Source organism: Pseudomonas sp. FSL W7-0098 (genome assembly GCF_005930585.1).
Classification (GTDB): domain Bacteria; phylum Pseudomonadota; class Gammaproteobacteria; order Pseudomonadales; family Pseudomonadaceae; genus Aquipseudomonas; species Aquipseudomonas bubulae.
In genome coordinates this window covers 402,310-515,964 of sequence record NZ_RXHW01000002.1, presented here as the reverse complement: position 1 = coordinate 515,964, position 113,655 = coordinate 402,310, and the positions used below count along the sequence as shown (strand labels likewise).

Annotated in this window: 106 protein-coding genes, 3 tRNA genes and 1 riboswitch (2 of these 110 cut by a window edge); of the genes, 54 read left to right on the top strand and 55 right to left on the bottom strand. The window is 58.5% G+C overall.

Annotation, left to right across the window (positions count from 1 at the left end; translation table 11 throughout):
• The 4 genes in view from cbiB to cobO are tightly spaced (at most 10 nt apart) and all read right to left on the bottom strand, a layout consistent with a single transcriptional unit that may run on beyond the window.
• Positions 1–673, bottom strand: partial view of an adenosylcobinamide-phosphate synthase CbiB gene (gene cbiB / locus FHL07_RS05415; protein WP_138738180.1) — the 5' portion only. Its footprint begins 236 nt before the window's first position; the window shows 673 of its 909 coding nt (coding positions 1–673); it begins with the start codon at positions 671–673; the stop codon falls past the left edge of the window.
• Positions 670–1,320: a 5,6-dimethylbenzimidazole synthase gene (gene bluB, locus FHL07_RS05410; protein ID WP_095003085.1), complete on the bottom strand. Its 651-nt coding sequence runs from the start codon at positions 1,318–1,320 to the stop codon at positions 670–672. The genes cbiB and bluB overlap by 4 nt, the downstream gene beginning before the upstream one ends.
• Entirely contained in the window at positions 1,317–2,630 is a 1,314-nt protein-coding gene (locus FHL07_RS05405) for a cobyrinate a,c-diamide synthase (protein ID WP_095024308.1), read from the bottom strand. Before FHL07_RS05405 ends, bluB begins: the two co-directional genes overlap by 4 nt.
• Positions 2,631–2,640: 10 nt before the next feature.
• A complete protein-coding gene (gene cobO / locus FHL07_RS05400; RefSeq protein WP_095003083.1) occupies positions 2,641–3,252 on the bottom strand; it encodes a cob(I)yrinic acid a,c-diamide adenosyltransferase in 612 nt (203 codons plus the stop codon).
• A gap of 78 nt (positions 3,253–3,330) precedes the next feature.
• Positions 3,331–3,574, bottom strand: a riboswitch (cobalamin riboswitch).
• Between the two features lie 122 nt (positions 3,575–3,696).
• On the opposite strand from cobO, the gene FHL07_RS05395 reads away from it, so the two are divergent.
• Positions 3,697–5,004 (top strand): PQQ-dependent sugar dehydrogenase, encoded by a 1,308-nt coding sequence (locus FHL07_RS05395; protein WP_138738179.1) that lies wholly within the window; start codon positions 3,697–3,699, stop codon positions 5,002–5,004.
• 66 nt (positions 5,005–5,070) lie between these two features.
• On the opposite strand, the gene FHL07_RS05390 is transcribed toward FHL07_RS05395, so the two are convergent.
• The 5 genes from FHL07_RS05390 to FHL07_RS05370 all read right to left on the bottom strand — a co-directional run bounded on the left by FHL07_RS05390 (position 5,071) and on the right by FHL07_RS05370 (position 9,680).
• On the bottom strand, positions 5,071–5,610 hold the full coding sequence (locus FHL07_RS05390) for a C40 family peptidase (protein ID WP_095019425.1): 540 nt from the start codon (positions 5,608–5,610) through the stop codon (positions 5,071–5,073).
• A gap of 145 nt (positions 5,611–5,755) precedes the next feature.
• On the bottom strand, positions 5,756–6,382 hold the full coding sequence (locus tag FHL07_RS05385; RefSeq protein WP_095003080.1) for a C40 family peptidase: 627 nt from the start codon (positions 6,380–6,382) through the stop codon (positions 5,756–5,758).
• Between the two features lie 225 nt (positions 6,383–6,607).
• The gene (gene hda, locus FHL07_RS05380; RefSeq protein ID WP_016779862.1) at positions 6,608–7,312 is read right to left on the bottom strand and encodes a DnaA regulatory inactivator Hda; all 705 of its coding nucleotides are present in this window, start codon (positions 7,310–7,312) and stop codon (positions 6,608–6,610) included.
• A gap of 224 nt (positions 7,313–7,536) precedes the next feature.
• The gene (locus FHL07_RS05375) at positions 7,537–8,610 is read right to left on the bottom strand and encodes an AI-2E family transporter (protein WP_095003079.1); all 1,074 of its coding nucleotides are present in this window, start codon (positions 8,608–8,610) and stop codon (positions 7,537–7,539) included.
• 35 nt (positions 8,611–8,645) lie between these two features.
• Positions 8,646–9,680, bottom strand: coding sequence for a DUF2066 domain-containing protein (locus FHL07_RS05370; protein ID WP_138738178.1), 1,035 nt, complete (start codon positions 9,678–9,680; stop codon positions 8,646–8,648).
• Positions 9,681–10,051: 371 nt separating this feature from the next.
• On the opposite strand from FHL07_RS05370, the gene purM reads away from it, so the two are divergent.
• The 4 genes from purM (at position 10,052) to FHL07_RS05350 (ending at position 12,931) form a co-directional block, all read left to right on the top strand.
• The gene (purM, locus tag FHL07_RS05365) at positions 10,052–11,110 is read left to right on the top strand and encodes a phosphoribosylformylglycinamidine cyclo-ligase (RefSeq protein WP_016779859.1); all 1,059 of its coding nucleotides are present in this window, start codon (positions 10,052–10,054) and stop codon (positions 11,108–11,110) included.
• Positions 11,110–11,760 carry a phosphoribosylglycinamide formyltransferase gene (purN, locus tag FHL07_RS05360; protein WP_095019424.1) on the top strand — a complete coding sequence of 217 codons (651 nt, stop codon included), beginning with the start codon at positions 11,110–11,112 and terminating at the stop codon, positions 11,758–11,760. Before purM ends, purN begins: the two co-directional genes overlap by 1 nt.
• An 8-nt stretch (positions 11,761–11,768) precedes the next feature.
• The gene (locus tag FHL07_RS05355) at positions 11,769–12,482 is read left to right on the top strand and encodes a DUF3108 domain-containing protein (RefSeq protein ID WP_095019423.1); all 714 of its coding nucleotides are present in this window, start codon (positions 11,769–11,771) and stop codon (positions 12,480–12,482) included.
• Positions 12,483–12,748: 266 nt separating this feature from the next.
• Positions 12,749–12,931, top strand: a complete 183-nt coding sequence (locus FHL07_RS05350; RefSeq protein ID WP_016779856.1) for a hypothetical protein — start codon at positions 12,749–12,751, stop codon at positions 12,929–12,931.
• A 153-nt stretch (positions 12,932–13,084) separates the two neighbouring features.
• Here FHL07_RS05350 and FHL07_RS05345 read toward each other — a convergent pair whose 3' ends face one another.
• The 7 genes from FHL07_RS05345 to FHL07_RS05315 all read right to left on the bottom strand — a co-directional run bounded on the left by FHL07_RS05345 (position 13,085) and on the right by FHL07_RS05315 (position 21,563).
• Positions 13,085–13,630, bottom strand: a complete 546-nt coding sequence (locus FHL07_RS05345) for a DUF2058 domain-containing protein (protein ID WP_019827734.1) — start codon at positions 13,628–13,630, stop codon at positions 13,085–13,087.
• 22 nt (positions 13,631–13,652) lie between these two features.
• A complete protein-coding gene (gene mazG / locus FHL07_RS05340) occupies positions 13,653–14,486 on the bottom strand; it encodes a nucleoside triphosphate pyrophosphohydrolase (RefSeq protein ID WP_138738177.1) in 834 nt (277 codons plus the stop codon).
• 124 nt (positions 14,487–14,610) lie between these two features.
• A complete protein-coding gene (relA, locus tag FHL07_RS05335) occupies positions 14,611–16,866 on the bottom strand; it encodes a GTP diphosphokinase (protein WP_095003074.1) in 2,256 nt (751 codons plus the stop codon).
• A 118-nt stretch (positions 16,867–16,984) separates the two neighbouring features.
• Entirely contained in the window at positions 16,985–18,337 is a 1,353-nt protein-coding gene (gene rlmD, locus FHL07_RS05330; protein WP_138738176.1) for a 23S rRNA (uracil(1939)-C(5))-methyltransferase RlmD, read from the bottom strand.
• Positions 18,337–19,239, bottom strand: a complete 903-nt coding sequence (cysM, locus tag FHL07_RS05325) for a cysteine synthase CysM (protein WP_095003072.1) — start codon at positions 19,237–19,239, stop codon at positions 18,337–18,339. The genes rlmD and cysM overlap by 1 nt, the downstream gene beginning before the upstream one ends.
• Before the next feature lie 244 nt (positions 19,240–19,483).
• Entirely contained in the window at positions 19,484–20,845 is a 1,362-nt protein-coding gene (locus tag FHL07_RS05320) for a sensor histidine kinase (protein ID WP_095003071.1), read from the bottom strand.
• Positions 20,835–21,563 (bottom strand): response regulator transcription factor, encoded by a 729-nt coding sequence (locus FHL07_RS05315; RefSeq protein ID WP_095003070.1) that lies wholly within the window; start codon positions 21,561–21,563, stop codon positions 20,835–20,837. Before FHL07_RS05315 ends, FHL07_RS05320 begins: the two co-directional genes overlap by 11 nt.
• 202 nt (positions 21,564–21,765) lie before the next feature.
• Here FHL07_RS05315 and FHL07_RS05310 point away from each other — a divergent pair, with 202 nt between their 5' ends.
• From FHL07_RS05310 to FHL07_RS05295, 4 genes are all read left to right on the top strand, one after another.
• Positions 21,766–24,531 carry a response regulator gene (locus FHL07_RS05310; RefSeq protein WP_138738175.1) on the top strand — a complete coding sequence of 922 codons (2,766 nt, stop codon included), beginning with the start codon at positions 21,766–21,768 and terminating at the stop codon, positions 24,529–24,531.
• A 134-nt stretch (positions 24,532–24,665) separates the two neighbouring features.
• Positions 24,666–25,655 (top strand): 2-hydroxyacid dehydrogenase, encoded by a 990-nt coding sequence (locus FHL07_RS05305; RefSeq protein WP_095003068.1) that lies wholly within the window; start codon positions 24,666–24,668, stop codon positions 25,653–25,655.
• Between the two features lie 51 nt (positions 25,656–25,706).
• On the top strand, positions 25,707–26,144 hold the full coding sequence (locus FHL07_RS05300) for a hypothetical protein (RefSeq protein WP_095003067.1): 438 nt from the start codon (positions 25,707–25,709) through the stop codon (positions 26,142–26,144).
• Positions 26,141–26,545 (top strand): META domain-containing protein, encoded by a 405-nt coding sequence (locus FHL07_RS05295; RefSeq protein ID WP_095003066.1) that lies wholly within the window; start codon positions 26,141–26,143, stop codon positions 26,543–26,545. Before FHL07_RS05300 ends, FHL07_RS05295 begins: the two co-directional genes overlap by 4 nt.
• Positions 26,546–26,631: 86 nt before the next feature.
• On the opposite strand, the gene FHL07_RS05290 is transcribed toward FHL07_RS05295, so the two are convergent.
• A complete protein-coding gene (locus tag FHL07_RS05290) occupies positions 26,632–27,096 on the bottom strand; it encodes a TlpA family protein disulfide reductase (protein ID WP_095003065.1) in 465 nt (154 codons plus the stop codon).
• A gap of 126 nt (positions 27,097–27,222) precedes the next feature.
• Here FHL07_RS05290 and arsC point away from each other — a divergent pair, with 126 nt between their 5' ends.
• The 3 genes from arsC to FHL07_RS05275 are packed head-to-tail and all read left to right on the top strand — an operon-like array spanning position 27,223 to position 28,578.
• Complete coding sequence (gene arsC / locus FHL07_RS05285) at positions 27,223–27,576, top strand: arsenate reductase (glutaredoxin) (protein ID WP_095019417.1); 354 nt, start codon at positions 27,223–27,225, stop codon at positions 27,574–27,576.
• Entirely contained in the window at positions 27,573–28,178 is a 606-nt protein-coding gene (wrbA, locus tag FHL07_RS05280) for an NAD(P)H:quinone oxidoreductase (protein ID WP_095003063.1), read from the top strand. Before arsC ends, wrbA begins: the two co-directional genes overlap by 4 nt.
• Positions 28,171–28,578, top strand: a complete 408-nt coding sequence (locus FHL07_RS05275; protein ID WP_095003062.1) for a DUF2069 domain-containing protein — start codon at positions 28,171–28,173, stop codon at positions 28,576–28,578. Before wrbA ends, FHL07_RS05275 begins: the two co-directional genes overlap by 8 nt.
• Before the next feature lie 81 nt (positions 28,579–28,659).
• Here FHL07_RS05275 and FHL07_RS05270 read toward each other — a convergent pair whose 3' ends face one another.
• On the bottom strand, positions 28,660–29,331 hold the full coding sequence (locus FHL07_RS05270) for a DNA-3-methyladenine glycosylase I (protein WP_095020929.1): 672 nt from the start codon (positions 29,329–29,331) through the stop codon (positions 28,660–28,662).
• A gap of 19 nt (positions 29,332–29,350) precedes the next feature.
• The gene (gene ttcA / locus FHL07_RS05265) at positions 29,351–30,175 is read right to left on the bottom strand and encodes a tRNA 2-thiocytidine(32) synthetase TtcA (RefSeq protein ID WP_095003060.1); all 825 of its coding nucleotides are present in this window, start codon (positions 30,173–30,175) and stop codon (positions 29,351–29,353) included.
• Between the two features lie 268 nt (positions 30,176–30,443).
• Between ttcA and FHL07_RS05260 the strand changes: the two genes are divergently transcribed.
• Positions 30,444–31,046, top strand: coding sequence for a Yip1 family protein (locus FHL07_RS05260; RefSeq protein ID WP_095003059.1), 603 nt, complete (start codon positions 30,444–30,446; stop codon positions 31,044–31,046).
• A 145-nt stretch (positions 31,047–31,191) separates the two neighbouring features.
• Positions 31,192–31,686 carry a SprT family zinc-dependent metalloprotease gene (locus tag FHL07_RS05255; RefSeq protein WP_095019416.1) on the top strand — a complete coding sequence of 165 codons (495 nt, stop codon included), beginning with the start codon at positions 31,192–31,194 and terminating at the stop codon, positions 31,684–31,686.
• A 50-nt stretch (positions 31,687–31,736) separates the two neighbouring features.
• Here the strand turns inward: FHL07_RS05255 and FHL07_RS05250 are convergent, their stop codons facing one another.
• The 3 genes from FHL07_RS05250 to FHL07_RS05240 all read right to left on the bottom strand — a co-directional run bounded on the left by FHL07_RS05250 (position 31,737) and on the right by FHL07_RS05240 (position 35,415).
• A complete protein-coding gene (locus FHL07_RS05250) occupies positions 31,737–33,071 on the bottom strand; it encodes a dicarboxylate/amino acid:cation symporter (RefSeq protein WP_095003057.1) in 1,335 nt (444 codons plus the stop codon).
• Positions 33,072–33,394: 323 nt separating this feature from the next.
• On the bottom strand, positions 33,395–34,741 hold the full coding sequence (locus FHL07_RS05245; protein WP_095019415.1) for an ATP-binding protein: 1,347 nt from the start codon (positions 34,739–34,741) through the stop codon (positions 33,395–33,397).
• Positions 34,738–35,415, bottom strand: coding sequence for a response regulator (locus FHL07_RS05240; protein ID WP_016779832.1), 678 nt, complete (start codon positions 35,413–35,415; stop codon positions 34,738–34,740). The genes FHL07_RS05245 and FHL07_RS05240 overlap by 4 nt, the downstream gene beginning before the upstream one ends.
• Positions 35,416–35,547: 132 nt before the next feature.
• Here FHL07_RS05240 and FHL07_RS05235 point away from each other — a divergent pair, with 132 nt between their 5' ends.
• The 3 genes from FHL07_RS05235 to FHL07_RS05225 all read left to right on the top strand — a co-directional run bounded on the left by FHL07_RS05235 (position 35,548) and on the right by FHL07_RS05225 (position 39,439).
• On the top strand, positions 35,548–36,273 hold the full coding sequence (locus tag FHL07_RS05235) for a 4'-phosphopantetheinyl transferase family protein (RefSeq protein ID WP_095003055.1): 726 nt from the start codon (positions 35,548–35,550) through the stop codon (positions 36,271–36,273).
• Positions 36,274–36,346: 73 nt separating this feature from the next.
• The gene (locus FHL07_RS05230; protein ID WP_095025580.1) at positions 36,347–38,101 is read left to right on the top strand and encodes an ATP-binding protein; all 1,755 of its coding nucleotides are present in this window, start codon (positions 36,347–36,349) and stop codon (positions 38,099–38,101) included.
• Positions 38,102–38,104: 3 nt separating this feature from the next.
• Complete coding sequence (locus tag FHL07_RS05225) at positions 38,105–39,439, top strand: sigma-54-dependent transcriptional regulator (protein ID WP_095024302.1); 1,335 nt, start codon at positions 38,105–38,107, stop codon at positions 39,437–39,439.
• Between the two features lie 49 nt (positions 39,440–39,488).
• Here FHL07_RS05225 and FHL07_RS05220 read toward each other — a convergent pair whose 3' ends face one another.
• Together FHL07_RS05220 and pobA are read right to left on the bottom strand one after the other, a co-directional pair.
• Positions 39,489–41,006: an MDR family MFS transporter gene (locus FHL07_RS05220; protein ID WP_095019413.1), complete on the bottom strand. Its 1,518-nt coding sequence runs from the start codon at positions 41,004–41,006 to the stop codon at positions 39,489–39,491.
• A gap of 57 nt (positions 41,007–41,063) precedes the next feature.
• Positions 41,064–42,248, bottom strand: coding sequence for a 4-hydroxybenzoate 3-monooxygenase (pobA, locus tag FHL07_RS05215; protein ID WP_095019412.1), 1,185 nt, complete (start codon positions 42,246–42,248; stop codon positions 41,064–41,066).
• Between the two features lie 173 nt (positions 42,249–42,421).
• Here pobA and FHL07_RS05210 point away from each other — a divergent pair, with 173 nt between their 5' ends.
• The gene (locus FHL07_RS05210; protein WP_138738174.1) at positions 42,422–43,303 is read left to right on the top strand and encodes a helix-turn-helix domain-containing protein; all 882 of its coding nucleotides are present in this window, start codon (positions 42,422–42,424) and stop codon (positions 43,301–43,303) included.
• Between the two features lie 387 nt (positions 43,304–43,690).
• Here the strand turns inward: FHL07_RS05210 and FHL07_RS05205 are convergent, their stop codons facing one another.
• Positions 43,691–44,596: a LysR family transcriptional regulator gene (locus FHL07_RS05205; RefSeq protein ID WP_095024300.1), complete on the bottom strand. Its 906-nt coding sequence runs from the start codon at positions 44,594–44,596 to the stop codon at positions 43,691–43,693.
• A gap of 112 nt (positions 44,597–44,708) precedes the next feature.
• Here FHL07_RS05205 and FHL07_RS05200 point away from each other — a divergent pair, with 112 nt between their 5' ends.
• The gene (locus FHL07_RS05200; RefSeq protein WP_138738173.1) at positions 44,709–45,593 is read left to right on the top strand and encodes an MBL fold metallo-hydrolase; all 885 of its coding nucleotides are present in this window, start codon (positions 44,709–44,711) and stop codon (positions 45,591–45,593) included.
• A 29-nt stretch (positions 45,594–45,622) separates the two neighbouring features.
• A complete protein-coding gene (locus FHL07_RS05195) occupies positions 45,623–46,240 on the top strand; it encodes an NAD(P)-dependent oxidoreductase (protein ID WP_138738172.1) in 618 nt (205 codons plus the stop codon).
• Positions 46,241–46,243: 3 nt separating this feature from the next.
• Here FHL07_RS05195 and FHL07_RS05190 read toward each other — a convergent pair whose 3' ends face one another.
• Both FHL07_RS05190 and FHL07_RS05185 read right to left on the bottom strand, forming a co-directional pair.
• The gene (locus FHL07_RS05190) at positions 46,244–47,296 is read right to left on the bottom strand and encodes a Fic family protein (protein WP_095003047.1); all 1,053 of its coding nucleotides are present in this window, start codon (positions 47,294–47,296) and stop codon (positions 46,244–46,246) included.
• Between the two features lie 141 nt (positions 47,297–47,437).
• Entirely contained in the window at positions 47,438–48,322 is an 885-nt protein-coding gene (locus FHL07_RS05185) for a LysR substrate-binding domain-containing protein (RefSeq protein ID WP_095032147.1), read from the bottom strand.
• Between the two features lie 111 nt (positions 48,323–48,433).
• Here FHL07_RS05185 and FHL07_RS05180 point away from each other — a divergent pair, with 111 nt between their 5' ends.
• Positions 48,434–50,065 (top strand): 5-guanidino-2-oxopentanoate decarboxylase, encoded by a 1,632-nt coding sequence (locus FHL07_RS05180; protein WP_138738171.1) that lies wholly within the window; start codon positions 48,434–48,436, stop codon positions 50,063–50,065.
• Here the strand turns inward: FHL07_RS05180 and FHL07_RS05175 are convergent.
• Positions 50,060–50,989: an AraC family transcriptional regulator gene (locus FHL07_RS05175; protein ID WP_095003044.1), complete on the bottom strand. Its 930-nt coding sequence runs from the start codon at positions 50,987–50,989 to the stop codon at positions 50,060–50,062. The two genes, FHL07_RS05180 and FHL07_RS05175, sit on opposite strands and share 6 nt — an antisense overlap.
• A 319-nt stretch (positions 50,990–51,308) precedes the next feature.
• On the opposite strand from FHL07_RS05175, the gene FHL07_RS05170 reads away from it, so the two are divergent.
• Positions 51,309–51,623: a putative quinol monooxygenase gene (locus tag FHL07_RS05170; protein WP_095003043.1), complete on the top strand. Its 315-nt coding sequence runs from the start codon at positions 51,309–51,311 to the stop codon at positions 51,621–51,623.
• Positions 51,624–51,657: 34 nt separating this feature from the next.
• Positions 51,658–51,891, top strand: a complete 234-nt coding sequence (locus FHL07_RS05165; protein WP_095003042.1) for a hypothetical protein — start codon at positions 51,658–51,660, stop codon at positions 51,889–51,891.
• Here FHL07_RS05165 and FHL07_RS05160 read toward each other — a convergent pair whose 3' ends face one another.
• The 6 genes from FHL07_RS05160 to FHL07_RS05135 form a co-directional block, all read right to left on the bottom strand.
• Positions 51,892–52,512, bottom strand: coding sequence for a flavin reductase family protein (locus FHL07_RS05160; RefSeq protein WP_095003041.1), 621 nt, complete (start codon positions 52,510–52,512; stop codon positions 51,892–51,894).
• Positions 52,513–52,700: 188 nt separating this feature from the next.
• Positions 52,701–52,997, bottom strand: a complete 297-nt coding sequence (locus FHL07_RS05155) for a hypothetical protein (RefSeq protein ID WP_095003040.1) — start codon at positions 52,995–52,997, stop codon at positions 52,701–52,703.
• Between the two features lie 629 nt (positions 52,998–53,626).
• A complete protein-coding gene (locus FHL07_RS05150) occupies positions 53,627–54,949 on the bottom strand; it encodes an MFS transporter (protein ID WP_095003039.1) in 1,323 nt (440 codons plus the stop codon).
• Between the two features lie 259 nt (positions 54,950–55,208).
• A complete protein-coding gene (locus tag FHL07_RS05145) occupies positions 55,209–56,030 on the bottom strand; it encodes an ATPase (RefSeq protein WP_095019405.1) in 822 nt (273 codons plus the stop codon).
• Between the two features lie 29 nt (positions 56,031–56,059).
• The gene (locus FHL07_RS05140; protein ID WP_095003037.1) at positions 56,060–57,058 is read right to left on the bottom strand and encodes an NAD-dependent epimerase/dehydratase family protein; all 999 of its coding nucleotides are present in this window, start codon (positions 57,056–57,058) and stop codon (positions 56,060–56,062) included.
• Positions 57,059–57,355: 297 nt separating this feature from the next.
• Positions 57,356–58,270: a LysR family transcriptional regulator ArgP gene (locus FHL07_RS05135; RefSeq protein WP_095025566.1), complete on the bottom strand. Its 915-nt coding sequence runs from the start codon at positions 58,268–58,270 to the stop codon at positions 57,356–57,358.
• 103 nt (positions 58,271–58,373) lie between these two features.
• Between FHL07_RS05135 and FHL07_RS05130 the strand changes: the two genes are divergently transcribed.
• From FHL07_RS05130 to FHL07_RS05095, 7 genes are all read left to right on the top strand, one after another.
• The gene (locus FHL07_RS05130) at positions 58,374–58,976 is read left to right on the top strand and encodes a LysE/ArgO family amino acid transporter (protein WP_095003035.1); all 603 of its coding nucleotides are present in this window, start codon (positions 58,374–58,376) and stop codon (positions 58,974–58,976) included.
• A gap of 205 nt (positions 58,977–59,181) precedes the next feature.
• Positions 59,182–59,778, top strand: coding sequence for a superoxide dismutase (locus tag FHL07_RS05125; protein ID WP_095003034.1), 597 nt, complete (start codon positions 59,182–59,184; stop codon positions 59,776–59,778).
• A 219-nt stretch (positions 59,779–59,997) separates the two neighbouring features.
• Entirely contained in the window at positions 59,998–62,073 is a 2,076-nt protein-coding gene (locus tag FHL07_RS05120) for a putative bifunctional diguanylate cyclase/phosphodiesterase (protein ID WP_370688618.1), read from the top strand.
• A 161-nt stretch (positions 62,074–62,234) separates the two neighbouring features.
• Positions 62,235–63,581: an imelysin family protein gene (locus tag FHL07_RS05115; RefSeq protein WP_138738170.1), complete on the top strand. Its 1,347-nt coding sequence runs from the start codon at positions 62,235–62,237 to the stop codon at positions 63,579–63,581.
• A gap of 999 nt (positions 63,582–64,580) precedes the next feature.
• On the top strand, positions 64,581–65,996 hold the full coding sequence (locus tag FHL07_RS05105; RefSeq protein ID WP_095019401.1) for a di-heme oxidoreductase family protein: 1,416 nt from the start codon (positions 64,581–64,583) through the stop codon (positions 65,994–65,996).
• Between the two features lie 26 nt (positions 65,997–66,022).
• Positions 66,023–67,087, top strand: a complete 1,065-nt coding sequence (locus tag FHL07_RS05100; RefSeq protein ID WP_095003363.1) for an imelysin family protein — start codon at positions 66,023–66,025, stop codon at positions 67,085–67,087.
• 14 nt (positions 67,088–67,101) lie between these two features.
• Entirely contained in the window at positions 67,102–68,199 is a 1,098-nt protein-coding gene (locus FHL07_RS05095; RefSeq protein WP_138738168.1) for a DUF1513 domain-containing protein, read from the top strand.
• Between the two features lie 176 nt (positions 68,200–68,375).
• Here FHL07_RS05095 and FHL07_RS23780 read toward each other — a convergent pair whose 3' ends face one another.
• The 5 genes from FHL07_RS23780 to colR all read right to left on the bottom strand — a co-directional run bounded on the left by FHL07_RS23780 (position 68,376) and on the right by colR (position 72,147).
• Positions 68,376–68,597, bottom strand: coding sequence for a hypothetical protein (locus tag FHL07_RS23780; RefSeq protein WP_095003361.1), 222 nt, complete (start codon positions 68,595–68,597; stop codon positions 68,376–68,378).
• On the bottom strand, positions 68,597–69,313 hold the full coding sequence (locus FHL07_RS05085; RefSeq protein ID WP_138738167.1) for a lipopolysaccharide kinase InaA family protein: 717 nt from the start codon (positions 69,311–69,313) through the stop codon (positions 68,597–68,599). The genes FHL07_RS23780 and FHL07_RS05085 overlap by 1 nt, the downstream gene beginning before the upstream one ends.
• Before the next feature lie 3 nt (positions 69,314–69,316).
• A complete protein-coding gene (locus tag FHL07_RS05080) occupies positions 69,317–69,997 on the bottom strand; it encodes a class I SAM-dependent methyltransferase (RefSeq protein WP_138738166.1) in 681 nt (226 codons plus the stop codon).
• Between the two features lie 196 nt (positions 69,998–70,193).
• The gene (locus FHL07_RS05075) at positions 70,194–71,474 is read right to left on the bottom strand and encodes a sensor histidine kinase (protein WP_095003358.1); all 1,281 of its coding nucleotides are present in this window, start codon (positions 71,472–71,474) and stop codon (positions 70,194–70,196) included.
• Positions 71,464–72,147, bottom strand: coding sequence for a two-component system response regulator ColR (gene colR / locus FHL07_RS05070; protein WP_016779797.1), 684 nt, complete (start codon positions 72,145–72,147; stop codon positions 71,464–71,466). Before colR ends, FHL07_RS05075 begins: the two co-directional genes overlap by 11 nt.
• 203 nt (positions 72,148–72,350) lie before the next feature.
• Between colR and FHL07_RS05065 the strand changes: the two genes are divergently transcribed.
• Positions 72,351–74,300 (top strand): LTA synthase family protein, encoded by a 1,950-nt coding sequence (locus FHL07_RS05065; RefSeq protein WP_095020922.1) that lies wholly within the window; start codon positions 72,351–72,353, stop codon positions 74,298–74,300.
• A gap of 214 nt (positions 74,301–74,514) precedes the next feature.
• Here the strand turns inward: FHL07_RS05065 and groL are convergent, their stop codons facing one another.
• From groL to FHL07_RS05040, 4 genes are all read right to left on the bottom strand, one after another.
• A complete protein-coding gene (gene groL, locus FHL07_RS05060; RefSeq protein ID WP_016779795.1) occupies positions 74,515–76,155 on the bottom strand; it encodes a chaperonin GroEL in 1,641 nt (546 codons plus the stop codon).
• Positions 76,156–76,204: 49 nt separating this feature from the next.
• Positions 76,205–76,498 carry a co-chaperone GroES gene (locus FHL07_RS05055; RefSeq protein WP_016779794.1) on the bottom strand — a complete coding sequence of 98 codons (294 nt, stop codon included), beginning with the start codon at positions 76,496–76,498 and terminating at the stop codon, positions 76,205–76,207.
• Between the two features lie 241 nt (positions 76,499–76,739).
• Complete coding sequence (locus FHL07_RS05045) at positions 76,740–77,210, bottom strand: FxsA family protein (protein WP_095003356.1); 471 nt, start codon at positions 77,208–77,210, stop codon at positions 76,740–76,742.
• Between the two features lie 71 nt (positions 77,211–77,281).
• Complete coding sequence (locus FHL07_RS05040; RefSeq protein ID WP_095020921.1) at positions 77,282–78,007, bottom strand: HugZ family pyridoxamine 5'-phosphate oxidase; 726 nt, start codon at positions 78,005–78,007, stop codon at positions 77,282–77,284.
• A 52-nt stretch (positions 78,008–78,059) separates the two neighbouring features.
• Here FHL07_RS05040 and FHL07_RS05035 point away from each other — a divergent pair, with 52 nt between their 5' ends.
• The 5 genes from FHL07_RS05035 (at position 78,060) to FHL07_RS05015 (ending at position 84,585) form a co-directional block, all read left to right on the top strand.
• Entirely contained in the window at positions 78,060–78,818 is a 759-nt protein-coding gene (locus FHL07_RS05035) for an SDR family oxidoreductase (protein WP_095019396.1), read from the top strand.
• Positions 78,819–79,601: 783 nt separating this feature from the next.
• Positions 79,602–80,123 carry a fimbrial protein gene (locus tag FHL07_RS05030; protein WP_095019395.1) on the top strand — a complete coding sequence of 174 codons (522 nt, stop codon included), beginning with the start codon at positions 79,602–79,604 and terminating at the stop codon, positions 80,121–80,123.
• 93 nt (positions 80,124–80,216) lie between these two features.
• Positions 80,217–80,894 (top strand): fimbrial biogenesis chaperone, encoded by a 678-nt coding sequence (locus FHL07_RS05025; RefSeq protein ID WP_138738165.1) that lies wholly within the window; start codon positions 80,217–80,219, stop codon positions 80,892–80,894.
• A gap of 99 nt (positions 80,895–80,993) precedes the next feature.
• Positions 80,994–83,585: a fimbria/pilus outer membrane usher protein gene (locus FHL07_RS05020; RefSeq protein ID WP_095025561.1), complete on the top strand. Its 2,592-nt coding sequence runs from the start codon at positions 80,994–80,996 to the stop codon at positions 83,583–83,585.
• Between the two features lie 10 nt (positions 83,586–83,595).
• Positions 83,596–84,585 carry a fimbrial protein gene (locus FHL07_RS05015; RefSeq protein ID WP_095019393.1) on the top strand — a complete coding sequence of 330 codons (990 nt, stop codon included), beginning with the start codon at positions 83,596–83,598 and terminating at the stop codon, positions 84,583–84,585.
• Positions 84,586–84,763: 178 nt separating this feature from the next.
• Here the strand turns inward: FHL07_RS05015 and FHL07_RS05010 are convergent, their stop codons facing one another.
• Positions 84,764–85,777 carry a DUF481 domain-containing protein gene (locus FHL07_RS05010; protein WP_095003350.1) on the bottom strand — a complete coding sequence of 338 codons (1,014 nt, stop codon included), beginning with the start codon at positions 85,775–85,777 and terminating at the stop codon, positions 84,764–84,766.
• 141 nt (positions 85,778–85,918) lie between these two features.
• On the opposite strand from FHL07_RS05010, the gene FHL07_RS05005 reads away from it, so the two are divergent.
• The 4 genes from FHL07_RS05005 to FHL07_RS04990 all read left to right on the top strand — a co-directional run bounded on the left by FHL07_RS05005 (position 85,919) and on the right by FHL07_RS04990 (position 90,649).
• Entirely contained in the window at positions 85,919–86,272 is a 354-nt protein-coding gene (locus tag FHL07_RS05005; protein WP_095003349.1) for an MGMT family protein, read from the top strand.
• Positions 86,273–86,314: 42 nt separating this feature from the next.
• On the top strand, positions 86,315–87,859 hold the full coding sequence (locus FHL07_RS05000) for an AmpG family muropeptide MFS transporter (protein WP_095003348.1): 1,545 nt from the start codon (positions 86,315–86,317) through the stop codon (positions 87,857–87,859).
• Positions 87,860–87,962: 103 nt separating this feature from the next.
• Positions 87,963–89,678, top strand: a complete 1,716-nt coding sequence (locus FHL07_RS04995; RefSeq protein WP_095003347.1) for a proline--tRNA ligase — start codon at positions 87,963–87,965, stop codon at positions 89,676–89,678.
• Between the two features lie 17 nt (positions 89,679–89,695).
• Positions 89,696–90,649: a hypothetical protein gene (locus FHL07_RS04990; protein WP_095003346.1), complete on the top strand. Its 954-nt coding sequence runs from the start codon at positions 89,696–89,698 to the stop codon at positions 90,647–90,649.
• Between the two features lie 113 nt (positions 90,650–90,762).
• Here the strand turns inward: FHL07_RS04990 and dinB are convergent, their stop codons facing one another.
• Positions 90,763–91,824, bottom strand: a complete 1,062-nt coding sequence (gene dinB, locus FHL07_RS04985; RefSeq protein WP_095003345.1) for a DNA polymerase IV — start codon at positions 91,822–91,824, stop codon at positions 90,763–90,765.
• A 289-nt stretch (positions 91,825–92,113) separates the two neighbouring features.
• Between dinB and FHL07_RS04980 the strand changes: the two genes are divergently transcribed.
• From FHL07_RS04980 to FHL07_RS04960, 5 genes are all read left to right on the top strand, one after another.
• A tRNA-Met gene (locus FHL07_RS04980) sits at positions 92,114–92,190 on the top strand.
• Positions 92,191–92,383: 193 nt separating this feature from the next.
• Positions 92,384–92,460: transfer RNA gene (locus tag FHL07_RS04975), tRNA-Met, on the top strand.
• A 161-nt stretch (positions 92,461–92,621) separates the two neighbouring features.
• A tRNA-Met gene (locus FHL07_RS04970) sits at positions 92,622–92,698 on the top strand.
• Positions 92,699–92,957: 259 nt separating this feature from the next.
• Positions 92,958–95,600, top strand: a complete 2,643-nt coding sequence (mprF, locus tag FHL07_RS04965; RefSeq protein WP_095019818.1) for a bifunctional lysylphosphatidylglycerol flippase/synthetase MprF — start codon at positions 92,958–92,960, stop codon at positions 95,598–95,600.
• Positions 95,600–96,880, top strand: a complete 1,281-nt coding sequence (locus tag FHL07_RS04960; RefSeq protein ID WP_095019817.1) for a virulence factor family protein — start codon at positions 95,600–95,602, stop codon at positions 96,878–96,880. The genes mprF and FHL07_RS04960 overlap by 1 nt, the downstream gene beginning before the upstream one ends.
• A gap of 170 nt (positions 96,881–97,050) precedes the next feature.
• Here FHL07_RS04960 and FHL07_RS04955 read toward each other — a convergent pair whose 3' ends face one another.
• Positions 97,051–98,952 carry a potassium transporter Kup gene (locus tag FHL07_RS04955; protein ID WP_095003028.1) on the bottom strand — a complete coding sequence of 634 codons (1,902 nt, stop codon included), beginning with the start codon at positions 98,950–98,952 and terminating at the stop codon, positions 97,051–97,053.
• A 304-nt stretch (positions 98,953–99,256) separates the two neighbouring features.
• On the opposite strand from FHL07_RS04955, the gene rimO reads away from it, so the two are divergent.
• The 5 genes from rimO to tsaA all read left to right on the top strand — a co-directional run bounded on the left by rimO (position 99,257) and on the right by tsaA (position 103,320).
• Positions 99,257–100,597 (top strand): 30S ribosomal protein S12 methylthiotransferase RimO, encoded by a 1,341-nt coding sequence (gene rimO, locus FHL07_RS04950; RefSeq protein WP_086795996.1) that lies wholly within the window; start codon positions 99,257–99,259, stop codon positions 100,595–100,597.
• Positions 100,598–100,701: 104 nt separating this feature from the next.
• The gene (locus FHL07_RS04945) at positions 100,702–101,166 is read left to right on the top strand and encodes a GNAT family N-acetyltransferase (RefSeq protein WP_138738164.1); all 465 of its coding nucleotides are present in this window, start codon (positions 100,702–100,704) and stop codon (positions 101,164–101,166) included.
• Between the two features lie 71 nt (positions 101,167–101,237).
• Positions 101,238–101,948 (top strand): rRNA pseudouridine synthase, encoded by a 711-nt coding sequence (locus FHL07_RS04940; RefSeq protein WP_095003026.1) that lies wholly within the window; start codon positions 101,238–101,240, stop codon positions 101,946–101,948.
• Between the two features lie 80 nt (positions 101,949–102,028).
• Entirely contained in the window at positions 102,029–102,490 is a 462-nt protein-coding gene (locus tag FHL07_RS04935; protein WP_095003025.1) for a DUF1456 family protein, read from the top strand.
• Positions 102,491–102,624: 134 nt separating this feature from the next.
• Positions 102,625–103,320: a tRNA (N6-threonylcarbamoyladenosine(37)-N6)-methyltransferase TrmO gene (gene tsaA, locus FHL07_RS04930; RefSeq protein ID WP_095019814.1), complete on the top strand. Its 696-nt coding sequence runs from the start codon at positions 102,625–102,627 to the stop codon at positions 103,318–103,320.
• A gap of 121 nt (positions 103,321–103,441) precedes the next feature.
• Here tsaA and fpr read toward each other — a convergent pair whose 3' ends face one another.
• Positions 103,442–104,221 (bottom strand): ferredoxin-NADP reductase, encoded by a 780-nt coding sequence (fpr, locus tag FHL07_RS04925; protein ID WP_019827846.1) that lies wholly within the window; start codon positions 104,219–104,221, stop codon positions 103,442–103,444.
• Positions 104,222–104,338: 117 nt separating this feature from the next.
• Between fpr and FHL07_RS04920 the strand changes: the two genes are divergently transcribed.
• Positions 104,339–105,265: a LysR family transcriptional regulator gene (locus tag FHL07_RS04920; RefSeq protein ID WP_095003023.1), complete on the top strand. Its 927-nt coding sequence runs from the start codon at positions 104,339–104,341 to the stop codon at positions 105,263–105,265.
• Here FHL07_RS04920 and FHL07_RS04915 read toward each other — a convergent pair.
• The 3 genes from FHL07_RS04915 to FHL07_RS04905 all read right to left on the bottom strand — a co-directional run bounded on the left by FHL07_RS04915 (position 105,262) and on the right by FHL07_RS04905 (position 107,409).
• The gene (locus FHL07_RS04915) at positions 105,262–105,624 is read right to left on the bottom strand and encodes a diacylglycerol kinase (protein ID WP_016779774.1); all 363 of its coding nucleotides are present in this window, start codon (positions 105,622–105,624) and stop codon (positions 105,262–105,264) included. The two genes, FHL07_RS04920 and FHL07_RS04915, sit on opposite strands and share 4 nt — an antisense overlap.
• A gap of 75 nt (positions 105,625–105,699) precedes the next feature.
• On the bottom strand, positions 105,700–106,350 hold the full coding sequence (gene erdR, locus FHL07_RS04910) for a response regulator transcription factor ErdR (RefSeq protein ID WP_095003022.1): 651 nt from the start codon (positions 106,348–106,350) through the stop codon (positions 105,700–105,702).
• Positions 106,351–106,653: 303 nt separating this feature from the next.
• Positions 106,654–107,409: a tRNA-uridine aminocarboxypropyltransferase gene (locus FHL07_RS04905; RefSeq protein WP_095003021.1), complete on the bottom strand. Its 756-nt coding sequence runs from the start codon at positions 107,407–107,409 to the stop codon at positions 106,654–106,656.
• A 207-nt stretch (positions 107,410–107,616) separates the two neighbouring features.
• On the opposite strand from FHL07_RS04905, the gene FHL07_RS04900 reads away from it, so the two are divergent.
• On the top strand, positions 107,617–108,027 hold the full coding sequence (locus FHL07_RS04900) for a PA3611 family quorum-sensing-regulated virulence factor (RefSeq protein ID WP_095003020.1): 411 nt from the start codon (positions 107,617–107,619) through the stop codon (positions 108,025–108,027).
• A 207-nt stretch (positions 108,028–108,234) separates the two neighbouring features.
• Positions 108,235–109,350 (top strand): LOG family protein, encoded by a 1,116-nt coding sequence (locus tag FHL07_RS04895; RefSeq protein ID WP_138738163.1) that lies wholly within the window; start codon positions 108,235–108,237, stop codon positions 109,348–109,350.
• A gap of 167 nt (positions 109,351–109,517) precedes the next feature.
• Here the strand turns inward: FHL07_RS04895 and recX are convergent, their stop codons facing one another.
• The 5 genes from recX to FHL07_RS04870 all read right to left on the bottom strand — a co-directional run bounded on the left by recX (position 109,518) and on the right by FHL07_RS04870 (position 113,087).
• Positions 109,518–109,985 carry a recombination regulator RecX gene (recX, locus tag FHL07_RS04890; protein WP_095003018.1) on the bottom strand — a complete coding sequence of 156 codons (468 nt, stop codon included), beginning with the start codon at positions 109,983–109,985 and terminating at the stop codon, positions 109,518–109,520.
• Between the two features lie 8 nt (positions 109,986–109,993).
• Positions 109,994–111,100 (bottom strand): recombinase RecA, encoded by a 1,107-nt coding sequence (gene recA / locus FHL07_RS04885; RefSeq protein WP_016779767.1) that lies wholly within the window; start codon positions 111,098–111,100, stop codon positions 109,994–109,996.
• 83 nt (positions 111,101–111,183) lie between these two features.
• Positions 111,184–111,714, bottom strand: a complete 531-nt coding sequence (locus tag FHL07_RS04880; protein ID WP_153380587.1) for a CinA family protein — start codon at positions 111,712–111,714, stop codon at positions 111,184–111,186.
• A 22-nt stretch (positions 111,715–111,736) separates the two neighbouring features.
• Positions 111,737–112,081, bottom strand: coding sequence for a phage holin family protein (locus FHL07_RS04875; RefSeq protein ID WP_095003016.1), 345 nt, complete (start codon positions 112,079–112,081; stop codon positions 111,737–111,739).
• Positions 112,082–112,361: 280 nt separating this feature from the next.
• A complete protein-coding gene (locus tag FHL07_RS04870; RefSeq protein WP_095019810.1) occupies positions 112,362–113,087 on the bottom strand; it encodes an XRE family transcriptional regulator in 726 nt (241 codons plus the stop codon).
• Positions 113,088–113,275: 188 nt separating this feature from the next.
• Here FHL07_RS04870 and mutS point away from each other — a divergent pair, with 188 nt between their 5' ends.
• Positions 113,276–113,655, top strand: the 5' portion of a protein-coding gene (gene mutS, locus FHL07_RS04865; protein ID WP_095003014.1) for a DNA mismatch repair protein MutS. 2,200 nt of this gene lie beyond the right edge of the window; only the first 380 of its 2,580 coding nucleotides appear in the window; it begins with the start codon at positions 113,276–113,278; its stop codon lies off the right edge, out of view.

Sequence of the window (113,655 nt, the reverse complement as noted above, 5' to 3'; positions counted from 1 at the left end):
GCTTGCGCCAGCTCTTCAGGCCCAGTCGGGTTTTACCCAAAGCGGCATAGGTCAACGCAACCAACCTTGCAGGAATATAGTTAAGAACATCGTCGATCCGCGCCGCAGCCCAGCCAAAACGCTCAAAGCGTTCGTTGCGATAGCCCCACATGGCATCCAGGGTATTACTCAAACGATAGAGCACCACCCCTGGCGCACCCGCGACCACAAACCAGAAAATCGCGGCAAATACCGCATCGCTGCCGTTTTCCAGCACCGACTCGGTGGCGGCGCGGGCCACTTCGGTAGAATCCAGCTCACTGGTCTGACGGCTGACCAGATAACCCACCCGCGTCCGCGCCTCATCCAGGTTATTGGCGCGCAATGCCTCGGCTACTGGTTGTACGTGCTCACCGAGGCTGCGCATGCCCAGTGCGCAATACAGCGCCACAATGTCCACCAGCCAGCCAATATAAGGCAGCCAGGACAGGGCCGTGGCCAGGATCGTCAGCGGCAGCACTGCCAGTACCCAGGCCGTAACACCATGACTGCGCCAGCCACGGCCGCCGGAATTGAAACGCTGCTCAATACGCTCGGCCATACGGCCAAAGGCAACCAGCGGATGCCAGCGTTTGGGCTCGCCGAGCAACGCATCCAGCGCCACCCCGGCAACGCACAGCAACGCCACACTCATGGACTCACTCCCCAATAATTCTCGTACACCAGTTCACTGAGCGGACGCGCTTGCGCCCACCCTTCCAGGACCAGCATCGGCGCCGGATAAAACGCCTCGACCGGGCCCAGGCACAGTACAGCGAGCGGCTTGGCCCCGGCAGGCAACCCCAGCAGATCAGCCAGTGCCTGCGGTTCGAACAATGACACCCAGCCCATCCCCAGCCCTTCGACCCGGGCCGCCAGCCACAGGTTTTGAATGGCACAGGACAAGGACGCCATGTCCATTTCCGGCAGCGTACGGCGACCAAAAATGTGCTTTTCGCGGTCATCCATCAACGCAGCCACCAGCACCTCGGCGCAATCGTTGATACCTTCGACCTTGAGCGTCATGAATTCATCGGAGCGCTGGCCCAGGGCATCCGCGGTGCGTACCCGCTCTTCTTCCACCAGACCCTGGATCTTGCCGCGCAGCTCGCGGTCAGTGATGCGGATAAACCGCCACGGCTGCATCAAGCCCACGCTCGGGGCTTGATGCGCCGCTTCCAGCAAACGCGACAACAACTCGGGTGCCACAGTGCCACCACTGAAGTGGCGCATATCACGACGCTCGGCGATGGCGCGGTACACGGCGGCGCGTTCTTGCGGGCTGAATGCGTTATCGCTCATGGCACCTTCACGGCACATGGCGCAAACAACGCGGCAATGGCCTGAGGATTGGACGGGAAGTAAAAGTGTACATAAGAAGCGGTCATTCGCCCTTCGCGATACACCGCTTCGGCGCCGCGCCCGCCATTGGGGCTCAGGCCGCGAGCAACAGGCTCAAGTTCGGTACTGGTCAGCGAGTGGTGGTAGGTGTGGCCGCGCAACAGCCCTTCAGGCATGTCCACAGCTTGCAGCGCCAGGGCAGCCAGGCGCTTTTGCATCGTCGCCTCCCCTGCCAGCAAGCCAACCAGTTCGGCGCGCTGGCCCTCGACATCGGTCAGGGCATCGAGCAGGTAAAGCATGCCACCGCACTCGGCCAGCAGCGGTTTACCGGCCCTGTGGTGTGCGCGAATCGCCGTGAGCATCGGCACGTTGCGCGACAGCTCAAGGTGATGCAGTTCAGGGTAACCACCGGGCAAATACAGGCTGTCTGCTTCAGGCAGCTGACTGTCACGGATCGGTGAGAAAAACACCAGCTCGGCGCCCATATCACGTAATAACGCGAGGCTGGCGCCATAAGTGAAGGCAAAAGCTTCGTCGCGAGCCACGGCAATTCGCACACCTGCCAGCAGCGGCTCGACGGCCACCGGCTCAGGCGCAGCGAATTCAACCGGCGGTGGCAGCGCTACCTCACAGGTGCTGGCCAGGGCATTGGCCGCCGCATCCAGGCGCGCATCCAGATCATTCAGCTCGCTGGCCTGCACCAGTCCCAGATGACGGCTTGGCAGTTCGATGCCGGTTTCGCGGGACAGCGCGCCGTACCAGCGCAAGCCTTCGGTCAGGCTGCCTTCGAGCAACTGTGCATGGCGTACGGTGCCAACTCGATTGGCCAGCACCCCGGCAAACGGCAGATCCGGCTGATAGCGCGCCAAACCAAGGGCCAGCGCACCAAAGGTTTGGGCCATGGCAGTGCCATCAATCACCCCCAACACCGGCACGCCAAAATGCCGTGCCAGATCGGCGCTGGAAGGCGTGCCGTCAAACAGCCCCATCACACCTTCAATCAAAATCAGGTCCGCCTCACCGGCGGCTTCCCACAGCAGGCGACGGCTTTCCTCGGCGCCCACCATCCACAAATCCACCTGATACACCGGCGCACCGCTGGCGCGCTCCAGGATCATGGGGTCGAGAAAATCCGGGCCGCACTTGAATACCCGCACCTTGCGCCCCTGATTGCGATGCAACCGGGCCAAAGCCGCTGTAACCGTGGTCTTGCCCTGACCGGAAGCCGGCGCGGCGATCAGCACCGCCGGGCAATGACGTGACGCTCTCATACTTCAACACTCACAATTCGATGCCTTTCTGGGCTTTGATCCCGGCCTGGAAAGCGTGTTTGACCACCGCCATCTCAGTCACGGTATCAGCCAGATCAATCAATTCAGGTTTGGCGCCACGGCCGGTGACCAGCACATGCTGCATGGGCGGACGGGCTTGCAGGTCGGCGAGCACCTGTTCCAGATCGAGGTAGCCGTGCTTGAGCGCGATATTCAGCTCATCGAGCACCACCAACCCAATGGACGGATCGCGCAGCATCTCGCGGGACACTTCCCACGCGGCTTCGGCGGCGGCGATATCGCGCTGGCGGTCCTGGGTTTCCCAGGTAAAGCCTTCACCCATCACGTGGTAGCGCACCTGCTCGGGAAAACGGCGGAAGAAAATCTCCTCACCGGTGCTGTTGCGCCCCTTGATGAACTGCACCACGCCGCACTGCATGCCGTGGCCCATGGCGCGGGCCAGCATGCCAAACGCAGAACTGCTCTTGCCTTTGCCATTGCCGGTCAATACCAGCAGCAGTCCGCATTCATTGGGCGAGCTGGCAATGCGCTCGTCCATAACCGCTTTTTTGCGCAGCATGCGCGCCTGATGGCGTTCGTCGCGTTCGGGGGATTCATTCATGGCAACTCTCCGTTGGGTTCGATGATGCAAACGGGAGGCGGGGGAAATTAAAAAAACACACTGCATCGCCCGCCGCGAGAGTGGTGGATGGATCAGGCCGGTCTCCGGGCTCACAAGCGGGCGGCCCTGTAGGGTGCACCCTTGTCCACGCGCCTTCCCGTGCAAAAAACACAGTGGCACTGAGCGTGGCTTTGACTCGTTTACCGTTGCGGGGGCAGCGCCGGGATCGTGGCGGTTGTGTAGGTCCAACACGCCCTCACCGGCTTCCCTGTTTCACTCTGTCGACCCATGGCCACAGAGCACCTGAAACAAGCCGCGAAGGTTAGAGGGTTGGGGGTGGAGCGTCAATTAAAGCCGGCGCCTAAAGGCTTTATCCGGCGCCCGGGCTGAACCTTTAAACAGCTACGCTTCTCTACTACCAGACAAGATCTTATGGAGAACCACATGCTCAAGCGCCAGCACGCCGTTGTTATTGTTCTTGCCGCAGGATTGGTCGCTTGCGGCGAAAGCTCGACCCTGCAAGTCAGTGAGGGAACCGGCCCATCACCCAAGCTTCCCGAACCCAATAAAACCCTGATTCCGACGGTCAATATCGCCCCCGCCATCGGCTGGCCCGATAATGCCACTCCAGTGGCTGCCCACGGCTTGCACGTCGCCGCTTTCGCCCAGAACCTCGACCACCCGCGCTGGCTCTATGTACTGCCCAACGGCGACGTGCTGGTGGCCGAATCCAATTCGCCGCCCAAGCCGGATGACAGCAAGGGCATCAAGGGCTGGATCGCAGACAAGGTCATGTCCCGCGCCGGGGCCGGAGTGCCAAGTGCAAACCGGATTACCCTGTTGCGCGACGCGGACCACGATGGCGTCGCCGAAACCAGCACCGTGTTTATCGAGAACCTGAACTCTCCCTTTGGCATGACGCTGGTGGGTAACGATCTGTATGTGGCAGATGCCGACAAGCTGTTGCGCTTCCCCTATCAAGCCGGTGAAAACAGCATCAGCGCCAAACCGGTCAAGGTGGTGGACTTACCCGGCGGGCCTCTGAACCACCATTGGACCAAAAACGTGATCGCCAGCAAGGACGGCACCAAGTTATATGTGACCGTCGGATCCAACAGCAATGTGGGCGAAAATGGCATGGACAAGGAGCAAGGTCGCGCCGCGATCTGGGAAGTCGACCGGGCCACCGGCAGCCACCGCATTTTTGCGTCGGGCCTGCGCAACCCTAATGGCATGGACTGGGAGCCCACCTCCGGCAAGCTCTGGACAGCAGTTAATGAGCGTGACGAAATCGGCAGTGACCTGGTGCCCGACTACATCACATCAGTCCAGGATGGCGGCTTCTATGGCTGGCCCTACAGCTACTACGGCCAGCATGTGGATGTGCGGGTCAACCCGCAAAACCCTGAACTGGTGGCCAAGGCCATTGCCCCGGATTACGCCGTTGGGCCACACACGGCGTCTTTGGGGCTGACGTTTGCCGAAGGCAGCCATTTACCCGGCTTTACCCAGGGTGCCTTTATCGGCCAGCACGGCTCCTGGAACCGCAAACCCCACAGTGGTTACAAAGTGATTTTCGTGCCTTTTGCCGGCGGCAAACCGGAGGGCATGCCGATCGATGTGCTGACCGGCTTTCTTAACGCCGACGAAAAAGCCATGGGCCGGCCAGTGGGCGTGGTGATCGACAAGCAAGGTGACTTGTTGGTGGCCGATGATGTAGGCAACAAGGTTTGGCGGGTGTCGGGAAAATAGGCTTTCTAATCAAGAGCCGCCCTCACCCTAGCCCTCCCCGGAGGGAGAGGGCTGGGCTGAGGGGCTTTAGGGCAAACGTGCCAAATGCTGCTCGGTCGGCAACACGCGCTTGGCATTCAGATAAGCCCTCTGCCAGTAGGCCTTGTTCAGGCTGTCCAGCTTGACCGTACCGCCCGTGGCCGGCGCATGGACAAAGCGCCCTTCGCCTACGTAGATCCCGGCGTGACTGACCTGGGAGCCACCATTGGTTGCAAAGAACAGCAGGTCACCGGTTTGCAGCTTGTCCTGGCCGATGCTCTGCGCACGCATCACGATCATCTCGCGCGTAGTGCGCGGCAACGAAATACCCGCGGCGTCGTTGTACACGTACTTGATCAGGCCACTGCAATCAAACCCCGAATCCGGGGTATTGCCGCCCCAGCGATAAGGCGTACCTACCAGACCAAGGGCGCGAAAAAGCACATCTGCGGCAACCGGCGAGGTTTCTTCGGGATGAGTGATAAACACAACCGGCTTTTGTGCCACGGGGGCTGGCGGGGTGCGGCTGGCGCAGGCACTGAGCAGTGCTGCTAAAGTGAGGAGAGCAACGCGGGCCATGATCGACATAAACAGAATGTTCCTGATTCTGGATACGGCAACTCAGGCCGCGAACCCCAAAGCCGCGAGAGGGGGCACCTTCGCGGCTTCAGAAATTTAACATTGCGACTTAATTCTAGCTCTTAGCTGCAGAACTTCAAGTAACACATTAACTTTACTTGCGGGCTACGACGCTCGCAGGGGCCATCGCCAGGGCGCGCTTGGCCTCAATAAAGGTCTTGCTCCAGTAGCTGTCACCCAGGTTATCAATCCGCACACCACCGCTGCGGCGGCTGCTGGAGTGAATAAACTGGTCATCACCCAGGTAAATCCCGGCATGGCTCACACGGCCACGACCATTGGTGCTGAAGAACAGCAAATCACCCGGTTTCAAATTATTCCGTGCGACCAGCGGTGCTTTTACGTTGATCATTTCGCGGGTTGAGCGCGGCAATTGCATGCCCGCCTCTTCCTTGAACAGATAACCGATAAAGCCGCTGCAATCGAAGCCTGCCTCGGAGGTGCCACCAAAACGGTAACGGGTACCGATCAAGGACATACCGCGCTCTAGAATGCTGTCAGCCAGAGCTGGCAATTCATAAGGCTTGCTGTTGGCAGAAAACTCAGCCAGTTCTTTTTCGGTTGCCAGTTCTTCCTGATAAAGAGCGGAAGTTTGCGAGACCGAAGATGACTTTTGAACCTGAGCCTGGACGACTTGCTGCGACACTGGCGTGTGAGCAGCACAACCAAACAACAGGGTAACGAGTGCGAGGGGCACGAGGGGTGCGAAGCGCTTTAGCATGGGCACGACCGTGGCTTATTAGAAAAAGTAGCCGCGACTATGCCTTCTATGATCCTCATTTGCAAATTCAATCGATCTAAATGTGACTTGATGGTTTCGTCGTGACATCTAAGGCTTTACACCCCTGACGACAGATTTTGCGCCCACAGCCCTTTGGCCGCGCAGGATTTTTGGCGCCTGGAAACTGTCAAAACCGGCTACAACCCTTATGTTTGAAGGGCTGAGCTACCAGCCAAGGGTTTCTTTCAGGAAGGGAATGGTCAGCTTGCGCTGCGCCTGCAAGGACGCTTGATCGAGCCGCTCGAGCAAATCAAACAAGGCACTCATGCTGCGGGTACCGCGCGTGAGAATGAAATGCCCGACTTCGTCAGTCAGGTGCAGGCCACGGCGTGAAGCACGCAACTGCAAAGCCCGCAGCTTGTCCTCATCGGACAGGGGGCGCATCTGGAAAACCAGCGCCATGGTCAGGCGGGACTTGAGGTCTGCCAGTTTGATCGGCAATTCTCGAGGCGAGGTGGAGGCTGCAATCAACAGGCGCCGGCCGCTGTCACGCAGCCGGTTGAACAGATGGAACAGCGCCTCTTCCCAATCAGCACGCCCGGCCACCGCCTGCAGGTCATCCAGGCAAACCAGCTCGTACTGCTCAAGGTTATCGAGGATTTCTATGCCGCGATCCAGCAACTCGGCCAGCGGCAGGTAAACCGCCGGTTCGCCCATCTGCTCAAAGCGCAGGCAAGCGGCCTGCAGCAGGTGCGTACGCCCTACGCCATGTTTGCCCCACAGGTAAATCAGGCTTTCTGTCCAGCCGGCGTCGGCTTCGCACAGACGTTCGACATAGCCGAGTGCAGCGGCATTGGCGCCTGGATAGTAGTTTATGAAGGTAGCGTCATCACGCAGACGCACACCTAGGGGCAGCTGAATCGGTTTCATGCTGACTGAACAGTTCAAGCGAACCGTTAGTGGCCTCTGTGTAAGGTTTGAAAAGTTTATACCCGTGTCGCCGGGCACACAATGTAACAGACCACGAGCAAAATCAAAGGTTTGCGTTAAGGTCTTGGATTGATTGGGCTTTTTCTGGCGCCTGCGAGCCGCCTCGAACGCACAAAGAAGGCCGGGCCGCCTCGCGACAACCCCGCCGCTTCACAACCCACCCTCTACAACTGCGGATCCTCACTGCCTTTATAGACCTGGGAATCCTTATACAAATCCTGCACATGGCGCACCAGCACCATGATCACGGCCGCTACCGGCAAGGCCAGCAATACACCGGTAAAACCGAACAGCTCACCGCCAGCCAGAATCGCAAAGATCACCGCCACCGGGTGCATACCGATTTTGTCACCCACCAGCAGCGGGGTAAGCACGGTGCCCTCCAGGGCTTGGCCGATCATAAACACCGCCACGATGCCGAGCATCGGGTACAGATCCCCGCCAAACTGGAATAACCCGGCAACCAACGCCGCACCGATGCCGACAATAAAGCCCATATACGGCACGATGGCCGCTATACCCGCCATCAAGCCGATCAACAACCCCAGCTCGAGGCCGACCAGCATCAGGCCCGCCGAGTAGATCACCCCCAGCGCCAGCATCACCAGCAACTGACCGCGCACAAACGCGCCGAGCACGTCGTGGCACTCTTTGGCCAGTGATACGATCTGATCTGCCCGAGCCCGCGGCAACAGACCGCGAATCTTGGCCATCATGATGTTCCAATCACGCAACAGGTAGAACGCCACCACCGGAATCAACACCAGATTGGCCAAAAAGCCGATCAGCGCCAGACTGGAAGCCGTGGCCTTGGACAGGACGATTCCGACAATGTCAGTGGCCTGCCCCATATGCTCGGTGATCGCCGCCTTGATCTTGTCGAACTTCCAGAAACTATCACTCAAGCCGAACTTGGCTTGCACCCACGGCATAGCCGTGTGCTGCAGCCAGTCGAGGATCTGCGGTGCCAACTGATAGAGCTTCAACAGTTGCTTGGCCAGCAGCGGCACCAGTACCAGCAGCAATGTCATCAAAATGACAGTGAACACGGTAAAGACCGCAACCACACCCCAGGTTCTTGAAAGTCCGAACCTTTCCAGTCGATCGACCACAGGGTCGAACATATAGGCCAGGACGATGGCGACCAGAAAAGGCGTGAGTATCGGATGCAGGAAATACACGAACAGGGCGAATCCCAACGCCACGCCCCACCACACCCACCGTCGCGAATCAGCCATGAGCCACCCCATCCTTATATAAAGAAGACATCAACCTACCAGCGAAACCGCAACTGCGCCGCAGGGCCTGAGGCAACACTTGACGCCTGCCCCCCATCAGCCGCAACAGGCACTTGCCCCGCCGGTACTTCCTGCAACTGCGCCAGCCCCAATTGCGAACGCAACTGCTCGGCGCTGCCGTTTACCAGGTACACAACACGATCACCGTCAACGCTCTTGAGTTGCGCACCAAAAGGCTCAAGCAAATGCCCCAGCTGCGCATAACGCTGCAACGTCATGCCTTGCACTTCGAGCAACTGCTCGGAAGAAACCCCGGGCTTGACCGCATAGCGCGGCGCCAGACGCTGGCTGACCGCAAGCATCACGGCATCGGCCAGCGCTGCCTGATCAGGAACCTGAGCGCTGCCCTGCTCCTGCTGATCACCTACCCACAAACGCCATTTGGCGCTCCACTGCCCGTCATCTTCACGAGCATGCACCGCCAGCAATGCGTCCGCACCATAACGCTCGGAAGCGTCTTTTAAAGGCGCAGGATTGCTGCCCTCAAGATTTTCAGCCGTACCCACAAGCTGTTCACTCAAATCCGCCAACGGCAAGCGCAATGGCAAACCCCGATGCTGCGCGGCACGACGCAACGGCTCGGCCACTGACTGACCGTCCCCCACCAGGCTCGAACCTTCGACCGAGTCGTTCAGCCACCAGCCCAGCAGCGCAGGGCGATTACTGCCCCACAGCGACAGCCCGGCCTGATGCAACGCACGATCGGTACTCACCGGATCGAAGTCCACTTGCAGGCTTTGCGGCGGGCCGGCGTCATAGCCGTAGCGACTGATGATTTGCTGCGGATCTTTGCGAATCGCCTCCAGCGCCGGACTCTTAATCGCCGCGGCATCTCCGGTCAGACGCAACACCAGGGTTTCCAGGGCCTTTTGCGTAGCCTGGGTGCGCTCATCAGGTGACTGGGTGGTGACTGGCTCGAGCACCTGATAAAGACCGGTGAGGATTTCGGCATGACTGGCCAGGCTGAAAAAAGACAGACAGCCCACGGCTAAAAATTGGCTAAAACGCATGAAAGATTCCCGATGACAAAAAGCAGCCTATTAAGGACGCCATAAAAACACTCGAACAGACTTCTGACACGGCCACGGCCAAATCATTCACGCCCGTTTCGCGTTTTCACGCGGTCACACAACCTCTCTATACCTTATACAGGCCTGTGCGCAGACCCAAGTACGACTAAAAAAGGTTTTTTTCGCCAGATATAACCCTGCCTGTCGGCCCGAGGATGGCCGCTGCCCTTCAAGCCTGATAAAATCGCGCGCCTTCGCAGACCGCCAACAGCCGGGCACCCTGCAAATGCTCTGGTGCAATCCTTGAGCACTTGCAAGCCTGCCCCCTGAACTCGGTCGATACCCCCGAATCCCCCCTAAAGGCCTGGATTATGAGCAAGCAACCATCCCTGAGCTACAAAGACGCCGGTGTAGACATCGACGCCGGTGAAGCATTGGTCGAACGCATCAAGAGCGTGGCCAAGCGCACTGCACGCCCGGAAGTGATGGGCGGCCTCGGCGGTTTTGGCGCCCTCTGCGAAATTCCGGCTGGCTACAAGCAGCCTGTTCTGGTTTCCGGCACTGACGGCGTCGGCACCAAGCTGCGCCTGGCCCTGAACCTGAACAAGCACGACAGCATCGGTATCGACCTGGTTGCCATGTGCGTCAACGACCTGATCGTATGCGGCGCCGAGCCTCTGTTCTTCCTTGACTACTACGCCACCGGCAAGCTCAACGTTGAAACCGCGACCCAGGTGGTGACCGGTATCGGTGCTGGCTGCGAACTGTCCGGTTGCTCGCTGGTTGGCGGCGAAACCGCTGAAATGCCAGGCATGTACGAAGGCGAAGACTACGACCTGGCCGGCTTCTGCGTTGGCGTTGTAGAAAAATCCGAGATCATCGACGGTTCCAAGGTCGCTGCCGGCGACGCCCTGCTCGCCTTGCCGTCCTCGGGCCCGCACTCCAACGGCTACTCGCTGATCCGCAAGATCATCGAAGTGTCGGGTGCCGACATCGAAAACATCCAGCTCGACGGCAAGCCACTGACCGACCTGCTGATGGCGCCGACCCGCATCTACGTCAAGCCGCTGCTCAAGCTGATCAAGGAAACCGGCGTAGTCAAGGCCATGGCCCACATCACCGGTGGCGGCCTGCTCGACAACATCCCGCGCGTACTGCCAAAAGGTGCACAAGCGGTGGTTGACGTTGCCAGCTGGCAGCGCCCTGCCGTCTTCGACTGGCTGCAGGAAAAAGGCAACGTGGACGAGCACGAAATGCACCGCGTGCTGAACTGCGGCGTTGGCATGGTCATCTGCGTAGCTCAGGCTGACGTTGAAACTGCGCTGAACGTACTGCGTGAAGCGGGCGAGCAGCCTTGGGTCATCGGTCAGATCGCAACCGCCGCTGAAGGCGCTGCGCAAGTTGAGCTGCAAAACATCAAGGCGCACTAATGCCTGATACCTGTGATGTAGTGGTGCTGCTTTCCGGCACCGGCAGCAACTTGCAGGCCTTGATCGACAGCGATGACGTCAAGGCCAGCCCGGCATCAATCCGCGCGGTGATCTCCAACCGCGCAGATGCCTACGGCCTGCAACGCGCCAAAGACGCGGGTATCGATACCCGCGTACTGGATCACAAGGCATTCGAGGGCCGCGAGGCCTTCGATGCTGCATTGATCAAAGTCATCGACGAATTCAAACCGAAACTGGTGGTTCTGGCCGGGTTCATGCGCATTCTCAGCGCAGAATTCGTGCGTCACTATCAGGGTCGCCTGCTGAATATCCACCCTTCCCTGCTCCCCAAATACAAGGGTTTGCACACGCACCAGCGGGCGCTGGAAGCAGGAGACGGTGAGCACGGCTGCAGCGTGCACTTTGTGACCGAGGAACTCGACGGCGGACCTCTGGTCGTACAGGCAGTGATACCGGTAGAGTCCGATGACTCGCCACATAGCCTGGCGCAACGGGTTCACGCCCAGGAACACCGGATTTATCCGCTTGCAGTGCGCTGGTTTGCCGAAGGTCGCTTGTCACTTGACGAGCGAGGCGCATTATTGGACGGTCAATTACTTGCGGCCAGCGGCCACTTGATACGAACCTAGGAGAACTTATGCGTCGTGCCCTGCTTCTCGCCCTTAGCCTGCTGGCTATTCCAGCAGTCCAAGCGGCCGATCTTCAGCCTTTCAAGGCCAGCTACACCGCAGACTGGAAACAGCTGCCCATGAGCGGTTCTGCCGAGCGCAGCCTGACCAAGGGTGACAATGGTATCTGGACCTTGAATTTCAAGGCTTCAATGCTGGTAGCCAGCCTGAACGAAGAAAGCACCCTCAAAATCGAGAAAAACACGCTGATCCCGCTGACCTACCACTTTGAACGTGGCGGCCTGGGAAAAGCCAAGAAGATCGATCTGGATTTCGACTGGGCGGCCAAGATGGTCACCGGCACCGATCAGGGCGACGCTGTCAAAGTACCCTTGCTCAGCGGCATGCTCGACAAGTCCACCTACCAGCTGGCACTGCAGCGTGACGTAGAAGCCGGCAAAAAGTCCATGAGCTACCAGGTGGTTGATGGCAATGACGTCGACACCTATGACTTTCGCGTGATCGGCCCTGAAGTGGTTGAAACCAAGGCTGGCAAGGTCGACGCAATCAAGGTTGAGCGCGTACGCGACCCGACACAGAACAAGCGCATCACTGAAATGTGGTTCGCCAAGAACTGGGGTTCGCTGCTGGTCAAACTGCGCCAGGTCGAAAAAGACGGCAAGGAATACAACATCATGCTGCTGGACGGCACGGTGGATGGCAAAACGGTCAAGGGCAACTAAGCGACAAGCCTTTAGCTGCAAGCCTCAAAAAAACCTCGCTTCGGCGAGGTTTTTTTGGTCTGTAACACACCAAAAACATGAAACATTTTTCATAAAACTATTAAACAAATCCGTAAACACCCCGTGCTTAAAGGGCTGCAGGGTTTAAGGATTTTCTGCAAGATGACAGCGCGACAATCAGCTATTTACTTAGGAAGCTAACAGATTCTATAAAGAAGTCCTGCGACGCCTTGCCGCAGGCCCTCATCAGAATTTGGAGCAAGCAGATGACTATCAAAGTAACTGAGCGCGACGATTCACGTATGTTCCACCAACTGGTAGCCCACGGTGTACACCTATGGGATGTGCATCAAGAAGACATACTGGTAGGCATGTTCCACCGCGAAAGCGACGCTCACAGCTACAAGGCTGAGCTGGAAAAGCTGGAAGCGCAGAAACGCCAGGCCTGAGCAGAAGAAACTACTGTCTTGAAAAACACAAACCCCGCAGAAGCGGGGTTTGTTTTGTTATGCGCCAACGCAACACTCTGTGGGAGCGAGCCTGCTCGCGAAGAGCAGCGAACGCTTTCGCGAGCAGGCTCGCTCCCACAGGTTATGCCAGCACTACCACATCAGGTCATCAGGGATCTGATAGGCCGCGTACGGATCGTCTTCTTCCGGGGTTTTCGGCTCAACCAGGATATTCAGCTGCACTATCCGGCGCGGATCGCGCTCCTGGATCTTCAGTGCAGCTTCACGGGGGATGACTTCGTAGCCGCCCTGGTGCTGCACGATCGCCAGCGAGCCATTGGCCAGCTTGTTGCGCATCAGGGTGTTGACCGACAGGCGCTTGACCTTTTTGTCATCAACGAAGTTGTAGTAGTCCTCAGTGGTCAGCTTGGGCAGACGTGATACTTCGATCAATTGCTTGATCTGCGCAGCACGGGCTTTTTGCTCGACCTTCTCCTGCTGCTGGCGGTTCAGTTCCTGGTCGCGCTTGACCTTCTCGGCCTTGGCTTCGGCAGCCAGACGCTGCTGGGTGTCGTCCAGTTCGATCTGGCCTTTGTGGGCCAGACGCTGTTGTTTCTGTTTTTCTTTGCCGGCCTGCTTGGCCTGCTTCTCGTTGACCAGTCCGGCTTTGAGCAACTGGTCGCGTAGGGAAATGCTCATCTACTTACTCACTTAGGCAAACTCAGCCGCAGCTGGGCAAATTCTTTTCCTGGCGCTTGGCTTCACCCCACAGGGCGTCCAGGTCTTCAAGGGTGCAACTTTCAATGGGACGCAGGGTATCGCGCAATGCCTGCTCGATAAACCGGAAACGTCGATCAAATTTTGCATTGGCACCACGCAAGGCGGTTTCCGGGTCCACTTTAAGATGACGGGCCAGGTTGACCACGGAAAACAGCAGGTCGCCGATTTCGTCATGAATGGCCGCCGAATCGTTGTCGGCCATGGCCTCCAGCACTTCATCCAGCTCTTCACGCACCTTGTCCAGCACCGGCAATGCCGCTGGCCAGTCAAAACCGACCTGGGCGGCGCGCTTTTGCAGCTTGGCGGCGCGGGACAGGGCAGGCAAGGCGACGGGCACATCGTCAAGCAAGGACAACTGCTCGGGGGCGGTAGACTTTTCTGCGCGCTCCTCGGCCTTGATCTCATCCCAGCGTACCTTGACCTGTTCTTCGCTCAAGCGCGGCACATCCAGCGGCGCATACAGGTCACCGGTGGGAAAGACATGGGGGTGACGGCGGATCAGCTTGCGGGTAACGCTGTCGATCACCCCGGCAAACTCGAAACGGCCTTCTTCCCGAGCCAGCTGGCTGTAATACACCACTTGAAACAGCAAATCGCCGAGTTCGCCCTGCAGGTGCTCGAAGTCACCCTGCTCAATGGCGTCAGCGACCTCGTAGGCCTCTTCGAGGGTATAAGGCACGATAGTGGCGTACGTTTGCTTGATATCCCACGGGCAGCCGTACTGCGGGTCACGCAGGCGGGCCATGAGGTGCAGCAGGTCGTCGAGGTTGTACATCTGTAATCCTTTGGCACACGCTAACCACACCCTGTGGGAGCGGGTTTGCTCGCGATATGAACACCCCGGTACAGCTGACTCACCGAGGAGATGCAATCGCGAGCAAGCCCGCTACCACAAAGGATCAGCGCGGCTCACTACGCCCGATCCGGCGGGTTTCGATGATGTTCGGCAGTTGCGAGATCCGCCCCAGTAAACGCCCCAGCGCATCCAGCCCCGGGATCTCGATGGTCAAGGTCATCAACGCGGTGTTGTTTTCCTTGTTCGAGCGGGTGTTGACCGCCAGCACGTTGATCCGTTCGTTGAGCAACACCTGCGACACATCACGCAACAAGCCCGAACGATCGTAGGCGCGGATTTCGATATCCACCGGATAGGTCGAGACCGGGATCGGCCCCCAGTTGACCTGAATCATCCGCTCCGGCTCACGACTGCCCAGTTGCAGCACCGAGGCGCAGTCCTGGCGGTGAATGCTGACGCCACGGCCCTGGGTGATGTAACCGACAATCGCATCCCCCGGCAGCGGCTGACAGCACCCGGCCATCTGGGTCAGCAGGTTGCCGACGCCTTCGATCTGGATGTCTCCACGCTTGCCCGGCTTGTAGCCCGTGGCCTTACGCGGAATCAGCTCCATCTGCTCGCTGCCGCGCTCAGGCTCGACCTGTTGCTGGGCCAGGTTGATCAACTGCGCCAGGCGCAAGTCGCCAGCCCCGAGCGCCGCGTACATGTCCTCGGCGGTTCGCATGTTGGCCTTGTCGGCGAGCTTCTCGTAATCCACCGCCGGCAGGCCCAAACGGCCGAGTTCGCGCTCGAGCATGGTTTTGCCGGCTGCGACGTTCTGATCGCGCGCCTGCAACTTGAACCAGTGGACGATTTTCGCCCGCGCCCGCGAGGTGGTGACATAGCCCAGGTTCGGGTTCAGCCAGTCGCGGCTCGGCGTACCGTGCTTGCTGGTGATGATCTCGACCTGCTCACCGGTCTGCAGACTGTAGTTGAGCGGCACGATGCGCCCGTTGATCTTGGCACCACGGCAGTTGTGGCCGATCTCGGTGTGAACCCGGTAGGCAAAGTCCAGCGGCGTCGCCCCCTTGGGCAGGTCGATGGCATGCCCGTCAGGGGTGAAGATATACACCCGGTCCGGCTCGATATCGACGCGCAGCTGATCGGCCAGGCCACCGATATCGCCCAGTTCTTCGTGCCACTCCAGCACCTGGCGCAGCCACGAGATTTTCTCTTCGTACTGGTTGGACCCGGCCTTGACGTCAGTGCCCTTGTAGCGCCAGTGCGCGCAAACCCCCAGCTCGGCCTCTTCGTGCATGGCATGGGTGCGAATCTGCACTTCCAGGACCTTGCCTTCAGGCCCGATCACGGCAGTATGCAGCGAGCGGTAGCCGTTCTCCTTGGGATTGGCGATATAGTCGTCAAACTCCTTGGGAATATGTCGCCACAGGGTATGGACGATGCCCAGCGCGGTGTAGCAGTCGCGCATTTCCGGCACCAGTACCCGTACGGCACGCACGTCATAGATCTGGCTGAAGGCCAGGCCCTTGCGCTGCATTTTGCGCCAGATCGAGTAGATGTGCTTGGCCCGGCCGCTGATGTCGGCGTCGGTCACGCCGGTGGCTTCCAGCTCGGTACGCAACTGGTTCATCACATCGCTGATAAAGCGCTCTCGGTCGAGGCGGCGCTCATGCAGCAAGGTGGCGATTTGCTTGTACTGCTCGGGCTCCAGATAGCGGAAGGACAGGTCCTCCAGCTCCCACTTGATGTGGCCGATGCCCAGGCGGTGCGCCAATGGCGCATAAATATCGAACACCTCGCGGGCGACGCGGTTGCGCTTCTCGTCCGGGGCATTTTTGACTGCGCGAATCGCGCAGGTACGTTCAGCCAGCTTGATCAGTGCCACGCGCACGTCATCAACCATGGCAACCAGCATCTTGCGCAGGTTTTCGACCTGGCCCTGAGTGCCCAGCACCATCGATTGACGGGGGCTGAGGCTGGCACTGATGGCCGCCATGCGCAGTACACCATCAATCAGTTTGGCCACCACCGGACCGAAGCGCTGGCTGACGGCAGGCAACAGCACCTGCCCTTCGCGCACGCAACGATAGAGAATCGCGGCAACCAGGGAATCCTGATCCAGTTTCAGATCGGCCAATATCTCGGCGATTTCCAACCCGGTACGAAAGCTTGAGGTGCCCTCGGCCCACAGGTTTTTCGCCGCATTGGCTTGCTGCTCGGCCTCGCGTGCAAACTCACACGCTTCTTTCAAGGCTTCACGGTCCAGCGCCACATCGACACTCACCGCATGATCCAGCCATGCCTCGAGGTTGAGACTGCCGTCGGTGTTGATCGGCTGGTGTGCTCTGACCTGTACCATCTTGCTTACCTTCCCTACAGCGCAGGTTCAATGCGCCGAAATCACAGGCCCTGATCCCAACCGCGCGCTACAGGGCATAGCGTCGCGGGTTGCGGGCCCGTTGAAATAGACAGACATCCTAGTCTGCTTCAAATAACGCCATCGCCTCGACATGCGCTGTTTGCGGGAACATGTCGAGGATTGCGGCACGTTTTAACCGGTAACCCTGTTTAATCAGTTCAACCGTGTCGCGCGCCAGGGTGGCCGGGTTGCACGACACATACACCAAACGTTTGGCACCCAGGCCAGACAACTTTCGTACCACTTCATAAGCGCCGTCGCGAGGCGGATCAAGCAGTACGGCACTGAAGCCGGCTTTGGCCCAGGCTGCATCCACCAGCGGCTGTGACAGGTCGGCCTGAAAAAACACTGCATTATGCAGGCTGTTACTGACCGCGTTTTGCGCGGCGCGTTCGACCATGGTCGCAACACCTTCAACAGCCACGACTTCACGCGCTTTTTGTGCCAGTGGTAATGCGAAGTTACCCAGCCCACAGAACAAGTCAAGAATCCGTTCGTCAGCTTGTGGCGCAAGCCACTTTATGGCTTGAGCCACCATGGCTTCGTTGACGCCGGCATTGACCTGGACAAAATCCCCGGGGCGATACGCCAGCTGCAAATCCCATGTTTCCAGACGATAGCCCAAGGCCCGGGTCAAATCGACCGGCTGTGGCTCGCCTTCGCCATGCAGCCACAATTGGGCGTTATGGGTAATGCAAAATGCCTCAAGAACCTGCATGTCGGCAGCGCTCAGCGGCGCCATATGGCGCAGCAAAACCGCAATCGCCGAACCACTGAACAACTCCACGTGGCCCAGTGCCTTGGGGTTGCCCAGTTGACGCAACATGGCGGGCAGCCCGGTCATGATAGGTTGCAAAGCCTGTACCAGAACCAAACAGTGATCGATGGCGACGATGTCCTGGCTGCCAGCAGCACGGAAACCCACGTCCAGGTGCTTGGCCCGCGCATCCCAGCGCACGGCGATACGTGCCCGGCGGCGGTAGCCAAACTCGGGACCGGTCAGCGGCGCTGCCCACTCTTGAGGTTCGACACCGGCCACGCGGGACAGTTGCTCGGAGAGCATGCGCTGTTTCAGTGCAAGCTGCTCTTCATGGGGCAAATGCTGCACGCTGCAGCCGCCGCACTTGCCCGCATGGGCACAGGGTGCCTGGCGACGGATCTCGCTGGCCTTGAAAACACGCTCGGTACGGGCTTCAACGACCTTGCCATGGGCACCCAGCACCCGGGCTTCGACTTCTTCACCGGCCAGAGCCCCCGAAACAAACCAGGTACGCCCTTCAATAAAGGCAATACCGCGGCCGTCGTTGGCCAGGCGCTCGATATTCAAACGCTGTTTCTTGCCCGCAGGCACTTGCGCAGCCTTGGTGCCGCCAGCAGGCTGGAAGCGCAGGCCTCTCTCTTGCTTGGCCATCAGTTGGGCGCATCGTAAATGCCGGTCGACAGATAACGGTCGCCTCGGTCACAAATGATCGCGACCATCACCGCGTTTTCGACTTCCTGGTTCAGGCGCAGCATCGCTGCCACCGCCCCGCCCGAGGACACACCACAGAAAATGCCTTCTTCACGGGCCAGTCGGCGGGTGACGTCTTCGGCTTCGCGCTGGGCCATGTCGACGATGCGGTCTACGCGGTCGGCCTGGTAGATCTTGGGCAAGTACTCGGTTGGCCAGCGGCGGATGCCCGGAATGGCAGCGCCTTCCATCGGCTGCAAACCGACGATCTGCACGCCCGGGTTTTGCTCCTTGAGGTAGCGCGACACGCCCATGATGGTACCGGTAGTACCCATCGAACTGATGAAGTGGGTGATGGTACCGTTGGTCTGACGCCAGATTTCCGGGCCCGTACCGGTGTAGTGAGCCTCGGGGTTGTCACCGTTGGCAAACTGGTCGAGCACCTTGCCCAGGCCCTGGGCCTGCATCTTGTCGGCCAGGTCGCGGGCGCCTTCCATGCCCTCTTCCTGACTGACCAGGATCAGCTCGGCACCGTAGGCGGTCATGGCAGCCTTGCGCTCGGCGCTGGAATTGTCGGGCATGATCAGGATCATCTTGTAGCCCTTGATCGCCGCGGCCATGGCCAGGGCAATCCCGGTATTGCCCGAGGTGGCTTCAATCAGGGTATCGCCAGCCTGGATCTGGCCGCGCGCTTCGGCGCGGGCAATCATCGACAGAGCCGGACGGTCCTTGACCGAGCCTGCAGGGTTGTTCCCTTCGAGCTTGAGCAACAAGGTGTTGGTGGTGTTTCCAGCCAGGCGCTGCAAGCGCACCAGAGGAGTGTTGCCGACGCAATCGGCGATAGTTGGGTACTGCAATGTCATGGCGTATTCGCAATCCAGACCGCGGGGCCGCACATCATACCGACAAACGCCGACAGCCCATATCACGCAAAGTACGGTGCTTATGGTTAAAGGCTATAAGCGCCGCAAACCCATCACAATAATTCCTGTGGGAGCCGGGCTTGCCCGCGATTCTGACGCCGCGGTCTGTCAGGTAAAACGGACTGATACCATCGCGGGCAAGCCCGCTCCCACAGGGATGTATGTACAGCCGCGGCCTGAGCGTTTACGCGGCATGTCCGGCAAGCAAACGAACATGCACCCGCAACCCGCCGCCGTGGTTCTCTGCCCACAAACTGCCACCCTGCAGCCGCAGGGCATTGCGCGCAATACTCAGGCCCAGACCAAAGCCGCCATCGCCGGGACGCGAGCCATCAAGGCGGGTAAAAGGCGCAAAGATCCGCTCCAGTTCTTCAGGTGCCACACCTGCGCCCTGGTCATCGAGCCACAGGTGCCACATATTGCCTTCGCGCCGGCCATCAAGGCTGACGATACCCTCGGGTGGTGAATGGCGAATGGCATTGCGCAGGATATTTTCCATGGCTTGAGCCAGGCTGTTGAGATGCCCGCGCACCCAGCAATGCTCATCCACCAGACAAGGCAGTCGCGATTGCGGCCAGCCACTTTCAAAGCGGGCGTTTTCGGTGAGCATCTCCCACAGCGCCTGCACCTGAATGTCTTCCACCGGCAGCGGCCCGCGCTCGGCATCCAGCCAGGCCAGTTGCAAGGTGTCTTCGACCAGCCGTTGCATGCCGTCGACTTCACGGCCCAGGCGCTCACGCAAGGCCTCGCCCCCCTGCTCGCTGTCACAGGCTACCCGCAAACGGCTCAAGGGCGTGCGCAGCTCATGGGACAAGTCGCGGAGCAATTGCTGCTGTTGCGAGACCGTACTCTGCAAGCGCTCGGACATCTGATCGAACGCCCGCGCCAGCTCACCCAGTTCGTCCTGGCGGCTGGTGATCTGGCTCGATAGCCGCGCCCCCAGTTGATCAGCCCGCCAGGCATTGGCCTGTTCGCGAAGATGGTTAAGCGGCACGATCAGCACGCGGTACAGGCCCACGCACAGCAACAGGGTCAGCAAGCCAGGAATTACGCCGTTGGTGACAATCCGCCAGATCACCTGGGAGCGCCCGGGCATAAAGCGTTGCGGCAACTCGATCACCAGGCTGCCCGCCGACGGGTCGCGGGGAAAGGGCACCTTTATCCATGGCCGCGCCGTCTTGATATGGCTGATGGGCCAGTCCAGGCCGCGCAAAAAGGTCAGCCGCTCACTTTCTCGATCACTCAGCGGGTAGCTGCTCAGCGACTGCAGGTCCTGACCAATCACCCCGACCCAGCCCGGTTCCCTGTGCCCCATGCCCTGCAACCACTGGTCGACGCCGGCTTGCTGAGCGCTCTCCCAGGCGCGCTCGGCCTCACCGGCATAGCGCACCAGGGTGCCGTGGGCCTGCTCGGACAAAAAGCCGGTGCGCTTGTCCATATAGCGACCCCAGGACCAACTGAGCCAGATCATCAGCAAGCAGAAAACCACCAGCAAACACGCCAGCTTCCAGAACACCGAATTCTTGCCGGGCACCTTACGGGGCATCGCTGGCACTAAGGACATAGCCCTTGCCCCACACCGTGCGTACTTCATGCTGGTAATAGCCGATAGTTTTGAGCTTTCGCCGGATCTGGCTGATATGCATGTCCAGGCTGCGGTCATGGGCTGCATAGCCGCGCTGCAAGACCTGCTGATAGAGAAAGGCCTTGCTCAACACTTCGTCGGCATTGCGCTGCAGGGTATCGAGCAGACGGAACTCGCTGCGGGTCAACCCGGCCCATTGCTCGCCCCGGCGCACATCGCACGCCTCGTCGTCGAACAGCAAACCGCTCTCGGCCGGTGGCAGTTCCAGCACCGTTGGGGCGCCAGGCATGCGATCCAGGGCCACTCGACGCAAGATGGCCTGGATGCGCACCCGCAGTTCGGCCATGCTGAACGGCTTGGGCAAATAATCATCGGCGCCCAGCTGGAAACCGCTGATACGGTCGGCCTCGGCACCCAGCGCCGACATCAGGATCACCGGCAAGGCGTGGGTCTGGCGCAGTTGCGTCAGCACCTGCAAGCCATTCATGCCGGGCAGCAGGATATCCATCAGCACCACGTCAAAGTGCTCCTGGCGGGCACGGGCCAGACCTTCCAGGCCATTCTGGCACCAGATAACGTCAAACCCGCAACGCCCCAGCTGCTCGTGCAGATAGGCGCCCAGTACGGGGTCGTCTTCAATGGTCAGTAGGCGCGAGGGGCTAACAGCTACGGGATTCATTAGCGTCTGCAAGTAATTCTCAATCGGCGATTATTCAAGATTGAGCCCCTGCGGGCAACCGGCACGGGCTTTACCCCGTCTGATAAACCGAAATTGATGGCAAATTTTCAAAGATTTGCCGGGCACCATATGGCTACACTGCCACCTGATCCGGGCGGGAAGCCCGGATCACTCTTAAAAGAATGCAGGGCTGGAGAGTTGTGTGCTTAAAAACCTCGGTATCAAAGGCCGCGTATTGCTGTTAACGCTATTGCCCGTCAGTTTGATGGCAAGCGTGCTCGGCGGCTATTTCACCTGGCTGCAACAGTCCGAACTGCAATCGCAACTGTTGCAGCGCGGGGAAATGATCGCCGAACAACTCGCCCCCCTGGTCGCCCCAGCCATGGGGCGCCACGACACCGCATTGCTGGCCCGTATCGCCACCGAATCTCTGGAACAACAGGATGTGCGCGCCGTGGCGTTCCTCAACGCCAACCACGAACCGCTGGCCCATGCCGGGCCGATCATGCTCAATCAGGCTCCACTGGGCAGCAGTACCCATCTGCAACAGCGCACCGACAACGATGCCACGCGCTATTTATTGCCCGTATTTGGCCGCCATCGCAACCTGGCCGGGGATGTGATCCCTAACGAAGCCCATCGCCTGCTGGGCTGGGTCGAACTGGAGCTGTCCCATAACGGCATGCTGCTGCGCAGCTATCGCAACCTGTTTGCCAGCCTGCTGCTGATCGTCACCGGGCTGGTGCTGACCACCCTGCTGGCCTTGCGCATGAGCCGCACCATCAACGCACCGCTGGGGCAAATCAAACAAGCCGTGGCCCAGCTCAAGGACGGGCATCTGGAAACCCGCCTGCCGCCACTGGGCAGCCACGAACTTGACGAACTGGCCTCGGGCATCAACCGCATGGCCGAAACCCTGCACAATGCCCAGGAAGAACTGCAGCACAGCGTCGACCAGGCCACCGAAGACGTGCGCCAGAATCTCGAAACCATCGAAATCCAGAACCTTGAACTCGATCTGGCCCGCAAGGAAGCCCTGGGGGCCAGCCGTATAAAGTCCGAGTTTCTGGCCAACATGAGCCACGAAATCCGCACCCCGCTCAACGGTATCCTCGGTTTTACCCACCTGCTGCAAAAAAGCGAGTTGACCCCGCGCCAGTTCGACTACCTGAACACCATCGAAAAATCGGCCGACAACCTGCTGGGCATCATCAACGAGATTCTCGATTTTTCGAAAATCGAAGCCGGCAAGCTGGTGCTCGACAGCATTCCGTTCAATTTGCGCGACCTGCTGCAGGACACCCTGACCATCCTCGCCCCTTCGGCCCACGACAAGGGCCTGGAACTGGTCAGCCTGGTGTATCGCGACACCCCGCTGTCGCTGATCGGCGACCCGCTGCGGCTCAAGCAAATCCTCACCAACCTGATCAACAACGCCATCAAGTTCACCCGCGAGGGCACCATCGCGGTGCGGGCCATGCTTGAAGACCAGGACGAAAATGAAACCGACGGCAGTGTGCAACTGCGCATCAGCGTGCAGGACACCGGCATCGGCCTGACCGCCCAGGATATCCGCGCCCTGTTCCAGGCTTTCAGCCAGGCTGACAACTCACTGTCTCGCCAGCCCGGCGGCACCGGGTTGGGGCTGGTGATTTCCAAGCGACTGGTCGAACAGATGGGCGGCGAAATCGGCGTTGAAAGCACCCCTGGCGAAGGCTCGGTGTTCTGGATCAGCGTCAGGCTGCCCAAGGCTCGCGATGATGTCGAAGACTTGCCCGGCGCGCCGCTGCTGGGCCGGCGCGTAGCCATCCTGGAAAAACACGACCTGGCCCGCCAGGCCCTGCACCATCAACTGGAAGACTGCGGCCTGGAAGTCACGCCCTGCACTACCCTGGAAAACCTCACCAATTGTGTGACCGGCGCTCACCAGACCGCCCAAGCTATTGATCTGGCAGTTCTGGGCGTAACGGCCAATGACACCCCGCCAGAGCGTCTCAACCAGCACATCTGGGATCTCGAGCACCTGGGTTGCAAGGTACTGGTTCTGTGCCCGACCACCGAGCAGGGCCTGTTCAACGCGGTGGTGGACAACCCCCACAGCCAGCTCCAGGCCAAACCCGCCTGCACCCGCAAACTGCGTCGGGCCCTGGCCGACCTGGTCAGCCCGCGACAAACCCGCAGCGAACCCGGCGAACCGCTGGCCAGCCGCGCGCCGCGCATTCTGTGTGTGGATGACAACCCGGCCAATCTGCTGCTGGTGCAAACCCTGCTTGAAGGCATGGGCGCCAAGGTGACTGCAGCGGACAGCGGTTATGCCGCCATTGATGCGGTCAAGGCACACGATTTCGATCTGGTGCTGATGGATGTGCAAATGCCCGGCATGGACGGGCGCGAGACCACCGAAGTCCTGCGCCAGTGGGAAAGCGAGCGCCACTGTACGCCGCTGCCGATCGTTGCGCTCACAGCCCACGCCATGGCCAACGAAAAACGCGCCTTGCTGCAAAGCGGCATGGACGACTACCTGACCAAACCGATCAGCGAACGGCAGTTGGCCCAAGTGGTGTTGAAGTGGACGGGCTTGGCCTTGCGCAATCAGGCCAGCGACAATTCGCACGAACCGGCCCGTCACACCACGCAACTGCTCGTCCTCGACCACGATGAGGGGCTGCGACTGGCGGCAGGCAAGGCGGACCTGGCCATCGACATGCTGGCCATGCTGCTGGCTTCGCTGGAAGCCGACCGCGACGCTATCCGCCAGGCCCGTGAGGCCAGAGACAACAACGCGTTGATCGAGCGCGTCCACCGCTTGCACGGCGCAACCCGCTACTGCGGCGTCCCGCAATTGCGTGCGGCCTGCCAGCGCAGCGAGACCCTGCTCAAGCAAACCAGCCCCAACGCCGATGCCGCCCTCGACGAACTGGACCTGGCCATCACCCGTTTGGCCAAAGAGGCACGGAGTACGGCATAGCAAAATCATGGTGTGGGAGCGGGCTTGCTCGCGATTCGGGCGGCGCGGTATGTCAGGTAAACCGCCGTGATGCCATCGCGAGCAAGCCCGCTCCCACAAAAGCCGATTTGTAGTTACAGACCAAGGAAGACCCCATGCGCACGATTCTTTTCAGCAGCCAGACCTACGACCGCGACAGTTTCATCGCGGCCGCACAAGACGACGGTAACGAGCTGCATTTCCAGCCCGCGCGCCTGACCCTGGACACCGTAGCACTGGCCCATGACTACGAAGTGATCTGTCCGTTTATCAACGACGACCTCAGCGCTCCGGTACTGGAGCAACTGGCTGCTGGCCGCACCCGCCTGATCGCCCTGCGCTCGGCCGGCTACAACCATGTGGATCTGCCCGCCGCCAAACGCCTGGGCCTGAGTGTGGTGCGCGTCCCCGCGTACTCCCCCCACGCCGTCGCCGAACATGCCGTGGCCCTTATCCTGGCGCTCAACCGCCGCTTGCACCGCGCCTACAACCGCACCCGCGAAGGCGACTTCACTCTGCACGGGCTGACCGGTTTCGATCTGGTGGGCAAGACCGTGGGCGTGGTGGGCACCGGCCAGATCGGCGCCACATTCGGCAAGATCATGGCCGGTTTCGGCTGCAAGCTGCTGTGCTTCGACCCTTATCCAAACGCCGAACTGCTGGCGCTGGGCGCTCGCTACGTCAGCCTGCCCGAACTGCTGGCCGGTTCGCATATCATTTCCCTGCACTGCCCGTTGACCGCAGACAACAAGCACCTGATCAACGCCACCAGCCTGGCCACCCTCATGCACGGCGCCATGCTGATCAACACCGGACGGGGGGCGCTGGTCGACACGCCGGCGCTGATTGAGGCGCTGAAAAGTGGCCAATTGGGCTATCTTGGGCTGGATGTGTACGAAGAAGAGGCCCAACTGTTCTTCGAGGACCGCTCCGACCTGCCCTTGCAGGATGACGTGCTGGCCCGGCTGCTGACCTTCCCCAATGTGATCATCACGGCCCATCAGGCGTTTCTGACCCGCGAGGCGTTGAATGCAATTGCCAGCACGACCTTGAGCAATATCGCAGCCTGGAGAAACGGTACGGCGCAAAACCTGATCGAAGGTTGAGTCTGGACTTTGATGCCTGCGTGCTAGCATAGCGACTTACTTGGAGGACCCATGGTCGAACACGATTTCCGCTACAGCCTGCTTAACCCGCAGCACACCCTGATTGAATGCCGCGCTCTGGCGCCGGGCCTGTATCAAGTCACCGGCAACGGCGGCTCGATTCAAGCCGGTGACGTGCTGATTGTGTCCCTCAAGGGCAGCAAGACCTTGTCCATGCGTTTGAGCGTCGACAAGGTGCGCCACCTGATCAACCCGCGTGGCCAGTGGGTTGCAGTCACCAAAGGGCCGGTGTTCGGCGAATTGGCGATTCATGAATGGCAGGTCAACTGCGATGCTTGCGCCAAAGAGCTGAAGTTCGAGTTCGCAGTCGACGCCAAACTCGGCACCAAGGCGCAAAAGCCCGCAGCCACGGCGCGGATTGCCGAGCTGGGCTGGAGCACTGAAGGCAGCAAGCACCTGTGCCCGCAATGCCAAAAGGCCGCGCAATGAAACGCTTGATCCTGCTGGCCGTGCTGGGCGCAAGCCTGACGGGGTGTGCGGGTGATCCGGTGAAGTTGCAGCAAAACCACACCTACGTGCTGGAGTGGATCGGCGAACGACCGCTGATCGACAACAGCCACCTGACCGTCACCCTGGACGATGCTGGCCGGGCCTATGGCAGTGGCGGTTGCAACCATTGGTTCGCACCTTACACCCTCGACGGCGACAAGCTGACCTTTGGTGGCGTAGGCAGTACCCGCAAGGCCTGTGCGCCGGCGTTGATGGAGCAGGAGCAGCGATTCTTCGAGGCCTTGCAGACCGTACAGCGCTGGGACATATCGCCGATCGAGCAGGTGCGATTCTGGCCTGAACAGGGCAAGCCGCTGCGGCTTTGGCCTGAAGAAGGCTGATACCGCGGCGCTTGAATCACGAGCAAGCCCGCTCCCACAGACTGGTGCCAGCCTGTGGGAGCGGGTTTGTTCGCGATGGCTTCGACTCAGGCCCCTCTCAATTCCTTGATCTTCGCCAACACACCGGCCGCGGTCTGCTCGCCCATCAACGTTGCCCGCACCTTGCCTTTCTCATCCAGGATATAAGTCACCGGCAAGGCTTCGCTGCGTGGCAAATCGAACACCTCCGCCGGATCCTGCGCCAGCACGGTAAAGGTGATGCCCAGCGCGGTACTCGCGTCGCTCAGCTCCTTGCCCTGCAAACCATCGTAGTTGACCCCGAACACTCCCACCGACTGCCCCTGCAGCTGTTTTTCCAGCGAGTTGAGTTCAGGAATCTCGATACGACACGGGCCACACCACTCGGCCCAGTAGTTGATGACCTTCCATTGCTTGTCCAGACGCTCCGAGGCGATCTTCTGTCCGTGCTGATCGACCCCATAATCATTTCCGCAGCCGGCCAGCAATAATGTGGCGCAGACGGTAACTGCTGCCATGAGTCGCTTAAACATGCGTTGATCCTTCCCGGTAAATACATACAAAAATACATCAGCGAGCGGCCATTTACCGCATACGGTTCAGGCGCGCCCGTCAGGCAGGTAGAATAGCCGCCACCTTACGCAAGATGCGACCCGCACATGACCGATCTGACGCTTTATCACAACCCGCGCTGCTCGAAATCCCGCGGTGCGCTCGAACTCCTCGAAGCCCGCGGCCTGACCCCTACCGTGGTGCGCTACCTCGAAACGCCGCTGAGCGCCGCCCAACTGCGCGACCTGCTGGCCAAGCTGAACATCAGCGCACGGCAATTGCTGCGCAGCGGCGAAGACGAGTACAAGGCCCTCAACCTGGCAGACAGCGGTCTCACTGACGCGCAGCTGATCGACGCCATGGCTGCACATCCCAAGTTGATCGAGCGGCCGATCCTGGTCGCAGGCGACAAAGCCGTGATTGGTCGCCCACCGGAAAAAGTCCTGGAGATCCTGTCGTGAGTGCGCCTTATATTCTGGTTCTGTTCTACAGCCGCAACGGTTCGACCAGCGAAATGGCCCGGCAAATTGCCCGAGGCATCGAACAGGGCGGCCTCGAGGCGCGCCTGCGCACAGTGCCGGCCATTTCTGCCGAATGTGAAGCCGTGGCCCCTGCCATTCCGGACGAAGGCGCGATGTACGCCAGCCTCGACGACCTGAAAAACTGCTCGGGGCTGGCCCTGGGCAGCCCGACGCGTTTCGGCAACATGGCCGCACCGCTCAAGTACTTCCTGGATGGCACCAGCAACCTGTGGCTGACCGGCGCGCTGGTGGGCAAGCCGGCCGGTGTGTTCACCTCCACTGCCAGCCTGCACGGCGGCCAGGAAAGTACCTTGCTGTCGATGCTGCTGCCACTGATGCACCACGGCATGCTGGTCACCGGCCTGCCCTACAGCGAATCGGCCTTGCTGCACACCACGGCAGGCGGAACGCCCTATGGCCCGAGCCATCACGCAGGTGCCGACGGCAAACGCGGGCTGGACGAGCACGAAATCGCCCTGTGCCGGGCCTTGGGTCAGCGTTTGGCCACCATTGCCCGCAAACTGGAGAGCAACCGTGGCTAAAAAGCCAAAAGTGCTGCCGCCCATCGAGTGGCTGCAGCCGCGGGTAAGGCTGATGCGGGTAGTGAGCCTGGCGTGCTTCTTTGGCCTGATCGCCCTGCTGTGTGTTTATTACCTGATGTTTGCCAACCTGCACGGCGCGCGCCCGTGGGTGATCCTGCTGATCGAACTGGTGCCCTTGATGTTTGTGGTACCCGGCATGCTGATGGGCAGCCCCCGTGGGCACTCGTTCACCTGCTATGTGGTCAACCTGTACCTGATCAAGGGCGCGCTGGCGGCATTCGACCCGAACCGCCAGGTGTTCGGCCTGCTGGAGATCGCCGCCAGCGTGGCGGTATTTGTCAGTGCATTGCTGTTTGTGCGCTGGCGCTACCAGCTGGATCGACGCCTGAGCGGCGAGTGATGCAGCTGTTGTGGGAGCGGGCTTGCTCGCGAACGGCCTTCGCGAGCAGGCTCGCTCCCACAATTGAAGTTGCTCGGCGGCTTAGTGATTCACCGTAAACGCCAGCATCTGTGACAGCTGGCACATCGGCCGGCCACTTTCGGCGTGCCACTGGTTGAAGGCGTTCTGCACAATCGCCAGGTCACGCAGGCTGGTGGGTGCCTTGTCCACCAGCTTCTGCGCGTTCAGCGCGGCCACCACGTCATAACTTGGCACAAAGGTGTCCTTGCCAACCATGCGTAAAAAGCGTGGAGCCGACAAACCACCCAACTGATGCCCATGCTTGGCCAGGTACTTCCACAAACCGACGATATCAGTCACTGGCCACTGGGCGATAAACGCGCCAAAACTGCCGTACTCGTGGGCAATGTCGAGCACCATCTGGGCATTGCGTGGCACGCTTTTAAGCTTGCCCAGATGGCGAATGATCCGCGCATCCTGCATCAACCGCTCCAGATGCTCGGCGCCCATCAGCACGACTTTCTCCGGGTCGAAACCGAAAAAAACCTCTTCAAATACCGGCCACTTGGCATCAACCACACTGTGTTTGAGCCCGGCACGGAACACCCGCAGGGCCAGGGTCGACAGGTAGCGATCATCGCTGATATGGCGCAACTGTTCCGCAGTTCTCGGGACAGGCAATTGGGCTTCAAGTGCGGCTGACGAACCAAAGCGGTTCAGACAGTATTCGTGCAGCCATTTGTAGTCGCGCATGCCCTCTCCTCTCGGCAATTTACAGATTGAGCAGGTTGACGAAACGCGGCGTTGCGCTTTCGTCGATCTTCAGGCTCGCGAAATCAAACAGGTTACGGTCCGCCAACTGAGACGGGATCACGTTCTGCAGGCTGCGAAAGATACTCTCGGTGCGGCCCGGCGTCTTGCGGTCCCACTCCTGGAGCATGTCCTTGACCACCTGGCGCTGCAGGTTCTCCTGGGAGCCACAGAGGTTGCACGGGATGATCGGGAACTGCTGCCAGTCGGAATAGGCCTGAATATCCTTCTCGTTGCAGTACGCCAGCGGACGAATCACCACATTGCGCCCGTCATCGGAGCGCAGCTTGGGCGGCATCGCCTTGAGGCTGCCATTGAAGAACATGTTGAGGAAGAAGGTTTCGACGATATCATCGCGATGATGCCCAAGTGCCATCTTGGTCGCACCGATTTCATCGGCAAAGGTGTACAGGGTGCCGCGACGCAGGCGCGAACACAGCGAGCAGGTGGTCTTGCCTTCGGGGATCAGCTCCTTGACCACCGAGTAAGTGTCTTTTTCAACGATGTGGTATTCCACACCCAGCGACTTTAGATAAGCCGGCAGCACGTCCTCGGGGAAACCCGGCTGCTTCTGGTCCATGTTCACGGCCACGATCTCGAACTGGATCGGCGCGACTTTCTGCAGGTGCAGCAACACATCAAGCAGGGTGTAGCTGTCCTTGCCGCCCGACAGGCAGACCATCACCTTGTCGCCATGCTCGATCATGTTGAAATCGGCAATTGCCTCACCGGTCAATCGACGCAGGCGTTTCTGGAGTTTGATTTGAGAGACCGAGTGAGTGCCCATAGCGCTTCAATTCCGCGAGTTAAGACCAAAAGCCGGGGATTTTACCGAAAAATACCCGGTCAACGAACCCCTTGCCTGCCTAAAGACGCCAATGCGATAAGACCGCCTCTGACAGCACAATAAGCTCTAAGGAGCCGAGGTTATGGGGCGGCAGGTTTCCTATACTTGTCATCAAGGCCGCACGCCTGTCTGCTTCTCAATACGTTCTGGCTGCGCGACCGGCACGCGTCCCACTGGGGGCGATGCGTCTTATACAGGAGCGACAGCCATGATCCATCACGTTGTGGGCCTTTTCACCCACCCCGATAAAGAGTGGCGCGAAATCCGTGGTGATGCCGAAGAAAGCATCGGCCATATGTATTTCACGCACACGTTAATTCTGGCAGCGATTCCAGCCATTTCTGCATTTATTGGCACTACCCAGGTGGGCTGGGTAATCGGTAACCGCGCGCCGGTGATGCTGACTCTGGACAGCGCCCTGTGGATGACCCTGCTGTCCTACGCCGCCATGCTGGTGGGCGTGGCCGTGATGGGCGCATTCATTCACTGGATGGCCCGTACCTACGATGCACAACCCAGCCTGCCGCGATGCGTGGCCTTTGCCACCTACACGGCCACCCCGCTGTTTATCGGCGGGCTGGCGGCGCTGTATCCGCATATGTGGCTGGGCATGATGGTGGGCACCGCTGCCATTTGCTACACGGTGTACCTGCTGTACGTGGGCCTGCCTACCTTTATGAGCATCGACCCGGACGAAGGCTTCCTGTTTTCCAGCTCGGTGCTGGCGGTGGGCCTGGTGGTGCTGGTGGCGATCATGGCCTTCACCGTGATCGTCTGGGGCCTGGGCGTCGGGCCGATCTACACCAACTAGGCCACAACCCGTGGAAGCGAACCTGCTCGTGATTGCTGTTCGCGATCAGGCTCGCTTCCACGGGCTCATGAAGACCATTGGGCGCCAACAGGTTCGCAACCCCAGCGCTTGCGGCATAATCGCCGGCTCTGGAGAACCGAACCGCATGCCCGAGCTGCTCAATACCCGCGTCGAAGACTGTTTCCAACAGGCCGAAGTGTTTTTCAAACGCCCCTTCAAACGCCCCGTCGTCAGTTTCAAACTGCGCGGGCAAAAAGCCGGGGTCGCCCATTTGCATGAAAACCTGCTGCGCTTCAACCCGCAGCTGTACCGTGAAAACAGCGAAGACTTCCTCAAGCAGACCGTCCCCCATGAAGTGGCGCACCTGGTTGCCCATCAACTGTTTGGCGAGCGCATCTCGCCCCACGGCGAAGAATGGCAATTAATCATGCGCGGGGTGTACGAACTGCCGCCCAATCGCTGTCATACCTACGCCATCAAGCGTCGCAGCGCCACCCGCTATATCTACCGTTGCCCCTGCCCTGACAGCGACTTCCCGTTTTCGGCCCAGCGTCACGCTTTGGTCAAACAAGGCCGCGGCTACCTGTGTCGACGCTGCCGTAACCCCCTGGTGTTCAGCGGCCTGACCCGGGTCGAATAAGCAGGCATAAAAAAACCCGTCCGAAGACGGGTTTTTTTATGCACTCAAACTTACTTGAGCAACACCGGGGCCGGGCCTTCAGCCACACCCAGATCATCTTGCGGACGGGTATCCTCCAGCGGACGGCCGCCAGAGTTCAGCTCGGTTTGCAGGGTGTCGGTGTCCAGTTCCTTGACCCACTTGGCCACCACCAGGGTTGCTACCGCGTTACCGATCAGGTTGGTCAGGGCGCGGGCTTCGGACATGAAGCGGTCGATACCCAGGATCAGCGCCAGACCGGCTACCGGCAAGTGCCCTACAGCCGACAGGGTTGCCGCCAGTACGATAAAACCACTACCGGTGACGCCAGCAGCACCTTTGGACGACAGCAACAGCACCAGCAACAGAGTGATCTGATGGGTGATATCCATATGGGTGTCAGTCGCCTGGGCGATAAACACGGCCGCCATGGTCAGGTAGATCGAAGTACCGTCGAGGTTGAACGAGTAACCGGTCGGGATCACCAGTCCCACTACCGATTTCTTCGCGCCCAGGCGCTCCATTTTCACCAGCATGCGTGGCAGGGCCGATTCCGACGAGGACGTACCCAGTACGATCAGCAGCTCTTCACGGATGTAGCGGATCAGCTTCAAAACGCTGAAACCGTGAGCGCGGGCAATACCGCCCAGCACGATCAGCACGAACAGCACGCAAGTGATGTAGAAGCAGATCATCAACTGACCCAGCTGAACCAGCGAGCCTACGCCGTAAGCGCCGATGGTGAAGGCCATCGCGCCCAGCGCACCGAGGGGCGCCAGCTTCATGATCATGTTGATGATATTGAACATCACGTGAGCGAAGCGATCGATAAAGTCCAGTACCGGCTTGCCGTAGGCACCCAGGCGATGCAGGGCGAAACCGAAAATCACCGAGAACATCAGCACTTGCAGGATATCGCCATTGGCGAAGGCGCCAACAATGGTCGACGGGATCACGTTGAGGATAAAGCCTACGATGCTCTGGTCTGCACCTGCCGACACGTAACCGGCAATTTTGCTGGCATCCAGGGTCGACACGTCAATATGCATGCCTGCGCCAGGCTGAACCACGTTAACCACGACCAGGCCGATCAACAGCGCGATAGTCGACACGACTTCGAAGTAGAGCAAGGCATAGCCGCCGGTCTTGCCGACCGATTTCATGCTCTGCATGCCGGCAATACCGCTCACCACCGTACAGAAAATAATGGGCGCGATGACCATCTTGATCAGTTTGATAAAGCCATCACCCAACGGCTTGAGGGCAACACCGGTTTCCGGGTAGTAATGGCCCAACAAGATACCGATAGCGATCGCTACGATTACTTGCACATACAGGGATTTGTACAGTGGCTGACGAGTCGTCATTGCAAAGTTCCTCAAGTGCATCACTCAATCATCATTCCGTCTGAGACTGGTGACACCTAAAGCGCGAACCCTCCTGTACTTGGAGGGATTTGTTTTTGGGGCTGCTCTTACGGCAGCCCTCTCGCACTTATTGCAAGCCGTGGGCCACATTGCGCAAATGCCGCGCAATAGCCCATGGCGCCTGAGTTTGAAGGAAAATTCTTATATATTTTGCAGGTCAGGGTTTGGCGGGATTCCGCCCATTGGGCGTGTTGAAACGCAGAAGGTGGCGGATATCCGCCTGAACCCCACGTACTCCCGTAGCAGCTGCCAGGGTTCGTCGATTACCCCGCCGGGAAATAAATCCTGAACGCCGCGCCGCCCAACGAGGAATCTTCCAGGGTCAAGGTGGCGTCATAGCTTTCAATGATGTCCTTGACCACCGCCAGGCCAATGCCCTGCCCCGGATGCTGGCGGTCAAGCCGTTCGCCGCGCTGCAGGATGCGCGCACGCTGATCCGGCGGCACTCCAGGACCGTCATCTTCGACGCAGACCTCAATGCCGTGAACGTTACGGTGCAGGCTGATACGTACCTGGCTCAAGCACAGCCTGTAGGCGTTTTCCAGCAAGTTGCCCAGTAATTCCAACAAGGCATTCTGCTCGATCGGCACATGGCTCAGCTCAGGGATGTCATAGCTGACCTTGACCCCCTTGTCGCGATAGACCTTGTCCAGCGTATTGCACAAGCTCTGTACCACCGGCAGCAGTTCGACCTGGTGACGTACCAGACCACTCTTGCGCAAGCTGGCACGCTGCAACTGATAGCCGATTTGCTGGTTCATGCGCTCGATCTGGCTTTGCAGGACCCAGGCCTGTTCACGGTCAGCCGGGCGCTGGGCCATGCTTTCGCTCACGCCCTGCAATACCGCCAGCGGGGTTTTCAGGCTGTGGGCCAGGTCATCAAGAGAATCGCGATAACGTGAGCGCTGTTCGCGCTCGCTTTGCAGCAAGCGGTTCAACGAGCCGGTCAGGCGCAGCAGCTCACGCGGGTGCTGCTCGCTGAGGCTGTCGCGCTCGCCGGTTTCGATTTCATCCAGTTCCTGACTCAAACGTCGCAAGGCACGTAACCCCCACGTCAGACCAATCCATAGCAATGCCAGCAGCACAATCAAAGCTGCGCCGAACCCCAGATAAAGATTTTCCCGCAGGCCTTCCAGTGTGCGGTTGTATTCGCGCATCGGTTGCAGGGCGACAAAGCTGAAGGCAGCACTTTTGCCACCGAGCAACTTGACCTCTACGTCGTAGACAAAAAACTCTTCGCCGTTATCTTCGCGAATACTTGCAAACTCGTTGCCGCGCCCGTCATAGCGCGGCCGGTAATTGATGGTTTCTTCCTGAGTGGCCCGCGAGCGCCACACCAGGTGCCCGTCGCGGTCATAGATATAACCCAGCAGGCGACTGTCCGGCAGATCGAACTGCTCATCGGGCAGCAACGCCGGCATCTTGAGGCGGTTTTTTTCCATCTTTGCCGCTGAAATCAGCGTGGTGACATCTGACGCCAGGCGCTGCTCTATGGCGTCCTTGAGCGCCAGACTGAACGCTCCCTGCATCGCCGGCAACAGCGCCAGCATAAACAACACGGCCAACAGGGTTGCCGCCAGCATCAATCGAACGCGAAGCGAACGAATCATCGGCAGCGCTCAGTAAACAAGTACCCCAGGCCGCGCACCGTATCGATTGGCTTAAAGCCGTTTGCCCCCTCCAGCTTGCGTCGCAGGCGCCCGACCAGCACCTCGATCACATTCGGATCACGTTCCTCGTCATCCGGGTACAGCTGTTCCATCAGTCGGTCCTTGGCCACCACTTGCTGGTGATGGCGCATCAGGTATTCAAGAATCCGGTACTCATAAGCGGTCAGCGCCAGCGGCTCGCCGTCGAGCACCGCCTGCTTGCGGTTAATGTCCAGCACCAGCGCCCCCGCCACTATCGTCGGCTGGGTAAAGCCACTGGAGCGGCGCAGCAAGGCATTGAGCCGCGCATCCAGCTCTTCGAACTGAAAGGGCTTGACCACATAGTCGTCAGCGCCCGCTGCCAGCCCTTCGACCTTGTCCTGCCAATTGCCACGGGCGGTGAGAATCAGGATCGGAAACGTCTTGCCCCGGGCACGCAACTGGCGAATCAGTTCCAGGCCACCTAGCCCCGGCAAACCCAGGTCAATCATCGCCAGGTCATGATTGAACTGTTCGGTCTGGTACAGCGCCTCTTCGGCATTGGCCACCGCTTCGACCACATGGCCACTTTCTGTCAGACGGGTTTGCAAGTGATGGCGCAGCAACGCCTCATCTTCAACCACCAGCAATTTCATCGCGCTCTCCCAAGCCAATCCGCGTCTCGAAGGACGTGTGTCCCATACAGCCTAGCTACACAGTAAGTTGTGTGCCCTGAACATACTCTGAACAATTGCACAGCCGGGCCAAGCCCCGGCACAATGCCCGGCATGAACCGACTCCCCGCCCTGCCTGCCTGCTGCACGCCATTGCGTGACGACTGGCCCTTGCCAGAGGTCCTGCCCGCCAGTGTGTGGCTGAGCACAGACTTTATCCCGGCACAGCTTGAAGACGACGACTTTGCCCGCAGTGCAATCGATATGCCTGCGAGTATTCAACGCTCAGTGGCCAAACGCCAAGCCGAATTTCTGGCCGGGCGCCTGTGCGCCCGCGCAGCGCTGCGGCAACTGGATGGCACTTGCGTGGCTCCCGGCCTGGGTGAAGACCGCGCGCCCGTGTGGCCAGACCATATCAGCGGCGCCATCACCCACAGCAACGGCCGCGCCGGGGCACTGGTAGCCTTTAAACGTGACTGGCAGGCCCTGGGTATCGACCTGGAAACCCTGCTCAGTCTCGAACGCGCCAGGCGCCTGGCCAAGGAAATCCTTACCCCCGATGAGCTTGTGCGTATGGCCGCCGGGCCTGCAGATCAGATTGCGCTGCTGGTCACCTTGACGTTTTCGGTCAAGGAAAGCCTGTTCAAGGCGCTATACCCGCTGGTGCAAAAACGCTTCTACTTTGAACACGCCGAAGTGTTGAACTGGACCCCCCAAGGGCATGTACGCCTGCGTCTGCTCACCGACTTGTCACCTGAGTGGCAACATGGCAGTGAGCTGGATGCGCAGTTTTGCCTGCTGGACGGGCAACTGCTCAGCGTGGTGGCGATAAAAGCCTGACCCCGTTGCCCTGTGGCCGCGGGATACGCCCGCCATGCTATCGTGCGCGCCCCTGTTCGAACGGTTTGCCACCATGCCTGTGACGTCTCGCGCCCTGCGTCTGGCGCTGTATTGCCTGTTGATCCTGGCCGGAGCCATTCTGGCTGGCGGCTGGGCGATGCGTCAGGCCAAACAGCACGCACTGGAAGAGAGCGCCAGGCGCGGGCCTGAACAATTGAGCCTGTATGCCAATTCGCTGTACACGGTGATCGAACGCTATCGCGCCCTGCCAGCCGTACTGGCACTGGACCCGGAGTTGTCGGACGCACTGGCGCACCCCATGACGCCGCAGGTGCAGGCGCTGCTCAACCGCAAGCTGGAACGTATCAACGGTGCAGCACAATCTTCGACACTGGAGTTGCTCGACAGCACCGGCCTGGCAGTAGCCGCCAGCAACTGGAACACGTCCAATAGTTACGTCGGTCACAACTACGCGTTCCGCCCGTATTTCAGCCAGACACGCAGCCAGGGTACCGGCAGCTTTTATGCCGTGGGCGTAACCAGCGGCATACCGGGTTACTTTATGTCCAGCGCGGTACAGGGTGCTGACGGCCGGTTTCTGGGCGCCATGGTGGTCAAACTGGAGTTTCCGGAACTGGAGCGCGAGTGGAGCCACGGCAGCGACACGCTGCTGGTCAGTGACAACCGGGGCATTGTATTTATTGCCAATCAGCCCGGCTGGCGCTATCGCCACCTGCGCGAGCTGAACGACCGCGACCGCAGCGCCATCAGCGTGACGCGACAATACGACAAGCAACCGCTAACGCTGATGACCTCGCAGACCTTGCACAGTTTTGGTGACAACAGCTACCTGAGCCGCGTCAATGGCCCGCAGGGCCAGGCTGACTACCTGTGGGGCTCGCAACCCCTGAACATCGAGGGCTGGACGCTGCACTTGCTGCGTCGCCCGGCAATACCGGCCGAAGACAGCCGCAATGCCGCCCTGGCGGCAATCGGCCTGTGGCTGACGCTGGTATTTCTGGGGCTGTTTTTACTCCAGCGCTGGCGGCTCGCCCGTTTGCGCCAGCGCAATCGGGCAGAACTTGAACAACTGGTCGAGGCCCGTACCCGGGATCTGCGCACCGCCCAGGATGGCCTGGTGCAATCCGCCAAACTGGCGGCGCTGGGGCAAATGTCAGCGGCGCTGGCCCATGAAATCAACCAGCCCCTCACCGCCCAGCGCATGCAGCTGGCGACCTTGCGCCTGTTGCTCGATCACGGTCGTATCGATGACGCCTACAAAGCCCTGGAACCCCTGGAGCAGATGCTCACACGTATGGCCGCCCTCACCGGCCACCTGAAAACCTACGCCAGGCAAAGCCCCAGCGGCCTGCGTGAAAAACTGGATCTGGCTAATGTGGTGGATCAGTCCCTGCAGCTGCTGGAGCCGCGCCTGAAGGACGAACAGATCGACTTGCGCGTCAATCTGCAGCGTCCGGCCTGGGTGCGTGGCGACGCAATTCGCCTGGAGCAGGTACTGATCAACCTGCTGCGCAATGCCCTGGACGCCATGGGCGACAAACCGCGTAAACACCTTGAGATCCGTATCGAAGCCGACCAGCAACTGTGGCGCCTGACCGTCACTGACAGCGGCGGCGGAATTGCCGATGAATATTTGGGTAAAATTTTCGACCCGTTCTTCACCACCAAACCCGTGGGCGATGGATTAGGCTTGGGCCTGGCGGTGTCATACGCCATTGTTCATGAAATCGGTGGTCGCCTGACTGCTTGCAATCACGTTGATGGCGCGCAATTCACGCTGACACTGCCCATCGCACAGGAATCTTGAGACATGCTCAACTCGGTGATCGTGGTCGATGATGAGGCCAGTATTCGCAATGCCGTCGAACAGTGGCTGAGCTTGAGCGGCTTTGACGTGCAGCTTTTCAACAACGCCGAAGACTGTCTGCACCGGTTGCCTGCGCATTTTGCCGGAGTGATTGTCAGCGATGTGCGCATGCCGGGCATGGGCGGCCTGGCCCTGCTGACCCGGTTGCAGCAACTGGACGCGGATTTGCCGGTGATCTTGCTGACCGGCCATGGCGATGTACCCATGGCAGTAGAAGCCATGCGTGATGGTGCCTACGACTTTCTGGAAAAGCCCTTCAGCCCCGAAGCCCTGCTCAGCAGCCTGCGCCGCGCGCTGGAAAAGCGCCAACTGGTACTGGAAAACCGCCGCTTGCATGAGCAGGCGGGCCTGCGTGAGCAGATCGACGGGCGCCTGCTTGGGGTATCGCGCAGCTTGCAGACCTTGCGCCGTCAGGTCCTGGAACTGGCGCCTCTGCCCGTCAATGTGTTGATTCGCGGCGAGACCGGCAGCGGCAAGGAGCTGGTCGCCCGCTGCCTGCATGATTTTGGCCCACGTGCCGACAAGCCCTTTGTGGCCCTCAACTGCTCGGCAATCCCCGAGCAACTGTTTGAAGCCGAATTGTTCGGCCATGAAAGCGGCGCCTTTACCGGCGCCCAGGGCAAGCGCATCGGCAAGCTGGAGTACGCCGATGGTGGCACCTTGTTTCTGGATGAAATCGAAAGCATGCCACTGGCCCAGCAAGCCAAACTGCTGCGAGTGCTGCAGGAGCAAAAACTCGAGCGTCTGGGCTCCAACCAGAGCATCAACGTGAACTTGCGGGTGGTTGCCGCCACCAAACCCGACCTGCTCGACGAAGCCCGCGCCGGACGCTTTCGTGAAGACCTGGCCTATCGCCTGACCGTGGCCGAATTACGCTTGGCGCCGCTGCGTGAGCGGCGCGAGGATATTCCCTTGTTGTACGACGCCTTTTCACGCAATGCCGCTGAACGCCTGGGGCGCAGTGCACAAGTGCTGAGCGGCCCGCAGCTGTCGCGTCTGCTCAGCCATGCCTGGCCAGGCAATGTGCGCGAGCTGGCCAACGTAGCCGAGCGGGATGTGCTGGGTTTGGGCGAGCCGCAATTGCCCGACACCGACGCGGGGCAATCACTGGTGGCGCAACAGGAAGCCTTCGAGGCGCAGTGCCTGCGCGCGGCGCTGACCCGGCATAAAGGTGATATCAAGGCAGTGCTCAATGAGCTGCAGCTGCCGCGACGTACCCTGAATGAGAAAATGCAACGCCACGGGTTGGCGCGTGAAGCATTTTTAAGTGCCGAATAAACCACCCCCCTGGCCTTTCGGGAGAGGGCCGAGGGGCTTTTGTTCAGCCCTAGCGCGCCTTGTCCTCACGCCCGCGCAGTACCTGGTCGGGCATCGCCAGCGCCGCCGCCAGCCCCAGCAATGACACTGCCGCACTGATGCTCAACAGATGACGGAAGGTCAGCAGCAGTTCTGCTCTCAGGCTTTGCAGCGCCGGCCCCTGAACCGCGCTCAGACTGTCGAGCAGTACATTGCCCGAGCTGCCTTCGCCAATCAGCGGCTGGCCCATGACCGGTACCGGTAACGAGTCATGCAGCAATGCCAGCAGCAGGGCCGACATCAAGGCCACCCCCATCGCCCCGCCCAGGGCACGAAACAGGTTGGTGGTGCTGGTCGCCACGCCAATATCATGCTGTTGCACCGAGTTCTGCGCGCCCACCAGCGACGTCGGGAACTGCATGCCGGAAGCTATCCCGCTGAACAGCATAAACACCCCGCTCAACAACTCGGCGCCGGGCGGGCTGAATGCCATGCCCAAAATGGACAGGGGCATCAGCGCCGCCCCGCTCAAGATCATCGGTTTGTAGCGCCCGGTTACCGAAGTCATGCGACCGGCAAAATAAGCCCCCATCGGCAACCCGATGGCCAGCGGCAACAGGTGCAGGGCCGCGCTGTCGGCACCGGCGCCAGTGATGCTCTGATAGCGCAGCGGCATCAACACAATCAGCGAAATAGCCTGAAAACTGGTGAAAAATACCGTGCACCAGCACAGCACCGCATGGCGGTTGGCAAACAGGTGCATGGGCAGCAACGGCTCTGGCGTGCGCCGTTCATGCCAGACAAACAGCGCCAGGGCGATCAGCGCCACCACCAGAAAGCCTGCGACCTGTTGGTCATGCCAGCTTTGGCCCTGACCGATAAAGGTGATGCTCAGCAGCAGTGAAGTCAGGCCCAGGATCATCAACATAGTGCCCAGGTAGTCAATCACGGGTTTGCGCTGCGGCACCGGCAGGCCGACCAGGGTACGGTGGGAGATCCACCAGGCCGCCAGCCCCAGCGGCAGGTTGATCAGGAATACCCAGCGCCATGACAGGTACTCGGTCATATAACCGCCCAGCACCGGCCCGGCAACGCTGGCCAGGGCATACATGCTGCTGAAGTACCCCTGGTAGCGGCCGCGTTCACGGGGCGGGACGATATCGCCGATGATCGCCTGGCTGACCGAAATCATCCCGCCGGCGCCAATGCCCTGAATGATCCGCGCCAGCACCAACTGCTCCATGTTCTGTGCCAGCCCGCAAAACAGCGAAGCCAGGGTAAACAGGCCCATCCCGAACAGCATCAGGCGGCGGCGCCCGTACAGGTCACCGAGCTTGCCGTAGATCGGCACCGCCACGGTCATGGCCACCATATAGCCGGAAATCACCCACGCCAGCTGGCTGACATCCTTGAACTGGGCGGAAATGGCGGGCATGGAGACGGCGACGATGGTCTGATCCAGCGCCCCCAGAAAAATCGCCAGCATCAGGGCAATCAAAATGCTGCGAATGGCCGGTTTGGCCTGGGGAGGCTGGTTCAGACTGGTCACGTGAACACCTGTAGGCGAAGCTTGTATCGGATGGCCCTCAGTGTACTCGATAGGATCCTATTCGATAGCTTCGTAAGGGAGCCCGACGTAATTTTCTGCAATGGTGGTGCGGCCTGCCTCGGAGTCGACGAAATACGCCAGCTCGCTGTCGGTAATGCGCTGGCTGAAGCCGTCGCTGTCCGGAAAACGGTGCAACATCGAGGTCATCCACCACGAGAAGCGCTCGGCCTTCCAGATACGCCGCAGGCACACCTCGGAATAGCGCTCCAGCAAGTCGGTGCGGCCCTCGGTGTAGACCTTGCACAACATAGTGAACAGGGTGCTGACATCGCTGGCCGCCAGGTTCAAACCCTTGGCCCCGGTCGGCGGCACGATATGAGCGGCATCCCCCAGCAGAAACAGGCGCCCGTACTGCATCGGCTCAACGACAAAACTGCGTAGCGGCGCGATACTTTTCTCGAGGGAAGGCCCGGTCACCAGGCGTTCGGCCAGGGCCGTGGGCAGGCGGGTTTTCAGCTCGTCCCAGAAGCGCTGGTCGGACCAGTCCTCGACCTTCTCCCCAGCAGGAACCTGCAGATAATAACGGCTACGGCTGGCCGAGCGCTGACTGCACAGGGCAAAACCGCGCTCGTGGCGGGCATACACCAGTTCGTCATTGACCGGTGGAGTCTCGGCCAATACACCGAGCCAGCCGAAGGGATACACCCGTTCGAAAATTTTCAGTACATCACTCGGAATCGACTGGCGCGCCACCCCGTGAAAACCATCGCAGCCCGCAATGTAATCGCAGTCCAGGCGCCAGCTTTCGCCCTCTTTATCGAAGGTGACATAAGGCGTATCGGTTTTCATATCGTGGGGCTGGACGTTGCTGGCGCTGTAAAGGGTTTGTGCGCCGACGGCCTCGCGAGCGTCCATCAGGTCGCGGGTGACTTCGGTCTGGCCATAGACCATCACGGTCTTGCCGCCGGTCAGGCCCTTGAGGTCGATATGCACCTGGCGATCATCCAGCGCCAGCTCAAAGCCCGCATGCACCAACCCTTCGGCGTCCATGCGCTGGCTGACACCGGCCTGGCGCAACAGGTCGACCATGCCCTGCTCCAGCACCCCGGCGCGAATCCGCCCGAGGACATATTCGCCGGTCTGGCGCTCGATGATGACGTTATCAATCCCGGCGTTGTGCAGCAGTTGGCCAAGCAGCAGCCCTGAAGGACCGGCACCGATAATAGCGACTTGAGTTCTCATTATTGTTGTCTCTCGCAGACTCGACCCCAAGGGGTGAGTAGATTCTTATAGGTTAGTGCCTGTATTTTTCGCTTGCGAGAGCAGCAATTGAAGGTGATAACCCTGGGATTACCGGTACTTTTCGCCAATCAGTGCGATTATCGGCCGACGTTACGACAACAGGTACGACGCCAATGATTCCTTCAGTCCCGGTGTTCAAGCTTTATGGCGAGCAGCAAGACCGGCTTGGCCCCGATCTGCTGCACTGCGAAACCATATCGCTGCGCAGCCGCGTCCACGATTGGGAGATCCGCCCGCACAGGCACGCCGACCTGTGCCAGTTGCTCTATGTCCACCAGGGTCGGGCGCAGGTTGAGGTCGAGGGGCAGCGCCATGTCCTGGAGCAATCGGCGGTTCAGGTTATCCCGCCTTTGTGCGTGCACGGGTTTGAGTTTTCGCCCAACGTAGAAGGCTTTGTCCTGACCCTGGCCGCGCCATTGGTGGCGCAGTTGCAAGCCCAGCTGGGCGACAACATCAGTCTGTTGCAGCGGGTCGCCAGTTACCCTGCAGGCAAGGACAGTGATTACCTCAACAACCTGTTCAGTGAGCTGCAAAGCGAATACGACAGCGTACGCCCTGCCCGCGAAATGCTGCTGCAGTCGCTGGTCAGCGTGCTGTTGGTGTGGGTGGCACGCCAGGTGCTCCAGCGGCGTGAGGCGCGACAGTTGCTACCACGGGGGCACGAGTATCTGGGCCTGTTCAATCAACGGGTCGAGGCGCAGTTTCGCCAGCAGCCCAGTGTTGAGCAGTTGGCACATCAGGTGGGGATTTCAGTGGCGCACTTGAACAGCATCTGCCGCGAGCTGGCGGGGCAGTCGGCGTTGCAGATCATTCACCAGCGGTTGTTATTGGAGGCCAAGCGTCATTTGATTTATACACCGATGACCATCAGCGAAGTGGCTGATAGCCTGGGTTTTGCAGATCCGGCGTACTTTGCGCGGTTTTTCCGACGCCTGAGTGGGACATCACCCAGTACTTTTCGAACCGGGCGGACTGACATAATCAGCCCGCCCTGACACTCCGGGGCATCCTACCTCAGAGCGCTGAACATGGCATTGCAGTGCGCGCCATTGCAACTGGCGATCAATCCGGCTGCCTGGCGGGTTTGCTCGGCGCGGTAGCAAGCGCTTGCAAACAGGACAGCGGCAGCGAAAACGATAAAAACAGTCATACATGTTGTTTTTGTTTTGGTAGTCATGGCATTGGCTCCCTTGACGTCACAGCTTTGAGGCTAGTTCAGACACAGGTTCTTGCCATGCCAGTTGTACGAGTGGTCGTGCCCGATTTCATCCTTCAAATGGACTAGACATGTAATTCCTGTAGCCGCTGCAGCGAGGGAAAACTGCACTTGTGGGAGCGAGCAGGCTCGTTCCCACAATAGGGCTTGATCTGCAACAGCGTATCTATAGATATTTATCCCACACCGGTTCGTCGGTAAAGCGCTCGGCGAGGAAGTCGAGCATGCTGCGCAGCGTGGCCGGCATATGTTTACGTGAGGCGTACACCGCGTAGATGTTCATCAGGCGCGGTTCTGCTTCGGGCAACAGGCGCACCAGCTCACCGCGCTGTACAAACACCCCGGCCTGATAGCTGGGCAGCAGCGAAATTCCCGCGCCAGCCAGTGTGGCACTCAACAGGGTGCTGGCTTCATTGGCGCTGATATTGCCCTGCACCGGTACCGACACCTCCTCACCCTCGCAGGTGAAATGCCACATGCTCTTGCCGTAGTAGGAATGGGTCAGGCAGTTGTGCCCACTAAGGTCATCGACCTGCTGCGGCGCCGAGTGTTGGCGTAAATAGGCCGGGGATGCGCACAGCACCGAGCGACAAACGGTCAGCTTGCGGGCAATCAGGCTCGGATCCAGGTCATTGCTGGTACGAATTGCCAGGTCGATGCGTTCATCCACCAGGTTCACGGTACGATCGAGCATCTGCAGGTCGATGCTGACCTGGGGGTAAAGCCGTACGTAGTCGGTGACTGCCGCCGCCAATTGCGCCTGGCCGAACGAGGTGCTGACGCTGATCCGCAACAGCCCCCGCGGCGCATCACTGGGCACCTCCACCGCGGCCTGCATGTCGTCGGCCAGTTCCAGCAACTGCCGGCAGCGCGGCAGGGTTTCATTGCCCGCTGCCGTCAGACTCAGCTTGCGCGTGGTGCGGTGCATCAGGCGTGCGCCCACCCACTCTTCAAGTTCGGCCAGGTAACGCGACACCACGGGGCGCGACAGATCCAGGTGGTCGGCTGCCGCAGACTGGCTACCGAGGTCGACGACGGTGACAAACACCCGCATTGCAATAAGACGATCCATGATCTGCCCGATATCTGAAACAAACTATGTTCAAGCATCGCATTTTTAGTTCGCGATCGGGCAACTAAGCTCTGTCCATCGCCAACCCTGGCCACTGATTCAGGAATCACCCATGAGCGGATTTTCCACCCTTCGCCGTTTTGCCCTCAGCGCTGCAATGCTGGGTTTTGCAGCCCATGCGGCGGCGGCCCCGGCGCCTTTGACCCTTGACGTGTACAACCCCGGTGCAGCGGCGATTTTCCCGGTTTCTTCGGTGCTGATCAGTGGTGACAAGGACGCCATCCTGGTCGATGCCCAATTTGGCAAGGCCCAGGCCCTCCAGGTAGTCGACAAGATTCGCGCCAGCGGCAAACACCTGACCACCATCTATATCAGCCACGGCGACCCGGACTACTACTTCGGCCTGGAGACCCTGACCCAGGCGTTCCCGGACGCCAAGGTGGTGGCCCCGGGGCCGGTGGTTGAGCATATCAACCAGACCAAAGACGCCAAGCTGGCGTTCTGGGGCCCGCAGATGGGGGCCGATATGCCGCAACAGTTGATCGTGCCGCAGGTGCTCAAGGGCAACACCCTGGACCTTGAAGGGCGTGAACTGGATATCGTCGGCCTGAGCGGACGTCAACCGGACCGCACCTTTGTATGGATCCCTTCCATCAAGGCGGTGGTGGGCGGAGTGGTAGTGGCCGACAACCTGCACGTATGGATGGCCGACACCCAGACACCGCAATCGCACAAGCAATGGCTGGCCACCCTTAAACGTATCGACAGCCTGCAACCGAAAATCGTGGTACCGGGCCATTACCTGGGTGACAGCGACCGCTCGTTGAAAGCGGTGTACTTCACCCGCGACTACATCAAGGCGTTTGACGAAGAGGCGCTCAAGGCCCGCAACTCGGGCGAATTGATAGCGGCCATGAAAAAACGCTACCCGGACCTGGGCGAAGAATCTTCGCTGGAACTGAGTGCCAAGGTGGCCAAAGGCGAAATGCAGTGGTGAACGCTACTACCTACTCACTGGAGAATATCATGAGCAAAATCGCAATCATCGGGGCTACCGGTCGTGCCGGCAGCCAACTGCTGGAAGAAGCCCTGCGTCGTGGTCACAGCGTCACGGCCATTGCCCGCAATGCCTCGAAAAAACTGGGTGAGCGTGCGGGGGTGGTGGTCAAGGATGTCGATGTCAACAACGCCCAGGCCTTGCAGGACGCCGTTGCTGGCCATGATGTGGTGCTCAGCGCCGCGCATTTCTCGACCCTGCCGGCCTCGGCCATTATCGAGCCGGTAAAAAAAGCCGGGGTCAAACGCCTGCTGTTTGTGGGCGGTGCAGGCTCACTGATGCTGCCGGGTGACACCAAAGTCATCGACAGCCCGGGCTTCCCCGACGAATACCGGCCTGAAGCCACGGCGGGCGGCGTCTACCTCGACACCTTGCGCGGCGAAAAAGACCTGGACTGGAGCTTCCTGTCACCCTCGGCCGAATTTGTCGAAGGCGAACGCACGGGCAAGTTCCGTCTGGGCAGCGACCGCCTGCTGATCAACAGCGAAGGCAAAAGCTGGATCAGCTTCGCCGACTTTGCCATCGCCATGCTCGATGAGGTCGAACAGCCCAAGCATTCCCGCCAGCGCTTTACGGTGGGGTATTAAGTTTCAGGGTACGGGGCGATTGCGCCATTTCGCGCTTCGCCCCTTGCCGGTGGACTCAATCAAACCTTCGGATTTCAAAGCGCGTAACACCAGGCGCACCGTGTCTCGGCTCGTACCGGGGCATGCCTGCTCAATCTCGCTGATTGAAAAGGGCAGTGAACGGTTCAGTACGGCTATGCGAACGCGGCTGCTCTTGTTACCGTACTTTTTCTCGATGGTTCCAACCCGCGCTTCAAACTCTTTATAGGCTTTGATCAGCGCGCCCCAAAAGTAATTGAGCCAAGGCCCTGCATCGTGAGTGCCTGAATGCCAATTAACAGAGCTGGCCTCCAGGGTTTCGTAATAGCTCTCCTTGCTGTCTTCAAAAATCCGCTCAAGGCTGATGAAACGGCCTACGACGTAATCAAACTGATAGAGCAGCAAGAGAGTCAGCAGGCGTGCAACGCGACCGTTGCCGTCTGCAAAGGGGTGGATACACAAAAAGTCCAAAACACACAACGGAACCAAAACCAGTGGATCGGCAAGTTTTTGCTGATTTGCGCTGTAATAGCGGCTTAGCAGATCACTCATGGCCATCGGCGTCAGATGAGCGGGAGTGGGTGTGAATCTCACCCTGAGACTGCCATCAGGATGACGCTCGATGATGTCGTTGTTGGTTGATTTCCAGCTGCCTCCCTCTTGTGGCAAGTATCGATAAAGAATCGTATGTAACTGGCGTACCGTGCCTTCCGAGAAAGGCATGGCATCGCAGGCTTCGTGTATCAGCGACAGCGCATCCCGATAGCCGGCAACTTCCTGCTCGGAGCGACTTTTAGGCTGGGCATTTTTGATCATCAAGGATTTCAGGCGGCTGGGCGAAACGATTACGCCCTCCAGACGGCTGGATGATTCTGCGGACTCAATTACTGCCTGCTGCTTGAGATCTGCGAGCGCTTCTGCCGATTGGGCGACAAACAGCTTTTGCTTGCCCCTGTACTCGCCCAGCGCCCTCAGGGTTGAAAGCTGCAGGCCGTCAAAGCGAAGTTGGGTCAGATGTTCGACGGTGAGCGAGTGCATAAACGTCCTTAAATAGGGTAATCCAAAGGATTAAATGGGGCTTTATTGACTGTTTTTACCCCATTTACTCAAGAAATACCCCCTTTAAACTGTTACAGCGATTTTTTCCGCACCAGGAGAATGGGCTGTATCGATACAGGGTTAATCCGTGCAGCGCGTCTGCTCCACCAGCCAGTCCAGCAACTCGCGCAACGGCGCCGACGCCTCGTGGCGTGGTGAGCACACCAGCAGGTAGGCGGCGCCGGTATGCACTTTGAAATCGAAAGGCATGGCCAGTCGGCCTGCCTTGAGGTCGTCGCCAATCAATGACCAGTCGCCTATCGCAACACCGTTGCCCTGGGCGGCAACGGTCATGGCCAGGTCCAGGGTGTCGAAGTACTGGCTCTTGCGGATCGCCGACACATCGCCCCCCGCCGCATTCAGCCACTGGGTCCAGTCCTGCTGGTCTCGGCTGGGATGTAGCAGGGTGTGCTGCGTCAGATCGCCCAGCTGGTTGATGGCATCGCGACCCTCCAGCAGCTGCGGGGCACACACCGGAGTCAGTTGTTCGTCAAACAGGTGCCTGCCCTGTCGCTTGGGCCCTGGCTGCGGGCTGTACACCACTGCCGCATCAAACGCCTCACGGCGAAAATCCACACCGTGCTGCACACTACTGGTCAGTTCCACCGGCACATCCGGGCGCAATGTTTGCCAATGCAGCAATTTGGGTAGCAGCCAGCGCAGCATGCAGGTGGGTGCCTTGATCTGCAGCGGGGTACGGCGAATGCTGGCGTATTCCACGGCCTCGCCAATCAGGTCGAATACCTGTTCGATACGCGGGTACAGCGCCTGGCCCTGCTCGGTCAGGCTCAGGCCACGGGCCTGGCGGTGGAACAGCGGGTAACCCAGATGCTCTTCCAGCCCGGCAATTTGTCGGCTCACCGCCCCTTGGGTGATATGCAACTGTTCGCCGGCACGGGTGAAGTTGCAGCACTGGGCCGTGATCAAAAACGTATGCAGCGCAGGAAGTGGTGGAAGGCGTTTCATCAATGGTCAGCCATGAGTCCAGGACATGGCTAGTATGAGCACGTTTGCGTTGTGCGTACCACAGCCGGCCGTTTCAATGGTCTTTTCCAGAACAAAAAAGGAACAGGACACATGGCGACGTGCGGCGAAGTATTGGTCAAGTTGCTGGAGGCGTACGGGGTCGAACAGGTGTTCGGCATTCCGGGAGTGCATACCGTTGAGCTGTATCGAGGGCTGGCCGGTTCGACGATCAACCACATCACCCCGCGTCATGAGCAGGGTGCTGGCTTTATGGCCGACGGCTATGCCCGCACCAGCGGCAAACCGGGGGTGTGTTTTATCATCACCGGGCCGGGAATGACCAATATCACCACCGCAATGGGCCAGGCCTATGGCGACTCGATCCCGATGCTGGTGATTTCCAGTGTGCAGTCGCGCAGCCAACTGGGCGGCGGGCGCGGCAAGCTGCACGAGCTACCGAACCAGAGCGCGCTGGTGGCCGGGGTGGCGGCGTTTTCCCATACGCTGATGTCGGCGACGGAACTACCAGGCGTACTGGCCCGGGCCTTTGCCCTGTTTCAGGCCGGCCGACCGCGGCCGGTGCATATTGAAATACCTCTGGACGTGCTGGTGGAGAATGCCGACGCCCTGCTCGCCAGCCAACCGGTGAGCATTGCCCGCCCCGGCGCCGCGCCTGCTGCCATTGAACAGATGGGCCAGCTTCTGGCCCAGGCCAAACACCCGCTAATTCTGGCGGGTGGCGGCGCCATCGATGCAGCGCCAGCCCTGTTGCAACTGGCCGAGCGACTGGGCGCGCCGGTGGCCCTGACCATCAACGCCAAGGGCATGCTGCCCTCCTCTCACCCGCTGTTGATCGGCTCGACCCAAACCCTGGTCGCCACCCGCGCGCTGGTGGCCGAAGCGGATGTGGTGCTGGCTATCGGCACCGAGTTGGCCGAGACCGATTACGATGTGACTTTTGCTGGCGGCTTCGAGATCCCGGGCCCGTTGCTGCGTATTGATATCGACCCGGACCAGACCGTACGCAATTACCCGCCGACCCTGGCGCTGGTGGCCGATGCCAACCTGGCGAGCGAGGCATTAGTGGCAAGTCTGGCGCAGTTGCCAGCACGGGATCCGCAGTGGGGCGCTGTGCGGGTCAGCCGTCTGCAGACGCAGTTGGCCACCGAATGGGATGCCCCGACCCGCGCCCAGACGCGTTTTTTGCAGGCGGTTTTCGATGTTCTACCGGATGCCGTGTGCGTCGGCGATTCGACTCAGCCGGTGTACACCGGCAACCTGACGTTTAACCCCGAGCAGCCACGGCGCTGGTTTAACTCCTCGACCGGCTACGGCACCCTCGGCTACGCCCTGCCCGCGGCAGTGGGGGCCTGGCTGGGGCGGCGGGCCAATGGCAAAACGGGTGGCCCGGTGCTGTGCCTTATAGGTGATGGCGGACTGCAATTTACCCTCGCCGAACTGGCCAGCGCAGTGGAAGCGCAAACCCCGATCATCGTGCTGCTGTGGAATAACCAGGGCTATGGTGAGATCAAAAAATACATGCTCAATCGCGCCATCGAACCCGTGGGGGTCGATATCTACACCCCGGACTTTATCGCTGTGGCCAAGGCGCTGGGCTGCGCCGCGCAGGTGGTCGAGGGCGAGGCGCAATTGCGCGCCGCCCTGGCCAGTGCCGCCGACCGCCAGGGGCCAAGCGTGATTGAAATCGACGAGGCGCGCTGGCAAGAATTGCTGACGCTATAGGCTCATGCGCAGGCGCGCCAGGTCTCGAACCGGGGGCGCGCCAAACTGGCGGCTGTACTCGCGGCTGAACTGCGACGGGCTTTCGTAACCCACACGGTAACCCGCCGCCGAGGCATCGAGCCCCTCGCTGAGCATCAGTCGCCGGGCTTCGTTGAGACGCAACTGCTTTTGGTACTGCAACGGACTCATGGCGGTCATGGCCTTGAACCTGTGGTGCAAGGTCGACACGCTGAGATTGGCTTCGCGCGCCAGGCTGTCGATACGAAGCGGCTGCTCAAAGTTGCCGTTAAGCCAGGAAATAGCTCGGCTGACGCGATGGTTCTGGCTGTTCTGGCTGGCGATTTCATACAAGCGATAGCCCTGGGGGCTGCGCAACAACCGATACAGAATCTCACGGCGAATCAATGGCGCCAGCATGGCAATGTCTTTGGGTGTGTCGAGCAGACGTGTCAGACGCAAGACTGCGTCGAGCATTGGCTGGTCTATAGGCTCAACATACAGCCCGCGCCCGGTGGGTCGCGACGGCACGCCCAGGGGGCCGGCATCGCTGATCAACGTGGTGATTTCCACCGGATCGATATCCAGACGCAAGGCCAGTACCGGGTGTTCGGGGGAGATTTCCAGCACCCGGCCACTGATCGGCATCGACACGGACACCACCAGATAATTGAGCGGGTCGTAGGCAAAGTACTCGTCCGCCAGACGCACCTCCTTGCGCCCCTGGGCCATGATGCACAGCGCGGGTTTTGGCAGGCTGGGAGCGAAATCGCTGGGATGACTGTGGCGCGACACAAACAGCGCGTCGACACCGGTGGTGAACGAACCGTCTTGCGGGGCATGGCGAAAAATCAGGTCAGCCAGTTCCACGCGCTGTTTTTCAAGCGCGGGCTCGAGCGCGGGTCGCGGCGGTTCCAGCAGTGACATGGGTTGCATCCTCATCAAAGCAACAGGGCAGGCACAGCTTAAGTTTGTGCAAGGCCAAGGGGTAGCTGATTTCTGTCGTTGTCTTGCCTGATCCTGTCATTGCCTGAAGGAACAGGCCTGCCCAAGCCGTTACAGACGCTTGACCTTGCTCGAAACCCTGATGAACTGGCCCTTTGCCGGATGATGCCATGAGGCAGCGGTTCGGTGCGCTTTTGCAGAATAGTGCAAGCCTGGGGCAGGAATCGACTAACGGCGTACAGGGGCCGGCCCCTAAGCTTTGAACCTCCCCCCAACACCACTTTGCTTTGTGGAGGCCTGCATGCCCCAGCTTAATGCCGTCAGTCATTTGACACTGGTTCGCGCCCGCGCAGGGTGTTCGGCCCGGGTCGAGGCTTGCCTGAGCCAGTTGATCGAACCGACGCTCCAGACCCCCGGCTGCCTGCACTTTGCCTTGCAGCATTGTGATAACGACCCGCAGCTGTGGCAGGTGGCGGGCTACTGGCAGGATGAACCCTCGATGCTCGCGTATTTCAATTCATCGCTTATGGAAATATACGGCGCGCTGGTGCACCAGCAAGTGGTGGACAGTCTCGATTTTCAGACCTTCAGCGATGTGGGCGGGCTGAACAGGTAGAATGCCGGTTTTTCCATAGGCCGGGAGTTGAAGCATGGCGCGTAAAGAATTTGCACAGTTTGAAGCGGTATCAGCTGTAGTTCCGGTTGAGCCCGGCGTTTATCACGCAGCGATTGCGGTCAAAGCCTTGTACGAAGGTGGAGCGCCGCGCTTTCACAAAATTCTCACCGAGCACACCTTCAAGACTGCGACCGCCGCCGATGCCGCCGCGGCCGAGCAACTTGAAGCCCTGCAAGGCGTCACTGATGACGCCGAACTGGTTTGGTAATCAGCGTGGGCGATGCATTTTGAACAGTGCTTCAGGGCCCAGCTGGAAGTAGTCCGCCGGGCCGCCACCACGCAGGATCGGTTCGGCGGCCGCGGTATCGTAAATCCCGTCCTTGAGCAGGTGCCTGGCAATATGCACCGCCACCACCTCCCCCAGAATCAGCCAGCTCGGCACCAGTTCCTTGTCTGCCCGTTGCAACTGAATGATCTGGGTGACCTTGCATTCGAACGACACCGGCGTCTCGGCCACCCGTGGCACGCTGATCACCCGTGACGGTACGGTGCTCAGCCCGGCCAGCTCGAACTCATTGACCTCGGGCCCAACCATGGCACAGCTCTGGTTCATGGCTTCGGCCAGCGGCCGGGTGGCGAGGTTCCAGACAAACTCGCCGGTTTGTTCAATGTTATTGAGACTGTCTTTGCGGCCCACACTGCAAAACCCGATGATCGGCGGGATGTAGTTGAACGCGTTGAAAAAACTGTAAGGCGCAAGGTTCAGACGGCCCTGGGCATCCTGTGACGAAATCCAGCCGATAGGTCGCGGGCCGACTATGGCATTGAACGGATCATGGGGCAGGCCGTGGCCCTGGGAAGGTTCATAGAAATGGATATCGTCATGCATGGGAAGTGTCCGCAAACGGCTGAGATAGAGGGCCTATAGTGCAAGGCATTTGCCGGGATTACAAAAGCTTGCGAGGTTTTGTAGCAACTGCCGTAGGAACGAGGCTGCTAAGGATTGGATCTCCACTGTCTTACCCCCAAAAACGACTAAGCCCGGCCAAGGCCGGGCTGGAGTGCCTGATTCAGGTGTTAGCTGAAGTGGGCGCCGTGAGTGCGATCGTAGCCATCAGCAGCGAAGGTGTCCGATTTGGTACGGCTGAAACCGTCTTCTGCAAAGGTGGCCGAGCCGGTTTTGTCGTAGCCGTCCTCTGCAAACGTAGCCGAACCTGTGCGGTCATAACCGTCAGCAGCAACTGCAGCAGAACCTGTACGGCTGTAGCCATCTTCAGCAAAGCTCGACGAATGGGTTTTATCGAAACCATCGGCGGCAAAAGCGTTGAAGGCCAGGGCAGAAAAAGCAGCAGCGAGGATAAGTTTGGTTTTCATGATAAAGCTCCTTGTTTCGTGTTTGGGGTGTTCAGTGGGTATGGGTTTAAGACTACGCCGATTAATTTGATTAAAAAGCGCAAAAAATAGCACTAAAGAATCGATTAATTCGATATGTACGCCCGCACCGAACCAGGCTCTTGACGACGTCCAGCTCCCGGTGGGGCGGCACACATGTTCTGCCGGCCATAGAGGTGTTGCTGAGATTGATAGTGGGCTAACAGAATTAACTGACTATTAATTCAAATAAATCGCACTCACAGACAGGCTTTCATCAGTCCATTACCCATTTTTTGCTGCGCGAGCACCCGTCTTCGCCGGCAAAAAAGCCGGTACCCAAACGGCTTTGTACCCCTCGAGAACTGGAGCCTGGAATGAACGAACTTCCTCAGTTCACCTTGGCGTTTTGGGTGATAAAAGTTTGCGCCACGGCTTGGGAACTGCCTTGGGTGACTACCTGGCGGATGATTCGGAGCTGGATTTCGGCACCATCGGCCCTTGGCGGGTACTGGCGGGGATATTGGTGGCCATGATCGCCGGGAGGCGGATCTGAAAAGCAAACAGGCCGGCCAATTGGCCAGCCTGTCAAATAGCAGTATCGGCTAACCCCTGTGGGAGCGGGTGGGCTGTCAGTCAGTCTCGATGCGCGAGTGCTTGCGGGTGTCTTTCATGGTGGCGTACACCGCCAGCGAGCAGGCAATACAAGCTGTCACGTACCAGTAGTAACCGGTTTCCATACCTGCACTCTTGAACCACAGAGCGATATATTCAGCTGTACCGCCGAAGATCGACACGGTCAGTGCGTAAGGCAAACCAACACCCAGTGCGCGAATTTCCGTGGGAAACAGTTCCGCTTTCACCACGGCGTTGATCGAGGTGTAGCCACTGACAATAATCAGCGCGGCCATGATCAGGAAGAACGCACCCCACCAGGTGGTAATGGTGTGCAGAGTGGTCAGGATCGGTACGGTAAACAGGGTACCCAGTACACCGAAGGCGATCAGGATCGGACGACGGCCGATCTTGTCGGAAAGCGCGCCCACCAGCGGCTGAATGCACATGAACAGAAACAGCGTGGCGGCCGAGATGGTGGTGGAATCCGAGATGCTCATGCCCACCGTGTTCACCAGGTACTTCTGCATATAGGTGGTGTAGGTGTAGAACGCCAGCGTGCCGCCCATGGTCAGGCCAACTACGGTCATCAGCTCTTTGGGGTGGCGCAGCAGGGTGCGCATGGCGCTTTCTTTAGGCTTGACCCTGGTTTTTTTGAACGACTCGGTTTCTTCCATGCCTCGACGCAGATACAGCGCGACCACGGCACACAGGGCGCCGATCACGAACGGTACGCGCCAGCCCCAGCTGTACAGTTGCTCTTCGGTGAGGGTCTGTTGCAGCACGATCAGCACGCCCAAAGCGATAAGCTGCCCCGAGATCAGGGTTACATACTGGAAGCTCGAGAAGAAACCGCGACGTTCCTTGGTCGCCATTTCACTCAGGTAAGTGGCCGAGGTGCCGTATTCGCCACCCACCGACAGGCCCTGCAGCAAGCGGGCGAAGACCAGCAGGACAGGCGCCCACACGCCGATGGTTTCGTAACCCGGCGACAGGGCAATTACCAGCGAACCGAAGCACATCAACAGGACCGAAGCCATCAGCGCGGCCTTGCGGCCTTTGCGATCCGCGTACAGGCCCATTAGCCAGCCGCCGATCGGGCGCATCAAAAAGCCCACGGCGAAGATCGCGGCGGTGTTGAGCAGTTGTGCGGTGGTGTCGCCCTTGGGGAAGAAGGCCTTGGCGAAGTACAGCGAAAACGCGGCGTAAACGTACCAGTCGTACCACTCGACCATATTGCCGACGGAACCGCTGAAAATCGATTTGATACGGCTGGAGGTGGTCTTTTCTTTAGGCGCCGCAGACACGGCCCCGGCAGGCAGGGTGCTGGAGTTATCCATTGAATGGATCCTTCTTTCATTGTTTTTTTATAGCGCGTCAAAACGCGAGCTTGCTGGGCTATAGCAGAACTTGTGCCAACGCTTGAGACCACGGTTTACATGGCTTGCGGGAGATGGGTAGGCGGGAATCCGCTGATTTTCAGCGTTGCAATAAGCGGAAATCCGCCGACAGGCACATGCAGGTATGACTGACGCCACACATCAGCCCCCTCTCCCTGCGGGAGAGGGCCGGGGTGAGGGGCAAACCCTCAGCACAGGCTCAAGGTCGAGCGCTGATCTGCTTCTGCAGGTTCTGCATCTGGCTTTGCAGGGTGTTGATGTTGCGCGTCATCTGGGCACGGAACACATCGAACTCGGCAGCATTGGCACCTTGAGCTGGTGCGGGGCGGTTCTCAAGTTCGCTTTTGAGCACGATCATATCCTGCTCCAGGCGCTCCACCGCCGCGCCCGGGTTGCCCTGTTTCTTCAAGGCCGCCACATCCGTGGCCTGTTGGGCGACACCTGCCTTGAGCGTGGCCAGTTCAGTACCCAGACTCTTGATATCGGCTTCGAGCCTGGCCTGGCTTTCTTTCTGGGCAGTCACTTGCATCAACATCGCGGCATTGATTTGCTCAAAGCGCTGATCCAGATCCCCCTGCTGCCCCGCCACCAGCCCTTGCTGACGCTTGCTCTGCTCAAGCAGCTGTTCTTCTAGCTGCTTGATCTGCAACTTCAAGGCTTCGCTGCCATTGTTGATTGTCGATTCACTGGCAACCACCTTGCCGGATATGGCCTGCAGGCGCCCGGCTGCCTCTTCGCTGATACGGGCAAAGCTCTCCTGGGTGGCCACCAACTGCTGCTCCATCAGCGAAATCTGCTGGAAGCTCCACCAGCCCAGCCCGCCAACGGCCACCAGCAAGGCGCAGATCATGGCCCACAAAGGCCCGGTACTCGGACCCTTGACCTTGATCACCGGGGTATTGCGCGAATACACCGTAGTGCGCTCACGGGCACCAAAGCTGGACGCCGGTTCGTCATGGTCATCGGTATCGGCGCGAAGGGTCGGCACATTGTCAAAGTCGTCGCGGGCATCGTTACGCATCGTAAACCTTTAAAAATGGCGGCAAGTGGTTAGCGGTAAGGGGATTCCTGAGCTTTCCACCAACCACAGAATTCATCAAGCGCGGACCACAGACTCACCTTGGGATCGTAGTCGAGGTAGTGCCGGGCGCGGCTGATGTCGAGGGTAAAGTCTTTATCCATGATCTGCACCCCCAAACGCGAGAGTGACGGTTCGGGCTGCCCCGGCCATAACTTGCAGGCAGCTTCGTTAAGCGCGCCACGGCTGTAGGCCGTGGCGTAACCACGATAACGGGTCACTTGCGGCACGTTCATCTGGCGCATCACATAATTGACCACATCCCAATACGGTATCGGCGTGCCATTACTGATGTTGTAGGCCCTGCCCAACGCCGCTGCACTGCTCAACAGGCTGCTCATCAGCGCTTCGTTGAGGTTTTGCATACTGGTGAAATCGACCTTGTTCAAACCGTTGCCAACAATGGCCAGACGACCTTTGCGCTGCTGTTTGATCAATCGCGGGAAGAGGCTCATGTCCCCTGCCCCCGTCACAAAACGCGGGCGCAGGGCAATCACTTCAAGGCCAAACTCCTGGGCACCGAACACCTTCTGCTCCGCCAGGTTTTTAGTGGCGGCAAAAGGGTGCCTGAAGCGCTTGGGCAACTGTTCTTCGGTCAGGTCGGTGTGGTTGCGACCATCGAAGTACAACGCTGCCGATGACAAATGCACCAGACGCCGCACCCGCTGTTTCAGACAGGCTTCAACTACGTTTTCAGTCACCAGCACGTTGTCGCGGTGGAAGTCCTGGTAGCGCCCCCAGGCACCCACATGCCCCGCACAATGCACCACCGCATCGACATCCACGCACAAGTCGCGCACCAGCAGGCCATCGGTCAAATCACCCGGGATAAATTCAGCGCCGCGTCGTACCAGGTGTTCGACACCTTCGGCCCGACGCCCGCTGACCCGTACGTCAAAGCCCTGCTCCAGGGCAAAACGCGCAAAGCGTCCGCCAATGAAGCCGCTTGCGCCGGTGACCAGAATCTTCATCAATCACTCCAAATGCTGTAATTCGTGCTGCTTGCTCTTTAAACGCCGGTTATCAGGCCAAAGGCATAGGGCCTGTTGACGCTTCATTGCGAACCGCGTCGCTGGGTGAAATTTTGCCAGGCAAGGCGCAGGGCGCCGAGAATGGTTGTTCCCTTCTCAAGCCCTGCAACGCAGCCTGGCAAAATTTGACACGCGACCCGAAGGGACGCTACTCCACGTGGCGCAGGGCAGCGTTGCTCGCAGCTTATTTGGAACAACCAAACTACGCTACTCGCGCCTTGCCCTGCACCACGTGGACTAGCGTCGCGGCCGCAATGAAGCGTCAACAGGCCCTAACCAACGGGCTGCCGAACGAGATAAATGTTCGGTCAGTTGCCCCAGCAGTTGTCCGCCATTGCGCCAATGATGCCAGTACAATGGCACGTCGATGGGTTTATCTGGCAAAAGCTCCACCAGGCGGCCATTTTCCAGTTGTTCGCGCACTTGCAGCTCAGGCACCAGCCCCCACCCCAGGCCGGCCTCGGCCAAACGGATAAAGCCTTCGGAAGATGGGCATAAATGGTGCTCAAAACCGCCATCCACACCCAGCGAAGCCAGGTAGCGATGTTGCAGAAAATCATCCGGGCCGAACACCAGCGCAGGGGTCTTGGGCAACTGCGCAGCGCTGACGCCATCCGGAAAATGCCGTGCAATAAACCCTGGGCTGGCCAGCGCGCGGTAACGCATGGCGCCCAGCAGCACACTGCGGGCCCCGGCGACCGGCCGTTCACTGGCACACAGGCAGGCAGCCACTTCGCCGGCGCGCATGCGCTTGAGGCCAACGGTCTGATCCTCAACCACAAGGTCCAGCAACAGGTGCTGCTCGGCGCAAAAATCCCCCACGGCCGGCGCCCACCAGGTGGCCAGGCTGTCGGCATTCAAGGCGATGCGCAGGCGCTCGGGCAAACCTTCATCGTCCAGCGCCGGCACCGCACTTTGCAAGTCACGCTCCAGCAAACGCACTTGCTGTACATGGTTGAGCAGGCGCCGGCCGATTTCGGTCGGGCTTGGCGGCGTAGCGCGTACCAGCACCGGCTGGCCGATACGGGCTTCAAGCAATTTGATGCGCTGGGAGATGGCCGATTGGGACAGCCCAAGCACCTGCGCCGCCCGTTCAAAACCGGCCTGTTCCACAACGGCGGCCAGGGCCGAGAGCAACTTATAGTCGAACATCAGTTTTCCTAATGAGCGATCAGCAATATTGGTTTTTCTTATACATCCAAGGGCAGGAGAATAGCCAGCAGCAACCCCGCCTGCAGTACAACGAGTAATCCTTATGTGGCAAAGCTACCTTAATGGCCTGTTGGTCGCGTTCGGCCTGATTATGGCCATCGGCACCCAGAATGCCTTTGTGCTGGCGCAAAGCCTGCGCCGTGAACACCACCTGCCCGTGGCGGCATTTTGCGTAGTGTGCGATGCCCTGCTGGTGGCGGCCGGGGTGTTTGGCCTGGCGACCCTTCTGGCGCAAAACCCGCTTTTACTCAGTGTTGCGCGCTGGGGCGGGGCGGTATTCTTACTCTGGTACGGCACCCAGGCGCTGCGCCGGGCGTTTTCCACATCGAGCCTTGAGCATTCTGCCAGCCAGACTGCCCGCTCGCTCAAGGCAGTGATGCTCAGCGCACTGGCCGTCACCCTGCTCAACCCCCACGTTTACCTTGATACAGTGTTGCTGATCGGTTCCCTTGGCGCCCAGCAAAGCGTGCCCGGCGCTTATGTGGTGGGCGCGGCCAGTGCTTCGCTGATGTGGTTTTTCACCCTGGCGCTGGGTGCGGCCTGGCTTGCACCGTGGCTGGCACGGCCAAACACCTGGCGGATCCTGGACTTGCTGGTAGCGGTGATGATGTATGCAGTGGCGCTGCAGTTAATTGTTTCGGGCTGAGCATAACCCTGTTCCCACAGGCAAAAAAAAATAGTCCCACATGTGCTGAAACGTCTATCCCACACAGTTGTCGCGTGGTTATGCCGTCACCCCGGTGCTATGATCCTGACCCTGCGCCGCAAAGAGTAAAAACTCATCGGCGCGTGTTTGGCCGCCCGTGATCGGCCTTGCGCTCATCGCAACTGACCTGATTAGGAGAATCATCATGGCTTTCGAATTGCCGCCGCTGCCGTACGCACACGATGCCCTGCAGCCGCACATCTCCAAAGAAACCCTGGAGTTTCACCACGACAAGCACCACAACACCTACGTCGTGAACCTGAACAACCTGGTGCCAGGCACCGAGTTCGAAGGCAAAACCCTGGAAGAGATCGTCAAAACCTCTTCGGGCGGTATCTTCAACAACGCCGCTCAGGTCTGGAACCACACCTTCTACTGGAACTGCCTGGCGCCAAACGCCGGCGGCCAACCGACTGGCGCGCTGGCTGATGCCATCAACGCTGCCTTCGGTTCGTTCGACAAGTTCAAAGAAGAATTCAGCAAGACTTCCATCGGCACCTTCGGCTCCGGCTGGGGCTGGCTGGTGAAGAAAGCTGACGGTTCCCTGGCCCTGGCCAGCACCATCGGCGCCGGCAACCCGCTGACCAGCGGCGACACCCCGCTGCTGACCTGCGACGTTTGGGAACACGCCTACTACATCGACTACCGCAACGTGCGTCCGAAGTATGTAGAAGCGTTCTGGAACCTCGTTAACTGGAAGTTCGTTGCTGAGCAGTTCGAAGGCAAACCCTTCACTGCCTAAGTCTCGCTCCAGATAAAAAAACCCGGCATTGCCGGGTTTTTTTTGGCTTGCTAAAAAGCCCATCCAATCCGGGCCAGCTAGTATGAAAGCGGCGGGAATTTTTCAGGCTGCGCCTCAAGTTCAAGGTGAAGATACCGACACAGTAGCCGTTACAAGCGCTGCACATTGGTCACTTGCACTCTGGCAAAAAATCGTTCACATACAAGGCCACAGGCATTAATGGCAGGAACAGGGAATAGCGCTTTGAAGCGGCAATTCAAAAACAGCTTGTCACTCAAGTTGCTCCGCATCGTGCTGCTTTCAGCAGTGGTCGTTGGAGGCGTGCTGAGCTGCGCACAGATCGTGTTCGACGCCTACAAAGTCCGACAAGCCGTTACGGCAGATGCCGAACGAATCCTCGACATGTTTCGCGACCCCTCAACCCAGGCGCTTTACAGCCTGGATCGCGATATGGCCATGCAGGTTATCGAAGGTCTGTTCCAGGATCCGGCGGTGCGCAAGGCTGCCATCGGCCATCCCAATGAAGCGCCGCTGGCCGAAAAAAACCGCGAGTTGCAAAGCTCATCGAGCCGCTGGGTGACCGACCTGATACTGGGTCAGGAGCACAGGTTCCGCATTCCGTTAGTTGGCCAAGGCCCATACAGCGAGTACTACGGCGACCTGAGCATCACCCTCGACACCGCAACTTACGGTCAGGGCCTGTTGACCGATTCGGCGGTGATGCTGTTTTCCGGCCTGTTGCGCGCTCTGCTCATGGGGCTGGTGTTGTATCTGGTCTATCACTGGCTGCTGACCAAGCCGCTGTCAAAAATCATCGGGCACCTGACCAGCATCAATCCCGATCGCCCCAGCGAACATGTGATCCCTCTGCTCAAGGGCCACGAGCACAACGAGCTAGGGGTGTGGGTCAATACATCCAACCAGTTGCTGGCCTCGATCGAGCGCAACAACCGTTTGCGTCACGAAGCCGAAAGTTCGTTGCTGCGCATGGCCCAGTACGACTTTTTGACCGGCCTGCCCAACCGCCAGCAATTGCAGGGGCAACTGGGCAAGATCCTCACCGATGCCGGCCGCCTGCAACGCCGTGTCGCCGTGCTGTGCGTGGGCCTGGACGACTTCAAGGGCATCAACGAACAGTTTGGTTATCAAACCGGCGACCAGTTGCTCCAGGCCCTGGCCGACCGTTTGCGCGCCCACAGCGGCAGCCTCGGTGCGCTTGGCCGTCTGGGCGGCGATCAATTTGCCCTGGTGCAGGCCCATATCGAACAGCCCTATGAGGCTGCCGAACTGGCCCAGAGCATTCTCGACGACCTCGAATCGCCGTTCAGCCTTGACCAGCAAAATATCCGCCTGCGCGCCACCATCGGCATCACCCTGTTCCCTGAAGACGGCGATACCACCGAGCAGTTGCTGCAAAAAGCCGAACAGACCATGACCCTGGCCAAAAGCTATTCGCGCAGCCGTTATCAGTTTTATATCGCCAGCGTCGACCGCGAGATGCGACGCATGCGCGAACTGGAAAAAGACCTGCGCGAAGCCCTGCTGTGCAACCAGCTTTACCTGGTCTATCAACCGCAGATCCGCTACAGCGATCACCGCGTGGTCGGCGTAGAAGCCCTGCTGCGCTGGCAGCATCCGGAGCACGGCATGGTGCCGCCCGACCTGTTTATTCCGCTGGCCGAGAAAAACGGCAGCATCATTGCCATTGGCGAATGGGCGCTGGACCAGGCCTGCGGCCAGCTGCGCGAATGGCACGACCTGGGTTTCAGTGAATTGCGCATGGCCGTCAACCTGTCCACCGTGCAGTTGCACCACATAGACCTGCCCCGGGTGGTCAACAACCTGCTGCAACGCCACCGCCTGGCCCCGCGCAGCCTTGAGCTGGAAGTGACTGAAACCAGCCTGATGAAAGACATCAGCACCGCCGCCCAGCACCTGCTGAGCCTGCGACGCTCGGGTGCATTGATTGCGATTGATGATTTCGGTACCGGTTATTCATCCCTGAGTTACCTCAAAAGCCTGCCGCTGGACAAAATCAAGATTGATAAAAGCTTTGTGCAGGACCTCATCGATGACGGTGACGATGCCACCATCGTGCGCGCCATCATCCAGCTCGGTAAAAGCCTTGGCATGCAGGTCATCGCCGAAGGTGTCGAAACGGTCGAACAGGAAGCCTATGTGATCGCCGAGGGCTGCCATGAAGGCCAGGGCTACCTGTACAGCAAACCCCTTGGGGCACGGGAGCTGGTGGCTTATCTCAAGCAGGCCCGACGTAACAAGGCCGTCATTATGTAAGTCCTTATTTCGAGATTCACGAAAGACCCGGGGCAGAGCTGAAGTAAATAAGAAATATTTCCAACAGTAGCCCTTTACAGAAAATGCATATCTTTCGCATCATGTGGCAGTTTCGCGTGCAGCCGCACGCTTGTCCCACCTCTCGAAGCAGGATTTTCGCCATGATTCGTATGCCTCTGGCTACCGCCAGTCTGCTGGCCATTGCTATCTCACTCGCCGGCTGTGGCGACAAGGACAAGGAAAAAACCGCAGCAACCCCTACGCCAGCAGCCGCCACCAGTACCGCGACGCCTGCCACTGACATCACGGCGGCAAAAGTCGACGAAGCTGCCGCCAAGGCCGTCGTTGCCCATTACGCCGACATGGTTCACGCCGTGTACAGCGATGCCGAAAGCACTGCCAAGAAACTGCAAACCGCCATCGATGCATTCCTGGCCAAGCCCAACGACGAGACCCTCAAAGCTGCCCGTGCCGCCTGGGTTGAAGCTCGCGTGCCTTACCTGCAGAGCGAAGTGTTCCGCTTCGGTAACACCATCATCGATGACTGGGAAGGCCAGGTGAATGCCTGGCCCCTGGACGAAGGCCTGATCGACTACGTTGACGCCAACTACGCCGGCGCACTGGGCAACCCGGGTGCCAACGCCAACATCATCGCCAACCCCCAGATCCAGATTGGTGAAGACAAGGTCGACGTAACCGAAATCACCCCGGAAACCCTGGCCAGCCTCAACGAGCTGGGTGGCTCCGAAGCCAACGTAGCCACCGGCTACCACGCCATCGAATTCCTGCTGTGGGGCCAGGACCTCAACGGTACGGGCCCGGGTGCAGGCAACCGTCCTGCTTCGGACTACCTGGAAGGCGAAGGCGCCACCGGTGGTCATAACGATCGTCGTCGCGCCTATCTGAAAGCCGTGACCCAACTGCTGGTCAACGACCTCAACGAAATGGTCGGCAACTGGGCACCAAACTTGGCTGACAACTACCGCGCCACGCTGGAAGCCGAGCCGGTACAAAACGGCCTGCGCAAAATGCTGTTCGGCATGGGCAGCCTGTCGCTGGGTGAACTGGCCGGCGAGCGGATGAAAGTGTCCCTGGAAGCCAACTCCCCTGAAGACGAGCAGGACTGCTTCAGCGACAACACCCACAACTCGCACTTCTACGATGCCAAGGGCATTCGCAACGTGTATCTGGGTGAGTACGTGCGTGCTGACGGCACAAAAATGACCGGCCCAAGCCTGTCGTCGCTGGTGGTGGTCATTGACCCGGCTACCGACGCCACGCTCAAATCCGATCTGGCCGACACCGAAGCCAAGATCCAGGTCATGGTTGACCGCGCCAACAAGGGCGAGCACTACGACCAGTTGATCGCAGCTGACAACGCTGCGGGCAACCAGGTTGTGCGTGATGCCATCGCTGCCCTGGTCAAGCAGACCGGTGCCATCGAGCAAGCCGCTGGCAAGCTGGGCATCAGCGACCTGAACCCGGACAACGCCGATCACGATTTCTGATCTGCAACGTTTGAGTGAATGAACAATAAGGCGACCTTCGGGTCGCCTTTTTTGTAGGCCGCTTCGGCGCGAGCAAGAGAACTTCAACATCGAGCCTGCTCGCTACGACAAGGTTTTGCCTTTGCCTTTGCTTTTGCTGTGGCCACTCGATTAGCCAAGCGACGTGAATGCCCCTCACAGAAGGCCGAACGCAGGTGCTGTTATGGGGGTGGCGCGGCAGGACGCCGCGCCAGCCGCGATGGGCCATGGATGGCCCGTCGCGGCGTGCCCCCATAACAGTGCCGGAGTGAGGGCACCGGCGAGCCTTGGCGAGGCGGCCGTATGGTAGGGCAAGGCCTTTTTGCTTACTTTTGTGGCTGTTTGACAAAAGTGAGCCGCCGTAAGGGCGGAACCCGTAGAGAGCCGTGACACATCGAATGGATATGTACTCGGTGGTTTTAACGGGTGTACCGCGTACATATCCGGCATCTTCGTTTAATCGGTGCACCGCGTACATATCCGGCATTTGCGTCTAACTGAAATTATGGTTTCGCCCTTACGGCGAGTCCCTTTTGTCAAACAGCCACAAAAGGAACCAAAAAGGCCTTGCCCCTGGCGTACGGCCTTCGCTGCGCTCAGGTTCCCTCGCTCCGGCCCCGCTCCGTGGGCACGCCGCCACGGGCCATCCTTGGCCCATCGCGGCTCTCCCGGCATCCATGCCGGTCGACCCACTGCGCAGAACCTCCTCTCGGCCTCCCGATGGGGCAGGTAGATCAAAATCAAAAGCAGATTCAAAGCAGATCAAAAGAAGATCCAAAGCAGATCAAAAGCTGCCGAGGCGGTCGAGCGGCCGGTTTGGATGAGGGATTTACGAACAACAGGCGGGCTTGATCGGCAACAGAGTTTCTACAGGGTCATTTGTCTGCCCCAAGTCACAGCAAACGCTAATCCCTCTTATTTCAATTCCCCTTCCCTGCTAAACTTTGCGCCCTCGATTTTGCTCGCTGATCTGGACGTTTGATGCCTTCGTTGCCTCTTCGCCTGTCTCTGCTGCTCATGGCCCTGTGCCTTGGCGGTTGTGATAATGCCCCGCGCTTTACCAAACCCGAGCCCGGCGAAGCCCGCTCAGGCGGGGCTACTACGGTGCGCAAAACCGATCAGAACTCGTTTTCCATGCCCTCGGCCAACTTGTCGCCCACCCGGCGCCTGGATTTCAGCGTCGGCAACAGCTTCTTTCGCAGCCCCTGGGTCATAGCCCCGTCCACCACAACCGCCCGTGATGGCCTGGGCCCGTTGTTCAACACCAACGGCTGCCAGAACTGCCACATCAAGGATGGTCGCGGCCACCCTCCCGCTCCGGGCGCCAAGAACTCGGTGTCGATGCTGGTGCGCCTGTCGATCCCCAACGACCCTGCTTACGCCACGCTGATCGAGCAGGCAGGCATCGTGCCCGAGCCGGTCTATGGTGGCCAGTTGCAGGATATGGCCGTGCCCGGTGTAGCTCCCGAAGGCAAGGTTCGGGTCGATTACGAGCCGGTCACCGTGCGTTTCAAGGACGGCACTGAAGTCGAACTGCGCAAGCCCACCCTGCAGATTACCCAGCTGGGTTATGGCCCGATGCATCCCGACACCCGCATGTCGGCCCGCATTGCACCCCCGATGATCGGCCTGGGGCTGCTCGAGGCCATTCCCAACGAAGCCATTCTGGCCAATGCCGACAAACGTGAGGGTATTGCCGGGCGCCCGAACTGGGTGTGGGATGACGCGCAACAAAAGACAGTGTTGGGTCGTTTTGGCTGGAAAGCCGGGCAACCGAACCTCAATCAACAAAATGTTCACGCTTTTTCTGGTGATATGGGGCTCACGACCTCCCTGAGACCCTTCGATGACTGCACCAAGGCCCAAACTGCCTGCCTCGAGGCGCCCAACGGCAATGGCCCCGATGGCGAACCCGAGGTCAGCGACAACATTCTGCGCCTGGTGGAGTTCTACACTCGCAACCTGGCCGTACCCGCCCGCCGTGATGTCGGCGCACCCCAGGTGCTGGCCGGGAAAAACCTGTTCTACCAGGCCGGCTGCAACTCATGTCATACGCCAACGTTCACCACATCGGCCAACGCCGCCGAGCCCGAGCTGGCCAATCAGGTCATCCACCCCTACAGCGACTTGCTGCTGCACGACATGGGCCCGGGCCTTGCCGATAACCGCAGCGAATTCGCCGCCAGCGGCCAGGACTGGCGTACGCCGCCGTTGTGGGGAATCGGCTTGACCCAGGCGGTAAGTGGCCACACCCAGTTTTTGCACGATGGTCGTGCCCGCAACCTGCTGGAAGCCGTGCTCTGGCATGGCGGCGAGGCCGAACCGGCCAGGCAGCAGGTGTTACGCTTTAATGCCGAGCAACGCGCCGCGTTGCTGGCGTTCCTGAACTCTCTTTAACGCTTTACAAGATCGGGGACCCCGACATGTTTCGACCCAAGCTGTTGTTCACCAGCCTTGCCGCCATCGCCCTGGCGGCCTGCTCGCCACAAGACCCGCAAGCCGTCACCTCGGCAGCCATCGCCAAACAAGTGATCCTGCCTACCTACAGCCGCTGGGTTGAAGCTGACCGCCAGTTGGCCGTCAGCGCACTGGCCTACTGCCAGGGCAAGGAAACCCTGGAAACGGCCCGCGCCGACTTCCTGCATGCGCAAAAAGCCTGGGCCGAGCTGCAACCTTTGCTGATCGGGCCGCTGGCCGAGGGTAATCGTTCGTGGCAGGTACAGTTCTGGCCGGACAAAAAGAACCTGGTCGGCCGTCAGGTCGAACAACTGGTGATCGCTCAGCCGCAGATCGATGCCGCGGCCCTGGCCAAGTCCAGCGTTGTGGTGCAAGGCCTGTCTGCCTACGAATACATTCTGTTCGACAGCAATATCAACCTGGCCGACGATGCGCAAAAAGCCCGTTACTGCCCGCTGCTGACTGCCATCGGCGAACGTCAGAAGCAACTGGCCGAAGAGATTCTGGCCAGCTGGAACAGCACGGACGGCATGCTCGCGCAAATGAGCAAGTTCCCCAACCAGCGCTACGCCGACTCCCACGAAGCCATCGCTGACGTGCTGCGCGTGCAGGTCACCGCACTCGATACCCTGAAGAAAAAACTCGGCACGCCAATGGGCCGCCAGAGCAAAGGCATCCCGCAACCGTTCCAGGCTGATGCATGGCGCAGCGAGTCGTCACTCAAAAGCCTGGCCGCCAGCCTGGCCGCAGCCCAGACCGTTTGGGCCGGTGTCGACAACAAGGGCCTGCGCAGCCTGCTACCCGCTGAACAAAAGCCGTTGGCTGACAAGATCGACGCGGCCTACGCCACCTCGCTCAAGCTGTTCAATGACAACCAGCGCACCCTCAACGAGTTGCTGGCTGACGATGCCGGGCGCGCCCAGCTCAACGCCATCTACGACAGCCTCAACGTGGTTCACCGCCTGCACGAAGGCGAACTGGCCAAGGCCCTGGGCATCCAGCTGGGCTTTAACGCCAACGACGGCGATTGATAAAGGAAGGTTCGATGATGCGCAGGCAAGCACTCAAGCTTGGTGGCTTATTGCTCAGTGCAATCACGCTGGGCGGTTGGTCACTGTTTAAACAGAAAGGCCAAAGCCCGTTGCTGCTGAGTGCCCGCGACGATGCAGACGGCAATCACCTGGCTGTTGGTTATCGTCTGGATGGCACTCAGGTGTTCAGCACCCGGGTCGGCCAGCGCTGCCATGACATCATTAACCATCCGACACTGCCCATTGCCCTGTTCGTGGCACGGCGCCCCGGTACCGAAAGCTACCTGATCAGCCTGACAGACGGGGAGTTGCTGCAAACCCTGACGTCCCGACCCAACAGGCATTTTTATGGGCACGCGGTCATCCATAAAGACGGCGAGTGGCTGTACACCACTGAAAACGACACCACTGATCCGGGCCGTGGCTTGCTTGGGGTTTATCGCTTTGAAGGCGAGCGCCTGATCCACAGCGGTGAAATTCCCACCCACGGCGTCGGCCCGCATCAGGTGTCGTGGATGCCTGACGGTGAAACACTGGTGGTGGCCAACGGCGGTATTCGTACCGAAGCCGAAAGCCGGGTCGAAATGAACCTGAACGCGATGGAACCCAGCCTGGTGCTGATGCACCGTGATGGCAGCCTGATCAGCCAGGAAACCCTGAGCCAGCAGATGAACAGTGTGCGCCATTTGGGCATTGCCAGTGACGGCACCATCGTCGCTTGCCAGCAATTTATGGGGGATGCCCATGAGTTGTCGGAACTGTTGGCCATCAAGCGTCCCGGCCAGCCATTTGAACCCTTCCCGATGGCCGAGCAGCAACTGCGCGCCATGGGCCATTACACCGCCAGTGTCGCGGTTCACAGTGAGTTGCGTCTGGTTGCGCTGACGGCTCCGCGGGGCAATCGGTTCTTTATCTGGGACCTGGACAGTGGCGTGCTGCGCCTGGATGCGCCATTACCGGATTGTGCTGGGGTGGGTGCAGTGGAGGATGGCTTTGTGGTTACGTCCGGCCAGGGCCGTTGCCGTTTCTACGATTGCCGTCAGAGCGAGCTGATAGCCAAGCCATTGGATTTACCCTCGGGGCTTTGGGACAACCATTTGCATATCATGTAGAGCTGCAGAAACACTTGTAGTCGCTGCCTAAGGAAAGAGGCTGCGTCCGGCTGCGCAGCAGTCGTAAACCCAAAGATCACGGTGTATCAGATACACCAACGCTGGATGGCTTTACGACTGCTGCGCAGCCGGACGTAGCCTCGCACGGCTCGTCAACTGCTACAGGGACTTGGCTACTACTTCTTCAGCCCCTGGCTCATTCCAAACATAAACAGCAACAGGTCGTGGTCGGGCCGGGTTGCTACCGCAGCTTTGACCACGCGCGGCAACGGACAATGAGCCCCTATTTGGGCCCCGCTCAACACTCGAGTCACAGGCTGTTCCCAAGCGGCAAACGCCACGCCAGCAATGACCAGGGCACCCAGCAGAAACAAACTTCGTGCTATTTCTCGCTTCATCACCGTAAACCTTTGATAGCGCTGCCAAACACTGTTTTATAAAAGTAGATCAGTCTGTCCCACTCTGTAGCACTCCACGACGAATGGCGCCGCAGTTGTTTAAGATCGTGGGAAGCGGCTTTTTGGGCCGTCAGGCGTTGCCGACTTTTTTCCAGGTCCAGCAAAGCCACGTCAACCTCGGCTCCCTCGCCCTGCCCCGTCACCCGTACAAAGACATGTTTGGCGTACAGGCAGCCGTGCTGCCAACGGCCCAGGTGCATACGAGCCAAGGTATGGCCTATCGCTTCAAGCACTCGGTCATGTACCGCTTCACCGCAGCGCTCGCGCTCACCGGCGGCGTACCAGTTATCGATTTCAACAAAGCCTTCCAGGCCCACGGTCACCAGCAATGCACGCCATTGCTTGTCTGTTGCTTGTTGCGCTCCGCAGTACACCAGCTCCGGCACACCAACCGACAAAGCGCTCAAGGCCAGCAACGCATCCTGTTCACGCAACACCGTCGGGCGACCCAGCGGGTAACGCCAGCTACGGTAGGTATGCCCCACCTGTCGTTTGGCGTAGAGCAAGCGCCCTTCAACATCATGAATCCGTTGTACACCACTCTCGCCACCACGACGCTGATTGGGCTCTTCAACCCATTCGCCTTGCTGATTCCAGTAAAACTCGAATGGGTCTTCAGTCGCAGAGGGGGATTGCTGTACAAAATCAACGGTCATGAGTTATCTCTTTCGTAATACGTAAACCCGCCACATCGCATAGAGCGGAATAAAGTCCAAATGGTCCTGAACGGTGAAACCTGCCTTTTTGAATTCCGCCTCCACTGTAGCAGCAGGTAACACAAAACGATTTTGGTAACCGTATTGATCTGCCTCTGCAGCGCGTTGACGCTCAAGACGCTTGCGTTTCCAGGCCTTAAAATTGCCATCTACCCACAACGAGATAATCACACTTTCCCGGCTAACGCGATGAAGCTCCCGTAATAGAGCCATCCGGTGGCTTGCATCGCCAATGTGGTGCAACAAGCGCATGCAAAAAACACTGTCAACCGAGTTGTCAGGCAAATCTATTTCAAAAGCTGACATCTGCAAGCGCCGTACCCGTTTCACTACGTCGGCGGGTTGGGCCAAAGATGCCACCTCCAGCATGGACGCCGAGTTATCGGCACCGATGATCTCGCGGCTTGGCATTTGTGCCAGCAACGGCCAGAAACGGCCCGCGCCACAAGGCAAATCGAGAACGACCTGAGGTTCGCCTGCCAGCTGCAAAGCGCGACGCGCCAATTGTTCATCGCGCTTGTGCGACAAACGTCGGGCCAGGCCGTCCTGATGCTTGATCAGGTATTGCGTAGCGTGATGCTGGTCGTACTTTTCAGAAAATTTGAGTTTGATGATCGAGTTCATGCAAGTGCTCCAGAAGCTAATGAGCACTACCTTAATCAGCGGGACGTGTGCATCAGGTCATGGACAGGTGAAAATTCTGTCAGACCATTCATACAAACATTTCAAGGTTTTACAGGTTGAAAGTACTGGCGCAGGGCCACTTACGCCCAGACTTTCGGGGTGTGCGGCCTGCAGAACGCAGGCCGCAGAAAAGACTTCAAACCTCGGCCGGACCAAGCTCGACACGAAAACGGCAGCCATTTGGCTCCATGGTGGTCAGTGTGACCCGCCAGCCCTGGCTATCGCAGATGCGCTGCACCAGTGACAGGCCAAGCCCCAGGCCTTCACCGCGTTTTTCGCTGCCGCGCACAAAGGGCTGAAACATCGCCTGGCGCTTTTCTTCAGGGATGCCCACGCCGCTGTCTTCCACCACAAAACCGCTGGGTTCCAGGGTCAGCCGGATAAACCCGCTGTCGGTGTAGTGCAAGGCATTGCGCAACAAGTTGCCCATGACTGCATGCAGGAAAGTGGCGTTATAACGGGTATCCAGCGGATTGCCGGGGTCGTAGATCAGCTCAAGACCCTTAGCTTCAATCGGCTCGCGCCACAGGCTGATCAGGCCTTCGGCCACGGTAGTCAAGGTCACCGTAGGCGACATGTTGGCATCCTCATGCTGGGCACGGGCCAGCATGAGGAAGGTTTGCACCAGTTCGCGCATTTCCTCACAGGCACGGGAAATACGCTCGACCTGTGAACGACTGCGCTGATCCAGCGACGGGCTTTCCAGCAACAGCTCGCAGGAACTGGCCAGCACCATCAGCGGAGTACGCAGCTCGTGACTGACATCACTGGTGAACAAACGCTCGCGGGTCAGGGTGTCGCGCAACCGACCCAGCGTGGCATCGAACGCCACTGCCAGCTCGCCCACTTCATCGGCCGCATAATCCGGGGCCAACGGCGGCGCCAGCCCCAGTAACTGATCGCGATGGCGGACCTGGCGTGCCAGACGGATAACCGGAGCCATCACCCGCCGCGCCAGGGTCCAACCCAGGAACACCGCCAGCGCCAGCGCCAGGACAAAACCGACGGCGACCACAGCAAACAACACGCGCTCGCGCTCTTCAAAATCGCTCTGGTCTTGCAGCAGGACATAACGCCGGCCATCGACCACTTCTACCATCGCGTGATACGACAACTGGTCACGGAACACTTCATGAAAGCCCGGATCCAGATGACGCAGGTCCTTGGGCAGGGCAAAGTCGCCACGCCCGCCACTGAAATAAAACAGCTGGCTCGGCTTGGGGCGATGGTTCCACTCCGCGCCGTTGTCCATCAGCAACAGGCGCTGCAAATCCCCGCCCAGCCCTGCCGATATGAGTTTTTCTTCGACCAGGTGCACGGTGGCAATAATGCCCACAGCGAATGTCCCTGCCACCAGCGCGCTCATCAATGCAAAAGCGATGATGATCCGCTGGGAAAGACTTTGCCTAAACTCCATCACGAACCTCGGCGAGGCGATAGCCCACGCCATGTACGGTGTGCAACAGAGGCTTGTCGAACGGCTTGTCGATGACCTGACGCAATTGGTGGACGTGGCTGCGCAGGCTGTCGCTGTCCGGGCAATCATCGCCCCACAAGGCTTCTTCCAGCACTTCGCGGCGCAATACATGGGGGCTTTTCTGCATAAGTACCGCCAGCAATTTCAAGCCCACCGGATTGAGCTTGAGCAGACGGCCTTCGCGTGTCACTTCCAGGGTATCGAGGTCGTAACGCAACTCGCCGACCTGCAGTTCGCGTCGCCCGCCGCCCTGGGCACGACGCAAAACCGCCTCGATGCGGGCAGCCAGCTCGGACAGGGCAAAGGGTTTTAGCAAATAGTCATCGGCACCTGACTTGAAGCCTTGCAGGCGGTCATCCAACTGGTCGCGGGCGGTCAGCATGATCACCGGGGTATCGCGACGGGCATCTTCACGCAGGCGCTTGCACAGGGTGTAGCCGTCGATGCCGGGCAACATGATATCGAGCACAATCAGGTCGTAATGCTCGGTGGCCGCCAGGTGCAGGCCCGACAAACCATCTTGCGCACAGTCAACGGTATAGCCCTTGAGACCCAGGTAGTCGGCAAGGTTGGCGAGGATATCGCGGTTGTCTTCAACCAATAGAATTCGCATGGGCACTCTCTCCGTTCACAGTTACGGCCGTCTTGGCCCGCGCAGCTTAAGGCCAAGAACCCCGCAGGGCCAGCACCACAGGGCGCTCAGACAATTTAGTTACGACTCTCACATAAATGACATTTTTTTTACTGTCGGTTCACAAACTCAATACAGTGGCGCCGGCACACTTTCGCACCCCCGCGTTTAAGGAAAAACAACTAATGCGTCTGCTGCACACCGCGCCTATGCGCTATCTCCTGCTGTTGACTGGCTGTTGGCTGGCGACCTTTCTAATCACCCGAGGCGTTCTGCTAGTTACACACCTGGGAGAGGCCGGCAACAACTGGCTGCCCGTGTTTGGCATTGGTTTGCTCTACGACCTTGGCTTTCTAGCCTATGCCGCCGTGCCGCTGGGGGGCTATCTGCTGTTATGCCCACCAGCCCTGTGGCGTCGCCGCGGCCACCAGTGGTTCCTGCAGGGCCTGCTGACGGTCAGCTTGTTTGCCATGCTTTTTACTGGCGTGGCCGAGTGGCTGTTCTGGGATGAGTTCGGCGTGCGTTTCAACTTTATCGCCGTGGACTACCTGGTCTACTCCGATGAAGTGCTGAATAACGTACTGGAATCCTATCCAATCGGCATCCTGCTCAGCGCCATCGCCCTGGCTGCCATTGTATTGAGCCTGATAGTGCGTAAACCGTTCAATGCGGCCATGAATGCCGAGCTACCGACACTGGGTGGACGTATCGCCACCTTTGCAGGCCTGCTGCTGGTAGCGGGCCTGAGCCTGCAACTGCTCGACCAGGACAGCCCGCGCGGTCAGGGCGGCAACGCCTACCAGCATGAACTGGCGAGCAATGGCCCTTACCAGTTCTTCGCCGCATTCCGTAACAACGAGCTGGACTACCAGCAGTTTTACGCCAGCCTGCCCACCGATGTAGTGGCCAAACAGTTGCGCGCCGAACTGACCGAGCCCAACGCCACCTTTGTGGGCCAGGACCCACTGGATATCCGCCGCAACATCGATAACCCGGGTGCTGTGCGCCAGCCCAATATCGTACTGGTGACCATCGAAAGCCTCAGTGCCAAGTACCTGGGCAGCAACGGTGATGGCCGCAACCTGACGCCGAATCTGGATCAGCTGCGTAAAGAGAGCCTGTACTTCAACAACTTTTATGCCACCGGCACGCGTACCGACCGGGGCCTGGAAGCCATTACCCTGGCCATTCCGCCGACGCCCGGGCGTTCAATCGTCAAGCGTATCGGCCGTGAAAGCGGCTTTGCGAGCCTGGGCCAGCAGCTCAATGGCGTGGGCTATGACAGCGTGTTCGTCTATGGCGGGCGCGGTTACTTCGACAATATGAACGCCTTCTTCAGCGGTAACGGCTACCGCGTGGTCGACCAAAGCAGCGTTAATGAGGCCGATATCCACTTCAAAAATGCGTGGGGCATGGCTGACGAAGACTTGTACCGCGAAACCCTGAAACTGGCCGATGCCAATTACGCGCAACAAAAACCGTTTTTGTTGCAACTGATGACCACCTCCAACCACCGTCCTTACACCTACCCTGAGGGCCGGATCGACATCAAATCGGGTAACGGCCGCGACGGCGCAGTGAAATACACCGACTACGCCATCGGCCAATTCCTCAACGATGCGCGCAAAAAGCCGTGGTTCGACAATACGATTTTCGTCTTCGTTGCCGACCACACGGCGGGCAGTGCCGGCAAGGAAGACTTGCCGATCACCAACTATCAGATCCCGCTGTTTATCTATGCGCCCAAGTTGATCGACGCCCGTGAAAACTCGCAACTGGCCAGCCAGATCGACCTGGCGCCCACCTTGCTCGGCTTGCTGAACCTGGATTACCAGTCGACCTTCTTTGGCCGCAACCTGTTGCAGGACAACCCGCTGCCGCCGCGCGTGGTCGTGGGCAACTACCAGCACCTGGGCTTGTTTGACGGCAAAGACCTGGCCATTCTCAGCCCGCGTCAGGGGCTGCGCCGCCATGATGATGCGCTGAGCACCAGTATTGAATCGCGGGTAGCGGCGACTGATCCGCTGATTGAGCGGGCAATAGCCTACTACCAGGGTGCCAGTCATGGCTTCAAGCAGCAGTTGCTGGGCTGGAAGCCGGCGCAAAAGGGACATGTGCAGGTTTCAGAACGCTAATTGACCCACGACCCTCACCCCAACCCTCTCCCATAGGGAGAGGGGGCTGATTGGGGCAAACCCCAGCCCCTCTACAGCCTGAATGCATTGAGTTGAATCCTGCATCGGCTCGGTCAAGCCCCTCTCCCTCTGGGAGAGGGGCTTTTAACAGACCTACAAAAAAGCCCCGCCTGATTACTCAGGCGGGGCTTTTGCGTAGCGGGGTAAGGCTGGCTTACATCATGCCGCCCATACCACCCATGCCGCCCATGTCTGGCATGCCGCCAGCTGGTTTGTCTTCCTGGATCTCAGCGATCATCGCCTCAGTGGTGATCATCAGGCTGGCAATCGACGAAGCCGCTTGCAGAGCCGAACGAGTCACTTTAGCCGGGTCAAGGATACCCATTTCGATCATGTCGCCGTATTCACCAGTGGCTGCGTTGTAACCGTAGTTACCCGAACCCTGCTTCACTTTGTCGACAACTACGCTTGGCTCATCACCGGAGTTGGCAACGATCTGGCGCAGAGGTGCTTCAACAGCACGACGCAGCAGAGCAATACCCACGTTCTGATCAGCGTTGTCGCCTTTCAGTTCGGAGATGGCTTGCAGAGCGCGAACCAGTGCCACGCCACCGCCAGGTACCACGCCTTCTTCAACGGCTGCACGAGTAGCGTGCAGGGCGTCTTCAACGCGGGCTTTCTTCTCTTTCATTTCTACTTCGGAACCAGCGCCAACCTTGATCACTGCAACGCCGCCAGACAGCTTGGCCAGACGCTCTTGCAGTTTTTCACGGTCGTAGTCCGAAGTGGTATCAGCCACTTGAGCACGGATCTGGGTAACACGTGCCTGGATGTCCGCATCGTTGCCAGCACCATCGATGATGGTGGTGTTTTCTTTGGACAGGATCACGCGCTTGGCGTTACCCAGGTGCTCCAGAGTAGTGCTTTCCAGGCTCAGGCCGATCTCTTCGGAGATTACGGTACCGCCAGTCAGAACAGCGATGTCCTGCAGCATTGCTTTACGACGGTCACCGAAGCCTGGTGCTTTGACAGCAGCGACTTTAACGATACCGCGCATGTTGTTCACAACCAGAGTCGCCAGGGCTTCGCCTTCAACGTCTTCAGCCACGATCAGCAGTGGACGGCCGGCTTTTGCAACGGCTTCCAGAACTGGCAGCATTTCGCGGATGTTGGAGATCTTTTTGTCAACCAACAGGATCAGCGGGCCGTCCAGCTCAGCCACCATGGTGTCTGGCTTGTTCACGAAGTAAGGGGACAGGTAGCCACGGTCGAACTGCATGCCTTCAACAACAGACAGTTCGTTTTCCAGGCCCGAGCCTTCTTCAACGGTGATCACGCCTTCTTTACCGACTTTTTCCATGGCTTCGGCAATGATTTCGCCGATGGAGCTGTCGGAGTTGGCAGAAATGGTACCAACCTGGGCAATTGCCTTGCCGTCAGCGCATGGCTTGGCCAGTTGACGCAGTTCTTTGACGATAGCGATGGTCGCTTTGTCGATACCGCGCTTCAGGTCCATCGGGTTCATGCCGGCAGCGACGGCTTTCAGGCCTTCGTTGACGATCGACTGAGCCAGAACGGTTGCAGTGGTAGTACCGTCACCAGCGTCATCGTTGGCACGGGAGGCAACGTCTTTAACCAGCTGCGCGCCCATGTTTTCGAAGCGGTCTTTCAGCTCGATTTCTTTTGCAACGGACACGCCGTCCTTGGTGATGGTCGGAGCGCCGAAGCTCTTCTCGATGATCACGTTACGGCCTTTAGGGCCCAGGGTCGCTTTTACTGCGTCAGCCAGGACGTTTACACCAGCCAACATTTTTTTGCGGGCGGAGTCGCCGAATTTAACTTCTTTAGCAGCCATGTTCGTTCTTCCTTAAATACTTTGTAGTAACGGGAAAAGGAGCGGGAAATCAGCCTTCAATTACAGCGAGAATCTCGTTCTCAGCCATAACCAACAGGTCTTCGCCGTCGACTTTTACAGTGTTGCTGCCGGAGTAAGGGCCGAACACAACCTTGTCACCCACTTTAACGGCCAGTGCACGCACTTCACCGTTGTCCAGAACGCGACCCGTACCAACGGCGATCACTTCACCGCTGTTAGCTTTTTCAGCAGCAGAACCCGGCAGAACGATACCACCAGCGGTTTTCTTTTCTTCTTCGCTGCGACGGATTACGACGCGGTCATGCAGAGGACGAAGCTTCATTGTCGATCTCTCCTAATTGAGGTGTTCATCGGCCGGTGTCAATACCGGCTGGGTTTACAAGTCCGGAAATGCCGGGTGCGATTCGCGGTTGGGATTTTGCTGTTGCCAGTAAAACCCTGCGGTGTCCGTTACATAAGGGCGCATCCACTTATTACAAGGGCACGCCCACGAAATTTTTAACCTGGCGTGCCACTTGAAACAGACACGGCACCCAAGGTGCCGTGTTGATAACGCCAAAGCCTTATTTATCGCGATGCTCGAACTCGCCTTCGATCACATTGGGCTCACGCCCCAAAGGCTGATGGGCACGTGGTCGTGCGGCTTCGAAGTCTTCGGCAAACGCACGCTGGCGGATGGCCTGTTCTTCAGCACGCTTGCGCAGGCGGTTGACCAGAAACCGGCGAACTGGCGGGAACAGCAACAACAGACCGGCCGCATCGCTGATAAAACCAGGCAGAACCAACAGTCCACCACCCAGCGCCAGCATCAGGCCTTCAAGCATTTGCTGAGCAGGCAGCTCGCCGCGATTCAGGCTTTCGCGCGCTTTGAGCGCCGTGGCCAAGCCTGCGACGCGAACGACCAGAACACCCAGCATGGAGCCGGCAATGATCAGCAGCAACGCGGGGAAAAACCCTATGGCGGTGCTGACCTTGAAAAAGACGTACAGCTCTAGCACTGGAAACAACAGAAAGAGCAATAGAAAAGCGCGCATCAAATGATTCCTCTCCGGAAGAATATCTTCCAACCAAGACTAGATGACGGCGCGCCTGTGCAAATTCAAGGTCAGACCATCTGTTTTTTCGGCCACTCACTGGCACGGGCCAGCAAAACCAAGGCTTCGCGCACCTGTGTCGAAGTGTTGCAAGGCTCCGGAAAAGCCAACCAGTGCACGCCTTCGCCGATGCGCAGGTGCATGCCTTCGCTGTCGATGCCCACCAGCATAGCTGGCGCTGTTTGCGGCAGGCCGGTCAGTTTGACGTAGTGTTCAATGGCATTGGCGTGATCGCTGTTCATATGCTCGACCATCCGCACCTCGACCTGCCCGGCGAAAGGGTTTGCCAGCGTGACCTGGTCCAGCCAGTGGATGGCACCAAAACCGCCTATGTAGCGATGACGAACCGGGTTGAGCACCCAGAAATCGAAATCATGGGCAGTGTCATAGCCCTTCGCCTCGGGAAAGTAGCGGTAGTAACGCTCGGCTGCGGCTTCAATGGCTGCGGGATCGCTCAATTGCACGGCCTCAGCCAGCACGGTAAGACGGCCAACAGCCTGCACCTCTTCAGCGCCCCGCTCCCCCACCATCAGTGAACACTTGGGATCCTTGCGCAGGTTGTGGGTGTGCTGGGCGATGCGGCTGATCAGGATCAGTGGCCTCCCCAGCTCATCCAGGCAATAAGGCACCACGGAGCCGAAGGGAAATCCCGGCATGGCCTTGGACTGGGTAGCCAGGGCGCCACGGTATTCCTTGAGCAGTAATTCTCGGGCATGCTTGGCAGCTTCAACGCTCAACTTATGACTCCTTAATAAAAATCCGTAGATAACGGTCGAGATCAGGGCACTCATGCAACTTAAAGACAAAGTAATCATTATCACTGGCGGCTGCCAGGGGCTGGGTCGCGCCATGGCCGAGTACCTGGCTGCCAAGGGCGCCAAACTGGCACTGGTCGACCTCAACCCGGAAAAACTCGAACTGGCGGTGGCAGCCTGCCAGGCGCACGGCGTCGAGGCCCGAGCCTACCTGTGCAACGTCGCTGACGAAGAACAGGTTACGCAAACCGTTGGCCAAATTGCAGAAGATTTTGGTGCGATCAACGGCCTGGTCAACAACGCCGGCATTTTGCGTGACGGCCTGCTGCTCAAGGTCAAGGATGGCGTTATGACCAAGATGAGCCTGGCGCAATGGCAAGCGGTAATTGATGTCAACCTGACCGGAGTTTTCCTGTGCACCCGTGAGGTAGCGGCGAAAATGATCGAGCTCAACAGCGAGGGCGCGATCATCAATATCTCGTCGATCTCCCGTGCCGGCAATGTCGGCCAGACCAACTACTCGGCGGCCAAGGCCGGGGTTGCTGCTGCCACCGTGACCTGGGCCAGGGAACTGTCGCGTTACGGCATTCGAGTAGCCGGGATTGCACCGGGCTTTATCGAAACCGAAATGACCCTGGGCATGAAACCCGAAGCCCTCGAAAAAATGACCTCGGGCATTCCGCTCAAGCGCATGGGCAAGGTTGAAGAAATCGCTCATTCGGCAGCGTACATTTTTGAAAACGACTACTACACTGGGCGCATTCTGGAACTGGATGGCGGGTTGCGGATCTAGGCATCATCTCCCGCAAAGATAGGCTTGGACTCAATCATGAAACGGCCTGGACCCCCAATCCAGGCCTCACCGTTCACCTCGTTCGGAGTGCGTCAGCGCAAAGCTGTGAGATGCCGGACTAAGCGGTAAACCGCCAAGAAAGCCAATTCACAGGCTTTCGACACATCAAAATCGGATAACAAACACCTTGCCGACCGGGTCTTTCACTCGACGCTCTCGCTCGACCTGAACGTTGCTCCGATAATCCCAACGCTTGCTAAATCGATGTTCAAGGTGGGGGTGACTAGCGCTGCCCACCTATCACCACCGCTCTCCAGGCGCAGTTCATAGCCCCGCAATACCCGAGCCCGCACTTGTTGGATTGAGGCGGAATTTTACTGCGGCTTGATCCCGGGAATATTCGAGCAAACCTGATTGATACAGTAGCCGATGCAGGTATTGGTCTTATTTTTCTCTGGCATCGCAGGCATGACCGTTATATCAGGCATTCATGCCGGGGTTTTGCTGTGAGCGGCTATATAGTCTAGCCACAGCAACCTCTCAGAAAACTCTTACAAGAACAATAGCAAATGCCCATATAGCATTTAAAAGCCAAACAACGAACATACACACCCAAGCAGCTACCGCACAGTATCTCTTAAAAGAGAAACTGTGATGTCAACCAGGAATTCAAGGCGACATAACCTCCACCCAACAAGAGTAACAGAATTTAACAGCAAAACAGGAACACCTCATATATTGCACTATCCACACACTTAACTAAACGACATGAGAAATAACTGCATGCGAATTAAAATCATCGCTCTTACACTGCTGACAGGTTCCTCTATTGCAAGCATCGCTAATGCTGCGGACGGGACAATCAACTTTACGGGCACTATTCTCAGCGCGGCATGCACAGTGACGCCAGCGACTGGCACTCAGACAGTCCCACTTAATTCTGTCACCACGAGCAGCTTGAGCACCGCCGGTGTTACTTCGTCACCCACTAAATTCGATATCGTATTGACCAGTTGCCCTTCTACCGTCAGCACGGCCACCGTAAAGTTCGACGGCCCCACAGACAGTGACAACTCAAGCATCCTGAAACTTACGACTGAGCCAGGTGTCGCGACCGGTGTAGGCATCGCACTGTATGAAAAAGATGCCTCAACACAAATTCCGATCGGCACAAGCTCCACCAGCAGCACGCTGTCCACCACCAGTGACACTACCTTTACTTTTTATGCCAAGTACATGGCTACCAAGGCGGTCACTTCAGGTCCGGCTAACGGCAGCACAGACTTCACTATCAACTACAACTAGCCCCCACTCGCCGTGCATTGAGTAATTTCAATGCGTACTGACAACCTGTGCCTACCCCTTGCAAGGGGTAGGCACCTTGAGGAAAACCACACAATGCAATGGCTCACGTCCATCTGTATTACTCTAACTCTCGCCAGCCTGATTCATACTGCTTCGGCGGGAGTGGTAATAGGAGGCACTCGAGTTATTTATGACACCGCAAGAAAAGACTCTTCCTTCTCGGTAAGCAATACTGGAACATCAGAGCCTTATCTGATTCAGTCCTGGGTAGAAAACCTGCACGACAGCAATAAAGCCCCCTTTATCATAACGCCGCCCCTCTTTCGCCTTGACGCAGACCAAGAAAACACCCTGCGCATCATTCATACGGGAGGGCAGTTACCCGCCGATAAAGAGTCGGCATTCTGGGTGAATGTAAAAACAATATCAGCCTCGGAGAAAAGCGATTCCAACCAGTTACAAATTTCGGTCAAAAGTCGAATCAAGGTTTTTTATCGTCCTACTGGTCTCCCTGGTGATGCGACCGAAGCTTACAAGGCATTGACCTTTACTCGCCAGGGCAGGCAGCTAAAAGTTAACAATCCAACGCCGTATCATGTTTCTTTTTTTCACGTCCGCGTGGGAGATAAAGAAATACAAAATGCCGGTATGGTTGCCCCACAAAAAACGCTCAGCTGGGAGATTCCTCCCGACGCGACCGGACCTGTCAGCTGGCAAGCCATCAACGATTATGGCGGAGTTTCCCCCACCGCAAGTGCCGCACTGCAGTAGCCAGGTACTTTGCATACTTTATTGTCCAGGCCACCCTAAACTTCACACAGCCAAGCGATAGCGACTGAGTTTCACTGCAGTCGTATCGAGGTCGTTCGCATGCAAAAAGCCCCTTTCTACCAGGCCCTTAAATTCCAGGTGCGCCAGCGTGCGCCACTCTTGCACTGCACTCACCTGACTTTATTGATCAGCATACCCGCAACATTAGAACTCGCCTTCCAGCCCTCTTCAGCTTTTGCGCAGGAATACTTCAACCCCCACGCTCTGGAAATGGGTGATCCTGGACAAAAGCCCATCGACCTAGAGTACTTCGCCAACCAGGGCGGGCAACTACCAGGTCTATACAGTGTCGATATATATCTAAATGATAATCGGGTAGCCCATCGAGACGTAAACTTTGTGAGTATCGCTGGAACACTTCAACCCGAACTGACCTCACCTCAACTCCAGGAGATGGGGGTCAAGCTGGAAGCTTTCCCGGCCTTGCAGCAACTGCCCTCAACAAGCGCAATCAGTACATTGTCAGACTACATCCCCTATGCCAGCAGCCGGTTCGATTTCAAACTGCAGCGGCTGGATATCAGCATCCCCCAAGCCGCACTCACAAGCCAGGCTCATGGCTACGTGGATCCTCAGCTATGGGATCAAGGCCTTTCGGCTGCACTGTTGAACTATAGTTTCAGCGGCTCCAACACGCTCAATAATAATAGCAATAATCGCTCAAAGACAAACGACAGCTATTATTTAAATTTACGCAGTGGCCTGAACTTGGGCGCGTGGAGGCTGCGTAATTATTCTACGTATAATTCACGTAACGGAAATAACAACTGGCAGAACCTCGACACTTATGCGCAAAAGGATATTCAGTCACTAAAGGGGCAACTGACGTTGGGTGACAGCTCAACGCCCAGTGACGTTTTCAACAGTGTGCTATACCGCGGTATTCAATTAAATTCGGACGACAACATGTACCCTGACAGTCTGAAAGGGTTTGCACCCGTTGTTCGAGGCATTGCCCAGAGTAATGCCCAGGTCACCGTGCGACAAAATGGCTACATTATTTATCAAACCTATGTCTCGGCGGGTGCGTTCACAATCACTGACTTGTATCCCACGTCCTCCAGTGGTGACTTGGAAATTGCAATCACCGAAAGTGATGGCACCGTACGCCTTTCAACTCAATCATTTTCTGCGGTACCTGTAATGCTACGTGAAGGGCGCCTGAAGTATTCAGTGACTGCAGGACAATATCGTTCCAACGCCAGCGCAGCCAGCAAACCAAGTTTTATGCAAAGCACGCTGATTTACGGACTGCCCTATGACTACACCCTCTATGGTGGCTTACTGGCATCTGGAAAATATAATGCAACGACTGTTGGTATTGGCCATACGCTGGAAGGTTGGGGGGCGGTATCTGTGGATGCTACACAGGCACACGCCAAACTACGCAACGGGTCCAGCCATCAAGGGCAGTCTTACCGCTTCCTCTATTCAAAAACCATTAACACCACTGACACTACCTTTACGTTGGCCGGATATCGCTACTCCACCAGCGGCTACTACGACTTTCAGGAAGCCAACGAAATTGACCCCGACAACTTCAATAATTGGCGCGGAACCAGTACTAAACGCAGCAAGACGCAGCTCAGCATCAACCAATCTTTTGGAGACAAAGGAAACTTCTATCTTAATGGATACCAGCAAAGCTTCTGGCGTCAAAACAAATATGAACGCAGCCTGACGGCAGGTTATGACCTCAGTTACCGCAGCATCAACTACGGCTTGGCGTATACTTTCACCCAGACACCGCTTGATACTGGACGCAACAACAAAGATCAGCAACTTTCCTTCAAAGTTCAGTTCCCTTTGGGCAAGACACTCCCTAACAGTTGGGCCAGTTACAATTTCAACGCCAGCAAGCAAGGCAGCAGCGCTCATGACGTAGGCCTGAGCGGCACCGCACTGGCAGACAACAACCTGAGCTACAGTATTCAACAGCGGTACGCAAACCAAGGTGTCGGCAGTAGCGGTAATGCCAACGCAAACTACAAAGGCACTTATGGAGAAGCCAGGATTGGTTATAACTACGACACCCGATCACAGCAAGTCAATTACAACTTGCAAGGCGGTATTGTAGCCCACCCTTATGGTGTCACGCTTTCACAACAACATGGTGAAACCATGGCCTTGGTTCGGGCACCTGACGCAGCCGGTGCCAAAGTAAAGAATACTACCGGTGTAAAAACCGACTCGCGTGGTTATGCTGTCGTGCCCTATCTCAGTACATACCGAAAAAACCGGGTAGCGCTTGACACCGCAACACTCACTGACGACGTTGATATTGAGATCAATACCAAAACGGTGATTCCTACCAAAGGTGCGCTTGTATTGGCAGACTTTAAGACTCGTGTTGGCAAGCGTGTATTGATTTCTTTGAGTCACGGCGGCAAGCCCGTACCTTTTGGCGCTACCGCGACACTGCTGGAGAACTCAACTCATTCTAATAATGAGGGCGTTGTCGGCCTGGAGGGCGAGGTATACCTCAGCGGTGTGCCGCAGTCCGGAGCACTGCATGTAAAATGGGGGGATAAATCTGGCCAGCAATGCACGTCACACTTCATCTTGCCTGAGCTGCTTGTAGAGCAAAACGCCACCCCCGCCATCAGCTCCCTTTCAAGCATCTGTCAATAGGCGGAAAACCATGACTCTTGCCAAATATAAAGCCAGTGACCTTATCGTAAAACATAGAGGTCACGCTACTTTCGGATTGTTCATTCTTGCCTTTTCGAACATCGCCACAGCCAGTTGTTCTTTCTATAACGGGGCCACTTCAGAAATAAGAAAAGATATCAATTTTGGTTCTATCATTGTTCAGCGGGACAGTCCTGCTGGCACCGTATTGGCGACAATAAGCACCGGCCCATATCATAGTTCCTATCCCTTTTTCGGGTGCAACACGAGTTGGACATACCGCTGGACAAATGAAATATTTACTGTCCTGAGCCCCCTGGCAAACCGAATATACAACACCAATATTGACGGGGTCGGGATAAGTACAAATAATGAATCAAACACTTACATCGTACCGTACGACGAACCCCTAGGCGCCAACAATTATATTTCAATCCCCCGCGGTATGCGTGTAAGACTTATCAAAACAAAGGCGGGTGCCGTAGGAGCAGGAACTCTTACCACCGGAAGAATTGCCAGAGCGTCCATTGTTGGAAACTTCTATACCGCCAACATCACATTAGTGGGCGTTAATACTATTGTTCCCGTTGCCTGCTCCGTCACCAGCGCTTCCATCAACGTTCCGATGGGCGATGGAATACCGATGAGCACTTTTACTGGGCCCGGTAGCGTCGCCGCCGAAACACCATTCGCCATAGAGCTAAATTGCGATGCAAACACTCGTGTACAGGTCAAACTGGACGGCAGCCCCCATGCGTCTGCCGTCGAGGGTGTATTGGCGCTGAACTCCACCCCTTCCGGGACCATGGCCAAGGGCATAGGTTTACAATTACTTCACAACAGTACGCCTGTAAAGCTGGCGACTAATATTACCGTAGGGACCGTCACGAACGACGGCAACTACTCAATCCCACTGACGGCCCGGTATTATCAGACCGGCGCAAGCGTAAGTGGTGGCGTGGCAAACAGCACGGCAACATTTACCCTGACCTACAACTGATACCTTAAGTCGATGGTTGCATCTAGATATCAGGTCAGAACCTTAGTTTTTGAGGGAGAGCCCTGCCTCTAATGAGGCAGGCATTGGTGAATTTCAACATCCTTGGAATTCAAACGGGTGTTTTCTGATTCCCCACAAGATCCAAGCCCGCCCTCTCAAGTCATGCCGTACGGTTTTACTACCAGACCACGCCAAACCCTACGGTATAGCGGGTCTTGTTGAGGGCGTTATCAGAGCCACTCGAGCTGCCAATCAGGTCTTTCTCGGCCTTTAGATTCAGCGATGCCCATTCCGTGACCTTGTAACGCAAGCCGATTTCGGAATCGAGACTGTAGTCCGACTCCCCTTCCAGCGACTTGCCCAATTCACCATTGGTGAAAAACGAGACTGTTTTGCCCATCAGGTAACGGTTGTAATCCCACTTCATGGCCAGCGAGTAGAAGTTGTCTTTCTTACCGTCAGAGTATTCGTAATCAGTGCGATTGAGCAGTGAGCCCAGCGAGAATGCGCCCAATTCGTCATCCCAGAACTGGTAGCCGGGGCCGGTACCGACTGTTCGCTGACGGGAAATGTCTTCCACCCGGTCGCGGTTATAGGTCAAACGACCTTGCCAGTACCACTTGTCGCTGATGAAGTAATCCAGCGCGTACTCAGCAGTCCAGTTATCCGTGGTTACCACATCGTTCTGAAACTCGCGGTTGTACTCACCCTCTGCGTGATGACGCCAGGCGCCGTGGCGGGCAGTGGTCTTGAAATCGAGATCGTAGTCGTCGGTATCCTTGTCCGCCCGTTTGTAGTCCATCGCCACATCGACATTGCCTTTCCAGACCATGTCTTCGACCAGCGGTTTGGGCTTGATGAGTTGCTGGATACTGGCCAGAGCTACGGTTTTCGGTGCTTCACCGTTGACCAGGGTTACGCTGCCGTCTTCGGCCGCCTGCAATGACTTGGCCTTTTCACCGGTCCAGGCATCCTGCTTGACCAGCAATTCCTGATCACTTTCCAGGGTCTTGACCTGCTTCCAGTCAATGGGCACGGCCCCCGCATACTCGGTCTGAATCAGTAATTTACCGCCATCAAAGACTTTGATCTTGCCGCTCAGGCGGTCGCCGTTTTTCAACCACACCGTATCGGCAAACACGGGCGCAGCAAGGCACATGACAACAAGGCATAACAGGGTTCTGGACAACATAAGCGGATGCGAAACTCAGAAAAACGGAAGAATGCCGGCATTATCCGGATGGATACGCCCTTGAGGAAGAAAGACCGACTCATTGTGCCGGAGTTCATTCTATAGTTCTGTAACAACCCCCATCTTGACCAGAAGTGTCCCTTGAATACACTGCCAGACATTCTTCAAACTCCCGCCGAGATTCGGCGCACGGCGCTGTATTCAACCTTGATGATGGTGCCTGCAGGTTACGTGGTTACTTACGGGCAACTCGCCGAAGCGGCGGGTCTGGGTCGCGCAGCGCGCTGGGTTGGGCGAACGCTCAGCCAGCTCCCCGACGATACACGCCTGCCGTGGCACCGGGTGCTCGCCGCCGGTGGTCGTATCAGTCTGCCTGCAGGTAGCCCGTCTGGTGATGAACAGCGCGCGCGTTTGCGGGCAGAAGGCTTGAGCATCATGAATAATCGCGTGGATATGCGACGCCATGGCTGGCGCCAGATAGAGCACTGCGGTTAGAGTGCGCCCTTTGTTTCCGCAACCAGAGGCAGACTCCAGTCCATGCCCCGTAAAACCTGGCGCGAAGCGCTAGCTGCGTATTCCAGCCCCTCGACCCTAGTGCTGTTGCTGCTCGGTTTTGCCGCCGGCTTGCCGTACATGCTGGTGTTTTCAACCCTTTCCGTCTGGTTGCGCGAAGCCGGTGTGGCCCGCGAAACCATTGGCTATGCCAGCCTGATCGGGCTGGCATACGCCTTCAAATGGGTGTGGTCGCCGCTGCTGGACCAATGGCGCCTGCCATTACTCGGCAAACTTGGCCGGCGTCGCTCATGGCTGGTGCTGTCACAGTCACTGGTTATCCTGGGCCTGATCGGCATGGGCTTTTGTGACCCGCAAAAACATCTGTCCTGGCTGATTGCCATTGCGGTTGTAGTGTCTTTCGCTTCGGCGACCCAGGACATTGCCGTCGATGCCTATCGCCTGGAAATCGCCGAAGACAACCGGCAGGCCGCGCTCGCCGCCAGTTACATGTCCGGTTATCGCGTAGCGGCCCTGCTGGCCACGGCGGGCGCCCTGTTCTTTGCCGAAGGCTTCGGTTCGACGGGCTTCAACTACAAACATTCGGCCTGGACCGGCACCTACGTGCTGTTCGGCCTGCTGATGGTCCCCGCACTGCTCACCACCCTGTTTATGCGCGAACCGCCGGTACCGTTGCGCACCCAGCTGTCGGCCGGGCGCTACAGCTTTGGCCATCAGCTGGCGTCAGTTTTTGTACTGATCGTACTGCTGGTATCTGTCCCGGCCATGTTCACCCAGCTCTACAACACCGATTTTGCTGGCGTGTTGTTTGAAGGGGTCAGCCCGCTAAACCTGATACTGGAAGACCGGGCGTTTCTACGCGCCATCCTGTACACCCTGCTCACCGTGTTGTGCCTTTCATCCATCGGACGACGCGGCCTGGCTCCGGTTCTGACCCCGGTTAATGACTTTATCGTTCGGTATCGCTGGCAAGCCCTGCTACTGCTGGGGTTGATTGCCACCTACCGCATGTCGGACACGGTCATGGGCGTAATGGCCAACGTGTTCTATATCGACCAGGGTTTTACCAAGGATCAGATTGCAGGTGTCAGCAAGATTTTCGGCCTGATCATGACCCTTGTCGGTGCGGGCATGGGCGGCTTGTTGATCGTGCGTTTCGGCATTTTGCCAATTCTGTTGATCGGTGGTGCAGCATCGGCAGGCACCAACCTGCTGTTCATGTTGCTGGCCGATATGGGCCCGAACCTGCAGATGCTGATTGTCACCATTTCCCTCGACAACTTCAGCTCCGGCCTCGCCACCTCAGCATTCGTCGCCTACCTGTCCAGTCTGACCAACCTCAAATTCTCCGCCACCCAGTACGCCCTGCTCAGCTCGATCATGCTGCTGCTACCGCGCTTGATGGGCGGTTACTCGGGGGTCATGGTCGAGAAGTTCGGTTATCACAACTTCTTTATCATTACCGCGGTGATGGGCATCCCGACGCTGCTGCTGATTGCCTTGCACTGGTATCAGGAGAGCCGCCGGGCCCGGCAAAAGCCCGTTGTCGACCTGGAAAAGGCCCAATAAACACGAGGGGGAGCACACCTCCCCCGCCCGCCCTGTACGCAGGCAGATCTCGCCCGTACAATGCCGAGTCATTTCTAGTCATCAGCAACGGCACCGGCTAACCATGCGCACCAGTCAATATTTGCTCGCCACACAGAAAGAAACGCCTTCAGATGCGGTCGTTATCAGCCATCAGCTGATGCTGCGCGCAGGCATGATTCGCAAACTTGCTTCGGGCCTCTACACCTGGCTGCCCATGGGCCTGCGGATCATGCGCAAGGCCGAAGCCATTGTTCGCGAAGAAATGAACGCTGCAGGCGCTCTGGAAGTGCTGATGCCGAGTATCCAGCCAGCTGAGTTGTGGCAGGAGTCCGGCCGTTGGGAAGAGTACGGCCCTGAACTGTTGCGCCTTAAAGACCGCCACGGTCGCGAGTTCTGCGTGGGCCCGACCCACGAAGAAGTGATCACCGACCTGTGCCGCAACGAGTTGAACAGCTACAAACAGCTGCCAATCAACCTGTACCAGATCCAGACCAAATTCCGTGACGAAATCCGCCCGCGCTTCGGCTTGATGCGCGGCCGCGAATTCATCATGAAGGACGCCTACTCCTTCCACGCAGACACCGCTTCGCTGCAGGTCACCTATGACCGTATGCACCAGGCCTACTGCAACGTGTTCACCCGCCTGGGCCTGAACTTCCGCCCAGTTGAAGCCGACAACGGCTCCATCGGCGGTGCCGGCTCCCACGAGTTCCACGTTCTGGCTGAATCCGGCGAAGACGATATCGTGTTCAGCAATGGTTCCGACTACGCGGCCAACATCGAAAAAGCCGAAGCCGTACCCGCCGAAACTTCGCGCCCTGCTGCCACCCAGGAGCTGCGCCTGGTCGACACACCGGATGCCAAGACCATCGCGCAATTGGTTGATGGCTATGACCTGCCAATCGAGAAAACCGTCAAGACCCTGATCGTTCACGCCGCCGAAGCTGGCAAACTGATCGCTCTGGTGATCCGTGGCGATCACGAACTCAACGAAATCAAGGCTGCCAACCATCCGCTGGTGCACAGCCCGCTGGTCATGGCCTCGGATGCCGAACTGCGTGACGCCATCGGCGCCGGCGCTGGCTCTCTGGGCCCGCTGAACCTGCCACTGCCATGCATCATTGATCGCTCGGTCGAGCTGATGAGCGACTTCGGTGTGGGTGCCAATATCGACGACAAACACTATTTCGGCGTGAACTGGGAGCGCGACCTGCCAGTACCGACCGTTGCCGACCTGCGCAACGTGGTGGCCGGCGACCCTAGCCCGGACGGCAAAGGCACGCTGGAAATCAAGCGCGGTATCGAAGTGGGTCACATCTTCCAGCTGGGCACCAAGTACAGCGAAGCCATGAAGTGCCAGGTACTGGGCGAAAACGGCAAGCCGGTCACCCTGGCCATGGGCTGCTACGGCATTGGTGTTTCCCGCGTGGTTGCCGCAGCCATCGAGCAGAACAACGACGAGCGTGGCATTATCTGGAGCGATGCCCTGGCCCCGTTCCAGGTTGCCCTGGTACCGCTGCGCTACGAAACCGAAGCCGTACGTGAAGCTACCGACACGCTCTATGCCGAACTGACTGCAGCTGGCTTTGAAGTGCTGCTGGACGATCGCGACAAGAAAACCAGCCCCGGCATCAAGTTCGCAGACATGGAACTGATCGGCATCCCGCACCGGATCGTGGTCAGCGACCGTGGCCTGGCTGAAGGCAATCTGGAATACAAGAGCCGCACCGAAGCAGAGCCGCAAGCCCTGCCCGTTGCTGATGTGCTTGCCTTCCTTCAGGCCCGTATCGCTCGCTGAAACCAGATAGAGACGCCATGTTCACTCGAAACACCTTGACCCTCGGGGGCGCCGCCATGTGCGGCGCCCTGCTGCTGAGCGGCTGTGCCAATCACATGTCGCAACGCAGCGAGCACGAGGAACGCATCGAGCGCAAACTGCTCGCCCACAGCCTGCAGATCGATGTCGGCTCGCCAACTGTGCTTGAGCTGCCGCAACGTCGTGTGCGCATCAATGAACAGAAGACCTTCGAGGTCACCGAGTTCGATGTCACACGTCATTACGACCGCTACACCCCATACCAACCCTGGCGCGAAGTCTACGAGATTCCGCTGGGCGCGGTGGCTATTGTCGCCGGGGTAGGTGCCAATGTGCTTAATGTGTTCATGTTCGGGCAACTGCCTGACAGCGTGACCAAAGACTGGATCAACTACGGCTTTGCAGGGGTAAACCCGGCGATGAACGTGCAGTCCCATGGCCGCGCCGAGCAGAACCTGGCGGGGATTGATGATGTTCAGCGTGACAAGCGCCTGGAATATTCAAGCCTGCCCTGGGCCGAACGCCCGGTGGTGATCAAGGCTGGCAAACAGACCCACGAGCTGACCACAGACCGCAATGGCGTGCTGCGCCTCAACCTGCTGGACAGCCCTTTTGCCGAACAGGATCTCAATCACGTCGGCAAGCTGACCATCATGGTGGAAGACGCCCAGGACGAAACCCATTCCGATTCGACCCTGTCGATCAGCAGTCACCTGCGTGGCAAGCTGCTCGAAGCACATAACCTGATCTACGACGACCTGGAGGGTGACGACGTCAACCAATGGGTACATCGGGTCAAACGCCTGTCGGAACTGGGGCTGGAAGAAGAAGCCAGCGAACTGGAACAAAGCCTGATAGAACTCACGCGCAACGATCCTGAGCTGCAACGTGAATTTCTTCAATCCTTGACCAAAAATGCCGGGAGACTGGTAGCGGATCCCGGCGTCAGTTGACGCAACTCTGACATGTGGGAGCGGGCTTGCTCGCGATGATATCGCTGCGGTTTTCCTGACAGACCGCACGCCAGCATCGCGAGCAAGCCCGCTCCCCCAACCAGCAAACCAGCCTACCCCTTGAACAGCTCCAGCTGCTCAAAACCACTGTTCAAATCATGCAAACGCACGCCCAGCCCGAGCAATCGCACGGGCCTGGCACCGCGCGCAAACGCCTGGCTCAACAACCCCTGATAACTCTCAAGGTCGCGCCCGGCACCGGACTGCTCCAGCGTGGTCTGGGTAAAGTCATGGAACTTCACTTTGACAAACGGCTTGCCGGGGCGATAACTGCTGTCGATACGGCCAATACGCCGGTTCAGGGTCTCTAGCAACTCCGGGAGTTTCTCCAGGCAAGAGGCCAGATCTGGCAGGTCAGTATCGTAAGTGTTTTCCACGCTGACTGACTGACGCCGACTGTCACTTTGCACCGGACGCTCATCAATCCCCTGCGCCAACCCCCACAACCGCTCACCAAAACTGCCGAATTCCCGCACCAGAGCCAGTTTGTTCCAATCACGCAGTTGCAGGCAGGTTTCGATACCCAGGCGCCCAAGCTTGTCCGCCGTGACTTTGCCCACGCCATGCAGCTTATTGACCGGCAAGGCAGACACGAAATCATCAACCTGATCAGGGGTGATCACGAACAAGCCGTTGGGCTTGCGCCAGTCACTGGCAATTTTGGCCAGAAACTTGTTGGGGGCTACCCCGGCCGACACCGTGATATGCAACTGATTGGAAACGCGCCGGCGGATGTCCTGAGCTATGCGCGTGGCACTGCCGGCAAAATGCGGGCTGTCGGATACATCCAGATAGGCTTCATCCAGAGACAGCGGCTCAATCAGCTCGGTGTAGTCGCGCAAGATGCCGTGAATCTCTCTGGACGCTTCTTTATAAGCATCCATCCTGCCGTTGACGATAACCAGGTCCGGGCACAGCTTGAGCGCATGCCGGGACGCCATTGCCGAGCGCACGCCATAAGCCCGAGCTTCATAATTACAGGTCGAGATGACCCCGCGCCGATCAGCCGAGCCCCCGACAGCCATCGGCTTGTTTGCCAGGCTCGGGTCATCACGCATCTCAATAGCGGCATAGAAACAGTCACAGTCGACGTGGATGATTTTGCGCTGCGTCATGTAAGGCGGTGTTCTTCAAGGAGGTAGGCAATACTCGGCGCAAGTATGTCACCGCAAACTGTATATAGCACCAGTAGTCTTGATTCTCCCCGACAGACGCGGGAAAAATCGCAGCTGAATTGTTTTTTTCAATCGAATCTCTACCCTCAATAGAGCTACACCCCATACGGAACAGGGCCTGCAGGTCTTTTTATAGCTGTATTTTCTAGCTAAGCAATTGACGCATAACGAATTTTTCTAAATTAACGTTTGACAGCCCAGCGTATCGCTGTAGAATCCACCCCACAGACGCGGGATGGAGCAGTCTGGTAGCTCGTCGGGCTCATAACCCGAAGGTCGTCGGTTCAAATCCGGCTCCCGCAACCAAACATCGAAAAAGGCTACTCGAAAGAGTGGCCTTTTTTGTGCGCGTGTGTTTTGTGCTGCCACCCACCCCGTAGCAGCTGCTACGGACCGAACTGCCCATATCCAAAATCAATGCCAGCTTTGATCTTATTTAACTCATTTATACATTAAAGGTTGACTCCCCCGCCCATCACTGTAAAGTGCGCCCCACAGACGCGGGATGGAGCAGTCTGGTAGCTCGTCGGGCTCATAACCCGAAGGTCGTCGGTTCAAATCCGGCTCCCGCAACCAAACATTAAAAGGCTGCTCGAAAGAGTGGCCTTTTTTGTGCCCGGGTGTTTTTACCCTCCTCCTGCCAAATGCAGAGAATGGATTAAAACCGGGTATTTCAAGCGGTTACGTGATTTAAGGGTTGACACCTTAACGATTCGCTGTAGAATCCACCACACAGACGCGGGATGGAGCAGTCTGGTAGCTCGTCGGGCTCATAACCCGAAGGTCGTCGGTTCAAATCCGGCTCCCGCAACCAAACATCAAAAAAGGCTACTCGAAAGAGTGGCCTTTTTTGTGCGCGCTCGAAAAGTCAGGGGCAAGCGTTTATTGACATTAAACGTCATATTTCTGAAAGTCCGTTCATCTATGCTGTCCGCCAACAATTACCCTTTTTTCTCAGACCAATCCTGAACCTCAGGCAAACGGCTGAACACATTTAGAAATATTTTGACCAAAAGGATTGGTAACTTGAGCCTATGCCTCCATCCTATCGCGCACGATCCACGAGGTGATTGATGCCCGATAACTCGCCAGAACCCAAAGAAGCCGTTACAGCAGCCCACCCCATAGCCGCGACCCGTTTGCGCTGGCTGGATTTGCTGAGCAAGTATCGCCAGCCCATTGGGCTCGCGCTCACGCTGCTGTTATTTGCAATAGCACTGATTGCGTGTCGCCATCTGTTAAGCGAACTTGACCTGTACGCCCTGCATGACTCGATCCTCGAAGTTCCCAAGCCCGCCCTCTTCGGTGCCGTGGCTGCGACTGCCGCGGGTTTTATCATCCTGCTCGGTTATGAGTGGTCAGCCAGCCGCTATGCGGGGGTAAAACTGCCACCCAAAACCCTGGCACTGGGCGGCTTTACCGCCTTTGCCATTGGCAATGCCATCGGCCTGTCGCTGCTGTCCGGCGGCTCTGTGCGGTATCGCCTTTATGCCCGGTATGGCGCGGGGGCGTCAGAAGTCGCCCATATGACTCTGTTTGCCAGCCTATCGCTGGGCTGCGCCCTGCCACCGCTGGCGGCACTGGCCACATTGAGCAATTTGCCCGCAGCCTCCGCCGCCCTGCATATCCCGGCCTGGATATTGGGTGCTATCGCTTTTGCGGTGCTGGCCCTGTTTGCCTTGCTGGCAATAGGAATCTACCGCCGACGCCTGCCCGAGCAGCCGATCCCGGACAACCTGCTGGTCAAGGCCGGCCGCCGCACATTGCGCCTGCCAAGTGCGCGCCTGACCTTGCTGCAACTGGTCATTACCGCTCTGGACGTCGCGGCCGCCGCCACGGTGCTCTATCTGCTGTTGCCTGAAGCACCGCCCTTCGGCGCATTTATGCTCGTTTACCTGCTGGCCCTGGCGGCCGGCGTGCTCAGCCACGTCCCCGGCGGTGTCGGGGTGTTTGAGGCAATCTTGCTGGCAGCCTTCGCCGACAAGCTCGGCGCCGCACCATTGGCGGCAGCCCTGCTGCTGTATCGCATGATCTATGTGATTCTGCCGCTGCTGATTGCCTGCCTGATGCTGCTGATGACCGAAGCTCAGCGCCTGATTCACACCCGCCAAAGCCTGCGGGTTGCGTCAGGCCTGGCCGCTCCGGTACTGGCCGTGCTGGTATTCATGTCCGGCGTGGTTTTGCTGTTCTCCGGTGCCACACCGGAAATCGACACGCGCCTCGAACACATCGGTTTTCTGATCCCCCATCGCCTGGTCGACGCTTCGCACTTTGGCGCCAGCCTGATCGGCGTGCTCTGCCTGCTTTTGGCCCAGGGCTTGCGCCGCCGCCTGTCCGCCGCCTGGATGCTGACCACTATCCTGTTGCTGGTCGGCGCCGTGCTGTCCCTGCTGAAAGGCTTCGACTGGGAGGAAGCCACTATCCTGGTTCTCACCGCCAGCCTGCTGGGCCTGTTCCGCCGCTCTTTCTACCGCCCGAGCCGCCTGACCGAACTGCCCTTTTCACCGCTATATCTGGTGGCCAGTGTCTGCGTACTGGGCGCCTCGATCTGGTTGCTGTTGTTCGCCTATCAGGACGTTCCTTATAGCCATCAACTGTGGTGGCAGTTCACCCTTGACTCGGACGCACCACGGGGCCTGCGCTCGCTGCTGGGTGCCGCGGTACTGCTGGTGGTCGTATCCCTGACCTGGTTGCTGCGCACCGCCCGCCCGGTGATCCACCTGCCCGATGCCACCGAACTGGAAAAGGCCGGCAAGATCATCCTTGCCTCCGACCAGCCCGACGGCGGCCTCGCACTGACCGGCGACAAGGCCTTGCTGTTCCACCCCGACGACAACGCCTTCCTGATGTACGCTCGCCGCGGGCGCAGCCTGGTGGCGCTGTACGACCCGATCGGACCGCCCCAGCAACGTGCCGAGTTGATCTGGCAGTTTCGCGACCTGTGCGACACCGTCCATGCCCGCCCCGTGTTCTATCAGGTACGCGCCGAGAACCTGCCGTTCTATATGGACATCGGCCTGACCGCGATCAAGCTCGGTGAAGAAGCCCGGGTCGACTTGCACCGCTTTGATCTCGAAGCCAAGGGCAAAGAGATGAAGGACCTGCGCTACACCTGGAACCGTGGCACCCGTGACGGCCTATCACTGGAAATCCACGAACCGGGTGAGGCACCAATGGATGAGCTCAAGGTCATTTCCGACGCCTGGCTCACCGGCAAGAATGTGCGGGAAAAAGGCTTCTCACTCGGGCGCTTCAGCGAGGACTACATCAAGCACTTTCGCATCGCGATCATTCGCTTTGAAGGCAAGCCGGTGGCCTTTGCCAACCTGCTTGAGACCCACAGCCATGAGCTGTCGAGCCTCGACCTGATGCGTGCCCACCCGGACGCGCCGAAACTGACCATGGAATTCATGATGGTCGGCCTGATTCAGCATTATAAAAAGCATGGATACGCCCGTTTCAGCCTGGGAATGGTACCTCTGTCCGGCCTGCAACCGCGTCGCGGCGCACCCTTGACCCAACGTTTGGGTTCGATGCTGTTCCAGCGCGGCGAGCACCTGTACAACTTCCAGGGTTTGCGTCGCTTTAAAGACAAATTCCAGCCCGACTGGGAACCTCGTTATATGGCCGTACCCGCCGGACTTGATCCGCTGGTGGCACTGGCTGATACCGCCGCCCTGATTGCAGGCGGCTTGACTGGATTGGTGAAACGTTAATGAAACATCGTTCCTGGCGGTTTTTGTTGCTTGCCTTGATAGTTCTGGTCGCCCTGGCAGCAGGCGGCTATTGGTGGTGGAATCGCCCGGCTCCGGAACCGACGATTGAACACCTGGGCCAGAGCGATGGCTCGACCCTGACCAGGGTCACACCCGGACAGAGAGCCCAGGCCCGGGTGGTGATTGCCACTCCGGCCGAAGAAGCCCTAAACGACAAGCAACTCATGGCCCTCAGCCGCGCAGGCAAGGCGCAACTGGTGCAAGTGATCCTGCCCAAGGACGACTGCACCCTGCAACAGCAAGCACTGCAAACCGCGCTACAGCAGCTCAAGGGGCCTGCAACCCTGGTCAGCGGCATAGGCCCTGGGGCCACTCTGGCCTGGCGCTGGCTGGCCGCGCAAACCAACGACAAGGCGCAAGCCGTATCGGTGGGTTTCAAGCTGGAAGAACCCGGCTGCACACTGCCCGTTCCGAAAACTGCCACCCACGGTAACTGGCTGGTGGCCTGGAACGACAACCCTGATGACCCGAGCGCGGCTTTTGTACGCGATCAACCGAATGCGCAGACCAGCATCAGCGACTACGACATTCACTACCCACAAGTCCTGAGCAACGAGCTGCGCAAAATCCTGGTGGGCGATGAAAACGGCGGGCTGAGCATGCCGGTGGTCGAAGTACCTGCCGGCCAGCAAAACAGCACCGTGACCCTGTTCCTCTCCGGTGATGGAGGCTGGCGGGATCTGGACCGTGACGTGGCGGGCGAGATGGCCAAGATCGGCTACCCGGTGGTGGGCATCGACATGCTGCGCTACTACTGGCAGCACAAGACCCCCGAGCAAAGCGCCACCGACCTCACCGAACTGATGCAGCACTACCGGCAAAAATGGGGCACCCAGCGCTTTGTACTGGTGGGCTATTCGTTTGGTGCAGATGTGTTGCCGGCCACCTACAACCGCCTGCCTGAAGCGGAGCAAAAGCGTGTCGACTCGATCATGCTGCTGGCCTTTGCCCGCAGCGGCAGTTTTGAGATCCATGTCGATGGCTGGCTGGGCAAGGCTGGCGCAGAAGCGGATACCGGCGAAGAAATGTCCAAGCTGCCAGCCAGTAAAGTGGTGTGCATCTATGGCGCAGAAGAAGTCGATGAAAGCGGCTGCACTGCCAAGACCGCAGTCGGCGAAAGCCTCAAGCTGCCCGGCGGCCATCACTTCGACGAGAATTACCCGGCCCTCGCCCAGCGCCTGGTGGACCTGATCAAGAAACATCAGGCGACGGCCCAATAAGTCAGCCTTTGTGGGAGCGGGCTTGCCCGCGATAGCAACGACTCGATCTACCAGATACACCGAGCCGCCTGCATCGCGAGCAAGCCCGCTCCCACAGTTACAGGCCCCGGCTTAACCAAAAAAGCCCCGACTCTCGCGAGCCGGGGCTTTTTTATTGCGCCTGGACGGGTTTACATCTCGACCTGCGTCCCCAGCTCAATCACCCGGTTAACCGGCAGCTTGAAGAAGCGCAGGTTGCTGTTGGCATTCTTGAGCATAAAGGCGAACAAGGCTTCACGCCAACGCGCCATACCCACCAGTTTGGAGGTAATCACTGTCTCACGGCTAAGGAAGTAAGTGGTGCGCATCGGGCTGAAATCCAGCTCATCAAGATGGCACAGCTTCAGCGCCTCAGGCACATCCGGTTCATCCATAAAGCCAAAGTGCAGGATCACCCGGAAGAACCCGTCACCATAGGCGTCCACCTCGAACCGTCGCGAAGCGGGCACTCGCGGCGAGTCTTCGTTGACCACCGTCAGCAATACCACCTGCTCGTGCAGCACCTGGTTGTGCAGCAAGTTGTGCAACAGCGCATGAGGCACGGCATCCGGGCGCGCGGTCAGAAACACCGCCGTCCCCTTCACCCGATGCGGCGGCTGTACCCGGATGCTGCTGATAAACAGCGGCAGTGGCAGCGCGCTTTCGTCAAGACGGTCCACCAGTAGTTGCTTGCCGCGGCGCCAGGTGGTCATCAGGACAAACAGCACTATGCCCGCCAGCACCGGAAACGCCCCGCCCTGGAAGATTTTCGGCACGTTGGCAATAAAGAACAGACCGTCCACCAGCAAAAAGCCGATCAACACGGGCACGGCCAGAACAGGTGGCCACTTCCACAACAGCAACATCACTGCCGACACCAGAATACTGGTAATCAGCATGGTCCCTGTGACCGCCACCCCATAAGCCGAAGCCAGGGCACCCGAAGACTCAAAGCCCAGCACCAGCAAAATCACCCCGACCATCAGCGACCAGTTCACCGCGCCAATGTAGATCTGGCCCTGTTCGGCGCTTGAGGTGTGCTGGATATGCATGCGCGGGATATAACCCAGCTGAATTGCCTGATGGGTCAGGGAGAAGGCTCCGGAAATCACGGCCTGGGAGGCAATCACCGTCGCCAGCGTGGCCAGCCCGACCAAAGGAATCAACGCCCAGGCCGGCGCCAGCAGATAGAACGGGTTGCGCGCCGCCTCAGGATTTTCCAGCAGCAAGGCGCCCTGGCCAAAGTAGTTGAGCACCAGCGCCGGCAACACCAGGATGAACCAGGCCCGGGCAATCGGCTTGCGACCAAAGTGGCCCATATCGGCATACAGTGCCTCGGCGCCGGTCAGCGCCAGCACCACGGCACCCAGAATGGCAACGCCCATGCCCGGGTGAGAAACAAAGAACCGCACGCCCCATAGCGGGTTCAGCGCATTGAGCACTTCAGGGTGCTGAACGATACCGTGGATCCCCAGGCCGCCCAGCACCACAAACCACACCACCATGACCGGCCCGAACAGCTTGCCGATACTGGCCGTGCCATGGCGCTGAATCAAAAACAGCAGCACCAGCACAATCAAGGCCAGCGGCACGACCCAATGCTCCAGGCCGTCGAATGCCAGCTCAAGCCCTTCTACGGCGGATAGCACCGAGATCGCCGGGGTAATCATGCTGTCGCCGTAAAACAGTGCCGCACCGATCAACCCCAGGATCACCAGCACCGAACGCAACTTCGGATAAGGCGACGCCGCACGCCTGGCCAGTGCGGTCAGGGCCATGATGCCACCCTCCCCTTCGTTGTCGGCGCGCAGGATAAACAGCACGTACTTGATCGAGACCACCCAGATCAGCGACCAAAGAATCAGCGCCAAAATACCGAAGACACCGTCATGGTTGACCTGCACACCATAGCCGCCGGAAAACACCTCTTTGAGGGTGTACAACGGGCTGGTACCGATATCGCCGTACACCACTCCGACCGCTGCAACCAGCATCCCGATAGGCTTGGCCTTCGAGTGACCGTCTTCTGCCGCCTGACTGCTTGCCTGCCCCATCAACCACTCCTACGACCATTGACCGCGTTTCTTAATGGCTTGCGCTACATTTGATCAGCAGCATGCGCTGATTTCCCGAGTGTTAGCTACGGCTCCTGCCTACAAAATCACGTTAGTTAAAAACCCTGCTTTCGCAACGGCGCGCAGCATAGCGCAGCACTCGTCGCAAATCCCCGTATAACGCTGGTCAAGTGCGTTGACCATAGCTAAAATTGCGCACTTTTTTTGATCAGAGGCGCAATAAGCGCCCGTTCGTCGTGCAGCCTTTACGGGCATGTAACGTCACTACATACCGAGGTTCGCCATGTCCACCGTTACCACCAAGCCAGCCAACCCAAAGGTTGGCTTTGTTTCCCTGGGTTGCCCGAAAGCACTGGTCGACTCCGAGCGCATCCTTACGCAACTGCGCATGGAAGGCTATGACGTCGTCTCAACCTATCAGGACGCCGACGTCGTGGTGGTCAACACCTGCGGCTTTATCGACAGCGCCAAGGCCGAATCCCTGGAAGTGATCGGCGAAGCCATCAAGGAAAACGGCAAGGTCATCGTGACCGGCTGCATGGGTGTCGAAGAAGGCAATATCCGCGACGTGCACCCAAGCGTACTGGCCGTGACCGGCCCGCAGCAGTACGAGCAGGTAGTCAACGCCGTGCACCAGGTGGTGCCGCCGCGCCAGGATCACAACCCGCTGATCGACCTGGTGCCGCCACAGGGCATCAAGCTGACGCCACGTCACTACGCCTACTTGAAGATTTCCGAAGGCTGCAACCACAGCTGCAGCTTCTGCATCATCCCGTCGATGCGCGGCAAGCTGGTCAGCCGCCCGGTGGGTGACGTGCTCGACGAAGCCCAGCGCCTGGTCAAGGCCGGCGTCAAAGAGCTGCTGGTGATTTCCCAAGACACCAGCGCCTACGGCGTTGACGTCAAATACCGCACCGGCTTCTGGAACGGTGCTCCGGTCAAGACGCGCATGACCGAGCTGTGCGAAGCCTTGAGCTCTCTGGGCGTATGGGTGCGTCTGCACTACGTTTACCCGTACCCGCACGTTGACGAACTGATCCCGCTGATGGCCGCCGGCAAAATCCTGCCGTATCTGGACATCCCGTTCCAGCACGCCAGCCCGAAAGTGCTCAAGGCCATGAAACGCCCGGCGTTTGAAGACAAGACCCTGGCCCGGATCAAGAACTGGCGTGAAATCTGCCCGGAACTGATCATCCGTTCGACCTTTATCGTCGGCTTCCCGGGTGAAACCGAAGAAGACTTCCAGTACCTGCTCGACTGGCTGACCGAAGCTCAACTGGATCGCGTAGGTTGCTTCCAGTACTCGCCGGTAGAAGGCGCACCTGCCAACCTGCTGGACGCGGCCATCGTGCCGGATGACGTCAAACAGGATCGCTGGGATCGCTTTATGGCCCATCAACAGGCCATCAGCGCAGCACGCCTGCAGATGAAGATCGGCAAGGAAATCGAAGTCCTGATCGATGAAGTCGACGAGCAAGGCGCTGTAGGCCGCTGCTTCTTCGATGCCCCGGAAATCGACGGCAACGTATTTATTGCGACCGAAAAAGATATCAAGCCGGGTGACAAGATCATGTGCCGCGTCACCGACGCCGACGAATATGACCTGTGGGCTGAAGTGATCTAATTCGCGACTGCCTCGTAAAAAGCCCTGCCGCTCTCGCGCCAGGGCTTTTTTTACGGCTATCGTAAACCCATTGCCTTCCACACCTGTGTCAGGAGACACGCTCGATGCAACAACAATGGGTCATTCATACCCCACGTCTTAAGGACTTCGCCGAACTAACCGACGTATGGGAAGCATCTGTTCGTGCCACCCATGATTTTTTACCTGACAGCTATATTCAACTTCTGCGCGGCCTGGTCAAAGACCAATATCTGGACGCCGTCATGCTGATCTGCTGCAAGGACCCGCTCAGCAAACGCATTACCGGCTTTGCCGGAGTCGCGGCCGGCAAGGTTGAAATGCTGTTTGTTCACCCGGATTACCGGGGGCAAGGCATCGGCAAGTGCCTGTTAATGTTCGCCATCAATGAACTGAATGCCGAACGCCTCGACGTCAATGAGCAAAACTCGCAAGCCATCGGCTTTTACCTCAAACAGGGGTTTGAGGTGATCGGGCGCTGCGAAAAAGACGGCATGGGCCAGCCCTATCCCCTGCTGCACCTGCGGTATAAACGCCCAGCACGTGCATAAGGCAAATGTTGCCGGGCTTAACCGGCGCCAGGCGGGTACAATAGCTGCCCAATTCCTTTACGGCCCCTGTCATGTCTGAACCGATACGTCTCTCCAAACGCCTCATCGAACTCGTCGGCTGCTCCCGCCGTGAGGCCGAACTGTTCATTGAAGGTGGCTGGGTCACGGTAGATGGCGAAGTCATCGACGAGCCACAGTTCAAGGTCGACAACCAGAAAGTCGAGCTGGACCCTGAAGCCAAGGCCACCGCGCCCGAGCCTGTGACCATTTTGCTCAACGCCCCGGCGGGCCTGGATACCGACAGCGCCATGGCGTTGATCGGCCCGGACACCCTGAGCGAAGAACACCGCTTCGGCAAGCGCCCGCTCAAGGGCCACTTCCTGCGCCTGAGCGTTGGCAATGAGCTGCAAGCCAACGCCAGCGGCCTGCTGGTGTTTACCCAGGACTGGAAGATCGTGCGCAAGCTGACGGCCGATGCCAGCAAGATCGAGCAGGAATACGTGGTCGAGGTCTCTGGCGAAATGGCCCCCCACGGTCTGAACCGTCTCAACCACGGCATGACTTACAAGGGTCGCGAGCTGCCTGCGGTCAAGGCCAGCTGGCAGAGTGAAAACCGCCTGCGTTTTGCGATGAAAAATCCGCAACCAGGTGTGATTGCCCTGTTCTGCCAGGCGGTAGGCCTGACCGTGATTTCCATGCGCCGGATTCGTATCGGCGGCGTGTCGATGGGCAAGTTGCCCGTAGGCCAATGGCGCTATATGAGCGCCAAAGAAAAGTTCTAACGACTTACAGCCCTACCCCGAACATTTCGACACCGCAGCAATGCCTGCGGTGTTCACTGCTGAATATCAGGATTACCCAAATGATTCATAACGACGTACTGCGCAGCGTGCGCTACATGCTCGACATCAGCGACAACAAGGTTGTCGAAATCATCAAGCTTGGTGGCCTGGAAGTTACCAAGGAAGATGTACTGACCTACCTGAAAAAAGACGAAGAAGAAGGTTTTGTACGTTGCCCTGACGACGTGATGGCGCACTTCCTGGATGGCCTGGTGATCTTCAAGCGCGGCAAGGACGAAAGCCGTGCGCCAATGCCGGTCGAGCTGCCGGTGACCAACAACATCATTCTGAAAAAACTGCGTGTGGCCTTCGAACTGAAGGAAGATGACATGCACGCCATCCTCAAGGCTGCGGGCTTCCCGGTGTCCAAGCCCGAGCTGAGCGCCCTGTTCCGCAAGTTCGGCCACACCAACTACCGCACCTGTGGCGACCAGTTGCTACGCAACTTCCTCAAGGGCCTGACCCTGCGCGTTCGCGACTGAAAACACACCTCCTGTGGGAGCGGGCTTGCTCGCGATAGCAGCACCGCAGTGATTCAGATTGACCGAGCCGTCTGAATCGCGAGCAAGCCCGCTCCCACAAGAGCCTGTTCTGACCCACCAGCCCGATATCTCCCATGCCCTACACCGTCTCCCCCATCGGCTTTGTGCGCTCCTGCTTCAAGGAGAAGTTCGCCATCCCGCGCCAGCCACAACTGGCACCGGCCGCCCGTGGCGTGCTGGAACTGGTCGCACCCTTTGACCAGGGCGATGCGGTGCAGGGCCTGGAACAGGTCAGCCATGTCTGGTTGCTGTTTGTGTTTCATCAGGCACTTGAAGACAAGCCTCGCCTCAAGGTGCGCCCGCCACGCCTGGGCGGCAACAAGTCGATGGGCGTGTTTGCCACCCGCGCCACCCATCGCCCGAACGGCATCGGCCAGTCAGTGGTCAAGCTGGACAAGGTAGAAGCCAATCGCCTGTGGATTTCCGGCATCGACCTGCTCGACGGCACGCCGATTCTGGATATCAAACCCTATGTGCCCTACGCCGATATCATCAGCGATGCCAGCAATGGCATGGCCAGCGCCGCACCGGTATTGATCCCCGTGCAATGGGCCGACAGCGCCCTGCAACAGGCCCACAGGGAAGCCCTGCGCCTTCAGGAGCCGCTGGTGGAGCTGATCGAGCAATGCCTGGCGCAAGATCCACGCCCTGCTTACCAGACGCCCACAGCCGAACGAGAATACGGCGCGCAGTTCTGGGATCTGGATGTACGCTGGCATTACCCCGAGCCTGGTTTGATCCGTGTGCTTGAGGTGATTCCCAAGCCGTGACCTGAAACGCAATGTGGGAGCGGGCTTGCTCGCGATTACGGCCTGTCAGTCACCCATGCGGTGGCTGGCACTCCACAATCGCGGGCAAGCCCGCTCCCACATCTGTATCGATCTGCGTTTGTTACTTCTCGACGAAAGCACGCTCGATCAGGTAATCACCCGGCTCACGCATGCGTGGCGAAACTTTCAGGCCGAAGCTGTTAAGCACTTCGCTGGTCTCGTCGAGCATGCTCGGGCTGCCGCACAACATGGCACGGTCGTCCTGCGGGTTGATCGGCGGCAGACCGATATCGCTGAACAGCTTGCCGCTGCGCATCAGGTCGGTCAGGCGGCCTTCATTCTCGAATGGCTCGCGGGTCACGGTCGGGTAGTAGATCAGCTTTTCACGCAGCGCTTCGCCGAAGAATTCGTTCTGCGGCAGGTGCTCGGTAATGAATTCGCGGTAAGCGACTTCATTGACGTAACGCACACCGTGGCACAGGATCACTTTTTCGAAACGCTCGTAGGTTTCCGGATCCTGGATAACGCTCATAAAGGGCGCCAGACCGGTGCCGGTGCTGAGCAGGTACAGATGCTTGCCCGGCTTCAAGTCGTCCAGCACCAGCGTCCCCGTAGGTTTTTTGCTGATGATAATCTCGTCGCCTTCCTTCAAGTGCTGCAACTGGGAGGTCAGCGGGCCATCAGGCACCTTGATGCTGAAGAACTCCAGATGCTCTTCCCAGTTCGGGCTGGCAATCGAGTAGGCACGCATAAGCGGACGGCCATTGGGCTGTTGCAGGCCGATCATCACGAACTGACCGTTCTCGAAGCGCAAGCCCGGGTCACGGGTACACTTGAAGCTGAACAGGGTGTCGTTCCAGTGATGAACACTGAGGACACGTTCGTGGTTCATGTTGCTCATGTACGGGGCTCCTAAATTCGCCTGCGCTGACTATGGGCGCGATTGCACAGCATTCTAATGGCGGCGACAATATCTGTTAACTGAATTATCAAGATAAGGGTTATCGGTTATATCGATATGCGATTTACTCTCAGACAACTCCAGGTTTTCGTCGCCGTCGCCCAACAAGAGAGCGTGTCTCGCGCTGCCGGCTTGTTGGCCCTTTCACAATCTGCTGCCAGTACCTCGATCACCGAACTGGAGCGCCAGACCAGCTGCCAGCTGTTCGACCGTGCCGGCAAGCGCTTGAGTCTCAACGCACTGGGCCGGCAATTGCTGCCACAGGCTGTCGCATTACTGGATCAGGCCAAGGAGATCGAAGACCTGCTTAATGGCAAGTCCGGTTTTGGCTCATTGACCGTCGGCGCGACACTGACCATCGGCAACTATCTGGCCACCCTGCTGATCGGCAGCTTTATGCAGGCGCACCCGGAAAGTCAGGTCAAGCTGGTGGTGCAGAACACGGCTCATATCGTGCAACAAGTCGCCCACTACGAAATTGATCTGGGTCTGATCGAAGGCGATTGCGCCCACCCGGATATTGAAGTGCAGAGCTGGGTCGAGGATGAACTGGTGGTGTTTTGCGCCCCGCAGCATCCACTGGCGGCTCGTGGCCGCGCCACACTTGACGAGCTGACCCGTGAAGCCTGGATTTTGCGCGAACAAGGCTCGGGAACTCGCCTGACGTTCGACCAGGCCATGCGCCATCATCAAACGTCGCTCAATATTCGCCTGGAACTGGAACACACCGAAGCGATCAAGCGCGCCGTTGAGTCGGGGCTGGGCATTGGCTGCATTTCACGCCTGGCGTTGCGTGACGCTTTCAGGCGCGGCAGCCTGGTGGCAGTGGAAACGCCTGAACTGGATCTGGCCCGGCAGTTCTTCTTTATCTGGCACAAAAAGAAGTATCAGACATCCGCCATGCGCGAATTTCTGGAGCTGTGCCGCGCCTTCACCGCCGGGGTTCAGCGCAGCGACGAGATCGTATTGCCGACTATTGCTTAAAGCAGAATCACTGCCCACACCACGGCAATCATGGTCAGCACCACAAACTGGGCAGCGCTGCCCATGTCCTTGGCGTTTTTCGACAAGGGGTGAAGGTCGAGGGAGATTCGGTCAACCACCGCTTCAATGGCCGAGTTCAACAACTCGACAATCAATGCCAGCAGGCACACAGCGATCAGCAATGCGCGCTCTACGCGGCTCACATTTAGCAAGAAGCTCAGCGGGATCAGGATCACGTTGAGCAGCACCAACTGCCGAAAAGCCGCCTCGCCCGTAAAGGCTGCGCGCAAACCGTCCAGCGAGTAACCGCCAGCATTCAAAATCCGTTTAAAACCGGTTTTACCCTTGAAAGGCGACATAGATAGGCAACTGCACAAAAAATGAGAGGGGAACGCTAGTTCACGCTTCGTCAAAAAAGCGTGAAGATTCGCAGATTAATGACTCGAAATTGATTCAAGTTGCTGCAAGAGTAGCGCGGCCTGGGTGCGAGTGCGAACCCCCAGCTTGCGGAAAATCGCCGTAACATGGGCCTTGATGGTTGCCTCGGAAACGCTTAGCTCATAAGCGATCTGCTTGTTCAGCAAACCTTCGCAGACCATGGTCAGCACGCGGAACTGCTGGGGCGTCAGGCTGGCCAGCCCTTCGCTGGCCGCTTTGGCCTCGGCCGAGACCTGAACATCCTCAAACGCCTGGGGCGGCCATGACACATCACCATCCAGTACGGCACGTACGGCCTTCTGGATGTCTTCCAGCGAACTGGATTTCGGAATAAAGCCGCTGGCTCCGAACTCGCGGGAACGCACCATGATCGAGGCTTCTTCCTGGGCCGACACCATCACCACCGGAATTTGCGGGTATTGGCCACGCAACAACACCAGGCCGGAGAAACCGTAAGCACCCGGCATGTTCAAATCGAGCAGTACCAGATCCCAATCTGCCTTTACCGCCAGCTGTGCTTCAAGCTCGGCAATACTGGCGACCTCTACCAGGCGAACATCAGAGCCCAGACCCAGGCTCACGGCCTGGTGCAGGGCACTGCGAAACAGTGGATGGTCGTCGGCAATCAGGATTTCGTATGTGGCCATTATTTAAATGATCCCGTTTTTCAGGCGAGCACTGATCAATTCCAGCACTCGCTAAGGCAACTCGAGCAAAAGCTCAAAGACTGTGCGTCAAAGGGCGCGATTTACGCGAAACGTCGGCAAATATAAGTGTTTTGACAGCTGCGATAGCCGAATCGGCGCCAAGCATGCCCAGCGAAACAAGGGTGGTCAAGCTGAAAACCTGACACCCGGGTCCACGTAGAACCCCTTAGAGCGCCATCATCGAAAAACCCGCCATGCTGCGCGCTTACATCTGTTGGAAAATTGTAGCGCTACTTCTTTAGTCTATTGAGCCCGATTCTGGGGAAGGTCTTTTACAAAAACGCCCAGTTCCTGGTGCGCTGCGCTGGACTCATTGATCGGCAACTGGTTCTTGGCATCCAGATAATGCTGACTGAAGACATCGAAGTAGGCATCCAGCGCACTTGAGGCCTGGGAGTCACCGGCAAGTTCAAGACACAGGCTGGCAACTTCCGCGGTACACAGATGCTCGCTGCGGGTAGAGCGGCGCAAGCGGTAACGCGAAAGCCGCTCAGGCAGCAGGCTCAAAATCGGCAAGGTGTCGAAGTACGGGCTTTTGCGGAAAATCTTGCGTGCTTCGGTCCAGGTGGCATCCAGCAGAATAAACAACGGGCGCTTGCTGCTGTCCAGATCCACCGTGTGCGTTACCCGCTCAGGCGCGACGTACTCGCCGGGAAACACCAGATACGGTTGCCATTGTGGATCGGCCAGCAACGCCAGCAAGGCTTCGTCGGTTTCAGTGCGTGACCAGATAAAGGCAAAATTGTCTTTGACCACATCTGCGATCAACCAGCCGGTATTGCTGGGCTTGAACACTTCCTTTTTAGTCATGACCAGACACACCCCCGAACGTGTCTCGACCCGGGGTCGCCAGCTGCACAGGCAGTGGCTTTCGATCACACGGCAGGTATGGCAACGCGGAGCCCGCGAGCCGCGGGCCAGGTAGGGCTTGGTGCTCTCCTCTTCACGCTCGTCTCGTAAACGGGCTACAGCATTCGGGGAAAAGGTCGTCAGGGTCATGATTTTTACTTTAAAGGCGCCAAGCGTCCATTCGCCAGAATTGGCGCATAAACGGATTCACAATAGAAAGGAGCCAAGTTTACCAGAGGCGCGATTCCATGACCTTTGGCATTTCCTGCATGGCTATGCTGACCTATACTCCCGCGCCACTGAACGCACAGATATATGGCCTGTCCAAGTCTGCGTCACTGAAATCAGGAGAGATTCATGCTGCGCCATATCATTCCGACCGTCGCTCTAATGCTTGCACTGCCTCTGGCCGCACACGCAGCCTCTCTGAAGGATTTTGAGCTGAACAAAACCTTGCTCAAGGTTGCAGAGAAAAGTAATGAAGGCAAACCGCGAGCAATCAATGCAGACCTGCTGGATAAAGGCTTTACGGTAGACGGCACTGTGCTGATCAACAACCTGGAAGCCAGCCCGACACTGGCCGCCCAGATGCGCTCCAACCCAGAAGAGACCGTGCCGCAACTGGGTCGCAGCGTGTGCAGCAATGCAGGTTTCCGTACCCTGATGGCTCAAGGCGCCACGCTGCGCTACAGCTTCAGGGAGTACAAAACCAACAGCCCGGTCCTGATCCAGGATTTCCGCGCTGAAAACTGTCAGCGCAAAAAGTAAATCCCCCGCCACGCCGTACCCCGTACGGCGTATGACCCCGCTCTGCAGCCCTGCCTCCTTCCGCTAAACTTCATGTATGTCAGGCAATTAGCTATTGCCAGTCAAGACATCTCAGGACCATCATCGAAGCATCATTGTGACACTCAGTGTCTCAGCGCCTGCTCAGGTTGCGGCGTTTTCAAGGATGTTGCGTAGAAGGAGAAATACATGCCTGATCAATCCAATGACTCCCTGACGCTGTTTTTCCAGGAGCAGGGTCTTGAGCTTGCACAAGAAGTGGACGAGCAACTGCAGCGGGTTGCACCCGACAGCCCTAACCGGGCGCTTTACCGCGAGATGCTGCTGACCGTATTGCGCATGGCCCATGACGACCTTGATCGCTGGAATGCCAAGATCACCCTGCAAGCCATTCGCGAACTGGAAAAAACCTTTCGCACCCTGGAGCAGTTCAAGGGCCGTCGCAAAGTCACGGTCTTCGGCTCGGCCAGAACCCCGGTAGAACACCCGCTCTATGCCCTGGCACGGGAAATGGGCAGCGTGCTGGCCAAGTCCGACATGATGGTCATTACCGGCGGCGGCGCTGGCATCATGGCTGCCGCCCATGAAGGTGCAGGCCTGGCTCACAGTTTGGGGTTCAATATCACCCTGCCGTTCGAGCAACGGGCCAACCCCACCATCAATGGCACGCCCAATGTTCTGGCGTTTCAATTTTTCTTTACCCGCAAACTGTTTTTCACCAAGGAAGCAGATGCTCTGGTGATGTGCCCGGGCGGTTTTGGCACGCTGGATGAAGTGCTGGAAGTAGTGACCCTGATGCAAACGGGTAAAACCCCGTTGGTGCCGGTAGTTTTACTGGATGTGCCGGGGGGCAAGTTCTGGCAGGGGGCGCTGGACTTTATTCACAACCAGCTGGAAGCCAACCAGTACATCCTGCCCAACGATTTGAAGTTGATGCGCCTGGTGCATAGCGCCGAAGAGGCCCTTGCTGAAATCAACCAGTTCTACAGCAACTTCCATTCAAGCCGCTGGTTGAACAAAACTTTTGTGATCCGCATGAAGCGGCCGGTCAGTGTGCAGGCACTCAAGGAGATACAGCAGGCGTTTGCCGATATCTGCCTGAGTGATGGCTTCCATCAAGAGCAATACTGCCACTTTGAACATGACGACCCAAAACTCAACCACCTGACCTGCCTGGGCTTTGCGTTTAGCGGGCGCAATCAGGGACGGCTGCGCGAACTGGTCGACTTTATCAACCTGCCGCAAAACTGGGCTGCAACTGATAATGCGCCTACGGCGCAGATGCACGAGTCGCTGGCTGATTAAGCCGGAATTGGTAAGTGGGCTGGTACTGTGGGAGCGGGCTTGCTCGCGATGCAGGCGGCACGATCTGGCAGGCAAACCGCATTGCTGCCTTCGCAGGCAAGCTTGCTCCCACAGGTTTTGTGGCGCCCACTGAATCCGAACCTTACAGGGTACGAGCGCAAACAGCGTCAGTCATCAAACTCCCGGCCGCTTAACAGGCGGCCGATCATTTCCAGCGGGTAACCGCGGTAACTCAAAAAGCGCCCCTGGCGGGCACGCTCTTTTGCATCCGCAGGCAACTGACCGGAAAACTTGCGGCGCCAGGTCTCTTCCAGTCGCTCTTGCCAGTCGAAACCGCATTCTCGCAACGCCTCCTCTATATCTCCACGCACCAGCCCACGCTGGCCAAGCTCTTCACGAATTCGCAAAGGGCCATAACCGGAACCGGCACGGTAGTTGATATAGCTTTCAAGGTAACGAGACTCGGACAACAGCCCCTCTTCCGTCAAACGGTCAAGGGCAGCGTCGATCATGTCGGGGCAAGCGCCGCGCTGACGCAACTTGCGCGTCAGCTCGACTCGACCGTGCTCGCGTCGCGCGAGCAGGTCCATTGCAGTCCGTCGCACCGCGACGGGGGTATCCAGGACGGCAATCATGGCAGTGATCAGTTATCGCCGTCGGTGGCGTTTTCCATTTCTTCGGCTTCAGCCAGCGCTGCAGCTTCTTTGGCAGCCTTGCTCATTTTTGGCATGACTTTCAGCTCTGCCAGTTCGGCATCGGTTTTTGGCCCGAGCAACTTCTCACGCAGCTGCTTCTCCAGCGCATCCTTGATGTCCGGGTTATCGTCCAGGAACTTGGCGGAGTTGGCCTTGCCCTGACCGATTTTGCTGCCGTTGTAGCTGTACCAGGCGCCAGCTTTTTCAACAAAGCCATGCAGTACGCCCAGGTCAATCATTTCACCGTTCAGGTAGATACCCTTGCCGTACAGGATCTGGAATTCAGCCTGACGGAACGGTGGTGCCACCTTGTTCTTGACCACTTTCACGCGGGTTTCGCTACCCACCACCACATCACCTTCTTTTACGGCGCCGGTGCGGCGGATATCCAGACGTACCGAAGCGTAGAACTTCAGTGCGTTACCACCGGTGGTGGTTTCAGGGCTGCCGAACATCACGCCGATTTTCATGCGGATCTGGTTAATGAAGATAACCAGGCAGTTGGCGTTCTTGATGTTACCGGTGATTTTACGCAGCGCTTGCGACATCAGACGGGCTTGCAGGCCAACGTGGGTATCGCCCATGTCGCCTTCGATTTCAGCTTTTGGCGTCAGTGCAGCAACGGAGTCGATGATGATCACGTCAACCGCATTGGAACGCACCAGCATATCGGTGATTTCCAGTGCCTGTTCGCCGGTGTCAGGCTGTGAAACCAGCAGGTCATCAACGTTTACGCCCAGTTTGGCAGCGTACTCAGGATCAAGGGCGTGCTCGGCATCGACGAAGGCGCAGGTAGCACCGGCCTTTTGCGCCTGGGCAATCACGGACAGGGTCAGTGTGGTTTTACCCGACGACTCAGGGCCGTAGATTTCAACAATACGGCCTTTTGGCAGACCGCCAATGCCCAGTGCGATGTCCAGACCCAGGGAGCCGGTGGAGATCGCCGGGACTGCCTGACGCTCCTGGTCGCCCATCAGCATCACGGCACCCTTGCCGAATTGACGTTCGATCTGACCCAGGGCCGCAGCCAAGGCTTTCTTCTTGTTGTCGTCCATTAAAGTCCTCTCGTAATCAATAAGGCCCGACGGCCGATAACTGTATAAGTAGCCAGTATTATTCCACAGGGTTAGAGGATCGCCTACCCCTGATTTTTTATTTCTCGTACCGTTCGGCGTATTAAACCTTCCAGAGCGGCAATCACGGTTTGCTGGCGCACCTCATCGCGATTGCCTGCAAAGTGCCTGCGCTCGCTGGATACCTCGTCGCCGGCGCCCCACGCCAGCCACACGGTGCCGACCGGCTTCTCGGGCGAACCGCCCCCCGGCCCGGCCACACCACTGACCGCCACGGCAAATCGCGCCCCGCTTTGGGCCTGCGCACCCTGCACCATCGCCTCGACCACCTCGCGGCTGACGGCCCCCACCCGGGTGAATAAAGGCTCGGGAACCTCCAGTTGCCGGGTCTTTTGCTGGTTGGAGTAGGTCACAAACCCTGCCTCAAACCACGCGGAGCTGCCGGCAATACGGGTGATGGCCTCGGCAATGCCGCCACCGGTGCAGGACTCGGCGGTTGTCACCTGGGCATTGAGAGCCTTTAACAGCAGCCCGAGTTCAGACGCAAGTTGAGATATTTGATCCACTGTCCTCTCCTGATGGCGGGTCTGCGCCATAACCTACACCAAAAAGCGCCTGTTACGGCTCGATCCGCGAGTCACCGGGCGCAGCGTCTACCCCGAGCCGCTTCGCGGCCCAGCGCTGGTACAGGCTGATTGCCGCATCTGCACCGGCCAGTGCGGTCAGGCAACCCAGGGCCCCTGCGGCCAGAATCGACATCCCGGCCGAGTACAGCAGCATAAAGGTCGAGACACCGCACACCACGCACGCGCCCGAACGCAACGCCAGGCGCCGCATCAGTGGCCATCCGCTGGTGCCGTCCTTGTCTGCCCGCCACATCTCGCCAAAAACGCCGCCTACCAAGGCAAGGAGGATGACCAGTAAAACCGGCATTTCCAGTAAGACTTGCGGTTCATTCATCATGTGATCACTCCTGTGTCCTTATTGATAAGCGCCAATTTCCGGTCTGGCTGAAACGTCATACCCCTGCCTGAGATCCATCGTTGGCCGCAATGGAATAAAGACTATGCATGTATGGATATACAGTCAATGCACCAGTGCATATATTTATTCGGACAATTTCAACAAGTCGGCCAAGACCTGCAAATACGGTGAGAATTGTCTGTTGGTTGGGTGAAAATACTGCTCGCGAAAGCTGATTCGCGAGCAGGCTCGCTCCCACAGGGTGTTCCAAGACTTATGGTTAGCGGGCGTACATGCCCCACCAGAACACATGACCAAGAATGACCAGTTGTTCATCCTCGAGATCGTTGTAGGCGTAGTCCTCATCCGGGAACTCGTCGCGATTGAAACTGCGCAAACGAATACCGCCCGCCAGGCGATACACCTGTTTCACCCGCAACTGGCCATTGTGATTGACCGCATACAGGTCGCCATCAACCACTTCGTCAAGGGTACGTTTGCCCGCATTGACTCCCACCGTTGCGCCATCGCGCAGGACTGGCAGCATGCTGTCGCCGCGTACGGTCACGCACTTGGCCTGATCGAACTCCACGCCGTTATGGCGCAGGCTGCGCTTGCCGAAACGCAACCTGGCGCGTTCGCTCTCCTCAATGGCAAAGCGCCCTGAGCCAGCGGCCAGTTCAACCTGACGCAAAAATGGAATGGACACTTCATCGTCCGCCACCGGGGTGTCGTCATCCCACAGGCAAATATCACGCAACTCTGGGTGACGTAGCTCGATTTCAGGCACACGCACATCCTCCCGGCCGCGCAAGCGATCGGTGCTGATGTGGAAATACTCGGCGATTTTGGAGATATGCCTGTCGGAAGGATCGGCAATTTTGCCGCTCAATATTCGCGACAACGTAGGTTGCGGTACTCCCGTACTGCGGTGAAGCGCCATCGCGCTGATACCGTGCCGGGCCAGCAGCTCTTTAAGGACGGTTGAAACAGTTCGTTTTGACATGGCGGCAATAGTGCTGGCCGTGTTTATTGATGGCAAATGCTATTTCTTCTATTTATAGCAGCCAGTCAGCGCGCCCGGTGCGCACCTGTAGATGCAAGGGGCTGACATGTTAACCTTGCGCCCATTGCGAAAACCTCAGGCCACGGCCTGCCTTTCCCCCACTTCTGAACGAATCCGCCTAAGTCCTGATGAGTAAAAATACTTCCGACCTGTCCAGCCATACCCCGATGATGCAGCAGTACTGGCGCCTGAAGAACCAGCACCCTGACCAGCTGATGTTTTATCGCATGGGCGATTTCTACGAAATCTTCTACGAAGACGCGAAGAAAGCCGCCAAATTGCTGGACATCACCCTCACGGCACGTGGCCAGTCTGCCGGGCAGGCGATTCCGATGTGCGGGATCCCTTACCATGCGGCCGAAGGTTACCTGGCCAAGCTGGTCAAGCTGGGGGAGTCGGTAGTGATCTGCGAGCAGGTCGGCGACCCGGCCACCAGCAAAGGCCCGGTTGAGCGTCAGGTCGTACGCATCATCACCCCGGGCACCGTCAGTGACGAGGCGCTGATGGA

Excerpts from the sequence above, each read along its gene's own strand:
- bluB (WP_095003085.1), bottom strand. The coding sequence starts at position 1,320 with ATGAGCGATAACGCATTCAGCCCGCAAGAACGCGCCGCCGTGTACCGC.
- FHL07_RS05405 (WP_095024308.1), bottom strand. The coding sequence starts at position 2,630 with ATGAGAGCGTCACGTCATTGCCCGGCGGTGCTGATCGCCGCGCCGGCT.
- cobO (WP_095003083.1), bottom strand. The coding sequence starts at position 3,252 with ATGAATGAATCCCCCGAACGCGACGAACGCCATCAGGCGCGCATGCTG.
- FHL07_RS05395 (WP_138738179.1), top strand. The coding sequence starts at position 3,697 with ATGCTCAAGCGCCAGCACGCCGTTGTTATTGTTCTTGCCGCAGGATTG.
- FHL07_RS05390 (WP_095019425.1), bottom strand. The coding sequence starts at position 5,610 with ATGTCGATCATGGCCCGCGTTGCTCTCCTCACTTTAGCAGCACTGCTC.
- FHL07_RS05385 (WP_095003080.1), bottom strand. The coding sequence starts at position 6,382 with ATGCTAAAGCGCTTCGCACCCCTCGTGCCCCTCGCACTCGTTACCCTG.
- hda (WP_016779862.1), bottom strand. The coding sequence starts at position 7,312 with ATGAAACCGATTCAGCTGCCCCTAGGTGTGCGTCTGCGTGATGACGCT.
- FHL07_RS05375 (WP_095003079.1), bottom strand. The coding sequence starts at position 8,610 with ATGGCTGATTCGCGACGGTGGGTGTGGTGGGGCGTGGCGTTGGGATTC.
- FHL07_RS05370 (WP_138738178.1), bottom strand. The coding sequence starts at position 9,680 with ATGCGTTTTAGCCAATTTTTAGCCGTGGGCTGTCTGTCTTTTTTCAGC.
- purM (WP_016779859.1), top strand. The coding sequence starts at position 10,052 with ATGAGCAAGCAACCATCCCTGAGCTACAAAGACGCCGGTGTAGACATC.
- purN (WP_095019424.1), top strand. The coding sequence starts at position 11,110 with ATGCCTGATACCTGTGATGTAGTGGTGCTGCTTTCCGGCACCGGCAGC.
- FHL07_RS05355 (WP_095019423.1), top strand. The coding sequence starts at position 11,769 with ATGCGTCGTGCCCTGCTTCTCGCCCTTAGCCTGCTGGCTATTCCAGCA.
- FHL07_RS05350 (WP_016779856.1), top strand. The coding sequence starts at position 12,749 with ATGACTATCAAAGTAACTGAGCGCGACGATTCACGTATGTTCCACCAA.
- FHL07_RS05345 (WP_019827734.1), bottom strand. The coding sequence starts at position 13,630 with ATGAGCATTTCCCTACGCGACCAGTTGCTCAAAGCCGGACTGGTCAAC.
- mazG (WP_138738177.1), bottom strand. The coding sequence starts at position 14,486 with ATGTACAACCTCGACGACCTGCTGCACCTCATGGCCCGCCTGCGTGAC.
- relA (WP_095003074.1), bottom strand. The coding sequence starts at position 16,866 with ATGGTACAGGTCAGAGCACACCAGCCGATCAACACCGACGGCAGTCTC.
- rlmD (WP_138738176.1), bottom strand. The coding sequence starts at position 18,337 with ATGGCCAAGCAAGAGAGAGGCCTGCGCTTCCAGCCTGCTGGCGGCACC.
- cysM (WP_095003072.1), bottom strand. The coding sequence starts at position 19,239 with ATGACATTGCAGTACCCAACTATCGCCGATTGCGTCGGCAACACTCCT.
- FHL07_RS05320 (WP_095003071.1), bottom strand. The coding sequence starts at position 20,845 with ATGCCCCGTAAGGTGCCCGGCAAGAATTCGGTGTTCTGGAAGCTGGCG.
- FHL07_RS05315 (WP_095003070.1), bottom strand. The coding sequence starts at position 21,563 with ATGAATCCCGTAGCTGTTAGCCCCTCGCGCCTACTGACCATTGAAGAC.
- FHL07_RS05305 (WP_095003068.1), top strand. The coding sequence starts at position 24,666 with ATGCGCACGATTCTTTTCAGCAGCCAGACCTACGACCGCGACAGTTTC.
- FHL07_RS05300 (WP_095003067.1), top strand. The coding sequence starts at position 25,707 with ATGGTCGAACACGATTTCCGCTACAGCCTGCTTAACCCGCAGCACACC.
- FHL07_RS05295 (WP_095003066.1), top strand. The coding sequence starts at position 26,141 with ATGAAACGCTTGATCCTGCTGGCCGTGCTGGGCGCAAGCCTGACGGGG.
- FHL07_RS05290 (WP_095003065.1), bottom strand. The coding sequence starts at position 27,096 with ATGTTTAAGCGACTCATGGCAGCAGTTACCGTCTGCGCCACATTATTG.
- arsC (WP_095019417.1), top strand. The coding sequence starts at position 27,223 with ATGACCGATCTGACGCTTTATCACAACCCGCGCTGCTCGAAATCCCGC.
- FHL07_RS05270 (WP_095020929.1), bottom strand. The coding sequence starts at position 29,331 with ATGCGCGACTACAAATGGCTGCACGAATACTGTCTGAACCGCTTTGGT.
- ttcA (WP_095003060.1), bottom strand. The coding sequence starts at position 30,175 with ATGGGCACTCACTCGGTCTCTCAAATCAAACTCCAGAAACGCCTGCGT.
- FHL07_RS05260 (WP_095003059.1), top strand. The coding sequence starts at position 30,444 with ATGATCCATCACGTTGTGGGCCTTTTCACCCACCCCGATAAAGAGTGG.
- FHL07_RS05255 (WP_095019416.1), top strand. The coding sequence starts at position 31,192 with ATGCCCGAGCTGCTCAATACCCGCGTCGAAGACTGTTTCCAACAGGCC.
- FHL07_RS05250 (WP_095003057.1), bottom strand. The coding sequence starts at position 33,071 with ATGACGACTCGTCAGCCACTGTACAAATCCCTGTATGTGCAAGTAATC.
- FHL07_RS05245 (WP_095019415.1), bottom strand. The coding sequence starts at position 34,741 with ATGATTCGTTCGCTTCGCGTTCGATTGATGCTGGCGGCAACCCTGTTG.
- FHL07_RS05240 (WP_016779832.1), bottom strand. The coding sequence starts at position 35,415 with ATGAAATTGCTGGTGGTTGAAGATGAGGCGTTGCTGCGCCATCACTTG.
- FHL07_RS05235 (WP_095003055.1), top strand. The coding sequence starts at position 35,548 with ATGAACCGACTCCCCGCCCTGCCTGCCTGCTGCACGCCATTGCGTGAC.
- FHL07_RS05230 (WP_095025580.1), top strand. The coding sequence starts at position 36,347 with ATGCCTGTGACGTCTCGCGCCCTGCGTCTGGCGCTGTATTGCCTGTTG.
- FHL07_RS05225 (WP_095024302.1), top strand. The coding sequence starts at position 38,105 with ATGCTCAACTCGGTGATCGTGGTCGATGATGAGGCCAGTATTCGCAAT.
- pobA (WP_095019412.1), bottom strand. The coding sequence starts at position 42,248 with ATGAGAACTCAAGTCGCTATTATCGGTGCCGGTCCTTCAGGGCTGCTG.
- FHL07_RS05210 (WP_138738174.1), top strand. The coding sequence starts at position 42,422 with ATGATTCCTTCAGTCCCGGTGTTCAAGCTTTATGGCGAGCAGCAAGAC.
- FHL07_RS05205 (WP_095024300.1), bottom strand. The coding sequence starts at position 44,596 with ATGGATCGTCTTATTGCAATGCGGGTGTTTGTCACCGTCGTCGACCTC.
- FHL07_RS05200 (WP_138738173.1), top strand. The coding sequence starts at position 44,709 with ATGAGCGGATTTTCCACCCTTCGCCGTTTTGCCCTCAGCGCTGCAATG.
- FHL07_RS05195 (WP_138738172.1), top strand. The coding sequence starts at position 45,623 with ATGAGCAAAATCGCAATCATCGGGGCTACCGGTCGTGCCGGCAGCCAA.
- FHL07_RS05190 (WP_095003047.1), bottom strand. The coding sequence starts at position 47,296 with ATGCACTCGCTCACCGTCGAACATCTGACCCAACTTCGCTTTGACGGC.
- FHL07_RS05185 (WP_095032147.1), bottom strand. The coding sequence starts at position 48,322 with ATGAAACGCCTTCCACCACTTCCTGCGCTGCATACGTTTTTGATCACG.
- FHL07_RS05180 (WP_138738171.1), top strand. The coding sequence starts at position 48,434 with ATGGCGACGTGCGGCGAAGTATTGGTCAAGTTGCTGGAGGCGTACGGG.
- FHL07_RS05175 (WP_095003044.1), bottom strand. The coding sequence starts at position 50,989 with ATGTCACTGCTGGAACCGCCGCGACCCGCGCTCGAGCCCGCGCTTGAA.
- FHL07_RS05170 (WP_095003043.1), top strand. The coding sequence starts at position 51,309 with ATGCCCCAGCTTAATGCCGTCAGTCATTTGACACTGGTTCGCGCCCGC.
- FHL07_RS05165 (WP_095003042.1), top strand. The coding sequence starts at position 51,658 with ATGGCGCGTAAAGAATTTGCACAGTTTGAAGCGGTATCAGCTGTAGTT.
- FHL07_RS05160 (WP_095003041.1), bottom strand. The coding sequence starts at position 52,512 with ATGCATGACGATATCCATTTCTATGAACCTTCCCAGGGCCACGGCCTG.
- FHL07_RS05155 (WP_095003040.1), bottom strand. The coding sequence starts at position 52,997 with ATGAAAACCAAACTTATCCTCGCTGCTGCTTTTTCTGCCCTGGCCTTC.
- FHL07_RS05150 (WP_095003039.1), bottom strand. The coding sequence starts at position 54,949 with ATGGATAACTCCAGCACCCTGCCTGCCGGGGCCGTGTCTGCGGCGCCT.
- FHL07_RS05145 (WP_095019405.1), bottom strand. The coding sequence starts at position 56,030 with ATGCGTAACGATGCCCGCGACGACTTTGACAATGTGCCGACCCTTCGC.
- FHL07_RS05140 (WP_095003037.1), bottom strand. The coding sequence starts at position 57,058 with ATGAAGATTCTGGTCACCGGCGCAAGCGGCTTCATTGGCGGACGCTTT.
- FHL07_RS05135 (WP_095025566.1), bottom strand. The coding sequence starts at position 58,270 with ATGTTCGACTATAAGTTGCTCTCGGCCCTGGCCGCCGTTGTGGAACAG.
- FHL07_RS05130 (WP_095003035.1), top strand. The coding sequence starts at position 58,374 with ATGTGGCAAAGCTACCTTAATGGCCTGTTGGTCGCGTTCGGCCTGATT.
- FHL07_RS05125 (WP_095003034.1), top strand. The coding sequence starts at position 59,182 with ATGGCTTTCGAATTGCCGCCGCTGCCGTACGCACACGATGCCCTGCAG.
- FHL07_RS05120 (WP_370688618.1), top strand. The coding sequence starts at position 59,998 with ATGGCAGGAACAGGGAATAGCGCTTTGAAGCGGCAATTCAAAAACAGC.
- FHL07_RS05115 (WP_138738170.1), top strand. The coding sequence starts at position 62,235 with ATGATTCGTATGCCTCTGGCTACCGCCAGTCTGCTGGCCATTGCTATC.
- FHL07_RS05105 (WP_095019401.1), top strand. The coding sequence starts at position 64,581 with ATGCCTTCGTTGCCTCTTCGCCTGTCTCTGCTGCTCATGGCCCTGTGC.
- FHL07_RS05100 (WP_095003363.1), top strand. The coding sequence starts at position 66,023 with ATGTTTCGACCCAAGCTGTTGTTCACCAGCCTTGCCGCCATCGCCCTG.
- FHL07_RS05095 (WP_138738168.1), top strand. The coding sequence starts at position 67,102 with ATGATGCGCAGGCAAGCACTCAAGCTTGGTGGCTTATTGCTCAGTGCA.
- FHL07_RS23780 (WP_095003361.1), bottom strand. The coding sequence starts at position 68,597 with ATGAAGCGAGAAATAGCACGAAGTTTGTTTCTGCTGGGTGCCCTGGTC.
- FHL07_RS05085 (WP_138738167.1), bottom strand. The coding sequence starts at position 69,313 with ATGACCGTTGATTTTGTACAGCAATCCCCCTCTGCGACTGAAGACCCA.
- FHL07_RS05080 (WP_138738166.1), bottom strand. The coding sequence starts at position 69,997 with ATGAACTCGATCATCAAACTCAAATTTTCTGAAAAGTACGACCAGCAT.
- FHL07_RS05075 (WP_095003358.1), bottom strand. The coding sequence starts at position 71,474 with ATGGAGTTTAGGCAAAGTCTTTCCCAGCGGATCATCATCGCTTTTGCA.
- colR (WP_016779797.1), bottom strand. The coding sequence starts at position 72,147 with ATGCGAATTCTATTGGTTGAAGACAACCGCGATATCCTCGCCAACCTT.
- FHL07_RS05065 (WP_095020922.1), top strand. The coding sequence starts at position 72,351 with ATGCGTCTGCTGCACACCGCGCCTATGCGCTATCTCCTGCTGTTGACT.
- groL (WP_016779795.1), bottom strand. The coding sequence starts at position 76,155 with ATGGCTGCTAAAGAAGTTAAATTCGGCGACTCCGCCCGCAAAAAAATG.
- FHL07_RS05055 (WP_016779794.1), bottom strand. The coding sequence starts at position 76,498 with ATGAAGCTTCGTCCTCTGCATGACCGCGTCGTAATCCGTCGCAGCGAA.
- FHL07_RS05045 (WP_095003356.1), bottom strand. The coding sequence starts at position 77,210 with ATGCGCGCTTTTCTATTGCTCTTTCTGTTGTTTCCAGTGCTAGAGCTG.
- FHL07_RS05035 (WP_095019396.1), top strand. The coding sequence starts at position 78,060 with ATGCAACTTAAAGACAAAGTAATCATTATCACTGGCGGCTGCCAGGGG.
- FHL07_RS05030 (WP_095019395.1), top strand. The coding sequence starts at position 79,602 with ATGCGAATTAAAATCATCGCTCTTACACTGCTGACAGGTTCCTCTATT.
- FHL07_RS05025 (WP_138738165.1), top strand. The coding sequence starts at position 80,217 with ATGCAATGGCTCACGTCCATCTGTATTACTCTAACTCTCGCCAGCCTG.
- FHL07_RS05020 (WP_095025561.1), top strand. The coding sequence starts at position 80,994 with ATGCAAAAAGCCCCTTTCTACCAGGCCCTTAAATTCCAGGTGCGCCAG.
- FHL07_RS05015 (WP_095019393.1), top strand. The coding sequence starts at position 83,596 with ATGACTCTTGCCAAATATAAAGCCAGTGACCTTATCGTAAAACATAGA.
- FHL07_RS05010 (WP_095003350.1), bottom strand. The coding sequence starts at position 85,777 with ATGTTGTCCAGAACCCTGTTATGCCTTGTTGTCATGTGCCTTGCTGCG.
- FHL07_RS05000 (WP_095003348.1), top strand. The coding sequence starts at position 86,315 with ATGCCCCGTAAAACCTGGCGCGAAGCGCTAGCTGCGTATTCCAGCCCC.
- FHL07_RS04995 (WP_095003347.1), top strand. The coding sequence starts at position 87,963 with ATGCGCACCAGTCAATATTTGCTCGCCACACAGAAAGAAACGCCTTCA.
- FHL07_RS04990 (WP_095003346.1), top strand. The coding sequence starts at position 89,696 with ATGTTCACTCGAAACACCTTGACCCTCGGGGGCGCCGCCATGTGCGGC.
- dinB (WP_095003345.1), bottom strand. The coding sequence starts at position 91,824 with ATGACGCAGCGCAAAATCATCCACGTCGACTGTGACTGTTTCTATGCC.
- mprF (WP_095019818.1), top strand. The coding sequence starts at position 92,958 with ATGCCCGATAACTCGCCAGAACCCAAAGAAGCCGTTACAGCAGCCCAC.
- FHL07_RS04960 (WP_095019817.1), top strand. The coding sequence starts at position 95,600 with ATGAAACATCGTTCCTGGCGGTTTTTGTTGCTTGCCTTGATAGTTCTG.
- FHL07_RS04955 (WP_095003028.1), bottom strand. The coding sequence starts at position 98,952 with ATGGGGCAGGCAAGCAGTCAGGCGGCAGAAGACGGTCACTCGAAGGCC.
- rimO (WP_086795996.1), top strand. The coding sequence starts at position 99,257 with ATGTCCACCGTTACCACCAAGCCAGCCAACCCAAAGGTTGGCTTTGTT.
- FHL07_RS04945 (WP_138738164.1), top strand. The coding sequence starts at position 100,702 with ATGCAACAACAATGGGTCATTCATACCCCACGTCTTAAGGACTTCGCC.
- FHL07_RS04940 (WP_095003026.1), top strand. The coding sequence starts at position 101,238 with ATGTCTGAACCGATACGTCTCTCCAAACGCCTCATCGAACTCGTCGGC.
- FHL07_RS04935 (WP_095003025.1), top strand. The coding sequence starts at position 102,029 with ATGATTCATAACGACGTACTGCGCAGCGTGCGCTACATGCTCGACATC.
- tsaA (WP_095019814.1), top strand. The coding sequence starts at position 102,625 with ATGCCCTACACCGTCTCCCCCATCGGCTTTGTGCGCTCCTGCTTCAAG.
- fpr (WP_019827846.1), bottom strand. The coding sequence starts at position 104,221 with ATGAGCAACATGAACCACGAACGTGTCCTCAGTGTTCATCACTGGAAC.
- FHL07_RS04920 (WP_095003023.1), top strand. The coding sequence starts at position 104,339 with ATGCGATTTACTCTCAGACAACTCCAGGTTTTCGTCGCCGTCGCCCAA.
- FHL07_RS04915 (WP_016779774.1), bottom strand. The coding sequence starts at position 105,624 with ATGTCGCCTTTCAAGGGTAAAACCGGTTTTAAACGGATTTTGAATGCT.
- erdR (WP_095003022.1), bottom strand. The coding sequence starts at position 106,350 with ATGGCCACATACGAAATCCTGATTGCCGACGACCATCCACTGTTTCGC.
- FHL07_RS04905 (WP_095003021.1), bottom strand. The coding sequence starts at position 107,409 with ATGACCCTGACGACCTTTTCCCCGAATGCTGTAGCCCGTTTACGAGAC.
- FHL07_RS04900 (WP_095003020.1), top strand. The coding sequence starts at position 107,617 with ATGCTGCGCCATATCATTCCGACCGTCGCTCTAATGCTTGCACTGCCT.
- FHL07_RS04895 (WP_138738163.1), top strand. The coding sequence starts at position 108,235 with ATGCCTGATCAATCCAATGACTCCCTGACGCTGTTTTTCCAGGAGCAG.
- recX (WP_095003018.1), bottom strand. The coding sequence starts at position 109,985 with ATGATTGCCGTCCTGGATACCCCCGTCGCGGTGCGACGGACTGCAATG.
- recA (WP_016779767.1), bottom strand. The coding sequence starts at position 111,100 with ATGGACGACAACAAGAAGAAAGCCTTGGCTGCGGCCCTGGGTCAGATC.
- FHL07_RS04880 (WP_153380587.1), bottom strand. The coding sequence starts at position 111,714 with ATGGCGCAGACCCGCCATCAGGAGAGGACAGTGGATCAAATATCTCAA.
- FHL07_RS04875 (WP_095003016.1), bottom strand. The coding sequence starts at position 112,081 with ATGATGAATGAACCGCAAGTCTTACTGGAAATGCCGGTTTTACTGGTC.
- FHL07_RS04870 (WP_095019810.1), bottom strand. The coding sequence starts at position 113,087 with ATGTCAAAACGAACTGTTTCAACCGTCCTTAAAGAGCTGCTGGCCCGG.